Source organism: Skermanella stibiiresistens SB22 (assembly GCF_000576635.1).
GTDB classification, from domain to species: Bacteria; Pseudomonadota; Alphaproteobacteria; order Azospirillales; family Azospirillaceae; genus Skermanella; species Skermanella stibiiresistens.
The window spans coordinates 55,694-141,438 of sequence record NZ_AVFL01000019.1 but is presented as its reverse complement, the minus strand read 5'-3'; the positions used below and the strand labels follow the sequence as shown (position 1 = coordinate 141,438).

87 protein-coding genes and 2 pseudogenes (1 of these 89 cut by a window edge) are annotated in these 85,745 nt (G+C 66.7%); 53 read left to right on the top strand and 36 right to left on the bottom strand.

All coding sequences use genetic code 11. The features are described 5' to 3' along the window. From N825_RS39830 to N825_RS23145, 4 genes and pseudogenes are all read left to right on the top strand, one after another. Nucleotides 1–273 (top strand): annotated as a pseudogene (locus tag N825_RS39830) (hypothetical protein); the annotation flags it as partial. Between the two features lie 11 nt (nt 274–284). Then, nucleotides 285–662 carry a hypothetical protein gene (locus tag N825_RS23155; protein ID WP_037457494.1) on the top strand — a complete coding sequence of 126 codons (378 nt, stop codon included), beginning with the start codon at nt 285–287 and terminating at the stop codon, nt 660–662. Continuing rightward, complete coding sequence (locus tag N825_RS23150) at nt 659–1,306, top strand: cytochrome c oxidase assembly protein (protein WP_037457492.1); 648 nt, start codon at nt 659–661, stop codon at nt 1,304–1,306. The genes N825_RS23155 and N825_RS23150 overlap by 4 nt, the downstream gene beginning before the upstream one ends. Next, nucleotides 1,306–2,550, top strand: coding sequence for a c-type cytochrome (locus N825_RS23145; RefSeq protein WP_037457489.1), 1,245 nt, complete (start codon nt 1,306–1,308; stop codon nt 2,548–2,550). The genes N825_RS23150 and N825_RS23145 overlap by 1 nt, the downstream gene beginning before the upstream one ends. A gap of 37 nt (nt 2,551–2,587) precedes the next feature. On the opposite strand, the gene N825_RS23140 is transcribed toward N825_RS23145, so the two are convergent. Continuing rightward, nucleotides 2,588–4,006: an Nramp family divalent metal transporter gene (locus N825_RS23140; RefSeq protein ID WP_037457487.1), complete on the bottom strand. Its 1,419-nt coding sequence runs from the start codon at nt 4,004–4,006 to the stop codon at nt 2,588–2,590. A gap of 279 nt (nt 4,007–4,285) precedes the next feature. Here N825_RS23140 and N825_RS23135 point away from each other — a divergent pair, with 279 nt between their 5' ends. Together N825_RS23135 and N825_RS23130 are read left to right on the top strand one after the other, a co-directional pair. Beyond that, nucleotides 4,286–5,266 (top strand): S1C family serine protease, encoded by a 981-nt coding sequence (locus tag N825_RS23135; protein WP_037457485.1) that lies wholly within the window; start codon nt 4,286–4,288, stop codon nt 5,264–5,266. 26 nt (nt 5,267–5,292) lie between these two features. Further along, on the top strand, nt 5,293–7,257 hold the full coding sequence (locus N825_RS23130) for a S9 family peptidase (protein WP_037457483.1): 1,965 nt from the start codon (nt 5,293–5,295) through the stop codon (nt 7,255–7,257). Nucleotides 7,258–7,295: 38 nt separating this feature from the next. On the opposite strand, the gene N825_RS23125 is transcribed toward N825_RS23130, so the two are convergent. From N825_RS23125 to N825_RS23065, 13 genes are all read right to left on the bottom strand, one after another. Next, nucleotides 7,296–8,501: an MFS transporter gene (locus N825_RS23125; RefSeq protein ID WP_051512807.1), complete on the bottom strand. Its 1,206-nt coding sequence runs from the start codon at nt 8,499–8,501 to the stop codon at nt 7,296–7,298. Between the two features lie 43 nt (nt 8,502–8,544). Next, nucleotides 8,545–10,803, bottom strand: coding sequence for a xanthine dehydrogenase family protein molybdopterin-binding subunit (locus tag N825_RS23120; RefSeq protein WP_037457479.1), 2,259 nt, complete (start codon nt 10,801–10,803; stop codon nt 8,545–8,547). Then, the gene (locus N825_RS23115; protein WP_037457477.1) at nt 10,800–11,291 is read right to left on the bottom strand and encodes a (2Fe-2S)-binding protein; all 492 of its coding nucleotides are present in this window, start codon (nt 11,289–11,291) and stop codon (nt 10,800–10,802) included. The genes N825_RS23120 and N825_RS23115 overlap by 4 nt, the downstream gene beginning before the upstream one ends. Further along, on the bottom strand, nt 11,288–12,580 hold the full coding sequence (locus tag N825_RS23110) for a c-type cytochrome (protein WP_037457476.1): 1,293 nt from the start codon (nt 12,578–12,580) through the stop codon (nt 11,288–11,290). The genes N825_RS23115 and N825_RS23110 overlap by 4 nt, the downstream gene beginning before the upstream one ends. Beyond that, nucleotides 12,577–13,692: an alkene reductase gene (locus N825_RS23105; protein ID WP_037457475.1), complete on the bottom strand. Its 1,116-nt coding sequence runs from the start codon at nt 13,690–13,692 to the stop codon at nt 12,577–12,579. Before N825_RS23105 ends, N825_RS23110 begins: the two co-directional genes overlap by 4 nt. A gap of 117 nt (nt 13,693–13,809) precedes the next feature. Beyond that, complete coding sequence (locus N825_RS23100; RefSeq protein WP_037457566.1) at nt 13,810–15,195, bottom strand: aldehyde dehydrogenase family protein; 1,386 nt, start codon at nt 15,193–15,195, stop codon at nt 13,810–13,812. A gap of 23 nt (nt 15,196–15,218) precedes the next feature. Beyond that, nucleotides 15,219–16,871 carry an acetolactate synthase large subunit gene (locus tag N825_RS23095; RefSeq protein ID WP_037457473.1) on the bottom strand — a complete coding sequence of 551 codons (1,653 nt, stop codon included), beginning with the start codon at nt 16,869–16,871 and terminating at the stop codon, nt 15,219–15,221. A 32-nt stretch (nt 16,872–16,903) separates the two neighbouring features. After that, nucleotides 16,904–17,347, bottom strand: coding sequence for a cupin domain-containing protein (locus N825_RS23090; protein WP_037457471.1), 444 nt, complete (start codon nt 17,345–17,347; stop codon nt 16,904–16,906). 11 nt (nt 17,348–17,358) lie between these two features. Continuing rightward, nucleotides 17,359–19,047, bottom strand: a complete 1,689-nt coding sequence (gene actP / locus N825_RS23085; protein ID WP_051512799.1) for a cation/acetate symporter ActP — start codon at nt 19,045–19,047, stop codon at nt 17,359–17,361. After that, nucleotides 19,044–19,346, bottom strand: a complete 303-nt coding sequence (locus N825_RS23080) for a DUF485 domain-containing protein (protein ID WP_037457469.1) — start codon at nt 19,344–19,346, stop codon at nt 19,044–19,046. Before N825_RS23080 ends, actP begins: the two co-directional genes overlap by 4 nt. Nucleotides 19,347–19,386: 40 nt before the next feature. Beyond that, nucleotides 19,387–20,652 (bottom strand): FAD binding domain-containing protein, encoded by a 1,266-nt coding sequence (locus tag N825_RS23075; protein WP_051512798.1) that lies wholly within the window; start codon nt 20,650–20,652, stop codon nt 19,387–19,389. A 197-nt stretch (nt 20,653–20,849) separates the two neighbouring features. Continuing rightward, the gene (locus tag N825_RS23070) at nt 20,850–21,533 is read right to left on the bottom strand and encodes a TetR/AcrR family transcriptional regulator (protein ID WP_051512797.1); all 684 of its coding nucleotides are present in this window, start codon (nt 21,531–21,533) and stop codon (nt 20,850–20,852) included. A 135-nt stretch (nt 21,534–21,668) separates the two neighbouring features. After that, a complete protein-coding gene (locus tag N825_RS23065) occupies nt 21,669–22,628 on the bottom strand; it encodes a 2-hydroxyacid dehydrogenase (RefSeq protein WP_037457467.1) in 960 nt (319 codons plus the stop codon). 151 nt (nt 22,629–22,779) lie between these two features. Between N825_RS23065 and N825_RS23060 the strand changes: the two genes are divergently transcribed. Further along, a complete protein-coding gene (locus N825_RS23060; protein ID WP_037457466.1) occupies nt 22,780–23,139 on the top strand; it encodes a YciI family protein in 360 nt (119 codons plus the stop codon). A gap of 172 nt (nt 23,140–23,311) precedes the next feature. Here N825_RS23060 and N825_RS36810 read toward each other — a convergent pair whose 3' ends face one another. Further along, the gene (locus tag N825_RS36810) at nt 23,312–23,833 is read right to left on the bottom strand and encodes a hypothetical protein (protein ID WP_051512796.1); all 522 of its coding nucleotides are present in this window, start codon (nt 23,831–23,833) and stop codon (nt 23,312–23,314) included. Between the two features lie 442 nt (nt 23,834–24,275). Here N825_RS36810 and N825_RS23050 point away from each other — a divergent pair, with 442 nt between their 5' ends. Then, the gene (locus N825_RS23050; RefSeq protein WP_037457465.1) at nt 24,276–24,584 is read left to right on the top strand and encodes a hypothetical protein; all 309 of its coding nucleotides are present in this window, start codon (nt 24,276–24,278) and stop codon (nt 24,582–24,584) included. Here the strand turns inward: N825_RS23050 and wsfD are convergent. Together wsfD and N825_RS23040 are read right to left on the bottom strand one after the other, a co-directional pair. Then, nucleotides 24,532–25,986, bottom strand: coding sequence for a glycan biosynthesis hexose transferase WsfD (gene wsfD / locus N825_RS23045; protein WP_037457463.1), 1,455 nt, complete (start codon nt 25,984–25,986; stop codon nt 24,532–24,534). The genes N825_RS23050 and wsfD overlap by 53 nt on opposite strands. An 80-nt stretch (nt 25,987–26,066) precedes the next feature. Then, the gene (locus N825_RS23040) at nt 26,067–26,945 is read right to left on the bottom strand and encodes an alpha/beta fold hydrolase (protein ID WP_198038860.1); all 879 of its coding nucleotides are present in this window, start codon (nt 26,943–26,945) and stop codon (nt 26,067–26,069) included. Between the two features lie 178 nt (nt 26,946–27,123). Here N825_RS23040 and N825_RS23035 point away from each other — a divergent pair, with 178 nt between their 5' ends. The 9 genes and pseudogenes from N825_RS23035 to N825_RS40420 all read left to right on the top strand — a co-directional run. Further along, complete coding sequence (locus tag N825_RS23035) at nt 27,124–28,044, top strand: LysR family transcriptional regulator (RefSeq protein ID WP_037457459.1); 921 nt, start codon at nt 27,124–27,126, stop codon at nt 28,042–28,044. 63 nt (nt 28,045–28,107) lie between these two features. Next, nucleotides 28,108–29,091 (top strand): D-erythronate dehydrogenase, encoded by a 984-nt coding sequence (gene denD / locus N825_RS23030; RefSeq protein WP_037457558.1) that lies wholly within the window; start codon nt 28,108–28,110, stop codon nt 29,089–29,091. A 53-nt stretch (nt 29,092–29,144) separates the two neighbouring features. Next, nucleotides 29,145–29,882 carry a class I SAM-dependent methyltransferase gene (locus tag N825_RS23025; RefSeq protein WP_037457556.1) on the top strand — a complete coding sequence of 246 codons (738 nt, stop codon included), beginning with the start codon at nt 29,145–29,147 and terminating at the stop codon, nt 29,880–29,882. Between the two features lie 136 nt (nt 29,883–30,018). Then, nucleotides 30,019–30,318 carry a XapX domain-containing protein gene (locus N825_RS23020; protein ID WP_051512795.1) on the top strand — a complete coding sequence of 100 codons (300 nt, stop codon included), beginning with the start codon at nt 30,019–30,021 and terminating at the stop codon, nt 30,316–30,318. Beyond that, nucleotides 30,315–32,231 (top strand): amidohydrolase, encoded by a 1,917-nt coding sequence (locus N825_RS23015; RefSeq protein WP_037457457.1) that lies wholly within the window; start codon nt 30,315–30,317, stop codon nt 32,229–32,231. Before N825_RS23020 ends, N825_RS23015 begins: the two co-directional genes overlap by 4 nt. Further along, nucleotides 32,231–32,629: a DoxX family protein gene (locus N825_RS23010; protein WP_037457455.1), complete on the top strand. Its 399-nt coding sequence runs from the start codon at nt 32,231–32,233 to the stop codon at nt 32,627–32,629. The genes N825_RS23015 and N825_RS23010 overlap by 1 nt, the downstream gene beginning before the upstream one ends. Next, a complete protein-coding gene (locus N825_RS23005) occupies nt 32,626–34,266 on the top strand; it encodes an MFS transporter (protein ID WP_051512794.1) in 1,641 nt (546 codons plus the stop codon). The genes N825_RS23010 and N825_RS23005 overlap by 4 nt, the downstream gene beginning before the upstream one ends. A gap of 50 nt (nt 34,267–34,316) precedes the next feature. Then, entirely contained in the window at nt 34,317–34,865 is a 549-nt protein-coding gene (locus tag N825_RS23000; protein WP_037457454.1) for a TetR/AcrR family transcriptional regulator, read from the top strand. Continuing rightward, nucleotides 34,862–35,935: pseudogene (locus N825_RS40420) on the top strand (MFS transporter); the annotation flags it as partial. The gene N825_RS23000 and the pseudogene N825_RS40420, both read left to right, overlap by 4 nt. 36 nt (nt 35,936–35,971) lie before the next feature. On the opposite strand, the gene N825_RS22990 reads toward N825_RS40420, so the two are convergent. Beyond that, entirely contained in the window at nt 35,972–36,850 is an 879-nt protein-coding gene (locus tag N825_RS22990; RefSeq protein ID WP_037457453.1) for a LysR family transcriptional regulator ArgP, read from the bottom strand. A 95-nt stretch (nt 36,851–36,945) separates the two neighbouring features. Here N825_RS22990 and N825_RS22985 point away from each other — a divergent pair, with 95 nt between their 5' ends. Then, nucleotides 36,946–37,557 (top strand): LysE/ArgO family amino acid transporter, encoded by a 612-nt coding sequence (locus N825_RS22985; protein ID WP_157619493.1) that lies wholly within the window; start codon nt 36,946–36,948, stop codon nt 37,555–37,557. Nucleotides 37,558–37,602: 45 nt separating this feature from the next. Continuing rightward, nucleotides 37,603–38,226, top strand: coding sequence for an FMN-binding negative transcriptional regulator (locus N825_RS22980; RefSeq protein WP_037457452.1), 624 nt, complete (start codon nt 37,603–37,605; stop codon nt 38,224–38,226). 46 nt (nt 38,227–38,272) lie between these two features. Here N825_RS22980 and N825_RS22975 read toward each other — a convergent pair whose 3' ends face one another. Next, a complete protein-coding gene (locus N825_RS22975) occupies nt 38,273–38,974 on the bottom strand; it encodes an SDR family oxidoreductase (protein WP_037457451.1) in 702 nt (233 codons plus the stop codon). 122 nt (nt 38,975–39,096) lie between these two features. On the opposite strand from N825_RS22975, the gene N825_RS22970 reads away from it, so the two are divergent. Then, entirely contained in the window at nt 39,097–39,543 is a 447-nt protein-coding gene (locus N825_RS22970) for a DMT family transporter (RefSeq protein ID WP_037457449.1), read from the top strand. Here the strand turns inward: N825_RS22970 and N825_RS22965 are convergent. Then, entirely contained in the window at nt 39,463–40,434 is a 972-nt protein-coding gene (locus tag N825_RS22965; RefSeq protein ID WP_051512793.1) for a LysR substrate-binding domain-containing protein, read from the bottom strand. The two genes, N825_RS22970 and N825_RS22965, sit on opposite strands and share 81 nt — an antisense overlap. 362 nt (nt 40,435–40,796) lie before the next feature. Between N825_RS22965 and N825_RS22960 the strand changes: the two genes are divergently transcribed. From N825_RS22960 to N825_RS22950, 3 genes are all read left to right on the top strand, one after another. Next, nucleotides 40,797–41,648 (top strand): phytanoyl-CoA dioxygenase family protein, encoded by an 852-nt coding sequence (locus tag N825_RS22960; RefSeq protein WP_037457547.1) that lies wholly within the window; start codon nt 40,797–40,799, stop codon nt 41,646–41,648. Beyond that, the gene (locus N825_RS22955; protein WP_084164992.1) at nt 41,638–42,156 is read left to right on the top strand and encodes a GNAT family N-acetyltransferase; all 519 of its coding nucleotides are present in this window, start codon (nt 41,638–41,640) and stop codon (nt 42,154–42,156) included. Before N825_RS22960 ends, N825_RS22955 begins: the two co-directional genes overlap by 11 nt. Nucleotides 42,157–42,245: 89 nt before the next feature. Next, nucleotides 42,246–43,340 carry a nucleotidyltransferase family protein gene (locus tag N825_RS22950; protein ID WP_037457447.1) on the top strand — a complete coding sequence of 365 codons (1,095 nt, stop codon included), beginning with the start codon at nt 42,246–42,248 and terminating at the stop codon, nt 43,338–43,340. 29 nt (nt 43,341–43,369) lie between these two features. Here the strand turns inward: N825_RS22950 and N825_RS22945 are convergent, their stop codons facing one another. The 10 genes from N825_RS22945 to N825_RS22900 all read right to left on the bottom strand — a co-directional run bounded on the left by N825_RS22945 (nt 43,370) and on the right by N825_RS22900 (nt 53,823). Next, nucleotides 43,370–43,606, bottom strand: coding sequence for a thioredoxin family protein (locus N825_RS22945; RefSeq protein ID WP_037457445.1), 237 nt, complete (start codon nt 43,604–43,606; stop codon nt 43,370–43,372). Between the two features lie 16 nt (nt 43,607–43,622). After that, nucleotides 43,623–44,684, bottom strand: coding sequence for a permease (locus tag N825_RS22940; RefSeq protein WP_037457443.1), 1,062 nt, complete (start codon nt 44,682–44,684; stop codon nt 43,623–43,625). A 112-nt stretch (nt 44,685–44,796) separates the two neighbouring features. Next, entirely contained in the window at nt 44,797–46,908 is a 2,112-nt protein-coding gene (locus N825_RS22935; RefSeq protein WP_342666041.1) for a methyl-accepting chemotaxis protein, read from the bottom strand. A 264-nt stretch (nt 46,909–47,172) separates the two neighbouring features. Then, entirely contained in the window at nt 47,173–48,240 is a 1,068-nt protein-coding gene (locus N825_RS22930) for a maleylacetate reductase (RefSeq protein ID WP_037457438.1), read from the bottom strand. A 21-nt stretch (nt 48,241–48,261) separates the two neighbouring features. Next, a complete protein-coding gene (locus tag N825_RS22925; protein ID WP_051512791.1) occupies nt 48,262–49,626 on the bottom strand; it encodes a dicarboxylate/amino acid:cation symporter in 1,365 nt (454 codons plus the stop codon). Nucleotides 49,627–49,682: 56 nt separating this feature from the next. Next, nucleotides 49,683–50,015 carry a cupin domain-containing protein gene (locus tag N825_RS22920; protein ID WP_037457436.1) on the bottom strand — a complete coding sequence of 111 codons (333 nt, stop codon included), beginning with the start codon at nt 50,013–50,015 and terminating at the stop codon, nt 49,683–49,685. Between the two features lie 4 nt (nt 50,016–50,019). Beyond that, the gene (locus tag N825_RS22915) at nt 50,020–51,081 is read right to left on the bottom strand and encodes a quinone oxidoreductase family protein (RefSeq protein ID WP_037457435.1); all 1,062 of its coding nucleotides are present in this window, start codon (nt 51,079–51,081) and stop codon (nt 50,020–50,022) included. Next, nucleotides 51,078–52,025, bottom strand: a complete 948-nt coding sequence (locus tag N825_RS22910; protein WP_051512790.1) for a beta-keto acid cleavage family enzyme — start codon at nt 52,023–52,025, stop codon at nt 51,078–51,080. The genes N825_RS22915 and N825_RS22910 overlap by 4 nt, the downstream gene beginning before the upstream one ends. A 23-nt stretch (nt 52,026–52,048) precedes the next feature. Continuing rightward, complete coding sequence (locus N825_RS22905) at nt 52,049–52,810, bottom strand: SDR family NAD(P)-dependent oxidoreductase (RefSeq protein WP_037457434.1); 762 nt, start codon at nt 52,808–52,810, stop codon at nt 52,049–52,051. Between the two features lie 92 nt (nt 52,811–52,902). After that, entirely contained in the window at nt 52,903–53,823 is a 921-nt protein-coding gene (locus N825_RS22900; protein WP_051512789.1) for a dioxygenase family protein, read from the bottom strand. Between the two features lie 176 nt (nt 53,824–53,999). On the opposite strand from N825_RS22900, the gene N825_RS22895 reads away from it, so the two are divergent. The 8 genes from N825_RS22895 (at nt 54,000) to N825_RS22860 (ending at nt 61,550) form a co-directional block, all read left to right on the top strand. Further along, a complete protein-coding gene (locus N825_RS22895; protein ID WP_037457432.1) occupies nt 54,000–55,025 on the top strand; it encodes a LacI family DNA-binding transcriptional regulator in 1,026 nt (341 codons plus the stop codon). Between the two features lie 274 nt (nt 55,026–55,299). Beyond that, nucleotides 55,300–56,367 (top strand): extracellular solute-binding protein, encoded by a 1,068-nt coding sequence (locus N825_RS22890; protein ID WP_084164991.1) that lies wholly within the window; start codon nt 55,300–55,302, stop codon nt 56,365–56,367. Between the two features lie 6 nt (nt 56,368–56,373). Then, nucleotides 56,374–57,507 (top strand): ABC transporter ATP-binding protein, encoded by a 1,134-nt coding sequence (locus N825_RS22885; protein WP_084164990.1) that lies wholly within the window; start codon nt 56,374–56,376, stop codon nt 57,505–57,507. A gap of 3 nt (nt 57,508–57,510) precedes the next feature. Then, the gene (locus N825_RS22880; protein WP_037457430.1) at nt 57,511–58,407 is read left to right on the top strand and encodes an ABC transporter permease; all 897 of its coding nucleotides are present in this window, start codon (nt 57,511–57,513) and stop codon (nt 58,405–58,407) included. Nucleotides 58,408–58,437: 30 nt separating this feature from the next. Beyond that, nucleotides 58,438–59,229, top strand: a complete 792-nt coding sequence (locus tag N825_RS22875; RefSeq protein WP_037457428.1) for an ABC transporter permease — start codon at nt 58,438–58,440, stop codon at nt 59,227–59,229. Between the two features lie 37 nt (nt 59,230–59,266). Further along, nucleotides 59,267–60,001: an HpcH/HpaI aldolase family protein gene (locus N825_RS22870; RefSeq protein ID WP_037457426.1), complete on the top strand. Its 735-nt coding sequence runs from the start codon at nt 59,267–59,269 to the stop codon at nt 59,999–60,001. A gap of 50 nt (nt 60,002–60,051) precedes the next feature. Beyond that, nucleotides 60,052–60,876, top strand: a complete 825-nt coding sequence (locus N825_RS22865; RefSeq protein ID WP_037457425.1) for a carbon-nitrogen hydrolase family protein — start codon at nt 60,052–60,054, stop codon at nt 60,874–60,876. Between the two features lie 8 nt (nt 60,877–60,884). After that, nucleotides 60,885–61,550 carry an RraA family protein gene (locus N825_RS22860; RefSeq protein WP_037457423.1) on the top strand — a complete coding sequence of 222 codons (666 nt, stop codon included), beginning with the start codon at nt 60,885–60,887 and terminating at the stop codon, nt 61,548–61,550. Between the two features lie 84 nt (nt 61,551–61,634). Here the strand turns inward: N825_RS22860 and N825_RS22855 are convergent, their stop codons facing one another. Genes N825_RS22855 through N825_RS22845 form a run of 3 tightly spaced genes read right to left on the bottom strand, consistent with a single transcriptional unit; the run spans nt 61,635 to nt 64,977 of the window. Next, nucleotides 61,635–62,474, bottom strand: coding sequence for an alpha/beta fold hydrolase (locus N825_RS22855; RefSeq protein WP_063833912.1), 840 nt, complete (start codon nt 62,472–62,474; stop codon nt 61,635–61,637). 36 nt (nt 62,475–62,510) lie between these two features. Further along, nucleotides 62,511–64,130 carry a GMC family oxidoreductase gene (locus N825_RS22850; RefSeq protein ID WP_084164989.1) on the bottom strand — a complete coding sequence of 540 codons (1,620 nt, stop codon included), beginning with the start codon at nt 64,128–64,130 and terminating at the stop codon, nt 62,511–62,513. 46 nt (nt 64,131–64,176) lie between these two features. Next, entirely contained in the window at nt 64,177–64,977 is an 801-nt protein-coding gene (locus N825_RS22845) for an alpha/beta fold hydrolase (RefSeq protein ID WP_037457421.1), read from the bottom strand. A 236-nt stretch (nt 64,978–65,213) separates the two neighbouring features. Here N825_RS22845 and N825_RS22840 point away from each other — a divergent pair, with 236 nt between their 5' ends. The 17 genes from N825_RS22840 to N825_RS22765 all read left to right on the top strand — a co-directional run bounded on the left by N825_RS22840 (nt 65,214) and on the right by N825_RS22765 (nt 79,409). Then, nucleotides 65,214–65,684, top strand: a complete 471-nt coding sequence (locus N825_RS22840) for a MarR family winged helix-turn-helix transcriptional regulator (protein ID WP_037457533.1) — start codon at nt 65,214–65,216, stop codon at nt 65,682–65,684. Nucleotides 65,685–65,821: 137 nt separating this feature from the next. Further along, a complete protein-coding gene (locus tag N825_RS22835) occupies nt 65,822–66,745 on the top strand; it encodes a LysR family transcriptional regulator (protein WP_037457419.1) in 924 nt (307 codons plus the stop codon). 105 nt (nt 66,746–66,850) lie between these two features. Then, a complete protein-coding gene (locus tag N825_RS22830) occupies nt 66,851–67,333 on the top strand; it encodes an SRPBCC family protein (RefSeq protein ID WP_037457417.1) in 483 nt (160 codons plus the stop codon). A gap of 233 nt (nt 67,334–67,566) precedes the next feature. Further along, complete coding sequence (locus N825_RS22825) at nt 67,567–68,487, top strand: ABC transporter permease (RefSeq protein ID WP_084164988.1); 921 nt, start codon at nt 67,567–67,569, stop codon at nt 68,485–68,487. Beyond that, nucleotides 68,477–69,232 carry an ABC transporter ATP-binding protein gene (locus N825_RS22820; protein WP_084164987.1) on the top strand — a complete coding sequence of 252 codons (756 nt, stop codon included), beginning with the start codon at nt 68,477–68,479 and terminating at the stop codon, nt 69,230–69,232. The genes N825_RS22825 and N825_RS22820 overlap by 11 nt, the downstream gene beginning before the upstream one ends. A 48-nt stretch (nt 69,233–69,280) precedes the next feature. After that, nucleotides 69,281–70,390 (top strand): PhnD/SsuA/transferrin family substrate-binding protein, encoded by a 1,110-nt coding sequence (locus tag N825_RS22815; RefSeq protein WP_198038858.1) that lies wholly within the window; start codon nt 69,281–69,283, stop codon nt 70,388–70,390. Between the two features lie 71 nt (nt 70,391–70,461). Then, nucleotides 70,462–71,451: a TauD/TfdA dioxygenase family protein gene (locus N825_RS22810; RefSeq protein WP_051512804.1), complete on the top strand. Its 990-nt coding sequence runs from the start codon at nt 70,462–70,464 to the stop codon at nt 71,449–71,451. A gap of 412 nt (nt 71,452–71,863) precedes the next feature. Next, nucleotides 71,864–72,646, top strand: a complete 783-nt coding sequence (locus N825_RS22805) for a 3-hydroxybutyrate dehydrogenase (protein ID WP_037457413.1) — start codon at nt 71,864–71,866, stop codon at nt 72,644–72,646. A gap of 35 nt (nt 72,647–72,681) precedes the next feature. Continuing rightward, nucleotides 72,682–73,119, top strand: a complete 438-nt coding sequence (locus N825_RS22800) for a CBS domain-containing protein (RefSeq protein ID WP_037457410.1) — start codon at nt 72,682–72,684, stop codon at nt 73,117–73,119. A gap of 26 nt (nt 73,120–73,145) precedes the next feature. Beyond that, nucleotides 73,146–73,886 (top strand): acetoacetate decarboxylase, encoded by a 741-nt coding sequence (locus N825_RS22795; protein ID WP_037457409.1) that lies wholly within the window; start codon nt 73,146–73,148, stop codon nt 73,884–73,886. Nucleotides 73,887–73,938: 52 nt separating this feature from the next. Continuing rightward, nucleotides 73,939–75,060, top strand: coding sequence for a patatin-like phospholipase family protein (locus N825_RS22790; RefSeq protein ID WP_084164986.1), 1,122 nt, complete (start codon nt 73,939–73,941; stop codon nt 75,058–75,060). 127 nt (nt 75,061–75,187) lie between these two features. Further along, nucleotides 75,188–76,351: a mandelate racemase/muconate lactonizing enzyme family protein gene (locus tag N825_RS22785; RefSeq protein WP_037457526.1), complete on the top strand. Its 1,164-nt coding sequence runs from the start codon at nt 75,188–75,190 to the stop codon at nt 76,349–76,351. Further along, nucleotides 76,348–77,340: a D-2-hydroxyacid dehydrogenase gene (locus N825_RS22780; RefSeq protein WP_198038857.1), complete on the top strand. Its 993-nt coding sequence runs from the start codon at nt 76,348–76,350 to the stop codon at nt 77,338–77,340. The genes N825_RS22785 and N825_RS22780 overlap by 4 nt, the downstream gene beginning before the upstream one ends. 132 nt (nt 77,341–77,472) lie before the next feature. After that, entirely contained in the window at nt 77,473–77,760 is a 288-nt protein-coding gene (locus N825_RS22775) for a hypothetical protein (RefSeq protein WP_157619492.1), read from the top strand. Then, nucleotides 77,757–77,912 carry a hypothetical protein gene (locus tag N825_RS39080; protein WP_157619491.1) on the top strand — a complete coding sequence of 52 codons (156 nt, stop codon included), beginning with the start codon at nt 77,757–77,759 and terminating at the stop codon, nt 77,910–77,912. The genes N825_RS22775 and N825_RS39080 overlap by 4 nt, the downstream gene beginning before the upstream one ends. Nucleotides 77,913–77,916: 4 nt before the next feature. Further along, nucleotides 77,917–78,105: a hypothetical protein gene (locus tag N825_RS22770; protein ID WP_037457404.1), complete on the top strand. Its 189-nt coding sequence runs from the start codon at nt 77,917–77,919 to the stop codon at nt 78,103–78,105. Between the two features lie 17 nt (nt 78,106–78,122). Beyond that, nucleotides 78,123–79,409, top strand: coding sequence for a RimK-like ATPgrasp N-terminal domain-containing protein (locus tag N825_RS22765; protein ID WP_051512786.1), 1,287 nt, complete (start codon nt 78,123–78,125; stop codon nt 79,407–79,409). A gap of 34 nt (nt 79,410–79,443) precedes the next feature. Here the strand turns inward: N825_RS22765 and N825_RS22760 are convergent, their stop codons facing one another. The 3 genes from N825_RS22760 to N825_RS22750 all read right to left on the bottom strand — a co-directional run bounded on the left by N825_RS22760 (nt 79,444) and on the right by N825_RS22750 (nt 81,196). After that, entirely contained in the window at nt 79,444–79,851 is a 408-nt protein-coding gene (locus N825_RS22760; RefSeq protein WP_051512785.1) for a lipocalin-like domain-containing protein, read from the bottom strand. Nucleotides 79,852–80,210: 359 nt separating this feature from the next. Beyond that, nucleotides 80,211–80,987 carry a type I methionyl aminopeptidase gene (map, locus tag N825_RS22755; protein ID WP_037457401.1) on the bottom strand — a complete coding sequence of 259 codons (777 nt, stop codon included), beginning with the start codon at nt 80,985–80,987 and terminating at the stop codon, nt 80,211–80,213. Beyond that, a complete protein-coding gene (locus tag N825_RS22750; RefSeq protein ID WP_037457398.1) occupies nt 80,984–81,196 on the bottom strand; it encodes a ParD-like family protein in 213 nt (70 codons plus the stop codon). Before N825_RS22750 ends, map begins: the two co-directional genes overlap by 4 nt. Nucleotides 81,197–81,346: 150 nt before the next feature. Here N825_RS22750 and N825_RS22745 point away from each other — a divergent pair, with 150 nt between their 5' ends. The 5 genes from N825_RS22745 to N825_RS22725 all read left to right on the top strand — a co-directional run. Next, nucleotides 81,347–82,357 carry a glycosyltransferase family 2 protein gene (locus N825_RS22745; RefSeq protein ID WP_084164984.1) on the top strand — a complete coding sequence of 337 codons (1,011 nt, stop codon included), beginning with the start codon at nt 81,347–81,349 and terminating at the stop codon, nt 82,355–82,357. Between the two features lie 4 nt (nt 82,358–82,361). After that, complete coding sequence (locus N825_RS22740) at nt 82,362–83,177, top strand: glycosyltransferase family A protein (protein ID WP_037457396.1); 816 nt, start codon at nt 82,362–82,364, stop codon at nt 83,175–83,177. Then, a complete protein-coding gene (locus tag N825_RS22735; protein WP_037457394.1) occupies nt 83,167–83,619 on the top strand; it encodes an RNA polymerase sigma factor region1.1 domain-containing protein in 453 nt (150 codons plus the stop codon). Before N825_RS22740 ends, N825_RS22735 begins: the two co-directional genes overlap by 11 nt. A gap of 105 nt (nt 83,620–83,724) precedes the next feature. Beyond that, entirely contained in the window at nt 83,725–84,783 is a 1,059-nt protein-coding gene (locus N825_RS22730) for an SDR family oxidoreductase (protein ID WP_037457392.1), read from the top strand. 41 nt (nt 84,784–84,824) lie between these two features. Continuing rightward, nucleotides 84,825–85,745, top strand: the 5' portion of a protein-coding gene (locus N825_RS22725) for a zinc-dependent alcohol dehydrogenase family protein (RefSeq protein ID WP_037457390.1). The gene runs 87 nt beyond the window's last position; only the first 921 of its 1,008 coding nucleotides appear in the window; its start codon is at nt 84,825–84,827; its stop codon lies off the right edge, out of view.

The window sequence follows — 85,745 nt, the reverse complement described above, 5'->3', positions numbered from 1 at the left end:
GGGGCGGCGCTGGTTTGGGCTCCGTTCGACGCCGGCCTCGATCCGGTCAGCCATGTCTATCCGGCGACCGTCTGGGTTCTGGTGATCTGGACCGCCGTCCACGCCGCCGTCGGCGCGCTGATGCTGGCCTACTGCCTGGCGCGGTCCTTCGCCGGCCGGCTGACCCCGGTGTTCGACATCGATATCGAGAATGTCGCGCTGTACTGGCATTTCATGATGGCGACCGGCCTGGTCACCGTCGCGACCATCGCCCTGTCCCCGCTCGTGTTCTGAGGAGGCGTCCCATGCTATTGACCAAGCGAACCGAGGACACCCTCTGGACGCTGATCGTGGCGCCCACGGTCTGGGCGTTCCACTTCCTGCTCTGCTATGTCGTCGCCGCCATCGAATGCGCGCCGAACGTCGACATCTTCGAGCCGATCGGCGGCACGCGGCTGATGGTGGCGGGGATCACCGTGGCCGCCCTCGCCATCATAACCCTGGTTCTATGGCGGTCGATCCGCGAATGGCGCCAGCACGGCGGCGGCTATCGCCACAACGAGGATACCGATCTCGACCGCGAGCGGTTCCTGGAGTTCTCCACCGTGCTGCTCGCGGCCCTCTCCTTCATCGGCGTGCTGTTCGTCGCCATGCCGGCGCTGACCATCCTGGATTGCCGATGACGGACATCACCCATTCCGACGCCGGACGGCTGGCGCCGCTCTGGCCGCTGGCCGCCGGTTCGGCCCTGCTGGCCCTGCTGTGGCTGGGGCCCCTGCCCCAGATGGCGCGCGCCTCGTTCTCGGCCCATATGGTGATGCACATGGGCGTCGTCGCGGTCGTGGCGCCGCTCCTCGCGGCCGGCATCGTCCGGGCGGCCCCGGCTTTCGTCGCGGCCCTGCCCCCTGGGCTGGCGATCGTGGCGTCGGTCGTAGAATTCGCCGCGATCTGGACGTGGCATGCCCCGGCCCTGCACGACGCGGCCCGGGTCGAGCCCCTGTTCTTGGTCCTGGAGCAGGGATCGTTCCTCGCGGCGGGCGTCCTGGTCTGGACCAGCGCGCTGGGTGCGCGCGCCGCCGGGGTCTGCGGCCTGCTGCTCACCTCCATGCACATGGTGCTGCTGGGCGCCCTGCTGCTGCTGTCGCCCCGGCCGCTCTACGCCTGCGCCGACGTCTGTTCATCCACCGCCGCCCTGACGCCGCTGGCCGACCAGCAGCTTGGCGGCGCGCTCATGCTGATCATCGGCGGATCGGCCTATCTGGTGGGGGGCTTGGCGCTGCTGTCCTCCATCCTGCGGGAACGCGCACCTATCGGAGAGGCCGGCTGATGCGGATCGATTTCATCCTGACGTGGCGGAAGCTGGTCCTGGCCGGTCTTGGAGCGGTCGTGCTGGCGCTGCTGGTCAGCTTGTCCGGCCTGGTCTCGATCGCCGCGTCCACCGGGCATTTCGGCCCGGTCGGCTGGTTCCTGCATTGGACGATGGAGAACTCGGTCGATCGCCAGTCGATGCTGATCTCGGTTCCCGAGGATATCGACCTAGCCGACCCGTCCCTGGTCCAGCGCACCGCGGGCCATTACGCGACAGGCTGCGCGTCTTGTCATGGAGCGCCGGGCGTCCCGCAGTCGCCGGTGGTGCTCCAGATGATGCCGCCGCCGCCGCGGCTGGAGGAGCAGGTCGGCGAGTGGGAGGACCGGGAGCTATTCTGGATCGTCAAGCACGGTATCAAATATTCCGGCATGCCGTCCTGGGTGGCGGATAATCGCGACGACGAGGTCTGGGCGCAGGTCGCCTTCCTCAAGGCCCTGCCCGACATGACGCCGGAACAATACGCGGATCTGGCCTTCGGACCGGAAATGTCGAAAACCGCCGCGGAACAGGGCGGTGGTTTCGAAAGCGCGCTGTCGGACTGCTCGCGCTGTCATGGCCGCGACGGTCTGGGCCGCGGCTCGGGCGACGCGGCCGGCGCGTTCCCGATCATCGCGGGCCAGCCGGAGACCTATCTGCTGGCGACGCTGCAAGCCTATGCGACAGGGGCCCGCCAGTCCGGCGTGATGCGGCCCGCCGCCGCCCGGAACGACGACGCGACGCTGGCGGCTCTGGCGAAGTGGTACGCCGCCCAGCCGGCGGCCGTGGGCTCCGGCACGGTTTCGGAGGCGCCCGCCGCAGCCCCAGGGAGGATGCCGGAGGACGGCATCCCGGCGCAGATCCTGCCCGGCGGGGCGCGCGCGGAGACCTCCATCATCGCCACGGCCGCGGCCGGGGGCCCGCCGATGGAGCGCGCCGCCTTGCTCGACCTGGGCCGCCAGATCGCCGAGGAGGGCATCCCGGCGCGCAAGATCCCCGCCTGCGACAGCTGCCATGGTGCCGAGGGGCGGGCGAGGAACGGCCATTATCCGTATCTGGGCGGGCAGCCCGAGTGGTACGCCAAGACGCACCTGCATCTGTGGAAGGAGGAGGAGCGAGGCGGCACGCTGTTCTCGCACCTGATGGCCAAGATCGCGATCCATCTGACGGATGAGCAGATCGACGCCGTCGCCGCTTGGTACGCGGAACGGCCACCGGGGAGGTGATCCCGGCGGCCGTTCCCCTTCCCTACCCGGGCATTCCCTACTTGAAGAAGCCGAACACGTTGAGGGCGGAGTAGACGCCGAGCAGGACGATGGCGACGCTGCTGATCACCAGCGCCACATTGAACAGCCCGCCGCCATGGATGCGCGGATCGGTCTCCGTCTGGCGCAGATACCAGACCGCCACCACGACCCCCAGCAGGAAGACGCCGGTCATGATGCCGCCGGCCTGCACCATCAGCACGGGGGACTGGATGAACAGGAACGCCACGGCCCAGACGATCGGCAACAACACCGTGAAGACGCGTATCGTCCGGAGACGCGACTTGGTGTTCCGCCAGTCGATTACCCCGATCACCGAGAGGAAGTTGGCGTACATGCGCGACCAGCTGGGCACCGCCGCCCATAGGGTCGAGCCGAGAACGGCGATGGCGCCGATCAGGAAGATGATCGCGACCCACTCGCCGAGCGTGTCGGTGTACATGCGCGACAGCGTGACGATCATGTCGTTGCCCTTGGGCACCAAGCCCTGTGGCTGGAGCACCGAGGCTCCCATGATGAAGAACGCCAGCGTGCCGAAGGTGTAGATCATCCAGGAGACGAAGGCGTCCTTGTACATGACGCTGATCCAGCCATTGGCGCGGCGCACCCATTCCTCGCTGCCGTCGGCCGGGCCGACATGGCGGGCATAGCCTTTCTCGACGCACCAGTAGGTGTAGAAGGTCAGTTCGTCGGCCCCGACGCCGGTGATCCCGAACATCGCGATGGCGGCGCCGATGGTCCCGGCCGGTATGGCGAACGCCAAGCCGCTCATGACATCGGCGGCGCTGTAGCCATAGGGCGTGAACGGCAGGCCCAGCGCGATCACGACGGTGGCGATGCTGAAGATCACCACCAGGAAGACGGCGCCCCGCTCGATCATGCCGTAACTGCTGGAATAGAGCAGCGCGATGCTGGTCCCGGCGACGATGACCGTCCAGATCGTCATGGACATCGCGCCGAACGGATCGCCGCCGATCGGCATCAGGATGCTGAACGCGGCGGCGGTGCCGCCGACGATGCCGCCGATCTGCAGGATCTTGGAGAGCGCCATCAGCACCCAGAGCAGGTTGATCCAGCCGACCGGCCCGATCTTCGGTGGCACCTTGTTGTAGCCGGTCAGGGCCGGCTGGCCGGTCGAGATCGTCCAGCGCGCCAGCTCCACCTGGACCGCGACCTTGACCAGCGTGCTGAAGATGACCAGCCAGAGCAGGGCGAAGCCAGCCTGGGCTCCCAGGGTGGTGGTGGCGATCAGTTCGCCCGAGCCGACGATCGAGGCGCTGAGGATGAGCCCCGGGCCGAGATGCTTGAGGCTGTGCTTCCAACCGACCGGGGGCTCCATGATGCCCTCGGGGGTCAGGTGATAAGGGTCGTCGTGGGCCGCGCCATGGGCGTCGGGCGCGATGGTGTCGGCTGTCATTGGCGATAATCCTCCCATTCCATGGCTCGTTGATTGCCGGCCATGGGAAGGGGAACGCCTCAGGGGCGGAAACGATCCGAAACCTGGGGAGGTGGTTCCGTTCGGGACGTGGAAAGCTTATTTGATGTCGCGCGGCGTTGTTGTCGGGCAATATCAAACCAGAATGTCCCCGTTTCGCTTACCGCCGACGAACGGCTCCCGCGCAACAAAGCCCGCCGTCAGCCACTTAACCAGCGAACCGCCCCATGAGGCGTCGGTCCTGCCAGAGGAGGTTTCCCGATGCGGTCGTCAGATGATTGGCGGATCCCGCCCGAGTTCCAGCCCGATCCGTCGGCCACGGCTTACGACCTGGATCGCGCCCTGTCCTCCGTCGTGGCGTTGAGCGCCACGGTCCCGGAGGACGCCTTCACGGCCCAGACGCTGGGTACATCGCGCGAGGGGCAAGGCGTCGTGATCCGGGAGGACGGCTTGGTGCTGACGATCGGTTACCTGATCGCCGAGGCGGATGATGTCAGGCTGACGACCAGCGAGGGCGCCACCATCCACGGCCATCCCCTGGCCTATGACTACGACAGCGGCTTCGGTCTGGTGCAGGCGCTTACCCCGCCGGGAGTGCCGGCCCTGCCGCTGGGAAACTCGCGGCACGCGGCGCCCGGCGAGCGGGTCGTGGTGGCGGGTGCGGGTGGGCGCGTCCACGCGCTGGCGGCCCAGGTGGTCGCGCGGCAGGAGTTCGCGGGATATTGGGAATACCTGCTCGACGACGCCATCTTCACGGCCCCGGCGCATCCCAATTGGGGCGGCACCGCGCTGATCGGGCCGCAAGGTGAGTTGCTGGGCATCGGCTCGCTCCAGCTGCAATCCCGCGATCAGCACGAGCGCGTCATCCCGCTCAACATGAGCGTGCCGGTGGACTTGCTGAAGCCGATCCTGGACGACATGCTGAGGCTGGGCCGGGTCGACACCCCTCCCCGCCCCTGGCTCGGCCTCTACGCCACCGAGGACGAGCGCGACCGGATCGTGGTGGCGGGACTGGCCGGCGATGGCCCGGCCAAGCGGGCGGAACTTCGCGCCGGCGACATCGTGCGCGCGGTGGCGACCAAGCCGGTCGCCTCGCTGGCGTCGTTCTACCGAGCCCTGTGGGCACTCGGCGCCGCCGGCGTGGACGTGCCGCTGACCGTCGAGCGCGAGGGCGACGTGTTCGACCTCAAGGTCGGCTCCGCCGACCGGAGCCGGTTCCTGAAGCACAGCCGGCCGAACTGACCCATTAGAGAATGAATGGATTTCGGATGCCCGTCACATCCCCTGAAACCCGGCCCTATGGAGCCTGGAAATCGCCGATCACCACGGACCTGATCGTCGGGGAGGCGGTGGGGCTGTCAGAACTGGCGGTGGACGGCGGCGACATCCTGTGGATCGAGAGCCGGCCGTCGGAGCGGGGCCGCAGCGTCATCGTCAGGCGATCGCCCGACGGAGTCCTCCGCGATGTCGTGCCGCCGCCGTTCGCGTCCCGCAGCCGGGTCCACGAATATGGCGGGTCCAGCTATGTGGCGGCGGGCGGCACGGTCTGGTTCGTCAACTTCACCGACCAGCGGATCTGGCGGATCGACGCCGGCGCCGAGCCGGTTCCCGTGACTGTCGAAACCGGCGGATGGCGCTACGCCGATCTCGTGCTCGACGCCCGCCGGGGCAGGCTGATCGCGGTTGGCGAACACCATCGGGAGGCGGGCGAACCGCTCAACGCGCTGGTCTCGGTCACGGCGGCGCCGTCCGAGCCGCGCGACCCCGTCGTCATCGCGAGTGGCGCCGATTTCTATGGCGCTCCCCGCCTCTCCCCCGACGGAAACCGGCTCGCCTGGATCGAATGGAGCCACCCCGACATGCCGTGGGACGCCACGAGGCTGATGGTGGCTGGGGTGCTCGATTCCGGCCTGTTGGGAAAGGCGGTCGAGGTGGACGGCGGGGACGGCGTGTCGATCGTGCAGCCGTCCTGGTCGCCGTCGGGAGCGCTGCATTACGTTTCCGACCGGAGCGGCTGGTGGAACCTCTTTCGCTGGGATGGTGCGGGCGCCAGTGTCCCGCTGCTGCCCATGACGGCGGAGTTCGCCCGCCCCTACTGGAATTTCGGGCAGGCGACCTATGACTTCACCGAGGATGGGGCGCCGGGCACCAACAGGATCGTCGCGGCATATACCAGCAAGGGTTTCTGGTCGCTGCTGGGCGGCATCGGCGGCGATGCGGCACCGTCGGACCTGGAAATCCCCTATGACCAGATCGGGACGGTCAAGTCGATTCCCGGCGGCGGCTTGGCCCTGCTCGCCGGGGGCGCCCGGGAGTCGGTGTCGGTCGTGCTGCTGATGGGGTCGGAGGTTCGGGTGGCGCGCCGCTCCGCGCCGGTCGACCTGCCGGATGGCATCGTCTCGGTGGCGCGGGCGATCGAGTTTCCCAGCGCCGGCGGCAGGACCGCCCACGCGTTCCTCTATCCTCCGACCAACCCGGATCATCGGGCGCCAGCCGGCACCCTGCCCCCCTTGCTGGTCAAGAGCCATGGCGGCCCGACCGCGTCGGCGTCGTCCCAGTTGAGCCTGCCGATCCAGTACTGGACCAGCCGCGGCTTCGCCGTGGTCGACGTGAACTATGCCGGGTCGAGCGGCTATGGGACCGCCTATCGCCGAGCGCTCGACGGCGTCTGGGGCATCGCCGATGTCGAGGATTGCGAGGCGGCGGCCAATCACCTGATCGACCAGGGCTTGGCCGATCCGGACCGGATCGCGATCACCGGCGGCAGCGCCGGCGGTTACACCACGCTATGCGCGCTGACCTTCACCGACCGGTTCCGCGCCGGCGGCAGCCATTACGGCATCTCCGACCTGGAGGCCCTGTACCACGACACCCACAAGTTCGAATCGCGCTATCTCGACCGGCTGATCGGACCGCTGGAGACATCCGCCGCCATCATCGAGGCGCGCTCGCCGATCCATCACCTGGACCAGATCGCCTGTCCGGTCATCCTGTTCCAGGGGATGGAAGACAAGGTGGTGCCGCCCAACCAAGCCGAGATGATGGCCGACGCCCTGCGCGCCAAGGGCCTGCCGGTGGCGCTGCTCACCTTCGAAGGCGAGGGACACGGGTTCCGCCAGGGAACCACGATCAAGCGGACGCTGGAGGCCGAGCTGTGGTTCTACGGCCGGATCTTCGGCTTCGAACCGGCCGACCCGATCGAGCCGGTGGAAATCGACAATTGGACTGGCTGACGGGAGGGACCGACTGCCCTGGGGGATTCTTCGGTCCTCTAGCGATGCGCCACGCCGGTCCGCCGCGTCGCGCGCCACATCGCGATCCCGCAGACGGCGAGTAACGCCCCGAAGAGGCTGACCCCATTCCAGCCGAAGGCGTTCCAGACCATCGTGGCGCCGGCCGATCCAATGGCGCCGCCGATGAACATGCCGCTCATGAAGATGGTGTTGAGACGGCTGCGGGCTTCGGGCCGAAGCGAATATATCACGTGCTGGTTCGAGACCAGGGCGCTCTGCACCCCGAAATCGAGCACGATGACGCCCACGACCAGCCCCGGGATCGTGGCCCACAGTCCAAGCAGGATCCACGAGCCGAGCGTGAGCAGCGCTCCCAGGCAAATGACCAGATCCGGCCCGCGTCGGTCCGCGAGTTTTCCGGCCAGCGGGGCCGCCAGGATGCCGATCGCGCCGACGATGCCGAACAGGCCGGCGACATCGGCCCCAAGATTGAAGATCGGCTCCTCCAGCCGCAGCGCCAGGATGGTCCAGAAGGCGGAAAACGAGGCGAACAGGGCCGCTTGCAGGATCGTCGATCGGCGCAGCGCCGGTTCGTTCCGCCAGATCTCGACCAGGGACATCAGCGCCGCGCCGTAGCGGATCGTGGAATGCGGATGGTTGCGCGGCAACACCGCCGCCATGACGGCCGAGGCCCCGAGCGCCACCGGCGCCGCGATCCAGAACATCTCCCGCCATCCGAAATGCGAACCGACGAACCCGCCAACCGTCCGGCTGAGCAGGATGCCGGTCAGGACGCCGCCCATCACGGTGCCAATCGTGGCGCCCCGCTTTTCCGGGACCGCTAGGGAAGCGGCCAGGGGGACGATCTGCTGTGCCACGGTGGCGCTGGCTCCGACCAGCAGGGAAGCCGCGACCAGCAGCGCCGCCGTTGGGGCGATGGCGGCCAGGACCAGGGAGAACGCCAGGATGGCGAACTGGACGACGATCAGGCGCCGCCAGTCCATCAGGTCGCCGAGCGGCAGGAACAGGAACAGGCTGACGGCGTAGCCGAGCTGCGTGGCGGTCGGGATCAGACCGGTCGCATCCGATCCGGCGAAATCCCGTTCGATGATCCCCAGCATCGGCTGGTTGTAGTAGATATTGGCGACGGCGATGCCCGCCGCCGCGGCCATCATGAAGGTCAGTCCCCGCCCCAGGGCGAAAGCCTTTTCGGGCGAGGCATCGTCCGTCGTGTCGGTGGTCATCATTGGGTCCTTGTCATGTCGATATCAGGGAGGCTCGGCCGGGTCAGATCGCCCCGAGCGCCGCCTTGATTCGTTCGGGGCTGAGCGGCATGTCGCGCAGGCGGATGCCGGCCGCGTCCGCGATGGCGTTGGCGAAGGCGGCCGCTGTCGGCCCCTGCGCCGCCTCGGCCGTGCCGAGGAAGGGCAGACCCGGCTGGTCCAGCACATGGACCTCGATGGCGCCGGGCATGTCCTCGAACCGCAGGATCGGATAGGCGCTCCAGTCGAAGCTGGTCCTGCGGTCGGGGCTGAACGTCATCTCCTCGCGGCTGGTCCAGCTCAGCGATTGGATGATGGCGCCTTCGATCTGGTTCCGGATGCCATCGGGACTGACCGCCTGCCCGCTATCGACGGCGGCGACCGCCCGCAATACGGCCACGCGGCCGGTCTCCCGGTCGATCTCGACCTCCATCGCCACGGCGCAGTAGGCGCCAAGATTCTTGTAGCGGGCGAACCCCATGCCGCTGCCCCGGATGCCATCGCCACGCGGGCGTCCCGCCCAGCCGAAGCGGTCGGCCATCGTGGTCATGACGGCCTTGGCCCGTTCGTCCCTCATGTGGGCCAGCCGGAGGTCGAGGGGATCGACGCCACCGGCCCGCGCCAGCTCGTCGAACATGCATTCGATCGAGAAGACGTTGAGATGGGCGCCGAGCGAGCGGAGCGCCGAGACGCGGAGCGGCATGTCCTTCAGGAAATGATAGGTCACCCGCATGTTCGGCAGATCGTACAGCGGGTTGGAGTTGCGGCTGCCGTCACCCTCCGGCATTGGAATCGGCTTGCCCTCGGGTACCGGGAACGGAGTGGCTATTTCTCCCCCCGCGATCACCCCGCCCGCCCCGACCGGACGATTGTTGTGCGGGTTGCTCCAGACCTCGTGTTTCCACGAGACGATACGGTTTTCGGCGTCGAGCGAGGCTTCCAGTTCGGTCAGCATGCCCGGCCCGAGCGGCTCCCAACCGAATTCCTGCTCGCGCATCCATTGCAGCCGGATGGGTCGGCCGGGCATGTCCAAGGCTATCAGCGCCGCGTCGGCGGCCACGTCGTCGGCGCCGTTCTGGCCGTAGCAGCCGGACCCTTCGACATGGATGGCGTGGACCTTTTCAGCCGGCAAGCCAACGAGTTCGGCCACGACGCGGCGGACGTCGAACGTCCCCTGGCTGTGGGTCCACACCGTCATCACGCCGTCCTCGAAACGTGCCAGGGCGCAGGACGGGCCGATCGATCCATGGTTCAGCCAAGGTCGCGAATAGCTGGCCCTGACCGTCAAGGTCGCGGGAGCGGTCGCGTTGGCGGTGTCCAGAATCGCGATGTCGCGGGACGGCAGCGCCTTCAAGGTCGCGGCGACATCGCCCGAGGGCAGCGGAGGCGCCGTCCGGACGAACGGGGCGTCCTGGAACTTCCGGAGCGCCGTGATCGCCGTCCACTCGCGCTCCGCCACGACCGCGAGGAAGTCACCCTGCCTGACCACCTTCACGACACCCGGAAGGGAGGAGATCGCCGCGATGTCCGAGGACTGGAAGCGCGTGCCGAAGCTTGGCCCCCTCAGCACGCGGGCGTGCAGCATTCCGGGAAGGCGCATGTCCTGTAGATAGGCCGGAGCGCCGGTGAGCTTGCCCGGAATGTCCACCCGCCGCAGGCTGGTGCCCATCGTGCGGTACCGGGCTGGATCGCGCAGCGGGGCGTTGGCGACGGCCTCGACATGGAGCGACAGGGCGGCGGCCGCCGGGCCGTAGCCGAGCGTCCATCCGTCCGGTGCCGTCAGATTTCCCTTGCCGTCGGTATCAATGCCGGCGGGTTCGACGTCTAAGGTCCTGGCGGCCTCCCGCACCAGCAGCATGCGGACATTCGCCGCCGCGTTGCGGATCGCCGAGCCGCTGTCCTGCATCGAATGGCTGCCCGCTGTCAGGCCCTCGTCGGGTGTCCGGGCGGTATCGGCGGTGACGAGGTGGACGACGGAGGGCGGCACGTCGAGTTCCTCGGCGGCGACCTGGATCAGGGCGGTCCGGATGCCCTGCCCCAGTTCGACCTTGCCGGTGAACACCGTGACCTCGCCGTCGGCGTCGATGCGTATCCACGCGTCAAGAATCGGGGATGACTTCAGGCTGCCGGGCAGAGTCGGTGCTACGACCGCCGGGCCCGCACCGCCCTCCCCGCCCCCGGCCAGTTGGCCGAACGCGCGGGACGAGAGTGAGAAGGCGACGACCAGCGCGCTTCCCGACAGGAAGCTGCGGCGCGAAAGCCGCGTGGCGGTATTGGCGGTCATTGTCCGCCCTCTAGGCTGGCGAGTTTGCCGCTCATCATGTCGGCGGCCCGGCGGACCGCGCGCAGTATCCGCATATGCGTGCCGCAGCGGCACAGGTTGGGCTGCATATGGGCACGGATTTCGGTCTCGGTCGGCGACGGGTTACGGTCGAGTAGCGCCTGCGCCCGCATGATCATGCCGGCGATGCAGTAGCCGCACTGCGCGGCCTGCTCGGTCTCGAAGGCCTGCTGCAACACGCCCGGCTTGTCGAGGGTCCTCAAACCTTCCACGGTCGTGATCCGCCGCCCCTCGAGAGCCGCCACCGGCAGAAGGCAGGAGAAGACCGCCTTGCCGTCGAGCTGGACCGTACAGGCGCCGCACTGTCCCAGACCGCAGCCGTATTTGGCGCCGTTGAGGCCCAAGTCATCGCGTAGCGCGTAAAGCAGCGGCGTCGCGGGTTCGGCATCGATGCGCCGCTCGGCGCCGTTGACGTTCAGGGTGATTGTCATGGCTGCTCCTCCGCATTCAGGGCCTCGTCGACCGCGTCTTCCAGGTCCGTCCAGGGTTGCCGCCCGCTATAGCGGGACCGCAGATAGGCGACTACCTGCCCGATCTGGGCCCGGGTCAGGCTGTCTCCGAACGGCGGCATCAGCGCCGTCCGCCCGGCCTGGGCCGACGGCAGTCCGTTCACGACGGCCTGAACGGCGTTGCGCGGATGGTCGGCTTGCAGGGCGCTGACGAAGGACAGCGACGGGCGGCCCTGCGCCATCATGGGCGCTCCCGGCCCGTGGCACGTGGCGCAGGCGCCTGCGAATAGGGCGGCTCCCTCCGGGTGCTCGCGCGTGGCTTGGGATTCACGGTCGACCGGCGGAGGGTTGTCCGCTTTCGACCCGCCGCGCTCCAGCAGGGAGGCGACGTAGACGGCGATCGAGCGGACGTCGTCTTCCGGAGCGCCGGAAAGTCCGTGCGCTACTGGTCCCATTGGACCATTGGCGATGCCGTGCTCCGCATCCATTCCGGTGCGGAGATAGCGGTAGACCGCATCGACCGTCCAGGGATGGCCGGTCCGGTTGGCGGCGTTCAGCGGCGGGGCGTCCCAGCCTTCGGCCAGACCGCCGGCGAACGGCTTTCCGCGTTCCTCGCCGCCGGCGATGTTTCGCGGCGTGTGGCAGCCGCCACAATGGCCGAAACCCTCGACCAGATAGCGGCCCCGGTTCCACTGGTCGCTCTGGCCGGCGATCGGCAGCACGGGATCCTCGTGCAGGAACAGCAGCTTCCAGCCGGCCAGCAGCGGCCGGAAACCGAGCGGCGGGATGAGTTTGTTTTCCGGCGTTTCCTGGGGCACCGGGGCGCGCGTCATCAGGAAGGCATAGATCGCGTCGAGATCGGCGTCGGTGACGCGCGTGAAGTGCTCGTATGGCAATGCTGGATACAGGTGCTCGCCATCTCGCGAGACACCATCCCGCATCGCCCGCCTGAAGGCGGCAGCCGACCAGTTGCCGATGCCGGTCCGCTCGTCGGGCGTGATGTTGGTCGCGTAGAGCGTCCCAAACGGCGTTTCCAAGGCCCGGCCACCGGCAAACGCCGGCCCCTTCTCCGCCGTGTGGCAGACGACGCAGTCGCCGATCGCGACCAGCGCCGCACCCTGGCGGACGGTGGACGGATCGAAGTCGGCCAGTTTCGGCTGCGCCACGGCGGGGATTTCCGCCCGCCAGGCTATCGCCAGGAAGACCAGCGCGCCAACGACGCCGGCCGCCGCCGCCGTGGACAGCGCCGTCAGGACCGTCCGGCGCTTCATCGGTCCCGCGCCCTGGAATGCGCCAGGGGTTCGTAGTCGGTGTAGCCTTCGGCATCGCCGCCATACCAGCCGACATGGCGCGGTTCGTTGAACGGTCCGCCGGCCTCGATCCGGGCCGGCAGATCGGGATTGGCGATGAACCGCCGCGCGAACGACGCGAGGTCGATGGACCCTTCCGAGACCAGTTCGGCTGCCTTGTCTGGGGTCAGGCCGCCGTTCAGGATCAGGGGTCCGGTGAAGTGCGGGCGGATCATGCGCAGCAGTTCGTCCCGGTCGGGCTTGCCGGCCCAGGCGTTGGTGTCGGCGATCTCGATGAAGGCGACGCCCTGCCGTTGCAGCATCGCCGCGACCCAACCATAGGTTTTCGCCGGCTCGGGATCGCGCGGGCTGTTGTAGCCGGCGGTCGGGGAGAGGCGGACGCCGACACGGTTGATCGGCATCACCTCGCCGATGTTCTCGATGATTTCTTGTAGGAAACGCGCGCGGTTTTCCGGGGCGCCGCCGTAACGGTCGGTGCGCCGATTGGTCGTCGGTGACAGGAACTGGTGCGGCAGATAGCCGTTCGCGGCATGGACCTCGACCCCGTCGAAACCGGTGGCCCAGGCATTGGCGGCGGCTTGGCGGTACTGTTGGACGATCTCTTCGACCTCGGTGGTTTCCAAGGCACGCGACGGCGTCGCGGCGATCCGGACATAACGGCCGTTGGCCAGGAGCGCCCAGACCTGCAAGGCGTCGAGGTCGTCGTTGACCTCCGACGGGGACACGGGCTGCCGGCCTTCGAGCAGTCCCTGCGCGCCTACCCGGCCGCCGTGCCAGAGCTGGCAGAAGATCCGCCCGCCCGCCGCGTGGACGGCATCGACGACGGGCCGCCAGCCGGCGACCTGCTCGTCTGAATAGATGCCGGGCGCCTTTTCGAACGGGACCGACATCGGGGAGACGTTGGTCGCCTCGGTGATGATCAAACCAGCGCCCGCCCGCTGTTCGTAGTAGGTGGCGTTCAGCGGAGTCGGCACGTCGCCCTCCCCCGCCCGGCAGCGGGTCATCGGCGCCATGACGACCCGATTGGAAAGCGTGAGGTCGCCTAGCTGGAATGGGTTCGACAAACTGGTCATGGGTTCTCCTGCCGCTCGGGATTCAGGCCGAGTTCGAGTGCCGACCGCCGGCGTCGCCGTCGCAGCCTGTTGAAAATAAAAGAAGATCGCCGGTGAGGCGGGACCTGTATTGTCGGATCAGACCATCTTGCCGACGAAGAGCTTTTCGATCGTCATGTCGCGGAACGTGTAGGGAATCCCGCCGACGCCGAGACCCGACTGGCGCAAACCGGCGAACGGCATCCAATCGACGCGGAACGCCGTATGGTCGTTGACCATAACGGCGGAGCCGTCGAGATGGCTGTAGGCGTGGAAGGCAGTCGCAAAGTCCCGTGTGAATACCGCTGCCTGAAACGCATAGGGCAGCGCGTTGGCTCTCCCGATCGCCTCGTCCAGATCGTCATAGGCGTAGACGCAGACGACGGGGCCGAAGACTTCGCGGGTTGACAGGCGGCAGTCGGGCGGCGGCTCCAGCAGCACGGTCGGCGGATAGCAGGTCTCCGACAGCGGACTGCCTCCGGACAGCAGCTCGGCGCCCCTTGATATCGCTTCCTCCACCCATTCATGGACGCGGGCGACTTCGCCAGGGCGGATCAGCGGGCCGACTTCCGTCTCCGCCAGTAGAGGATCACCGACGCGGAGTTTCCCGGCAGCGTCGCCAAGCTCCCGTGCCAATCGGGCCGCGATGGAGCGGTGTGCGAAGACCCGCTGCACCGAGACGCAGACTTGGCCGGCATGATAGAAGCCGCCCTTGGCGATCAGCGGCACGGCCGCCGCGAGATCGGCGTCCGGGGCCACGATGACGGGTGCTGCGCCACCATGCTCCAAGGCGCATCGGGTGCCGGGGGCAAGGCGGGCGCGGAGGCTCCAGCCTACGGCGGCGCTGCCGATGAAGCTGAGGAAGCCGACGCGCGGGTCGGTGACGAGCTTGCCCGTCACCTCCCTGCTTTCCGTTACCAGCGCCTGACACCACGCCTCGGGCAATCCGGCTTCCCGCAGGATGGCCACGAAGCGCAGGCAGGACAGCGGCGTCGCCTCCGCCGGCTTGACGATGACCGGGCAGCCGGCGGCGATCGCGGGGGCGACCTGATGGACGATCAGGTTCAGGGGATGGTTGAAGGCGCTGACCGCGACCACGACGCCGACCGGCTCGTGTGTGGTGAAGGCGATCCGGCCCAGCGAGGCCGTCGTGCCGCCCATCGGCACGACGCTGCCGCCTTCCGATCGCAGAAGCTCGGAGGCGTTGAGCACGCCGTCGATAGCCCGCGCCACCTCGGCGCGGGAGTCGATGAGCGGCTTGCCACCCTCGCGCGCCGCTTCGACCGCCAAATGTTCGGCCTGATCGGTCATCAGGCGTGCCGCCTGACGCAGGATCTCGACCCGCTTCGCCGGCTGCAACCAGGCGTTCCGGTCCCGGAACAGACGGTAGGCGGTGTCGAGCGCCGCTTCGACAGCTTCGGCGCCACTGGTCTCGACGGTGTCGATCAGCCGGCCGTCGAAAGGGGCACGCACTTCGATGGTCATGTCGGTCAACCCTCCGGTTCGGATCAGCCTTGCGCGGGAGGCGCCTGATCCCGGTTGCGCAGTTCGTCCACCAGGACGCGGGTGTTCTCGGAGTAATCCACCGGAACGGTGACGAGGTGGACGCCGCCGGCGCCGAAGGCCTTTTCCAGTGTCGGGGCGAGCCCGTCCGCCGTCTCGACCCGCCATCCCGTGGCGCCGTAGGCGTCGGCGTATTTCACGAAATCGGGGTTACCGAAGGTCAGGCCCCAGTCGGCGAAGTCGTCCACCGCCTGCTTCCAGCGGATCATGCCGTAGGCCCCGTCCTCCAGGATCAGCACGACGAGGTTCAGCTTGAGCCGAACGGCGGTTTCCATCTCCTGCGAGTTCATCATGAAGCCGCCGTCGCCGCACACCGCCAGCACGCGCCGCTCGGGGTGCAGCAGAGCCGCCATCATCGCCGAGGGCAATCCAGCACCCATGGTCGCCAGCGCGTTGTCGAGCAGCAGCGTATTGGCGACATGGGTCCGATAGTTGCGGGCGAACCAGATCTTGTACATGCCGTTGTCGAGCGCCACGATGCCGTCCTCGGGTATGACCTGCCGGACGTCGTGGACGATGCGCTGCGGCGTCAGCGGGAAGCGGCTTTCGGTGGCGCGGTCGAGGATGCGGTCCAGGATCCGCTGCCGCAGCGGCGCCAGCGCCGACGCCGTCTTGAGCTTGCCTTCGAGCCGGTCGGCCAGCAAGGCGAGGCTGGGGCCGACGTCGCCGACGACCTCGGCATGCGGGAAGAACACCTGCTCGACATTGGCGGGGGTATAGCCGACATGGATCACCTTCGGTCCCCGCTCTCCCATGATGAAGGGCGGTTTCTCGACCGTGTCGTGACCTATCGCGAGGATCAGGTCGGCCCTGTCGATCGCTTCATGGACATAGTCGCGCTCCGACAGCGCCGCCGTGCCCATGTAGAGGTTGGAGCCGCCGGCGACCGATCCCTTGCCGGTCTGGGTCGTGAAGAACGGGATCTGGGTGCGGCGGACGAAGTCCGACAGGCTAGAGGCCAGGCGCGGGCGGCTGGCGACCGCTCCCATCATGACCAGCGGGCGTTCGGCCGCCAGGATCATGGCCGCCGCGCGGTCGAGTGCAGCCACCGGCGCCACCGGAAGTTCGATGGGGTGCGGCGGCACCATCGCCAGTTCCGGCACCTCCTCTCCGGCGATGTCCTCCGGCAGTTCAAGATGGACGGGACCGGGGCGTTCCTCCATCGCGACGCGGAAGGCATCGCGCACCAGGGTCGGGATGACGGAGCCGCTGACGATCTGGCGTGACATCTTGGTCAGCGGCTTCATGGCGGCGACGACATCCACGACCTGGAAGCGCGCCTGCCGGCTCGACAGGATCGGCTTCTGACCAGTGATCAGGATCATCGGCATGGCGCCCAGATGGGCATAGGCCGCCCCGGTCGAAAGATTGAGCGCCCCTGGACCAAGCGTGCTGATGCAGACGCCGGGACGGCCGGTCAGCCGTCCGTGGGTGGCGGCCATGAAGGCGGCGGATTGTTCGTGCCGGGTCAGCACTAGCTCGATCGAGGAGCGGCGGAGAGCTTCGACGACATCGAGGTTCTCCTCGCCGGGGATGCCGAATATTCGGTCGACCCCTTCGTTTTCGAGACAGCGGACCAACAGCTCTGCGGCGTTCATGGCCGGGACTCCCTTGGAATGATCGCTGAGGGTCAAGCCGCCTTGGACAGGCCGGCGGTGATTTCGGCGGGCAGGTCGAGCGGAGCGTTGGCGCTATCCAGGAACTCGACCGTCGTGAAGACCATCTCGGTGTCGCCGATGTTCTCGAGATCGTGGATCATGAACTCACCGGCGGCATAGGTGTGGTGGCGGGTGTCGCCGGGCTGGTAGGCCATCTCCGAGACGCGGCCGTCGGCGAAATGGGAACGCCCGCGTCCGGCGGTCACCGCCGTCCAGAAGTAGTCGAGCACGTGGGTATGGAAGGCGATCCGCTCGCCGGGCTTGAGGCCGAGGGACCAGACGCGGACCCGGTCGGATTGGGAGACCAGCCGGCTGCCGACCTGGCCGTTGCCGGCCTTGGCCGCGAACTCCTCGCGGCGCTGGGGGGACCAGTCGGCGGGAGCGGTCGGCCATTCCGTGATGACGGTTCTTTCCATGATCTTTCTCCTTAGGTGAGGCTGAGGCCGGTCTGGGCCTTGACGTGCTGGGCGGCGAAAGCCTGTTTGACGACGGCGGCGGCTTCGGTCCGGTCGAGCCTGGAGACGATCCACGAGGTCAGGAACGCCAGCGGCACGGAGAACAGCGCCGGGTTGTCGTAGGGGAAGGGTGCGGCGCCGAGCTTGAGGGTCACGGTCCAGACGCTGGGCCCGAGGGCCACCAGGACCAGGGCGCTCGCCAAGCCGATCAGGGACCCGGCGACGGCGCCCCGCGTCGTCAACCCCTTCCAGGCGACCGAGAGGAAGATGATCGGGAAGTTGGCGCTGGCCGCGATGGCGAAGACCAGTCCGACCATGAAGGCGATGTTCTGGTTCTCGAACAGGATACCGAGGCCCATGGCGACGACGCTGATCGCGATGGCGGCGAACTTGGAAACCCGGACTTCCTGCGTCTCGCTGACGCGGCCCCGCCTCAGGACGCGGGCATAGAGATCGTGGCTGGCGGCGGACGCTCCGGCGATCGTCAGGCCCGACACTACGGCCAGGATCGTGGCGAAGGCCACCGCCGAGATGAAGCCCAGCAGGACCGAGCCGCCCAGCGCGTTGGCCAGATGCAGGGCCACCATGTTCGTCCCGCCGACAAGATTGCCCGCCGTGTCCTTGAAGGCCGGATCGCCGAGCACGAGGGCGATGGCGCCAAAGCCGATCACGAACAGCAGCGTGTAGAAGACGGTGATGAAGCCCGTCGCGACCAGCACCGACACGCGGGCCTGCCGGGCGTCGGCGACGGTGAAGAAGCGCATCAGGATGTGCGGCAACCCGGCGGTGCCGAAGATCAAGGCGACACCCAGCGACATGGCCGAGATGGGGTCCTTGACCAGCCCGCCCGGCGCCATGATCGCGGCACTCTTGGGATGGAGGGTGATGGCCTGGGTGAACAGCGCCTCCAGGCTGAAGCCGAAGCGGCCGAGGATCAGCACCGACATCAGCGCCGCTCCCGAAAGCAGCAGGACCGCCTTGATGATCTGGACCCAGGTGGTGGCCAGCATGCCGCCGAAGGTCACGTAGAGCATCATCAGGATGCCGACCATGCCGACCGCCACAGGGTAGGGCAGCCCGAACAACAGCTCGATCAGCTTGCCGGCCCCGACCAGCTGCGCGATCAGGTAGAACAGGACGATGACCAGCGTGTTGATGCCGGCCACCGTCCGGATCGGAACCTCCGACAGGCGGTAGGCCGCGACGTCGGCGAAGGTGTAGCGGCCGAGGTTGCGGAGCGGTTCGGCGATCAGGAACAGGATCATCGGAAACCCGACCAGAAAGCCGATCGCGTAGATCATGCCGTCGTAGCCCGACGTGTAGACCAGGGCGGTGACGCCAAGGAAAGTCGCCGCCGAAGTATAGTCGCCAGCGATCGCCAGCCCGTTCTTGAAGCCGCTCAAGCCGCCCCCGGCGGCGTAGTAGTCGCTGGCCGTCCTTGTTCCGCGCCGGGCCGCCCAGAAGGTGATGCCCAAGGTGACCACCACGAAGCCGAGGAACATCGCGATGGCGATCGGATTGAGGCTCTGGCGCGTCGTCGGCCCGGTCAGGGCGTCGGCCCAGGCGGGGGCGGCGGCCAAACCGACGCCCAATGCGGCGACCAGTCCGGCGAGAGCGGTCGCGGGGAAACGCCTGGCGGAAACAGGAAACACGGCGGTCATCGCAGATCCTCCTGAAGGCGCCGGCTCAGGTCGTCGAGGCGGCTGTTGGCGAAGACGACATAGATGGCGGTGAGGATGAAGCCGAAGCCAAGAAGGCCGACGCCCAGCACCAGACCCCAGGTGATGACCGTTCCGTCATGGAGCGGAACCCCCAGCGCCGAGGGCTTGAACGCGATCGTGAGGATGTAGCTGAAATACGTCGCGGCCAGGATCGTGGCGAGCGCCGTTCCAAGACGGGACCTCTCCTGCGCCAGCTGCCGAAAAATGGGATGCGAGACCACTTGATCGAGCTTTGACATGCTCTTTCCTCCCTTGTTTTTGATGTTTCGTCTTGTCTGATCAGGCCATGATCCCGACGGCGGAGGCGGTTTCCGCCATCACCGCCTCTGGCCGCCGGTGACGTTCCGCCATCGCGCGTTCCTCGGCGTCGAGGATCTGGGCCTGCATGTAGGCGCCGAGATGCCGGGCGCGGCGGATGACGGCGGAGCCGAAAGCCAGCCGTTTCGTCTCGAAAGTGGCAAGTGCCTGCGGCAGATCGCCGGGATGGTCGGTGATCGCCTGGACCAGCGCGTCGGCGTCGCCGGCGGCCTTGGTGACGCCCATGCCGACATGGGGCCGTGCCACGAAGGCGGCGTCGCCGATGATGACGGACCGCCGGCCCAGCACCATGCGCGGGGATTCCAGATCCTGGATCGCTTGGATGAAGGGCTGCGCCGTCCTGTCCACCACCTCGGCGAACTGGGGCGACAGCAAGTTCCGCGCGTCGCGGCGGAGCGCCGCGGTGATCTCGGGCCGGATCCTGTTCGGCGGGATCGACAGCGGCTGTGAGACGCCATCGACATCCGTCAGCAGGTCGCGCAGGACGCCGCCGGCCTCGGCGGGACGGTACCAGACGAAGTTGAACCGGCGGCGGCCGGGCTCCATCGCCTCATCCAGACCGGCCACGGGATAGCCCAGCATCTGCTCGCCATCGGGAAGCGAAAAGGCGAAGTGGTCGCCGAGCGCGTCCCGTGTATCCGCCGACAGCAGGGATTCTTCCACCAGTCCGCGCCACGCGATATAGCCGACATAGGACGGCTGGACGCCGGGAGCGAACCGGGATCGGACGGTCGAGAAGATGCCGTCGGCCCCGATCAGCAGATCACCCTGTTCGGACGTGCCATCGCTGAAATGAGCCGTGACCGACGTGTCGGTTTCCTCGACGCTGTCGAGGTTCCGGCCCTGGTGATAACAGGCGTCTGGCAATCCAGCGCGGAGCAGGCCGTGGAGATGGCCCCAGGAGGTCAGGATCTGCCGGAACGGCAGTTCGCCGACGATCGAGCCGTCCCGGCCGAAGACGCGCCGGCCCGAGACCGAGACGCCGACTTGCGCCGCTTGGCTGTCGATGCCGGCGCGTCCCAGCACGTCGAACAGTTCCGGGTGGGTCACGATGCCGGCGCCCCGGCCGGACAACTCGGCCCCCACGCGCTCGAAGACGTCGGCCCGCCAGCCGGCGCGGCGGAGCAGGAGTGCGGCGAACAGGCCGGCCATCGAGCCGCCGATGATGATGGCTCTCGGTTTGGGGGTGGGTCGTGTTTGGGGAGTGCTCAAGCGGGTCGTCGACATGGTGCGTCCTCCGTTTGGCTCCGCCGCCTGTGGTCGGCGTGCGGACCGATCCTTCGCGTCACGGAGGGGGAGGAACGGCGTCCGCTTCGACGCTCCCAAACCAACCCACGATCCCCGGCACGATGTTTATCGTTCGATAAACAGACAATGCGCCGTGCCAACGGATCATGTCAACAACTATTTATCAAGTGATAAACTCAGCCCGTCCGGCGCGCCTCCTCCATTTCTTCCGACTGGATCAGGTCTCCAACCGCCGCTGGCATGCCGCGCAGAAAAGCCCGGACGCGCAGCGCCAGATCGGCGTCGCGATCGTCCGGGACGGGCATGCCGTAGATGAATTGGCGGACGCCCAGGTAGAAGATCGCCGCGTGGAGGCCCCAGATCAGCTCGGCCTCCTCGTCCAGGATCGGGCCATCGACCGGCATTCCGTGTTCCCGGCGGATCTCGCGGGCGATCAGGTCGAAGGCGGCGGACCTGAGAAACGCCAGATAGCGGGCGTTGAAATCCAAACCCTTCAGTCCGGCGAACATGAATAGCCGGACCCATTCGTAATTCAGGATGACCTTGGCGTAGGCTTGGTAGAAACGGACCAGCCGGTCCTCCAGCGGAACCGCCCGGTCACGCAGTTGGGACTCCCAATCCTTGTTCCAGCGGTTGACGTAGACCTCCTCGTAGACCCGGTCGAGCAGGGCCTCCTTGCTGGGGAAGTAGCGGTACAGCAACGGCTGGGTGATGCCGAGACGCGCCGCCAACTCCCTGGTGGAGCCGTCGAAGCCGAATTCGGCGAAGAAGGCCACGGCACCCTGGACGATCTCCAGCTCCCGTTCCCTGGGATCGAGCCGGCGTTTATCGGCGATTTTCGCTTGAGGGGCGCGGGACATGGTCCAAAGTTCCTTTATCGTTCGATAAACAGCATATCACGCGGGATGCCGGTTTGGCAGCCACCAACGCGATGCGCCTCGGGATCGATGGCGTCGGATCCCTGGAACCAGGCTTCACGCTTCAGGCTTCAGGCTTCAGGCACTCATCTCCGGAACAGGGGTCCTGACTGGCTCGCCGGCGAGGAAGGCCGTGACGTTGGCGACGACGAGGTCTTGCATGGCCTCGTGGGCGTCGGTGGTGCCGCCGCCGATGTGGGGCGCCAGCACGACATGCTGGATGGCCTTGAGGGCGTCGGGCACGGTAGGTTCGCGTTCGAAGACGTCGAGCCCGGCGCCGCCCAGTTCGCCCAATCGCAGCAGGTCGATCAAGGCGTCCTCGTCGATGATCGAGCCGCGCGCGATGTTGACGACGATGCCATCCGGACCCAGCGCCCTCAGCACCTCCCGGCCGACGCGGTGGCGGTTGCTGGCGTCGGCCCGGGCGGCGATCATCAGGATGTCGGCCCACTCGACCAGCGATTCCAGCGTGTCGTGGAAGGCGTGGGGCGTATCCGGCTTCCGCGAGCGGTTGTGATACGCCACCTCCGCCTCGAACGCGGCGGCCCGGTCGGCGATCTTGCGGCCGATCGCGCCGAACCCGAAGACGCCAATCCTGCGGCCGGTCAACCCGCGCACCAAGGGCATGCGCGCGGCGGAAGCGCCGCTCCACAATCCGTCGCGGACGAATTTGTCGGCCATCACGATACGGCGGTTGGCCGCCAGCAGCAGGGCCATGGCGTGGTCCGCCACGGCGGCGGCGTTGGCGGCGGGGCTGTGGGTGACCATGATCCCGCGTCTCCGCGCCGCCTCGAGATCGACCCCCTCGTAACCGGTGCCGTAGCAGCAGATCAGGCCGAGGTTGGGCAGGCGGTCCATCACCGCCGCGTCCGTCCTCAACGTTCCCATGGTGATCAGCGCGCGCACCCGGGCGGCCTCTCCAGGAGCGAGGGTGGCGCCGGTCGGCGGCTCGAACGGGCCGATGACGGTGGCGGAGGGGGCGAGTTTGTCGCGGAGGCCGGCGGGAAAGTTCGCGGCCAGGAGGATGGTTGCGGTCATGCGACGAAGGTTAACCGATGCCCCGCACTGGCGCAACGCGCGCCATCTGGCGGTTTGTTTTCAAGGAATGTCAGACGGGGGCACGCCTGTTCGTCATAGAGGGAGGGCGCCCCGATGCGGCCCAAATGGATCGGATAAGGAGATCGAGACGATGCGCGTGATGGTGATGGTGAAAGCGACGAAGGACAGCGAGGCGGGCATCATGCCCACGGTCGAGCGTCTCGAAGCCATGGGCGAGTTCAACGAGGAGCTGATAAGGGCCGGCGTCATGCTGGCCGGCGACGGGCTGAAGGCGTCATCCAACGGCAAGCGCGTGGCCTTCGACGGGGCGAACCGCACCGTCATCGACGGCCCTTTCGCAGAGACCGCCGAACTGGTCGCCGGGTTTTGGATATGGCAAGTCAAGGACATGGCCGAGGCGGTCGAATGGGTCAAGCGCTGTCCCAATCCGATGCCGGGCCCCAGCGAGATCGAGATCCGCCCGCTGTACGAGGCCGCCGACTTCGCCTGAGATCCGTCGGTTCCGGTTTATGGCGAACCTGTTATCCACTGACGGCCCATTTGGCGGCTAGTGGATAACAGGTTGAACGTTGCGTTCGTAATCTTCCATGACATCCGTTGTGATGTCGCGAGGGCAAGTGGGGTTTCCAAGACGACGATGTGAAAACGGCTGGACGAGGTCGTCAACGGGAAGCGGGCGGGCTGATGCCGGCCTGATCCGGCATCGACCGGCCCAAGGTCTCGATCGCGGTCTTGGCCAGGTAGGTCAGCCATAGGGTGATGCCGATGAACTTCGCCCCGTCCTCGGCGACGTAGAGGATGAAGTCATCCTCCCACCAGCCCATGGCCCGCAGGACGGCGGGGTTGTCGAACAGGAGGCTGGCGCCGAGGAAGGTCCCGGCGAGCGCCAGCAGGCTGAAATTGGCTCGAATGAACATCCTGAGGAAGCCCAGGCCGAAGGCGGCGGCGATGGCTAGATAGCCGATCTTGACGTAGCGCTCCCGAATGCCCAGCACATTGGGCAGGATGTGCTCGTGAAGCATGAAGGCGTCGTCCAGCAGCATGAGCAGCGTGAACAGGCCGGCCGCCAGGAAGAACCTCCGGACGAGCGCCGTCTCGCGGGTGCGGATGACGGCGTAGGTCATCAGCGCGATGGCGGCGGCGGCGGCCCAGCAGAACAACCCCAGCATGGAGACGAAGCCCATGAGTGGGTTGAAGATGACGGTATCGGCGGGGTCGTTGAAAATTTCCCGATAGCTTAGCGTGCTCTGAGTAGTCGTAATTAGTATCACAACGAAAGATAGCGCCAGTGGGATCACAACCCAAGGCAATATCGATTGAGGGCTTTGCTCGGTCCCCAACGAATATGAACTGTAGTTTTTCGAGCTCGCCGTCATTGATCTTCCCGATTCGGATCTTTGTTACCGTTTAGTTACGATATGGATTTCGGCGTAATCATCTCCATCTATTTCGATTGCCCCCCCAAATGAACCGAGAATTGGGAAGGTAACTACACCCTACGGCTCGATTGCCGGGAATTGATGGACTAGGCCGCCCGCCTTCGGTCCACCCGCCGGTTTCAGGTGTTGCCGCTGGAGTGGATCGCCATTGGCGGTCCAACAGGTATCAACCCAGGAGGAAGACACGATGGAACCAATGAAGCCGATGGAACCCATGAAGCCCATGGAGCCGATGAAGCCCATGGGCGGGGGAGAGAAGTGGTGGCCGGATGATCTGGGACAGCCTTCCACCAGCGGATCGCAGAACGGCATGCGCTATGCCTTCTTCCCGGAGAAGAAGCGCTTGCTGATCGAGCGGGATGGCGACCTCACGACCTATGACAGCGCGGATCACCAGATCGGCGGCGTGTCGCAGCAGGATGGCGGTTCGACGTCGCTGACCTTCACGAGCCAGAAGGGCCAGGTGAAGTTGGACGAGTTGAAGAAGATCGGCTGAGGGTCGCTGCCAGGGCGAGCGTCAGGACCAGCACCAAGCCCAGATCGAAGGCCAAGTTGGCGACCAGCAGGTGTTTCTGGATCTCCGCCCTGCCGTCGCCGACGACGGTGATCACGATCTGGCTCGCCGTTAGCGCCAGCAGGAATTGCGCGGCGATCGCGATCCCTTTGAATCCGGGTCTTTTGGACAGGGGGAAGAGCGCCACCGACGCCGCGACCAGCACGGCCAGGAAGGGAAGACCCGTTGGCATCAGGCGCTTGACGCCGCTCCAGAGCGTTGGGGCGATGATCGGCGCGACGGTGCCGCCCAGATGGGTCTTGCCGTACTGAGGCAGGTCGATGTCGTGCATGGCGTCCGCCGCGAAGCCGATCGCGGCTGTGAACGCCAACGGATCGGAGAGGTAGAGTTCGACGGTCCGGCCATGCGTCGCGAACGGCGACACCTCCTTGAAACAAGGGCTTTGCGCGTAGGCGTTGACACCGACGCAGTGTTCGGCCCTGGGCGGGAAATCGTCCAGGTGCCGGGCGGGGTCGTCGGTGAAGGTCAAGGCGCCGATGAAGAGCGAGTTGTAGGCGTTGACGTTGCCGAAGCTGTAACCGGTGGTGACGATCAGCGCCAGCAATTGCGGGACGGCGAATAGGGCCGCCGTCGGCAGGGGAGCGCGTTTGACCGGTCCCCAAGCGTGCGCGATCAGGACCACCAGCAGGATCGCCGGCGTCGGGACGAACTGCGCCTTCGAAGACGCGAACAGGGCGAGCGCCACCGCGAACATCGTCTTCCAAATCCATCCGCCGCTTTCCCTGAAGGCCAGGATGGCGGAGGGGACGAGGACCAGCAGATAGAGCAGGCTCGCCCGCTCCTCGTAGAACGAGTTGAGGAACGCGGCGTAGCCGGTATCCAGCAGGATCGCCGACACAGCCGCCAGAGCCAGACAGGTCAACGCCGTGTTTCGGATCGTGACCCGGAGCGCCAGGGCCAGGGTGGCGAACGCGGCCAATGCCAGCATCCGGGCCGGGATCGACGCGATCCGCAGCGAATAGTCGGTGTTGCCGGCGATGGCGTTGGCGGCCATCCCGGCCATGTTTAGAAGCTGCGCCGACGACCGGCTCTCGATCGGCGGCCGCGCGTCGGCTGGCTTGAGGGTCCAGTCGTCGATCCAGAACTTGGTGAACCTGAGATCCCACGCCGCGTCGTCGGTCGGCCAATTCGTCGCGAAGGCCACCGGCTTCTCGATGAACCACTGCATGGACCGGGAGAAATCGCCGTTGTCCGCGATCCCGGTGTTGATCAGCAGGAATCCCAGTACCGCCTGAAGACCAACGATCAGGAGGATGGCTGTCCTACCCCAGCCGTCCAACCACCCGCCGGAGCGTCTTTCACCCTTGACGCTCAACGCGACCATCCCGTCTCTTCCGATTCAAGCCTTTGGCCGATCCCCGCACCGCTTCAGATCTGCTCCATCGGCGGCCTTCCTGTCCAGCGTCATTTGGTTCGGGTGAGGAAGGCGGACACGGCGGCGACGGTGGCTTTGGGCTGCTCCTCCATCAGCCAGTGCCCGGAATTCGGGATCACCAGTTCCGTCACGTCGGATGCCGCCGCGCGCATCACGACGGCCATGGTTGGGCCAAAGGATTTCTCGCCTCCCACGGCCAGGGTGGGCATGGTCAGCTTGATTTTCGCCACGAAAGCCTTGTTGTCGATGGCGTCCTGATCGAAGGCGGCGAACTGGTTGAAGCCCGCGTGCATGGCGCCGGGTTGGGCGTAGAGCTTCGCGTAATGGTCCCGCGACGCCTCGCCGAAGCTTTTCGGGTCGGCCGAGAACTCGTTCCAGAACCGATCGAGATATATGCGCTCCCGGCCGGCGACCAGACGCTCGGCGTCCGGTCCCTGAAACGAGAAGTGCCAGAGCGCCCGGCTTCGGACGATCTCGTCCCACGGGCCAACCCCCGGCAGCGGCGCGTCCATCAGGACGAACCGCGTGACCCGGTCGGGATATTGGGCCGCGAAGGCGTAGCCGACCATGTTGCCGATGTCATGGGTGACGAGATCAGCCCGGTCGATCCGAAGGCCATCGAGGACTCCCGCGATATCCTGGCCCTGGGTCTTCTTGTCGTAACCGCTCTCCGGACGGGACGACAGCCCCATGCCGCGTAGGTCGGGGACGATCACCGTGTGATCGCCGGCCAATTCGGCCGCGAGCGGCGCCCACATGTCGCCGGTTTCGCCATAGCCGTGAAGCAGGATGACCGCGGGCCCTTGACCGCCGACGCGGACATGCAAGCTGACGCCATTGGTCTCAATCCTCCGATCGTGGAAGCTGTCGGGAAAAGGCTGGACTTGCGCCGAGGTTGGCGATGACATGATCAAGACTCCCAAAGCGCCGAGTAAAAGCCGAAGCATCGTGATTTTCCTCCACAGGGGGGGAGTGGGCTGATGGCGGCGAGTATCGCGCTGGGCTGTCGTTCGGATTAGCCTTGAAATCCTGGAACTTCATTCCGGAAATGCCGAACGATCAGGCGAACGGACCACGAGAGGCGCGATGATGAAGCTGGACGGTATCGTCACCTTCGTGGCGGTCGCGGAGGCGGGCTCGATCAGCGAGGCGGCGCGACGACTGCGGCTGGCCAAATCGGTCGTCAGCGAACGGCTGGCCGAATTGGAGAGGAGCCTGGGCGCGGTCTTGCTGCACAGGACGACGCGGAAGCTGACGCTGACCGAGGATGGTCTCGCGTTCCTGGAGCGCGCCACCCGGATCGCCCGGGATATCGAGGAAGCGACCTCCGACTTGGCGGAGCGGCGCAACACGCTGGTTGGTCCCTTGCGAATCTCCGCGCCGGTGACGTTCGGGCGGATGCACCTGGGACCGGCGCTTTATTCGTTCCTCGGCAAGCATCCCCTGGTCGAGCTGTCGCTCGATCTGGACGATCGGCGGGTGGACGCGGCGGCCGATGGCTATGACGCGGTGGTGCGCCATGGACCGATCGAAAACACGCGCCTGATCGCTTGGCCGCTGGCCCGGAGCCGGCGCGTGCTGGTGGCGGCGCCCTCGTATGTGGAAAGCCAAGGTGTTCCGGGTTCCTTGGCGGACTTGGAGCGGCACAAGGGGATCTTCTACACGAACCGGGGCGTGGCCGATTGGCGCTTCCAGGGAGCGGACGGGATGGTGATCGTGCGCGGGCAAGTCCGGTTGCGCGTCAACAACGGCGACGTGATGCGGGACGCCGCGATCGCAGGCTTGGGTATCGCGCTGTTGCCGACTTTCATCGTCGGCGCCGCCGTCAAGTCTGGAGCCTTGACCGTGATACCGTTGGAGGCCGAAGCGGAAGGCGAGTTCGTCTACATGGCCCATCCAGAGGGCCGAAGGGCGTCGGCCAAGCTCCGGGCTTTGGCCGACGCGCTGCGCGGATCCTTCGGCGATCCACCAGACTGGGAGACAGCCGCGGCGACCCACACTGGGTGATTGACTAGCCGGCGGGCTATTGCCACGGTTATGGTGAATCATAAGAAAATGGGCGGGAAGAACATGCATATCCTCATCATTGGCGCGGCTGGCATGGTCGGCCGCAAGCTGACCGAGCGGCTGGTCGCCGACGGGCGTCTCGGCGATGCCGAGTTGTCGGTCCTGACGCTGGTCGACGTGATCGATCCTCCGGTGCCCGACGGCTTCGCGGGGGAGGTTCGGACCGTCGCGGCCGATGTCTCGAGCCCGGGCGAGGCGGGATCGCTGATCGCCAGCCGGCCCGATGTCGTATTCCACTTGGCGGCGATCGTGTCGGGCGAGGCGGAGGCTGATTTCGACAAGGGATACCGCATCAACCTGGACGGCACCCGTTTCCTGTTCGACGCGATCCGCCTGGAGGGCGTCAAGGCGCCGTACAAGCCGCGCGTGGTCTTCTCGTCCTCGATCGCGGTGTTCGGGGCGCCCTTCCCCGAGAAGATCGGCGACGAGTTCTTCCTGACGCCGCTGACCAGCTATGGCACGCAGAAGGCGATGGGCGAGCTGCTGCTGGCGGACTATTCGCGGCGCGGCTTCTTCGACGGCATCGGCATCCGGCTGCCGACCATCTGCATCCGGCCGGGCAAGCCGAACAAGGCCGCCTCGGGCTTCTTCTCGAACATCCTGCGCGAACCGCTGGTCGGACAGGAAGCCGTGCTGCCGGTCGGCGAGGACGTGCGGCACTGGCACGCCAGTCCGCGGTCGGCGGTGGGGTTCCTACTGCGCGCCGCGACCATGGACCTGGAGCCACTGGGATGGCGGCGCAACCTGTCGATGCCGGGGCTGTCGGCGACGGTGGGTGAGCAGATCGAGGCGTTGCGGAAGGTGGCCGGCGACAAGGCGGTCAAGCTGATCCGGCATGAGCCGGACCCGTTCATCATCAAGATGGTCGGCGGCTGGGCCCGCGATTTCGACACGGGGCGGGCTGAATCCTTGGGCTTCCAAGCGGAGAAGTCGTTCGAGGAGATCATCCGCGCGCATATGGAGGACGAACTGGGCCGCGAGGTCTGAGCGGCTTGGCGGCTCGCGGCGCCTCACCCTGCCCCGTCCCCTTGGAGATCGCCATGGCGCGGAATGTCTACGACGATCCCGACTTCTTCAACGGTTACAGCCAATTGCCCCGGCAGGTTCGCGGGCTGGATGGCGCGCCCGAGTGGGCCGCCATACGGGCGATGCTTCCTGACTTGAAAGGCAAGCGTGTCGCCGATCTGGGTTGTGGTTTCGGTTGGGCCTCGCGGTGGATGCGCGGTCAGGGTGCGGCCTCGGTCGTCGGCATCGATCTCTCGCGGAACATGATCGCCCGGGCCAGAGCCGACACGGCGGACGCGGGCATCGACTATCGCGTCGCCGATCTCGAAACGCTGGATTTGCCTAGGTCGGCTTACGATCTGGTCTACAGCGCCCTGACTTTCCACTATGTGGAGGACTTCGAAAGGCTCGCGCGGATGATCCACGACGCCCTGGTCGATGGAGGAGACCTGATGTTCACCATCGAGCATCCGATCTTCATGGCCGCCGCGCATCCGCGCTGGATCGTCGATGGGGATGGCCGCAAGACCTGGCCGGTCGATGGCTATTCGATCGAGGGCGAGCGCCGCACCGACTGGTTCATCAAAGATGTGCTCAAGCATCACCGGACACTGGCGACGACACTCAACACCTTGATCAAGGTCGGCTTCGCGGTGCGGCAAATCGACGAATTCGCGCCCACGGACGACCAGATCGCCGAAATGCCCGAACTCGCCGAGGAACTGGAACGTCCGATGATGCTCCTGGTCTCGGCCCGGAAGCGGGGCGCGTGACGGCGCGGCACCGCCGGGCGGCGTGACGTAAGAGGGGAGATCGTTCAAAAGACCGGAGTAATCGACAATATCGCGGCCCGCCGATCCGGCATGATCCCGTCCTCGCGAAAGCGATCCGCATGAAGGGGCGAGGACGATGAAGACTTATATCCTGTCACTGGGCGCCGGCCTGCTGGTCGGCGTGATCTACAGCCTCCTCAACGTCCGCTCGCCGGCGCCGCCCGTGATCGCCTTGATCGGCCTGCTTGGCATCCTGGTCGGCGAGCAGATTCCGCCGCTGGTGAGGAACCTTTGGGTCAAGGAGGCGGCGGCGCATCCCTGGTTGGACCAAGTCAAACCCCACATGTTCGGACATCTCCCGGCCGCAGGGACTCAGCCCGAGCGGATGGCGGCCGAGCGGATCGCCATGGACAGCATTCCCGGAGACACGCGATGACCGAGACCCCGACGACCGATACCCCGACTCCCGACCTGATCCTGCACAGCGGGCTGTTCACCACGCTGGACCGCGGCAACCCGACCGCGAGCGCCGTCGCCATCGCCGACGGCAAGTTCACCGCCGTTGGTGGGCGCGAGGAGATCATGGCGCTGGCGGGACCGAAGACCCGGGTGATCGACCTGCGCGGCCGCCGCGTGCTGCCGGGGCTGATCGACAACCACCTGCACATCATCCGAGGTGGCCTGAACTTCAACATGGAGCTTCGCTGGGACGGCGTGCGCTCGCTGGCCGACGCGATGGACATGCTGAGGCGGCAGGTGGCGGTGACGCCTCCGCCCCAGTGGGTCCGGGTGGTCGGCGGTTTCACCGAGCACCAGTTCGCCGAGAAGCGGCTGCCGACGATCGACGAGATCAACGCGGTGGCGCCTGACACCCCCGTCTTCCTGCTGCATCTCTACGACAGGGCGCTGCTGAACGGCGCCGCGCTGCGGGCGGTCGGCTACACCAAGGACACGCCGAACCCTCCCGGTGGCGAGATCACCCGCGACGGCGCCGGCAACCCGACCGGGCTGCTGCTGGCCAAGCCGAACGCCGGGATCCTCTACGCCACGCTGGCCAAGGGTCCGAAGCTGCCGTTCGAGTACCAGGTCAACTCGACGCGGCATTTCATGCGGGAGCTGAACCGGCTTGGCGTGACCGGGGCGATCGACGCCGGCGGCGGGTTCCAGAACTATCCCGACGACTACGCCGTCATCCAGAAGCTGTCGGACGAGGGATTGCTGACGATCCGGCTGGCCTACAACCTGTTTACCCAGAAGCCCAAGGCGGAGAAGGACGACTTCCTGAACTGGACGAGGACGTCCAAGTACAAGCAGGGCGACGATTATTTCCGGCACAACGGCGCCGGCGAGATGCTGGTGTTCTCGGCCGCCGACTTCGAGGACTTCCGCGAGCCGCGTCCCGACTTGGGGCCGGAGATGGAGGGCGAGTTGGAGGCGGTCGTCCGGATCCTGGCCGAGAACCGCTGGCCCTGGCGGTTGCACGCGACCTATGACGAAACGATCTCGCGGGCGCTCGACGTGTTCGAGCGGGTCAACCAGGACATCCCGCTGGAAGGGTTGCACTGGTTCTTCGACCATGCCGAGACGATCTCGGACCGCTCGATCGACCGGATCGCGGCCTTGGGTGGCGGCATCGCGGTCCAGCACCGGATGGCCTATCAGGGCGAATATTTCGTAGAGCGCTATGGCATGGGCGCCGCCGAGGCGACCCCGCCGGTGGCGCGGATGCTGGAGTCCGGGGTCAAGGTTTCCGCCGGCACCGACGCCACGCGGGTGGCGTCCTACAATCCCTGGGTCTCGCTGTCGTGGATGGTGACGGGGCGGACGGTCGGCGGGCTGCGCATATATCCGCAGCGGAACTGCCTGGACCGAGAGACGGCGCTGCGGATGTGGACCGAGAACGTCACGTGGTTCTCCAACGAGGAGGGCAAAAAGGGCAGGATCGAGGTCGGGCACTTGGCCGACCTGACCGTGCCGGACCGCGATTTCTTCGCCTGCGCCGAGAACGAGATCGCCGACACCACGTCGGACCTGACCATCGTCGGCGGCAAGGTGGTCTATGGCGCTGGCGACTTCGCGCGGTACGACGAGACGCCGCCGCCGCCGGCCATGCCGGATTGGTCGCCGGTTCGCACGTTCGGCGGCTACGCCGGCTGGGGCGACGGCAAGAGCCACGGGGGGAGCAAGGCGGAGCCGGCGCTCCAGATGAAGGCGGCGGCGATGTGCGGCTGCGCCACCTCCTGCGGCGTCCATGGCCACGATCACGCGGCGGCGTGGTCGGCCCAAGCGCCGGTCGAGGACGTCAAGAGCTTCTGGGGGGTGCTCGGCTGCGCCTGCTGGGCGGTCTGATGGGCTCGGGGCGGGTTCCGGCGGGGGTGAGGTGGCTGGCGCTGCTCGCCCTCTGCGCCGCGTATATCCAGGGCGGCTTGGTCAAGGCGATGGACTTCGGCGGCGCGGTCGCGGAGATGACCCATTTCGGCCTGCAACCGGCGGCGCCAGCGGCGATCGGGACGATCGCGCTGGAGCTTGGAGCGTCCGCCCTGATCCTGACCGGCCTGTGGCGGTGGGCGGGCGCCTTGGCGCTGGCCGGGTTCACGCTACTGGCCACATTCCTCGCCAACCGATTCTGGGAGATGGCGCCACCGGAGCGGTTCATGGCCGCCAATTCCTTCTTCGAGCACCTGGGCTTGGTCGGCGGGTTCCTGCTCGTCGCGTGGTATGATCTCAACAAGGCGCGTTCGGCATGACGACTGAAAGCGGGACGACAACAGCACAGCCGAAGTCGGTGCCGACGGGCGGCGGGTTCGCGCCGCTGCGCCAGCCGGTCTTCGCCGTGCTGTGGGCGGCGACGGTGCTGGGCAACACCGGCAGCTTCATGCGCGATGTCGCCAGTTCGTGGCTGGTGACGGACCTGTCGGCCTCGCCGGCGGCGGTCGCGATGGTCCAGGCGGCGGGAACGCTGCCGATCTTCCTGCTGGCGATCCCGGCGGGGGTGCTGTCGGACACGATGGACCGCCGCAAGTTCCTGATCCTGATCCAGCTTCTGCTGGCCTCGGTCAGCATCTCGCTGATGGTGCTGTCGCATCTGGGCCTGCTGACGGTCAGCTCGCTGGTGGCGTTGACCTTCGTCGGCGGCATCGGCGCCGCGCTGATGGGGCCGACTTGGCAGTCGATCGTTCCCGAACTGGTGCCGAAGCGGGATCTGAAGAGCGCCGTGGCGCTGAATTCGCTGGGCATCAACATCGCGCGGTCGATCGGTCCCGCCGCTGGCGGCGTCCTGCTGACAGGATTCGGCGCCGCCGCCACCTACGGCGCCGACGTGCTCAGCTATGTCTTCGTCATCGCGGCGCTGCTGTGGTGGCGGCGGGCGCCGAACGCCGACGACGCGCTGACGGAACACTTCATGGGAGCGTTCCGTGCTGGGCTGAGATACGCGCGGGCCAGCCGGGAACTTCACGTGGTGCTGTTCCGCGCCGCCGTGTTCTTCGCCTTCGGGAGCGCAATCTGGGCGCTGCTGCCGCTGGTCGCCCGGACGCTGCTGGCGGGCGACGCCGGGCTCTACGGCATCCTGCTGGGCGCCGTCGGCGCCGGTGCCATCCTGGGGGCCTTGGTGCTGCCGCGCCTGCGCCAATGGCTTGACGCGGATGGGCTGCTGCTGGCCTCGTCGATCGTCACGGCGCTGGTGATGGCGGTGCTGGCGCTGGGGCCGCCACAGGGAGTGGCGGTGGCGATCCTGCTGCTGCTGGGCGCCGCCTGGATCATCGCGCTGACGACCTTGAACGGGACGGCGCAGGCGATCCTGCCCAACTGGGTGCGTGGCCGGGCGCTGGCGGTCTACCTGACCGTGTTCAACGGCGCCATGGCGGGCGGCAGCCTTGGCTGGGGCCTGGTGGCGCAGGCGCTGGGGATTCCCACGACCCTGCTGATCGCCGCCGTCGGGCTGATCGCGGTCGGCGTCATCCTCCACCGGGTCAAGCTTCCGACCGGCGAGGTCGATCTGGTGGCGTCGAACCATTGGCCGGAGCCGCTGACCGCCGACCCGATCGAGCACGATCGCGGCCCGGTGATGATCCTGGTCGAATACCGCATCCGGGCCGAGGACCGCGCGCCGTTCCTGGAGGCGCTGAACCGGCTGGCGGGAGAGCGCCGCCGCGACGGCGCCTATGGCTGGGGCGTCACGGAAGACACCGCGGATCCGGAGCGGATCATGGAGTGGTTCATGGTCGAATCCTGGGCCGAGCACCTGCGCCAGCACCGCCGCGTCTCCAACGCCGACGCCGACCTGCAACGCGAGACGACCCGCTACCACATCGGGCCGGAAAAACCGGTGGTCCAGCACTTCGTGGCGCTGGAGGCCGGCAGGGGCCGCGTCGAATCCTTGTGAGGCAGCGAAGCCCCTTGCGCATGTAAAACGATCGCTTTACATTCAGGCGCATGGACAAGCGCACTGACATGATCGCGGCGGCGGCCCGCGTGTTCGACGCCGGGGGTTTCCGAGGCATCGGCGTCGACGGCATCCTCGCCCCCTCCGGAGCCTCGACCCGCACGCTCTACAAGCATTTCGGCTCGCGCGACGGGTTGGTGCTGGCGGTGCTGGAGGAGCGGCACCGCGACTTCATGGATCGGCTCGCACGGAGCGGCGGCGATGCGGACCCCATCGGCGGGTTGTTCGACACGCTGGAGCGATGGCTGGTCGAGCATGGCGCGCGGGGTTGCATGCTCCTGCGGGCGCAGGGTGAATACGCCGGGGCCAACGAGGATGTCGTTGCCCTCGTCAGGCGCCAGAAAGAGGAATTCGAGCGGGAGATCGCCCGCCGGGTCGAGATGGCGCTGGGCTCCGCCGATACCGGTCTCGCCACGCAGATCTGGATTCTCTTCGAGGGGGCGACCGCCGCCGCCAGCGTCGCCGACATCTCGGTCGTAGGTCTAGCCAAACGGGCGGCCGGCGTCCTGGTCGAGGATGCGCGGGGCCGGTCGCGGTGAGGGGACGGATCAATCTGGTCGCGGCCGCCTTCGCGCTCACCGCGCTGAGCTATGGTCTGGCGCGCTTCGCCTATGGGCTGCTGCTGCCACAGATCCGGCAGGACCTTTCCCTGGACGCCGCCGGGGCCGGATGGATCGGCGGTGGCGCCTTCGCGGCTTACTGTCTTGGCATCGTCTTCGCTTTGATGGCCGGCGCCCGGCTCGGCGAAAGGTTGCTGGCGGTCCTGGCCGGCCTGACCGCGACCTCGGGACTGGCGCTCGTCGCGGTCGCGTCATCGGGCTGGAACCTCGGGCTGGCGATGGCTCTGGCGGGGCTGAGCACGGGGCTGACCTCCCCACCGCTCGCCGCGGCCGTCGGGCGATGCCTGGACGAGGTGGCGCGCCCGAAGGCGAACGGCGCCATCAACGCCGGCACCGCCGCCGGGATCATCCTGTCCGGCGTGGCGGTGATGGTATCAGCCGGAGCTTGGCGCGAACTCTACGCGCTGTTCGCGGGGATTGGCGCCGCGGTGACGGTCTGGCTGTGGTTCGCCCTGCCAGCGCCGTCCCGGGACCGGACATCGGCCGTCCCGTCGGTCGCGGATCTGAGGCGTCCCGGTGTCGTGGGGTTGTGCGCCAGCGCGTTCCTGATGGGGGCGGCCAGCACCGCGATCTGGACCTTCGGCGCCAACATCCTGCGCGACGGGATGGGATTCGCCGATAACCGGATCGCCCTCGCCTGGATCGTCCTGGGGGCGGCCGGTCTCGCGGGGGCCACGACCGGCCTGCTCACCCTTCGCTTCGGGATCGGGCCGGTCCACCTCTCGGCGCTGTTCGCCATGGCCCTGGCGCTGATCGGGCTCGGCGCGGCGTCCCTCGCTCCCGTGTTGGCCTTCGGCGTGATGGGCTTGTTCGGCGCGGCCTATATCGTGTCGAGCGGCGCTTTCCTATTGTGGGGAATCGGGCTGTTTTCCGACCGCCCGGACTTCGGCCTGGGTCTACCATTCCTGATGGTGGCTCTGGGGCAGACGGCGGGGGCGCCGCTGTTCGGGACCGTGCTGGACGCGGCGGGGAGCTGGACCGCGCTTGGCGCCTTCGCCGCGATCATGGGAAGCGCCGCGGTGTGGTCACCGCAACATGGAGCCCGCCGTGCGGAGAACCGCCCGCGTGGTGTCGGCCAGACGCCCGCTGGCGATGCGGCTGCGCTGCCAGAACAGCGGCACGTCGAGCGGCTGATCGGGGATCAAGGCGATTAGACGGCCGTCGCGCAAATGTTCGGCGACCAGCATCTCGGGATTCATCCCCCATCCCAATCCGGCCAAGGCGGCATCGATGAACGCCTGGGACGACGGCAGCCAATGGGTGGCCGACGTGATCTCCGTTCCGAAAACCTGCCGTGTCCACTGTGCCTGCAACTGGTCCTTGCCGTCGAAGGTCAGGCGGGGCGCCAGCGCCAGGGAGCCATCCCGCACCCCTTCGGGGAAGTGCCGGCGGATGAAGTCCGGACTGGCGGTCGCGATGTAGCGCAACGCACCCAATGGGGTGCTGTCACAGCCTTGCACCGGCTTGACGCCGGAGGTCACCGCCGCCAGCACCTCGCCCCGGCACAGCCAGTCGGCGCTGTGCTCCTGGTCGTCGATGACGAGGTCGAACAGGCAATCCCGCGTCTCGGCCATGGCGGTGACGAACCACGTGGCGAGGCTGTCCGCGTTGACCGCGATGCGCAGGGTCACTGGCGGTCCTGAATCCTGGATGCCTGGAAGTTCGTGGCGCAGCTCGCTCTCCAGCAACGCCACCTGTTCCACGTGCTGGCACAGGCGTTGTCCGGCTGGAGTGCCGACGCAGGGGGTGCCGCGCACCACCAGGATGGTTCCCAGCCGTTCCTCCAGAAGCTTGACGCGCTGTGACACCGCCGAGGGGGTGACGTGGAGCTGGCGGGCGGCCCGTTCGAAGCTGCCGCCGCGGATGACGGCCGCCAAGGCGGCGAGGAGGGCGTAGTCCAGCACGGTTTAGCGTTCCTTAACTTGGCTCAATATCTTTAATCATGCTAAACCGGTCCAGCGTGTTAGTGAAGCCGCCTCCGCGACCGAGGTGACCCGCCATGTCCTCCACTTTCCTGCCCGCCTTCCTGCCCGGCCTGCTGCTGGGGTTCAGCCTGATCGTCGCCATCGGCGCGCAGAACGCCTTCGTGCTGCGCCAAGGATTGCGTGGCGAGCACGTGCTGCCGGTTTGCCTGACCTGCGCGGTATCGGACGCCTTGCTGATCCTGCTGGGGGTCGGCGGCTTCGCCCAAGCGAGCGAGTGGGTGCCCTGGCTCGAAACGGCGACACGGTATGCCGGTGCCGCCTTCCTGCTGGCCTATGGTGCGCGCAGCTTCTGGGCGGCCTTTCGGTCGGGAAACGCGCTCACGCCGGCCGACGCGATTCCCGCCAGCCTGGGTGCCACGCTGGCCACGTGTCTGGCCTTGACGTGGCTGAACCCGCACGTCTACTTGGACACGGTGGTACTGCTGGGTTCCGTGTCCACACAGTTTGCGGCCAACAAAGGTTTTTTCGCGCTTGGAGCGATGACGGCGTCCTTCGTCTTCTTCTTCTCGCTGGGCTATGGCGCGCGCCTGTTGCGTCCCGTCTTCGCGCGGCCCGGCGCATGGCGGGTGCTGGATGTCGGCATCGGCGTCGTCATGTGCGCGATCGCCGCGACGCTGGTGACATGATCCGCGGACGCGAGGTCCCTGCCCCACCCTATCGAGGAAATCAGAATGTACATTCCCCTCGCGTTCCGCGAGACCGACCTGCCCTTCATCCACGAGGCGATGCGGGCGGTCAGACTCGCCAATCTGGTCACGTCGACGGCCGGCGGTCTGCTCTGCACGCCGCTGCCCCTGATGCTCGACGCCGGCGAGGGTGACTGGGGCACACTCTACGGGCACGTGGCGAAGGCGAACCCGCAGTGGAGGGAAGCGCCGGTCGGTGAGGCCTTGGCGATCTTCATGGGGCCGGACGCCTATGTCACCCCCTCCTGGTACGAGGGCAAGAGCCGGGACGGCAAGGTCGTTCCAACCTGGAACTACGTCACGATCCATGCCCACGGTCCGGTCGAGTTCTTCGAGGACTCCGACCGGCTTCTGGATGTCGTGACGCGCCTGACCACCCTCCACGAGGCGCCGCGCCCGCGGCCTTGGGCCGTTGCCGACGCGCCACCCGATTTCGTCCGCGCGCAATTGGGCGGCATCGTCGGCGTCCGGCTGCCCATCGCCCGGCTCGAGGCGAAACGGAAGATGAGCCAGAACCGCGTCGCGGTGGACCGGGCCACGGTGAGAGAGGGGCTGGCCGGAAGCGACGACCCGCGGGACCGCGAAGCCGCCGCCCTCATACCCGAATGACGCCGGCCGGAATGACGTCGGATCGCGCGGCGGTCGGTCGCGATCGTCACACCGAGCGCATAAGACCGCCGTCGACCCGGATGTTCTGGCCGGTGATGTAGCCGGCGCCGTCGGAGGCGAGGAAGGCTATCGTGGCCGCGATCTCGTCGCCGCGGCCGTAGCGGCCCATCGGGACGCCCTGCCGTCGCTCCTCGGTCGCGGGCAGGCTGTCGATCCAGCCGGGCAGGACATTGTTCATCCGGACATTGAGGGCGGCGTATTCGTCGGCGAATAATTTGGTGTAGGCCGCCAGCCCGGCCCGAGCGACGGCCGAAGTGGGGAACATAGCGCTGGGCTCGAAGGCCCAGGCGGTCGAGATGTTGATGATGGCGCCGGATTTCTGGCTGACCATGACCGGCGTGACCAAGCGCGCCGCGCGGACCACGTTTAGGAAATAGACCTCGATCCCCCGGTGCCAGTCCTCGTCGGTCAGCTCCAGCAGCTTCGCCCGCGGACCATGGCCGGCGCTGTTGACCAGCGCGTCGATCCGACCCCATCGGTCCATCACCTGATCGACCAAGCGCTTCAGGTCGTCGGTGGATTGGTTCGATCCCGTGACGCCGATGCCGCCCAAATCCTGGGCCAAGGCCTCGCCCTTGCCGGAGGAGGACAGGATGGCGACCTTGAACCCGTCGGCGGCCAGACGGCGCGCAGCCGCCGCTCCCATGCCGCTGCCACCCGCGGTGACGATGGCGACCTTCTCGTCCATGACACGATCTCCCTGATGTCCATCGAAGCTTCACGCTGGGAAATGTATGGCATTGATGGTTGGGTGCCCACCGATAGTAAACTCCAACCCGCAGGCTCATCCTCCCCTCCTGAAAGTCTCCCATGCCCACGTCGTTGTTCCCCATCGCCCTGGCGTTCATCGCCGGGGTCAGCATCGTCATCCAGCAGGCGCTGAACTCCAACCTGAGATTCTCCCTGGGCTCCGCCGCCTGGGCCGGCTTCGTCAGCTACTTCGTCGGCACCTTGTGCATGGTGGTCTTCGCCATGATCCTCCGCGATCCGGTTCCCTCGGCCAGCGTCGCGGGGCGGATCCCGTGGTGGGCTTGGAGCGGCGGCATCTTCGGCGCCATCTTCATCGCCCTGTCGATCCTATTGGTGCCCCGGATAGGAGCCGCCACCTTCATCGCCCTGCTGATCGCCGGCCAGATGCTGGGCTCCTTGGTGTTCGACCATTTCGGGGTTCTGGGCCTAACCCAGCGGTCCATCGACCTGCCGCGCGTGATCGGCGTCGCCCTGCTGATCGGCGGCGTGGTCCTGATCCGGCGCTAGGGTTTCCGCCATCTCCCGCCTGACCCAGTCGGCGAAATCGGCGGCGGGTCCGGCGAGGGGGCCGGCGAGGGAGATGGTGGGCGTGACGAGCCAGTAGGCACCCAGCCGGGTCGACTGCGGGAAGGGCCGGACCAGACGGCCCGACGCCAGATCCTCCGCCACCAGCGCCGGTTCGGCCAAGGCCACCCCCTCGCCCCGGATGGCGGCCTCGATCGCCAGGGATAGGTCGTTGAACAGGGGGCCCCTCGGCACCGTCACCCCCTCCACGCCGGCGGCCACGAACCATTGGATCCAGTGGCTGCGGTCGTCCTCGGACAGCAGCGTGCGGCACGCCAGATCGGCCGGCGTTTCCAAGCTTGGCGACTGGTCGCGGACGGACGGCGCCATGACCGGAAAAGCATCGACCTCGCCCAGCGGCGACGCGGTGGTTCCCCGCCATTCCGTGCGGTCGAGCGACCAGCGGATCGCCAGATCGGCGTCCGCGCCCAGGCGGGCCAGCGACGCGGAACTGCTGACGGAAAGCTCGACGCCGGGATGGAGCGCCCGGAAGCGGCCAAGGCGGGGAACCAGCCAGCGTGCCGCCAGGGCCGGTTCGACGCTAACGCGCAGGCTGAGGGAGGCCGGGTCCTTGACGGACTGGATGATGCGGGCCAGCCCGTCCAGGCTTTCGGTGAGGTGTCCGCCGAGCACGGCACCGTCCTCGGTCAGCGCGACCTGCCTATGCAGGCGGCGGAACAGCGGCTTGCCCAGCCAAGTCTCCAGCTCCCGGACCTGACGGCTGACGGCGGCCTGGGTGATGAACAGCTCCTCCGCCGCCTTGGTGAAGCTGAGATGACGCGCCGCCGCCTCGAACGCGCGGAGCGCCGTCAGCGTCGGCAGATGGCGTGACATGGGGCGATCCTCCAACGATGGTTAGGATAACCTGACGTAATGCGAGGCCGACGATAAACTCGTTTGAGCCGGAACGCCAGGGGTCGGCACAGTGGCTTCTTTTTGGGAGGCCAAGATGTGGCGGCTGTACTCACCGATCATCGATACGCTCTTGCTGCTGACGTTCAGTTCGCCGTTGGGTGGTCCGCCCGCCGCACCGGGTGGGCGCCGTTCCGTCACGCCGGACCGTGCCGTCGAAGAGGGTGAGCCAGTCCAGACAAGCTCTCACCCGATATCGGGCCGCCCCGTTGTCCGGATGGACGGGAATCGATAATCTCCGTACAATGGCTGGAGCGAACGATTGGGGAGTGATCGGCTTGACGATGAACCTGAACGGCACCGCCGATGCCGGGGATCATCTCGCGGATTACCAACGCCAGGGCTTCGCGGTGGTCCGGGGTGTCTTCGACGCCGCCGACGTCGCGGAACTCGCCGCCGCCTTCGACCGCCAATACATCGCGGGCCTGACCCATCCCGGCGACTTCCGTCACGGAAACCTGATGGTCCGCCTGGGATCCGACGCCGGCTTGGGCAGGATCGTCAAGATGGTCCAGTGGCCGTCCTACACGGACGCGGCGCTGGCGGCGTTCCGCACCGATATGAGGCTTTACCGGCTTCTGGCGCCCCTGCTGGGGAGCGACATCAAGCAGATCATCAACCAGCTTCATTGGAAGCAGGCTGGCTCGCAGGCCTCCGATTTCGCCTTCCACCAGGACGCCCGGTTCCGCAAACCACCGTCCTGTTACCGCGATCTCGCCACCAGCTATGTCCAGACCGGCATCGCGGTCGATCCGCACACGGTGGAGAGCGGCGCGCTTCGGGTCCTGCCGGGAAGCCATCGGCTCGGCTTGGTGGATCTTGGGTCGGGAGCCGTGATGGGCGACGGCGCGCCGGAGGACGCGCTGGCGCTGGCGGGATTGGACCCGGCCGGATTGACCGACATCCTGCTGGAACCAGGCGACGTGGCGTTCTGGAACCCGTTCCTGATCCATGGCTCCGGTCGCAACCGCGGCCTTCTCGACCGTCGGTTCTATTTGAACGGCTATGTCCGCGCGGCGGATTGCGACCGGGGAGAATGGGCTTGGAGGGATGGCCTCCCCTGCCCCCTCGGAGCGCCGGTCCTGGTGCATTACGAGCAGTTGCTGGAACGGCCCGAACCGCATTATGTCGCTTGAACCGCCCGCGTCGCTTGAACCACCCGCCGGATTCGAGATCGCCGCCGTGCGGACGGCCGACGATCTGGCCGCCGTGGTCAGGCTGTTCAGCGCCTACGCGTCGTCGCTCGATATCGACCTGTCCTATCAGGACTTCGAAGCCGAGATGCTGGCGATGCCGGGAAAATACGCGCCGCCGGCCGGGACGCTGCTGCTCGCCCAGCGAAACGGCACGCCGATAGGATGCGTCGGGTTGCGGCCCTTGCGGTTTCCCGATTGGTGCGAGATGAAGCGCCTCTACGTCGCTCCCGAAGGCCGGGGCCTCGGGCTCGGCGAAAGCATGGTCAACACCGTCATCGGGGAGGCGGAGCGGATCGGCTATCGCGAGATGAGGCTGGACACCCTGCCGACCATGGCGGGAGCCCTGGCGCTGTACCGGAAGTTCGGGTTCGAACCGATGGAAGCGTATTACGACACTCCCGTGGCTGGGACGGTCTTCATGCGCAAGGTCCTGGGTGACGGCGGGTAGGAAATCACGTGTTGGCGTGACAAGGCTCCCAGTTACAGGTAAATTCGCGAATTACCTGTAACTGAGTGATCGTACTGGGAGCCTTAGGGATGCGCGAGCTTGATCTGACCGTGTCCACGATCTACACCCAACTGCTGCAACAGGGCATGGACGCGGAATTCGAGACGGATTTCCCAGAGAACGGCACATTCGGTATCCGGACGATCAAAGGCCGCCAGTACTGGTATTACAACGGCTATGACAAAGCCATCGGCAAGAAATACCAGAAGTATGTTGGACCTTCCGATCCCGAACTGGATGGACGGGTTGAACGGTTCAAAAGCTTGAAATCTGATTTCATGGGCCGGCGCCAGTTGGTTGCGGCACTTCGAGGTGCTGGTGTGACCGGACCCGACCCCTTCGTCGCCGAAGTGGTCAACGTTCTTCGCAAAGCCGGGTTGTTCCGGCTTCGGTGCGTTCTCGTCGGAACCGTCGCTTATCAATGCTACGGTCCGATGCTGGGTGTCATCCTTCGCCCTGAGATGACGAAGGATGCCGATTTCGCGCAATACCACAGCGTTTCGGTGGGGATCGGCGATGATGAGGCCATGACTCCCCTCGGCGAGGGACTGCGCGTTCTAGACCCAACATTCCAGGGCGTGGCCGACCGGAATGATCCGACCAAGATTATCGCCTTCGCCAACAAGGATGGATTTCGCGTCGAGTTCCTGACTCCGAATAGAAGCAAGGATGAGTATCAGGACCGCGCCGCCGGGATGCCGCCACTGGGGTCCGACAGGAGTGCGCAACCCCCGCGCTATCTTGATTATCTGATCCACGATCCCGTGCGGGCGATACTCCTTCATGGGGCGGGCATCCCGGTAACGGTGCCGCGGCCGGAACGATACGCCGTTCACAAGCTGATCGTGGCGACCCAGCGACGAAGCGCCGACGATTATGGCGCCAAGCGGGACAAGGACATCTCACAGGCGGCCGAGCTTATCGAAGTCATGCGGGTGAAGCGCCGCCATCTCGATCTGGCCGAGGCGTGGATCGAAGCCTGGGAGCGAGGGCCCTCCTGGCGGGACGCGTTGAGGAAAGGCAAGGCCACGCTCCCGGACCGCGCCCGCGAGACGCTCGCCGGTTGCATGTCGATCGCGGGCCGGGAAATGGGCATCGGTGGCGAGAGGTTTGGGTTCTCCTAATCCTCGAGGGTGATCGGCGCGATGGCCGATCAGGCGGCGAGCCAGCGCGCCAGATCCTCCGCCTTGGGCAGGCCACCGGCGTGAACCACCTTGCCGTCGATCACGATGCCCGGTGTCGAGACGATGCCGTATCTGGCGATCTCCGCGTAGTCGGTGACCTTCTCGACATGGACGGCGATGCCGAGCTTGATGGCCTCCGCCTTGACCATCTCCGCGGTCGTCTCGCACCGCTTGCAGCCGGGACCAAGGACCTTGACCTGTTTCATGGGGTTCTCCCTCGCGTCACGCGAACAGCAGGTTGAAGAGGAAGCCGACCGCCAGGATGCCAAGACCGACGACGCCGACGAACACGGCGATCAGCCTCACGCTCAGCACCTTGCGGAGGATAATCATCTCGGGCAGCGACAGGGCGATCACGCTCATCATGAAGGCCAGCACGGTGCCGAGGGCGGCGCCCTTGCCGATCAGCGCCTCCACCACCGGGATGATGCCGGCGGCGTTCGAGTACATCGGGATGCCGAGCGCCACGGCGGCGGGGACCGACCACCAGGCGTCCTTACCCATCACCCCGGCCAGCAGATCCGCCGGGACGTAGCCGTGGATGAAGGCGCCGACCGCGATGCCGGCGATGATCCACATCCAGACGCGCCCGACGATCTCGCGCACCGCGTCGATCCCGGCGCGGATGCGGTCCACCACTTTCAGGACCTCCACCGGCAAATCCACGGCGCCGGCGCGCAGCTCCCGCACCCAGGGTTCCAACCAGCCTTCCAGGCGCAGTCGGCCGATCACCCAGCCCGAGACGATGGCGACGCCGAGCCCGAAGCCGAGATATGTGGCCGCCACCGTCCAGCCGAACGTGGCGAGGAGCAGGCCCAGTGCCACCTCGTTGACCATCGGCGCCGCGATCAGGAACGAGAAGGTGACGCCGAGCGGCACACCGGCGGACACGAAGCCGAGGAAGAGCGGCACGGCCGAGCAGGAGCAGAACGGCGTCACGATGCCGAGCGTTGCCGCCGCCACGTTGCCCATCCCCTCCCGCCGCCCCGCCAGCAGGGCCCGCGTGCGTTCCGGCGAGAAGAAGCTGCGGACGATGCCCATGCCGAAGACGACGAGCGTCAGGAGCAGCATCACCTTGGGAGTGTCGTACAGGAAGAAGCGCACCGCCTCGTGGGCGTGGCTACCCGGGTCGAGCGGCAATTGGGCGACCGCCCAGTCCGAGACGGGGACGAGTTGACCATAGGCGAGCACCCAGACGACCAGGAAAGCCGCCGTGCCGGCGAGCCAGAGGGCGGTCCGCGTGGTGCGCTCGCCAGGGGATGCGGGAAGCTCGACCGTGGCCATGGAACCCTCCGTGTCAGGGTTCCGATCCTACGCCGGCGGGCGTCCGCCGGCATTGACGTCGATCAATGCCGAGTGGGGTCGACGGGGCTTGTTCGCGGCCGCGTGGGAACGATCAGGCGGCGCGGACCTTGGCGAGGAAGGCCTGGACGACGCCGCGGAGTTCGCCGGACGAGTCGGCCAGCTGGTTGGAGACCGACAGGACCTGTTGGGCGGATTTGCCGGTTTCGGCGGCGGCGGCGCTGACGCCGGAGATGTTGGCGGTTACCTCCTGGGTGCCGGCCGCGGCGTCCTGGACGGCGCGGGCGATTTCCAGGGTCGCGGTGTTTTGCTGCTCGACCGCCGCCGCGATGTTCGTCGCGGTGTCGTCGATCTGGGCGATGACACCGCCGATATCGCGGATCACCGTCGCGGTGTCGTTGGTGACGCGCTGCATGTCGGCGACTTGGCCAGCGATCTCCTCGGTCGCCTTGGCGGTCTGGTTGGCGAGGTTCTTGACCTCTCCCGCCACCACGGCGAAGCCCTTGCCGGCCTCGCCCGCGCGGGCCGCCTCGATCGTCGCGTTCAGCGCCAGAAGATTGGTCTGGCTGGCGATGTCCTGGATCAACTGCACGACGGCGCCGATCTTCTCGGCCGCCGCGGTGAGACCAAGCACCTGCCCGTTGGCGTCCTGGGCGGATGTCAGAGCCTGCCGGGCGATTTGGGCGGAACGGTTGACCTGCTCGCTGATCTCACGGATCGAGCCCGATAGCTCCTCGGTCGCGGCGGCGACGGTCTGGACGTTGGTGTTGGCGTTGTCCGACGCCGTCGCCACGGTCCCGGCCTGCTGGCTGGTCTGGGTCGCCGTGGCCGTCATCGCCTGTGCCGTGCCGCTCATGGTCCGGGCGGCGCCATCGACCCCTTCGACGACGTTCATCACGCTGGCTTCCAAATCATCCGCCAGTTGGAGCATCGAGGCCCGGCGTTCCGCTTCCGCCCGCGCCGTGTCGTCGGCGCGCTGGGCGATCATGCGCTTCAGGTCATCCAGCATCTTGCGCAGCGCCTCGGCCAGCGTGCCGATCTCGTCAGCTTGCCTGACATCCAGCGTCTGGTCGAAGTGGCCGGCGGCGATGCCTTCGGCGAAGCGGACGCTGGCGCGGATCGGACGGGCGATGCCGCGCGCCATCAGCCACATCAACCCGACGGCGGCCAGGGTGACGATCAAGCCGACCAGGACCTGCCAGATGGCCGAGTTGTTGGCCCGGTCGCTCAGGGCGTCGTTGAGGGCATGGGCGTCGGCCATCACCACGTCCTGGGGGACCTGGACCAGCACCGACCAAGGCTTGCCCGTGGCGCCCAACTGGATGGGGGCGAAAGTGCGCAGCATGCCAGTCTCGGACTGGACATCGACGCGCGCCTTGCCGCCTTGGACGAGCGAGAGATCCTGCGTCCAGGAGGTGTTGATGCTGGAGAGCGGCTTGCCGATCAGGTCGGGCCGGGCGCTGTGCGCCACGATCAGGCCCATGTTGCTGATGATGATCACTTCGCTACGCCCGTCGAACACGGCCTTGCTGACCTTGGTGGTCAATTGCTGGGCGAAGTCGAGGTTGAAGTCGGCGCCGGCGACACCCTGGAATTTGCCGTTCGCCATGATCGGGACGGACAGCGTGGCGAGGAAGACCGACTTGCCCTGAACGATGTAGGGCAGCGGGTCGAGCACGCTTTCCTTGCCGGTATCGTGCGGCCCGATGTACCAGCCGCCTTTCATTACGCCGTTGGGATGGCGCTCGCTGCTGTCATATTCGACCAGCGGCTGCATGGCGATCCTGCCGTCCTGGTCCCGGTTCCAATAGGGAATGAACCGGCCTGTGCCGTCGGTTCCGGTTTCCTTGCGGCCGCGGAACGCGTCGTCGGCGCCATCCAGCGCGTTGGGCTCCCACGCGGAATAGGTGCCGTTGAACTGCTTGTTGTTCTCCAGCACGTTGAACAGGATGCCGTTGAGGAACTGGCGCCGCTTGTCCACCGGAACATTACCGCCGTCGGCGGAGGAGACGACCGTCGCGAAGCCGTGCGCCATGGTGCGAGCCGCGTCGAGCGCCGCTTCGAATTCGGACCGGATCAGGCCCGCCTGGGTGGAGGCCAGGTTCTGCAGGGACTCCCGCGATTTCTGGTCAAGGATGCGCGAGACGTTGTCTTCGACGAAATCGTTGGTGGCGCCGCTGGAGGCGACACCGAAGACAACGAGCACCGCGACTGTTCCGGCGAGACACAGGCCTGATAAAGCCGCGATCTTCGCTTGAATGGACCTGATTTGCATGCGTCGCACTCTAGCTGGTATTTGTGAGGGAGTTTATTTTTGTTGAAATGAAATCTGGGCTCTAATGCTTTCTTGATTATTAATTTTAGGGTTATTCCTTAGAACAATAACTTTGGATCTATGCTGTATTACTTGGTGAGTCCTATTATTAAATTACGCACCGATGGCAATTTCGTGCAGCCCCACGTAACTTAATTATCTTCTGTTCAAGACACCATGGTAGGCGTCGGTTAGAAGCGCCCGGACATCCTCCAGGGTGACCGGCCTTGGATTGTGATAGCGGTTGCGCATGACGAGATTGGCGACACGGCCGATGTCGTCCTCCCGCATGCCGATGTCCTTTAGGGCCGTCTTGGCGCCGACCGCGACAGCCAGATCGAACAAGCCGGTGGGGGCGTCCGACACACCCAACGCCCTCGCCACCCGCGCCATGGCCTCGGGTGCCGCGTCCCGGTTGAAGCTGGCCGCGTGCGGCAGGACGATGGTGTGGGTTTCGGCGTGGGGCAGGTTCAGGGTGCCGCCCAGGGTGTGGCAAAGCTTGTGGTGGATCGCCATGCCGACCGTGCCCAGGACGGAACCGCCCAGCCAAGCGCCGTACAGCGCGTCGGACCGGGCGGCGATGTCGTCGGGGACGCGAACCACTTGCGGGAGGCTTGAGGCGAGGGCGCGGACGCCCTCCTCCGCCATCAGGGAGGTCATGGGATTGGCGGTGTCGGAATACAGCGCCTCGACGCAGTGGGCAATCGCGTTGATGCCGCTGGTTCCCGAGATGTCCGCGGGCAGGCGGAGTGTCAGCAGGGGGTCGTAAATGACGGCGCGTGGCAGGACGCGGGGGTCCCTGCCCGTCGTCTTCAATCCTCCCTCCGTCATGCCCCAGATCGGCGTCATCTCCGATCCGGCGTAGGTGGTCGGCACGGCGATGACCGGAAGACCCGTCTCCAGGGCGATCGCCTTGCCGAGCCCGACGGTCGAGCCGCCGCCGATCGCGACGCAGCCGTCGGCCCGCAGGTCCGCCACCCGGGCGAAGGCCGCCCGTGCCGTCTCCGCGGGAACATGCATCACGGCCCGATCGTGGACGCCGGCGGCGGCGTCTCCCAGCAGACGCGCCGCCTCCTCCGCCAATCCACGCTGGCCGGGCGTGGACAGGACCAGCACCCGGCGCAATCCCAGGCGCTCGGCTTCGGCGGGTAGGTGGGCGAGGCTGCCGGGGCCGAACACGACGCGGCCGGGCAGGGATTGGTGGATGAAGGGGGCGGTGGTCATGCCGGATCTCCGATCACGCTCTCAGGAACTCTTCCGCATCGCCAGGGCGGGGGTGGTGCCGCCGCCGAAACCAAGGTCGGCGTCGTCGAGGACGGGCTCGGGCTCGATCCAGTGCCCATCGAGGACGGCGGTCATCCGGTCTTGGTCCAGTTCGCCTTCCCATCGTGCCATCACCACCGTGGCGACACCATTTCCGATCATGTTGACCAGGGCCCGCGCCTCGCTCATGAAGCGGTCAATACCCAGGATCAACGCCATGCCGGCGACGGGAATGGTTGGCACGACCGACAGCGTGCCGACCAAGGCTATGAAGGATGCGCCGGTCACTCCGCTGGCCCCCTTGGAGGTCAGCATGGCGACCGCGAACAGCGCCAGCTGCTGCGTCAGTGTCAGATCGGTGTTGGTCGCCTGCGCCACGAACAGGGCCGCTAGGGTCATGTAGATGCTGGTGCCATCGGTGTTGAAGACGTAGCCGGTGGGGACCACCAGGCCGACGACCGGCTTCGAGCACCCCAGCCGCTCCAGCTTCGCCATCAGCGACGGCAGCGCCGAGTCCGATGACGACGTGCCGAGGACGATCAGGATCTCCTCTTTGATGTATGACAGGAACTTGAGGATGCTGAAGCCGGACAGCCGGGCGATGATCCCCAGCACGCCGAGAACGAAGACGATCGAGGTCAGGTAGAAGGTGCCGATCAGAAAGGCCAGCGGGCCGAGTGAGCCGACGCCGTATTTGCCGATGGTGAAGGCCATAGCGCCGAACGCGCCGACCGGGGCGAGCTTCATGATGAGGCCGATGGCGCCGAACACCAATTTACTGCCGCCGTCGATGATGTCGCGCACCGGCTTGCCAGCGTCGCCCAGCTTGGAGAGGACCACACCGAACAGGATGGAGACCAGCACGATCGGCAGGATATCGCCCCTGGCGAAGGCGTCCATCACCGTGTTGGGCACGACATTGAGCAGGAACTCGGTGATGGTCTGCTCGCTGGCCTTGCCGGCGTATTGGGCGACCGCCTTGGCGTCCAGCTTGGTCGGGTCGGCGTTGAACCCGGCGCCGGGCTTCAGCCAGTTGCCAACCAACAGACCAATGGCGAGCGCGATCGTCGAGACGACCTCGAAGTAGAGCAGCGCCTTGCCCCCTACCCTGCCGACCTTCTTCATGTCGCTCATCCCGGCGATGCCGGACACGACGGTGCAGAAGATGACGAGGCCGATCACCATCTTGATCAGCTTGATGAAGGCGTCGCCCAAGGGCTTCATGTCGATCGCGAGGTCCGGCTCGAAGTGCCCCAGCGCGATCCCCAACGTGATGCCGATCAATACCTGAACGTACAGAACCTTGTAAAACGGCTTGCCGCGCTGGGCGCGAATGGCGATCGCCATGGCGTTCCTCCTGTCGTTGTTTGGTTATGGGGGCGTTTGTCGTCGGCGGGTGTCTCTCAAACCGGCATCGCGAGCAGGATCACCGCCTCCCGATCGGTCAGGTTGGCGAGCCGCCGCTCCTCGTGGGGCGCGATCCGGCAGGAATCCCAGGGGTGGAGCGTCGCTTCCTCCCGACCGTTGGAGATGACGACCTCGCCCTCCAGGACGACGTACATCTTCTCCAGGGCGGAGGCGTCCAGCGTGGTGCCTCCGCCGGGCGCGATGCGGGACAATCCCAGCCACAGGCTGGTCGAGGGACCGGCCTCGCGTCCTTGCAGGCGGGCCATCCGCATCAGCGCGTGGCCGGGAGCCTCGTAGGCGGGGGCGTCGGCCAGTCGAACGATACGCATGGCCTCAGCCCTCCCGGCCGGGACGCAGGATCACGCGGTCGCGCGACGATCCCATCACGGCGCGATAGGCGTCGCCGGCGCGCTCCAGCGGATGGACGGCGCTGGCGAGGATCGGGAAGGGACGGAGCTGGCGGCTGGCGAAACCGGGAACCAGCTCGAGCAGCAGGTCCGCCGTCTCGATCGAGGACAGGGCCAGCGTGTCGATGCCGACATAGGTGTGACGGCCGCGATAGAAGCCGAAGATGTCGAATTCGACCGGCTTCAGGGTGGCGGCGATCAGGATCTGCCGGCCCAGCTTGGCGAGCGACTTGACCGCGTCGGCGTAATAGGGCTCGCCGACGGTGTTGAAGACGATGTCCGCGCCCTTGCCTCCGGTCGACTCCAGGACACGGGCCGCCACGTCGCCGGCCGAGCTGTCGACGAGATCGATCGGGGCGGCGGCGTGGCCGGCGTAGGGTTCCGGCCTGCGCGCCACGCCGATGACGCGGGCGCCGCGCCACGTGGCGATCTGGGCCGCCGCTTGGCCGACCTTGCCGTTGACGCCAAGGATCAGCACCGTCTCGCCCGGCTTGGGCATACCGGCGCGGCGGAAGCCCTCCAGCGCCGTGACGAAGGGAACGCCGATGCCGGCGGCCTCGTCGAGCGTGATGGCGGCCGGCTTTTCGACCACGGCGGCGGCCTCGACCACGAGATGGCTGGCGTGGGTTCCATCGCGCCGGATGCCGAGATCGCCGGAGGAACCGAAGACCTCCCGGCCGATCAGGTGGGCTGGGCCATCGATCACCACGCCGGCGAAGTCGCGGCCCGGCGTGCGGGGGAAGATCGCGTAGGGCATCAGGCCGGTGGCGGCCTTGGCGTCGGAAGGATTGACGGCCGCGGCCTTGATCTCGATCAGGACTTCGCCGGGTTCCTGGCCAGTTCCGGGGCCAGTCTCGGGGATGGAGAGGGTCAGGCGTCCGATCGCGGGGTCGATGCTGGCGGCGTCGGCCGCCTTTGCCTCGAGGCGGAGAGCCTTGGCCTCGACGGTGATCCGGGCGGATGCGATGGGACGGAATGCTGCGGTCATGGACGGTTCCTCCACGGCGAGGTTGGGCGCGCGAAATCCGAGGACGGGTGATTGGCATTTGGGATCAGGCCGATGATGTCGCGCGCCTCGGCCGGGCTGGCGATCTCGCCGCCCAGATCCTCGACGATGCGCCGGGCCTTTTCGACCAGGGCGGCGTTGGACGGAGCCAGCACGCCACGCGATAGGTAAACGGCGTCCTCCAGCCCGACCCGGACGTGGCCGCCGGCCAGATAGGACAAGGCGACGGTCGGAAACGAGGCCCTGCCGATGCCGACCGCCGTGAAGTGGGAATCCGGCGGCAGCAGGCCGCGGGCGTAGAGGATCGTCTCCATCGACGGCTGGAAGCCGTAGCGGACACCCATCACGAAGGAACAGAGGGGTGGCGCCGCGAGCGTGCCGTCCTTGATCAGGTCGGCCATCAGGGCGATGTCGCCGGAATCGAACAGTTCGATCTCGGGCCGAACCCCGGCTTCGGAGACGACCGATGCCATCCGCCGAACGGTGTCCGGCGTGTTGATCACCACCTCGCGGCCGGAGTTCATGGTGTTGAGGTCGAGCGTGCAGATCTCGGGCCGGAGGGCGGCTATGTGCGCCACCCGGAGTTCGGGCGCGATCAGCGTGGTGCCGGGAGCGGCGACCCTGGGCTCGTCCGGGGATGGCACGAAACGGCCGCCGGGTCCGGTGGTCAGGTTGATGATGACGTCGGGATCGGCCGCGCGGATACGGTCGACCGCCTCGCGGTAGAGCGGCAGCTCCATCGACGGACGGCCGGTCGCGGGTTCCCGTACGTGGAGGTGGACGATCGCCGCTCCCGCCTTGGCGGCGTCGAGCGCGGAGGCGGCGATCTGGCCCGGCGTGATCGGCAGATGGGGTGTCTGGTCCGGCGTCGTCAGGTTGCCGGTGATGGCGCAAGTGATGAAGACCTTTCGGCGGGGCGGGCGCATGGCGGGGATCCTTGGCGGTTCGATCAGAGGGCCCGGCCGCCATCGACTTGGATCGTATGACCCGTCGAGTAGCCCAGCAGGGTGGCGCAGGCCGTTATGGCGGCGGCGATGTCATCGGCGGAGCCGATCCGGTGAAGGGGAGTGGAAGCCGCGACCTTGTCGTTGAACCCGGCGCCGCGGCCCGGCACGAAACCGGTGTCGACGACGCCGGGCGCCACCGCCAGCACGCGGACCTCCGGCGCCATCACGCGCGCCAGCGCCTTGGTCATCACGTCGATGCCAGCCTTGGCGGCGCAGTAGGCGATCGAGGAGCCGACGCCGGTGAAGGCGGCGATCGAGGAGATCGAGACCACCAGTCCATCGCCCGACGCCTTGAGCAGGGGAGCCATGGTGCGGATCGTGGCGAACTGGCCGCGCCAGTTGACCGCGAACATTTGGTCGATCAACACGTCGTCCAACGCGTCCAGATCGGCGTGGGGCACCGGCTTGGTGAAGCCCGCCGCGTTGATCAGGATGTCGAGCCCGCCATGGCGTTCGATGATCGAGTCGCGCAGCCTGACGAGGGAGGCGGTGTCGGCTACATCGGCGGGAAACGCGGCATGGCCGGATCCCGGAAGTTCCGCGATCACGCCCGCGGCGGCTGTGGCGAAGTCCGGCCGGTCGAGATGGGTCACGACGATGCGGGCACCGGCTTCCGCCAGCATGCGGCTGGTGGCGGCGCCGATGCCGCCGGCCCCGCCGACGACCAGCGCCACCTTGCCGGATAGGGAAATGGGATAGGACATGTTGGGAACTCGCTTGTTCGAGGACAGCTCTTCGGGGTCGCCAAAGGATGGCGACGCGGGAATGCAATATTTGAAAGCGATTACTTGAATTTTTACTTGATGGGAGGCTTCGGTAGCTTGGAGTCACCCCGTTCCATTACGAAGGTGTGGTCGAGCGTGTACCAAATCGCCGAACCGTCATCGTGACGCTGGAAATCGCCGACCAAGTGCCGCGTGACGCCGAATACGACATCGGTGTCGAGGTGCTGGTCGTCGTCGACGAAGATCTGGGTGATCAGCGTCTTGTGGCCCGGCTTGAAGGCCAGGAAATGCAGATGCGCCGGCCGGAAGGGATGGCGGTTCTGGGCGCGCAGCAGGTCACCGGTCGGACCGTCGGTCGGCACGGGATAGCCGGCGGGACGGATCGAGCGGAAGTGGAAACACCCCTGCCTGTCCGTTGTGAACTTGCCCCGCAGGTTCATGTCCGCCTGGGTCGCGTCCTGGTTCTCGTAGAGGCCGACCGGCGAGGCTTGCCAGACATCGACCTCGACACCTTCCAGTGGTTGGCCCTCGGGGTCGATGATCCTGCCGGTGACGATGAGGGCTGGACCTTCCGTCCCGCAGCGGATGATCGAACCGCCGTTTTCGGTGTGGGGTGAGTTCTCGCGCCAGAAGGGACCGAGCAGCGCCGACGCCGTTTCCGTCGCTCCGCCGTCGCCATTATTGAGCAGGCAGACCAGCGTCGAGAAGCCGATCGCGTCGGAGAACAGGATGCCTTCGTTATGGGCGTCGTGGGTCGCCTGACCGATCCGGTTGAGGAAGTCGATGCCGATATCGTATTCCTCCTCGGTCAGGCGGACCTCGCGGGCGAAGGCGTGAAGGTGCTGGACGAGCGCCGCCATGATCTCGCGGAGCCGGAGGTTCCCTGTTTCCGCCATGGCGGCCAGCACCACGGCGGTGACCGATTTCTGGTCGGTGATGATCGACGAGGGCCGCTCCCGCGTCGGCAGGGTCGGTGTTTCCAGCACGCTCATGGCGTTTCCTTCCCAATCCAAATTGTCTTATGCAATCGATTTCCAAAGTATGTGCAATCGATTGCACGACGTCAACATATTTTTAACTAATGAAATTTCCGGTCTGGTATCACTGTGCCGCGCTAGGGTATGGGCGGATGGGGCCCCAAATTGGGTTGGGTGGATACCGGTGATTCATGAATGAGATGACGCGACAGCCAGCGACTCTCCAAGCGGTGGCCGACGCCGCTGGCGTCCACCGCTCCACGGCGTCGCGGGCGCTCAATCCGGACAAGGCGCATCTGATCGGCCCCGATGTGGTCGAGCGTGTCCAGGCCGCCGCGCGAAGGATCGGCTATCAGCGCGACGAACTGGCGGCGGGCCTGCGCACCAAACGGTCGCGCCTGATCGGCATCGTGGTTCCCGATCTGGCCAACCTCGTGTTCGCACCGATCGTCAGCGCGATCGAGACGGTGCTGGCGGCCAACGGCTACTCCGCCCTGATCGCCAACGCGGGTGGCGGCGTGGCGCGGCAGATCCAGATCATCGACCAGTTGATCGCCCACCGGGTCGAGGGTGTGATCCTCGCCACCGCCCAACGCGACGATCCCGTGGTGACCCGGTGCGCCGAGGCCGGGGTGCCGGCGGTGCTGGTCAACCGGGCCGAGGAGAAGGCGCGCGTCTCCACCGTCATCTCCAACGATATCTGCGGCATGCGTCTGGCGGTCGAGCATCTCGTGGCGCTGGGACACCGCCGCATCGGCCATATCGGGGGACCGAGCCACCTGTCCACCGGCGCGCTGCGGCTGGAGGGCTTCGGGAAGGCGATGGCGGAAGCAGGCTTGGACGCGGACGCCGTCGTGACCGCCGAGGCCTACACGCGAGACGCCGGACGGGCCGCCGCGATCGAGCTTCTGGATCGCCATGACCTGACGGCCGTGGCCACCGCCAACGACCTGCTGGCGCTGGGACTGTACCAGGAACTGCGGGCGCGGGGGCTCCGCTGCCCGGACGACATCTCGGTGGTGGGCCACAACGACATGCCGATGATCGACATGGTCGATCCGCCCTTGACCACGGTCCACATCCATCAGGCCGACATGGGCCGTCAGGCGGCTGAACTGCTGCTGGCGCGGATCGGCAAACCGGAGACGGATACCGTAACCCGCGTGATCGATTCCGAACTGGTGGTGCGGGGATCGACGGCACCCCCGCGAGGCTAAGCGGCGGGCCGGCGGATGGCCGTTAGGAAAAACCGCGCGCTCGAACAGATTTCCGCGTTGGACGGCGTTTCGGAACGGCGCCTATCGTCGTTGCAACGATCGGGGCTCCGCGGGGAACATCCAGCGCAAGATCCACTGCCAGGACCCGCGAAGACAACGACCCCGATCCCGCTGACATTGAACATGTCCTGAACGCGAAATCCGCCCACCCGGCGCGGAAACGAACCGTCACACGGTTCGTCCGCGAGGGGGGTCCTTGAACAGGGATAGGACGATGATGAAACCGCTCTCGCTCTCCTCCACAGCTTTTGGCGCGACGCTCTTGGTCACCGGCGCGATCCAGGGTGCCAACGCCACCGACATCACAGTGATGGGCTATCGCGGCGCCTTCCAGGACAATTACGTCAAGGCCGTGATCGAGCCGTTCCAGGCGGCGCACCCGGACATCAAGGTGACCTTCTACGGCGTCCAGAACGCCGCCACCTCGCTGGGCCTGATGCGGGCGCAGAAGGACGCTCCCCAGACCGACGCGGTGATCTATGACCTCTCCGTCGCCAAAATCGCGCGGGACGAGGGGCTGGTGCGGGAGATCGACCTGTCCCGCATCCCGAACTACGCCTCGCTGAGCGATGTGGGCAAGGAGCTGGGCGGCTTCGCGCCGCCGCTGACCTACGACACCTACCTGATGCTCTACAACAAGGCGGCCTTCCCGGTGCCGCCGACCAGCTGGACCGCGCTGTGGGACAAGAGCCAAGCCGGCAAGATCATCATCCCGGCGCAGGGCGGCGGCGATATCCAGGCGATCGCCTTGACCGTGATCGCCAATCGGCTGGGCGGCGAGGACGATTACACCAAGACGATCGAGCCTGGCGTCGACAAGCTGGTGGAGATGGCGCCGCTGGTCCAGACCTGGGAGCCCAAGCCCGACGCCTACACCCTGGTCGCCAACGGCACCGCCAACCTCGCGGTCGGCTACAACGCGCGCGGCCAATACTTCGTCGACCAGTCCGAGGGCCGGCTTCAGACGGTCGCCCCGGCGGAGGGCACCGTCACCCAGGTCAACGTGATCTCGGCGGTCGCCAATTCGAAGAAGCAGGAGGCGGTAGACACCTTCATCGACTACGCGCTGGGGGCCGAGGCCCAGGCGAACTTCGCCGAGGCCATGTACTACGCGCCGACCAACACCAAGGCCGAGGTCGCCGACGCGGTGCGCGGACGCATCCCGCTGATGGATCCCGAGCGCAGGGCCAGCCAGATCCCGGTGGACTGGATGCGGATGGGCGAGATCCGCGACGACATGCTGAAGCCTTGGCGCCGCCAGATCATCCCGGCCGGACGCTGAACCGCCATGACCCTCGCTCAAAGAACCCTCGATCCCCGCCCGGCCCACTCGGCACCGGCGGCCCGCCCGGAACGCGGCCACCTTCGGCTGGAAGGCGTCACCAAACGCTTCGCCGGCGACGTCAACGCCGTGTCCGACGTCAACCTGGACCTGGAGCGCGGCAAGCTGCTCGGCCTGCTGGGGCCGTCCGGCTGCGGCAAGACCACGACGCTGCGGATGATCGCCGGGCTGCTGCCGATCACCTCGGGACGCATCCTGGTCGATGACGACGACATCTCGCTGAGGCCGCCGCACCAGCGCGACTTCGGCCTCGTCTTCCAGAACTACGCCCTGTTCCCACACATGACGGTGGCCGAGAACGTCGCCTTCGGCCTGGACATGCGGCGGGTGCCGAAGGCCGAGGCGCGCCGCCGGGTCGCCGAGGCTCTGGAACTGGTCCGCCTGCCCGGCTATGGCGAGCGCAAGCCGCGCGAGATGTCGGGCGGCCAGCAGCAGCGGGTGGCGCTGGCGCGGGCGCTGGTGATCAACCCCCGGATCCTGCTGCTCGACGAGCCGCTGTCCAACCTGGACGCCAAGCTGCGCGACGAGATGCGCCGCGAGATCCGCGAGATCCAGCAGCGGCTGGGCATCACGACGGTCTTCGTCACCCACGACCAAGTCGAGGCGCTGACCATGTGCGACGTGGTCGGCGTGATGTCGGGCGGCCGGCTGGCGCAGATCGGCACGCCGGAGGACATCTACGAGCGGCCAGCCTCGCTGTTCGTCGCCGATTTCGTGGGACGGACCAACATCCTGGACTGCGAGGTCCTGAACGGCCACCGCGTTCGGCTGGGAGACGGCGTCTATTCCTGCGCCGCCACCACCATCCGGCCCGGCAAGGCCAAGGTCGCGATCCGGCCGCATCGGATCAACCTGACGCCGCACCGCGACCGGGCGCTGCTCAGCACATCCACCAACAGCGCCGAGGGGCGGGTCCTGCGGACGACCTATGTCGGCGACATCGTCCAGTACGACATCGACATCGGCGGCCCGACGCTCCAGGTCGAGACGCCGACCCATGGCCGGGGGCTCGCCGTCGCGGTCGGCGACAAGCTGCTGTGCGAGTGGCGGCCTGACGACATGCTCGTGTTCGAGAGGTGATCCATGGCCGTCTCGGAAACCTCCCTCCCCCTGGCGGACGCTCCCACCGCGACGGCGCGCGCCAAGGTCTTCCCGGTCGTGCCGGTGGCGCTGCTGGCGCCGATGATGCTGGTCAACCTGATCGCCTTCATCCTGCCGGTGGCGCAGCTGGTCCGCATCTCCTTCCTGGAGGGCAGCGGCGGCGTCCTGACCGACACGACCACGATCGGCAACTACGTCGACTTCCTGACCGACGCCTATTACCTGTCGATGATCTGGAACTCGGTGCTGCTGGCCTTCGTCGTGACGGTGCTGACGCTGCTGTGCGCCTATCCGATCGCGATGTTCCTGCACACGGTGTCGCCGCGCTGGCGCAACCTGCTGTTCGTCATGACGATCTCGCCCCTGCTGGTCAGCAGCGTGGTCCGGACCTATGGCTGGATGGTACTGCTGGGCGACCAGGGACTGGTCAACAACATGCTGGTCGGCATGGGGCTGATCGCGTCGCCGCTGCGGCTGGTCAACAACACGTTGGGCGTGGTGATCGGTCTGGTCGAGATCCTGATGCCCTACATGGCGCTGTCGCTGATCGCGGGTTTCGGCCGGCTGGATGCCAGCCTCAGCGAGGCGGCGGCGTCGCTGGGCGCCGGCAGGCTCAGCCGCTTCCGCCGGGTGACGCTGCCGCTGACCCTGCCGGGCGTGGCGCTGGGCTGCCTGCTGTGCTTCGTGCTGTCGATCAGCTCGTTCATCACGCCGAAGCTGCTGGGCGGCGGACGGGTCTTCCTGCTGGCGACGGAGATCTACGATCAGGCGGTGATCCAGCTGGAGTGGCCCCTGGCGGCGACCATCTCGGTCGCGGTGCTGGTGCTGTTCGGCTTCGCGCTCGCCGTCTACTCGAACGTGGTCCGCCGGTTCGACTGACCCCCGCTTCACCGTAGAGGAGAATTCGTCATGGTAGGCTCGACGACGGTTGGGTTCAGGGTCCTCGTCACCGGACTGTACCTGTTCCTGCTCGCTCCGATCCTCATCGTCGTGCCGCTGTCGTTCAGCGACGACAACATCCTGACCTTTCCGCCGACCTCGTGGGGTGTGCGCTGGTACGCCCAGATGTTCGAGCATCAGGCGCTGGTCAACGCCTTCCAGGTCAGCCTGTCGCTGGCGGCCATCGTCACCGTGCTGTCGCTGGCGGCGGGCATTCCGGCGGCCTACGCGCTGCACCGCTTCCGCTTCCGGGGTCGGGACGCGCTGATGAACCTGTTCACGGCGCCGCTGCTGCTGCCGTCGATCGTGCTGGGGCTGTCGATCCTGCTGGTCTTCGTCAAGCTCCAGCTGTTGGCGACCTTCGTCGGGCTGGTGGTGGCCCATCTGATCGTGACGACCCCCTATGTCGTCCGCATCATGTCCACGGCCCTGACCACCCTGCCCCCCTCGGTCGAGGAGGCCGCCACCATGCTGGGCGCCTCGCCCTTGGTGGTGTTCCGCCGGGTCACCCTGCCGCTGATGATGCCGGGCCTGGTCGCCAGCGCCGCGCTGTCCTTCCTGCTGTCGTTCGACGAGGTGGTGATCTCGCTGTTCATCACCGGCCCTCATATCACCACCCTGCCAGTCGAGATCTTCAACTACGTCGAATCGCGGACCGATCCGCTGATCGCCGCCGTGTCAGTCGTGCTGGTCGCCGCCACCCTGCTGGTCGTGCTGCTGGTCGAACGCTCGCTCGGCCTGTCCAAGGCGATGGGCAAGTGAACCGCCCCTTCCGATACTTTCCGAGAGAAGACAACCCATGAAAAACGTCGCCCTGTGGATGTCGCAGCCGCACTACGGCTATCTTGAGATGACCCGGCTGGCGGGCTTCCGGACCCTGGTGATCGAGCTGGAGCACGGCACCTTCGACCTCGGCACGCTCGACCAGTTCGTCGCCTTCGCCAAGGCCAGCGGGCTGTCGGTGCTGGCGAAGGTGATCGCCCCCACCATGGAGTCGATCCAGCAGGCGCTGGACTTCGGAGCGGACGGCGTCATCGTCCCGCACATCCGCGACGCCGAACACGCCCGCGAGGTCACCGCCGCCGCCAAATACCCGCCGCTGGGAACCCGCAGCTACGCCGGCGGCCGGATCTATGGCTACACCCGCCCGGCGAGCGACGCCTTCGACACCGAGAACCGGCGGACCCGGTGCTACGCCATGATCGAGACGGCGGAGAGCCTGGAGGACATCGAGCGGATCGTGGCGCTGGACACCGTGGACGGCCTGTTCCCCGGCCCGTCCGACCTGGCGCTGGCGCGTGGCCGCGGCGCCTACGCCTTCACCGACGCCGACCGGACCGACCTGCGGCGCGTCACCGCCGCCGCGCGGAACGCGGGCAAGCCCTGGATCATGCCGGCCTGGACACCGGCCGAACGGGTCTTCGCCCAGGAGGAGGGCGCCGCCCTGATGGTGGTCGCGACCCAGAACATGACGATCCGCCAGGGCATCGTCTCGACCGTCGAGGCGCTTCGGAAAGAGGCGGTCATCGCCTGAGCCTGGTTCTCAAAATCTTCCGAATTCGAAACAAGCAGGAAACAACCGCCGTGAAGATCACGCTGATCCAGACCAACCCACAGACCGACCGCGCCGCCAACCTGCGCGGCGCCGTCGACCTGATGACCAAGGCGATCGAGAGCGACCGCCCCGACCTGATCGTCCTGCCGGAGTATTTCGAGTATTACGGCGGCTCGCTGGCCGACAAACTGGCGGCGGCCGAGCCCGCTCCCGGCGGTGCCGCCTATGAGACCATGAAGGGTTTCGCCGAGCGGCACGGCGTGTTCGTCCACGCCGGCAGCATGATGGAGCGCATCCCCGGCGAGGACCGGATTTACAACACCACCGTGGTGTTCGACCGGCGTGGCCGCGAGGTCGCCCGCTACCGCAAGATCCACATGTTCGACATCGTGGCGCCGGACGGCACGGCCTACAAGGAGTCCGCGACGGTCAAGCCGGGCGAGGACATCGTGTTCTACGAGGTCGACGGCTTCAAGGTCGGCTGCGCGATATGCTACGACATCCGCTTCGCCGAGCTGTTCCTGGAACTGGCCAAGGGCGGCGCCGACGTCATCGTGCTGCCCGCCGCCTTCACGCTCCAGACCGGCAAGGATCACTGGGAGGTGCTGTCGCGCGCCCGCGCGATCGAGACGCAGACCTATTTCGCCGCGTGCGGCCAGTGGGGCGCCCACATCTCCAGCGGCGAGAAGCGGTTCACCTATGGCCACTCGCTGGTCTGCGACCCGTGGGGCCACGTGGTCGGTCGCGCCTCGGACGGCGTCGGTCACGTCACCTCCCATATCGACCGGACCCAGATCGAGCGCGTCCGCGCGGCGATCCCGATGAAGGCCCACCGCCGTCTGGCTTGTGTCTGAGGAACCCCATGTACACGATCAACGACATGCCGGAACAGCTTCCGGCCGAGGACCTAGCCCTGCTCGCCGAGGTGGAGACCGCGACGGTCGGCCACTGGCGCCTGTTCGGCTTCATGGATTACGGCATCAAGCCGCTGCTGCGCGGCAAGCGGATCGTCGGCACGGCGGTGACGCTGGCGATTCCGGGAGCCGATTCCACCCTGCTGCACCACGCGGCGGGCCTGCTGCGGCCCGGCGACGTGCTGGTGGTCGACAGGCTGGGCGACGACCGCCACGCCTGCTGGGGCGGCGGCGTCACGATCGCGGCGAAGGCGGCGGGAGCGGTCGCGGGCATCGTCGATGGCCCCTGCACCGATCTGGCCGAAATCGAGGACTCCGACTTCCCGATGTGGGCGCGGGGCGTCTCGCCGATCACGACCCGGCTCTACGACATCGGCGGCGGGCTGAACATCGCGATCTCGTGCGGCGGCGTGCCGGTGATGCCGGGCGACGCGGTGCTGGCCGACGAGAGCGGCGTGCTGGTGTTGCCGCGCGCCGAGGTCCGCGCCGTGGCGACGGAGGCGCTGCGGCGGCAATCGAGCGGCCGCGAGCGCGAGGCGACGGTGCGGCACGGCGCCAAGCTGGGCGAGCTGACGGGGGCCAGCGCCAAAGTGCTCGCGCGAATGGCACCCTGATGACGGCGCACCGCCACCGTCGCGCTTCTCGACGGTGGCGGCAACCATATCACGAAGGATCCACGCGAAGGATCCGGTCGTCCCTCAGCCTAGCGACCCGAGGAAGTTCGAAAGGATGAGGTTCACCTCCGCCGGTCGTTCGAGCGTCGCGGTATGCCCACAGCCGTCGAGAACGTGGAGACCGCACCCGATGCGCTCCGCCATGACGGCGCTTTCCGAAGCCGGGCGGGACCGGTCCTGGCGTCCGGCGACGATGATCGTCGGAGCCCGAACAGTGTCCAGGACGTCCAGGGCATCCTCGCGGCCGAATATCAGGCGACCGAGAGGCGCTATCGTCCCGCGCAGGCGCGCCGCGTCGAACCGGGTGATCTGGTCGCGCAGGAGGATCGGCAAGTCGGGAGACCGGGTCTCGACGCCGGCCGCGAAGAAGAGCGGGATGATTTGCGCCATGATCGCGTCGTTCACCCGTCCCTCGCGTTCCACCGCGTCGAGCATGCCGAAATAGGTGCGGCGGCTCACTTCCGGTTCCGCGCCAAGATAGCTGTTGAGCAGGGCGAGGCCGGTAACCCGCTCCGGTGCGGAGGCTGCGAGGTGTGCGCCCCACATGCCGCCCATAGACGAACCGACCACCGCGAAACGCTCGATGTCGAGGCGGTCCATCAGGGCGAGCATTTGCGCCGCGAGATCGGCATGCCGGTGGGTGTCCGCCGGCAGGGGCCCGGAGTCGCCATGACCCCACATCTCGGGCACGATGAGGCGGTATCGGGACCGCAGGGCCTCGATCTGGGGTCGCCACATCCGCCAGTCCCAGAGGTAACCGTGGGCGAGGAGCACCGCCGGGCCCTGGCCGCACTCGACCATGGAGAGCGTACCGCCGGCGATCTCGAGAACGTGGCGGGTGGGCGTGTCGCTTTGTGTCGTCATAGTCTTCTCCATGAGATGGCTGGCCGGAGCGTCGGCCTACAGGCCGTGCCTTGCGCGGAGCCGCGCCGCCGCCTGCTCGCCGATGATCGCGCACGGCGCCTGGGTATTGCCGGTGGTCACGCGCGGCATGATGGAACCGTCCGCGACCCGAATTCCTTCGACGCCATGGACGGAGAGCGAAGAGTCGACGACCGACATGTCGTCGCGCCCCATCTTCGCCGTGCCGCATTGATGCCAGTAGGTGACGGCCGAATCGCGGATGAAGGCATCCTCCCCAGCGGCATCCAGGACGCCCGGAATGGCTTCGCGCGTGACGTGGGGCTTGAACGCCTCGGCGTTTCCGAGAGCGCGGCACAGCCTGACGCAAGCCCGGGCCGCTTCCAGATCGGCGGGGTCGGACAACATGTTGGCGTCGATGACCGGCGGCTTGGCGGGATCGGCGTCGCGCAGCCGGAGGCGACCGCGGCTCTTCGGCTGTGCCAGCCCCGCGAACATCGTCCAGCCATGTTCGGGCACGCCGAGTGCCGCGGTGCGGTCACTCGGCACCGGAAACTCGACCTGGCAGAACAGCAGGTCGGGAGACTCGAGTTCGGGTCGGCTCTTCCAATAGAGCGTCGCTTCGCTGCCGCTGTTGCGGGGCGCGATCGGTTCCTTGCATTCCCAGGTGCAGCCGAAGGAGACATGGTCCTGCATGTTCCGCCCCACTCCGGGCAGATGCTGGAGGACCGGGATTGAATGCCGCTCCAGTTCGGCCCGGTCGCCGATGCCCGACAGCATGAGCAGCTTGGGCGTGTTGATGGCACCCGCGGACAGGATGATCTCGCAGCGCGCGCCGATGGTAAGGACGCGTCCGTCCTTCTCGACCTCGACGGCTCGTGCCCGGCGGCCGTCGAACAGCACGCGCCGCACCTGGGCGCCGGTCAGGATGGTCAGATTGGAACGATCGGACCAGGGATGGACATAGGCCCGGTACAGCGAATGGCGCTGGCCGTCGCGGACCAGCATGTCGGTCAGGGCGGCACCACCCGGCCCCTCCATCATGGCGCCGTTCGGGCTCTCGAACGTCGGGATGCCCAGTTCGCGCGCGGCACCCAGCATCGCGTGCGCGAGCGGGTGGGGGTCATGGGCCGGCTGAACCCAGACAGGGCCATCGGTGCCGCGGAAGCGCGGGTCCGGGGTCCCCCGCCAGTTTTCGATACGCCGATATATCTCCAGAACGGATTGATAACCCCATGCGGCGTCGCCGGCCTCGGACGCGAAGAAATCCCAGTCGTCGCGATGGCCCCGCGCCCACACCATCACGTTCACGCTCGAGCCGCCTCCCAGGCCCTTGCCCATCGACATGGATAAGGCGCGGCCATGGAGATGCGGGTTGGGCTCGGCTTGAAAGCCCCAGTCGCGCTCGCTTCCAAGATTGGTCGGCCACTGGGCGGGATCGAGCACGGAGGCGGCCTCATCGCTTCCGCCAGCCTCGATCAGGAGGACCCGCGCGTCGGGATTCTCGGCGAGACGGCGGGCGATGACCGAACCCGACGCACCTGCGCCGCAGACGATGAAATCATGGACGGTATCCGGTTCGGCGGCGAACCGCCGCCGCTGTTCCCGCGCTTGATGGGTGTGGTCCGTATCCTGGCTGGCAAGGTGATGGCTAGGCATCGTTTCTTCCTTTTCCGGGGATGCTGGTTGGGAGCGGGCCTTAGGATCAGCGCGTCTCGCGCGGGCTTTCCTTGGCCGCTTGGTCGATAACGTCGGCGACGACCTTGGGCTGGGTCATGAAGACCGCGTGGCTGGCCGGCACCTCGGTGACCTCGGCGCCGATGCGGTCCGCCATGTGGCGCAGCATGCGAAGATCGAACGCCTTGTCGTCGGTCGCGATCACGGCCCAGCTCGGCTTGGAACGCCATGCGGCCTGGGTCAGTTTGGTCCCGAAGGCCGACAGGTTGATCGGGACCTGCGAGTCGCGCATGAAGGCCGCGTCCGCGTCACTCGCGTCGGCGGCGAAGCCGATCTTGAAATTCTCCGCCTTCACGAAGCCGAAGCCGTCGTCCCGCGTGTCGATGACGAATTCGGCGGGCGTGACGAAGCCTTCATATTGCTGGGCCGTCGTCTCGCCCGCGTCGGGCGAGAGGGCGGAGACATAGACGAGACCGGCGACCTTCGGGTCGACGCCGGCTTCGGTGATGACCGTGCCGCCCCAGCTGTGGCCGACGAGGATCGCCGGACCATCCTGCCTGGCCAGGGCGCGCTTCGTCGCGGCGACGTCGTCGGCGAGCGAGGTGAGCGGGTTCTGGACGATGGTCACGCGATAGCCCCGCCGCGTCAGCTCGTCATGGACGCCGCGCCAGCCGGACCCGTCGGCGAAGGCGCCATGGACCAGCACGACGTTGCGAACCGTCCGCTCCCCGATACCATGGGCGCCAAGGTCGACTTGTTGAGACTGGGCGGCGAATGGCGAGGTGGCCAGAACGGCGGTGAGGGCGGCGATGCGAAGACTGTTCATCATGGGAGACTTCCTTTCGAAAAGGACGGACAACTCAGGCGGCCGGGGTCAGGCGAACATCCAGGCCGCCGCGGCCACGGTGCGATTGAGGTCGCTCATGATCCACCATATATATCTCGATAACGTTTATCGCGATAATTAATGATTTAGCACTGAGCCTCGCCGCCGTCCAGGAAAAAAGTATCGCGATATTTATTTTCGCGATCTCAGGCCCCATAATGCGGGTGAAGGAGCATGCCATGACGAACGAAACCGACGGCCCGGTCCCGCTGGACGACCAACTCTGCTACTCCATCTATTCGGCGGGCATCGCGATCCAACGCGCCTACAAACCCCTGCTCGACGAGCTTGGATTGACCTATCCGCAGTATCTCGTGCTCAATGTCCTGTGGCGCGAGGACGAGCGGACGGTCGGCCGCATCGCCGAGCGGCTGGCACTTGAATCGAGCACGCTCACGCCGTTGCTCAAACGGCTGGAGGTGGCCGGCCTGATCCAACGGACGCGCAATCCGGAGAACGAGCGGCAGGTGGTCGTGGCACTGACAAACCAAGGGCGCGCCCTGAAGGATCGGGCTGGATGCCTCGGCGAAGCCTTGCTTGAAGCGTCCGGCCAATCCCCGGCGGAACTCGGAGACCTCAACATGAAGGTCAGGCGGCTACGGGATGAGATCTACAGCCGCATCGGGCGCTGGAGCCCCGACGGCGGCTGAATCCGCCCATGCTGGTTCCGTCATGACCACCTTCACCCGATTGCCCTGATTGCGTGGCCGGCCAAGGAAGACGATAATCCCCAACCATTCCCGAGGGCCGCGAGCCTTGGCGATCCTGAAGAAGATCCTGGAATGGCATGAACATCCGCTTCCTCGAAACCGCCATTTGCCTTGACGAACTGCGGAATTTCCGCGCCACCGCCGATCGGTTGAACATCACGCCGGCTGCCATCTCCAACCGCATCGCCGCGATGGAACAGGAGCTTGGCTTCCGCCTGTTCGACCGTGACAGCCGCGATGTCCGCCCTACCGCCGAGGGATCGATGTTCGTCGGCGGGGCGCGGGACATCGTCGACCGCTATTACGACCTGATCCGCAGCCTGCATCCCGTCCAGGAGATCGCGGGAACGGTCCGCATCGGCTTCCTGCCCAGCATGGCGCAGGCGCTGCTGCCGGGCATCGTCGGCGTGCTCCAGAAGGAGTTCCCCAATGTCAGGTTCTCGATCACGACCGACACCTCGACGACCATGCTCCAGAAGCTGGAGGCGCGCGAGATCGACGCAGCGATCTGCATAGCGCCGCCGGTGACGGCCGGCTTCCGCGTGGTGGATCTGTGCAGTCTGGGCATGTTCTGGATCGCCGATCCGCGCATCCTGACCCACGCGCCGGACGAGACGCTGACGATCGAGGACCTGCTGTCCTATCCGATCATCTCCTATGCCGTTGGCACCCATAACCACAAGCGGCTGATGGCCTATTTCGCCGACACGCTGTCGGAGGTGTCGATCGTCCACCACTCCAACTCGCTGGCGACGACGATCAACCTGGTCTCGATGGGAATGGGCATCTCCGTCCTGCCGCCGGTCAGCATCCAGCGCGAATTGCGGGACGGCTCGCTCTGCGTGCTGAAAGTGCGGCCGGCCTTTCCGCCGACGAAATACTCGATGATCCAGCTGGATCGGGACGACGAGGGCCTGGGCGGGCTGGTGACCAAGATCGCGCGCGAGGTGACGGCTGGATTCTGCGGTCTCTATGACGACAGCCTGGCGACGGTGATCTGAGCGCCGGGGCCGTGTGCTTCACGCTACTATCGAAGCATTTACCAAAAATGTCGTCGGGTGGCATGTTGGGAGGGATTGGCCCAATCAACGAGAAAAGAGAAACCCATGCGCCACATTCCCACATCCCTGAAAACACCGGCCTTGGCCGCCGCACTGATCCTCCTGTCGGCGGCGCCATCCCTGGCGCTCGACGCCGCGTACCGGGCGGAGAGCGCTTCCCCACCCGCGGCTGTCTGGTCGAAAATCGGAGATTTCTGTGGGATCGCCCAGTGGCATCCGGCGGTGGAAAGCTGCGCCCTGTCGGCCAAGGACGGCGCCACCCTAAGGACGCTGGCGCTGAAGGGTGGCGGCGCCATCCTGGAGAAGCTGGAAGCCCGTGACGACGCGGCGCGCTCGTATTCCTACTCGATCATCTCCTCGCCCCTGCCGGTGCGCGACTACCAATCGGTGATCAGCGTCGTGCCGACCGGCTCCGGTTCGGCGGTCGTCTGGACCGGGAAGTTCAACGCGCGAGACGCCAGCGACGCGGATGCGCTCAAGACCATCGAAGGGATCTACAAGGCCGGCGCCGACGTTCTCGTGAAATAACGACGAGGTTGGTATCGCCAAGCCGATGGACTGACGTTTCCGTCGGGTGTCCCGCCAGCGGCTCCGCTGGCGTGGCACCCTGCGGAACGGCTCTATGAACTCGCGCCGCTGTTTTACAATTTTATAGTGCTATTATTAAAGAATCACAAACCGTAGTGATTCAATTTGTTTGACTCCGGTCGCTGATTAACTATCCTGAAACGGTAATTTCTGGAATTAACCGGGATGCGGCCATGACCCTCCTATCGGCCTCGAAAGCCATAAGCTCGGTCTGGGAGGCTGGACACCCTTCCAGCGCCTCCTTGCTTGGACGGGCCGATCCACCAAGCGCCGCGACGCCGCTCGACCTGGTGGATCCGACAACCGTGGGCTTCGTTCCGGCCCGCCGCTCGAGGGTGCCTCGATGGCTGCAGCGTCTTGTCGGGCCCGTCGTCATCATCGCGGTTTGGCAAGGGCTCTCGATGGCGCAGCTTCTCGATCCACGGACCACCCCCGGTCCCATGACGGTCCTGAACACCGCGATCACGATGCTGGGATCTGGTGAACTCCAGGGTCACCTGTGGGCGTCGCTGCAGCGGGTCCTGCAAGGACTGGCGATTGGCGTATCCCTGGGCGTGGTCGGAGCCCTCGTCGCCGGCCTCGCGCGGTGGGGCGAGAACCTGATCGACGCCAACATGGAAATCCTGCACGCGGTGCCGAACTTCGCCTTCCTGCCCGTGCTGATCGCCTGGTTCGGGATCGGCGAGGAGCCGAAGGTGGCGCTGATCACGCTCAGCGTCTGGATCGCCATACACATCAACACCTACAGCGCCATCAGGAATGTCGACGCGTCGCTGGTGGAGGCGGCGCGGACCTTCGGAGTCGGGCGTCGCGAACTGATCACGGCGGTGATCCTGCCCGGCGCGCTACCCGGTTTCCTGGTTGGTTTGCGGCTGGCATTGACCGCCGCGTGGCTGGCTCTGATCTTCGCCGAAACCATCAATGCCCCGACGGGATTGGGCCGCATGATGAGCGATGCGCGCGAATACTTCCGCATCGATGTGATCTTCGTGCTGCTCGGGGTCTACGCCCTGCTGGGACTGGCCTCGCTGGCGGTGGCCCGTTTCCTCGAATCCTGGCTGCTTTCCTGGAGGAGGTCATTCGATGGCGCGTGACCAAACCACCCTGGAGCGGGCGCTCCTGGGCCGAGGCGATCACCACGACCATGCGGTGATCGCCCGGAACGTCGGCAAGGCGTTCGACGATCACGCGGTGCTCAGGGACTTTTCGCTGGAGATGCGGCCAAGCGAGTTCGTCGCCCTGCTGGGACGCAGCGGTTCTGGCAAGAGCACCTTCCTACGGGTGCTGGGCGCCCTCGATACGGAGGTGGACGGCTATGTCCGGATTCCCCGGCACCGGGCCATCGTCTTCCAGGATCCCCGCCTGATGCCATGGCTGCCGGTGCTGCGCAATGTCACGCTCGGCTTGCCACAGACACGCGAGGTCAAGGAACACGGTCTCGCCACGCTGGCCGAGGTCGGTCTCCAGGATCACGCGAACGCGTGGCCCCGGACCCTGTCGGGGGGAGAGGCGCAACGCGTCGCCCTAGCCCGGGCCATGGTGCGCGAGCCGCAATTGCTACTGCTCGACGAGCCGTTCGGGGCGCTGGACGCCCTGACCCGGATCCGCATGCACGCGCTGCTGCGGGAGCTTTATCGGAAGCATCGGCCGGCCGTCCTGCTCGTCACCCATGACGTCGACGAGGCGATCCTCCTCGCCGACCGTGTCCTGGTCCTGACCGAGGGCCGGATTTCCTTGAGCACCAAGATCGATCTCCCGGCGCCGCGGAACCGGTCCGACCCCCGCTTCGCGGCGTTGCGCCGTCACCTGCTGACCGAATTGGGCGTGGAACCGGACTAGCCGATTTCCCCCCGACAGATCCCAAACTCCCACACAAGGAGCCTGGACGTGACTGGATTCTCCTCGACATCTCCCCCGCTTTCTCGGCGCGCCGCCATCCGGCTGGCGAGTTTGGCGATGATGGCGCTGTGCCTCCCGATCGCCGTTCCGCCGGCCAAGGCCCAAGGCGACGACCTCGCCGCCCGTCTGGCCGCCGCCGTCCCAGCCGGGACGAAGCTGGTGGTGGCCGAACAGAACGATCAAGCCTCGATCCCGTGGAAGCAATCGAACGCGTCGGCCGGTGCCCCCTATGCCGTCACTTTCGCCAACTTCAACGGCGGCCCGGCCGTGCTGGAGGCGCTGATCGCCGGCGCCGTCGATATCGGCTATGTCGGCGAGGCGCCCCTGCCCATCGCCATCGCGTCCGGCGTCGATGACTTGGTCGCCATCGGGCTGATGGCCAATCCCGGCAGTTCCGGCAACTATTACCTCGTGACCCAGCCGGGAAGCGAAATCAAGACCGTCGCGGACCTGCGCGGCAAGACGGTGGCCTATCCACCCGGCACGGGACGCCACATGGCCCTGGCGGGGATCCTGCACCAGTACGGCCTCAACCTCGACGGCTCCGTCAAGGGAGTCCAACTGGCCGGAGCCGAGGTCGCGCCGACCTTCTCATCGCGCGGCGTCGACGCGGCCGTCGTGCTCGGCCAGCAGTATTTCCGCCTGGGCGAACCGCCCATCCTCGCCGATGGCCGGGGCCACAATTGGGGCCTCAACGCCCTGATCGTCCGGAAAGCCGTGCTCGACGATCCGGCGAAATCGGCCGCCGTGGCGGATTTCCTGCGCCGGGCCGTCCAGTTCCTCAACTGGCAGGACAAGAATCCGGATGACTGGATCAAGGCTAGCTACGTCGCGAAGCAAGGACTCACCTTCTCGCAGGGCAAGTTCCTGCTGGAGCAGGAGGGAAGGAGCGCGTTCTATCCGATCGACGCTCGGGCCATCGAGGTTTTCCAGCAGATAGCCGATGGGCTGCGCGTCACGGGCGCCCTGAAGAAGCCGGTCGAGATGGCGCCGTTTCTCGACGCCCGCTTCAACGAAATCGTGGCTTGGCAAAACCAAGCCGACGGCGTCACACCGCGCCCGCTTGCCCAGCCCGCCGCCGAGACGGCCGGCAACTGACCTTACCACCCAAATCGAAACCGACATCGATGCGCAGGGCATCGGCGTCCCAACCATGATTGGATGACGACATGACCGCCACCATCCTGAAGGCACCCCAGCAAGCATCCCGGCAAGATCCCATTCCCGCGGCGGAACCCCGCCACATCGCGGTTCACCCCCTGACCGGCCATATCGGCGCCGAGATCGAAGGCCCGGATCTGCGCCAGCCTCTCGATCCCGCCGTGGTCGAGGAGATCCGCGCGGCCCTCCTGAAATGGCGGGTCGTCTTCTTCCGCGACCAGCCGCTGACCCACGGGCAGCATGTCGCCTTCGCCAGCGCCTTCGGCCAGCCGACCCTGGGCCACGCGGTCTATGGCTTCGTCGAGGGTCATCCGCAGGTCTATTCGGTCGCCCGCGACCGGTTGGCCGCGCGTCACACCGGCGAACTCCTGGTTCGCCCCTGGACCGGGTGGCACACGGACGTCACGGCGGCGATCAATCCTCCCGCCGCCTCGATCCTGCGCGGGGTCGATATCCCGCCCTATGGCGGCGACACCTTGTGGACCAATCTCGCGGAAGCCTACAACGGCCTGTCGGAAACCCTGCGCGGCTTCGTCGACACCTTGCGCGGCGTCCACTACTTCTCGCCGCCGGAGGGCCAGGACCCGACGGAGGACTTCATCAAGAAGAACACCAGCCGCCCGCTCGTCAGCGAGCATCCGCTGGTCCGCGTCCTGCCGGAGAATGGCGACCGGGTCCTGTTCGTCAGCCCGTCGTTCCTGAAGCGGATCACGGGCCTCAAGCCGCGCGAGAACCAGCAATTGCTGGAACTGCTGTTCGAGCACATCACGCGCCCAGAATACACCGTCCGTTTCCGGTGGCATCCCGGCAGCATCGCCTTCTGGGACAACCGCGCCACCGCCCATCTGGCACCCCGCGACATCTTCAGCCTTGATTTCGATCGCCAGCTCTATCGGATCACGCTGCGCGGCGACGTGCCGGTCGGGGTCGACGGACGCCCATCCACGGCGATCAAGGGCGATCCGATCGAGGCCTACAGTCCCGAACAGGCGCATTAGAAGCCACACACGCCAAGGTTTACGGGGAGCGGTGCCATGCGATGATGGCACCGCTCCCCAAACACCTTCGCGGCGGAGCCGGCATGGCGCGGTGTCCCGAGGAACCGGCGACCTCCTTCGCGGCACTCCCCTAAACTCAGGTATGATCTTTTAAAACCAAAAGAGCGGCGCATCATCCGAAGTCGGGGGATGTCAAAGTGACGCGGCATGCTTAGGTTCTTCATAGGTCGACACGCCGTCACCCAATAAAAATCATTATGCCAACTCTGAGACCAACAAGTAAATCCGGCTTATGCCGGCGCTTGTCTTTCGATTCCTTATCGTCACCAAAGTCTCTTTGAGGAATAGCGTGTCGGGCAAGTGGGACCTCGCGTCCCGCCACTTCGTTCACTTCCAGGAAGAGAGCCTTGAAATGTTGAAAGGTAAGAACGCCCTCGTCACCGGTTCCACCAGCGGGATCGGATTGGGCATCGCCACGGCGCTGGCGGAGGCGGGGTGCGGCATCATCCTGAACGGTTTCGGCGATCCCGCCGAGATCGAGCGGATTTCCACCGACCTCCAGGGCCGTTTCGGGATCAAGACACATTATTCCGGCGCCGATATGTCGAAGCCGGCCGAGATCCGGACCATGATCGCAGAGGCGGAGGCGGCCCTGGGATCGGTCGACGTGCTGGTCAACAACGCCGGTATCCAGTTCACCGCCTCGATCGACGAGTTCCCCGACGACAAGTGGGACGCGATCATCGCGATCAACATGTCGGCAACCTTCCACGCCATGAAGGCGGCGCTGCCGGGCATGAAAAGCCGAGGCTGGGGCCGGATCATCAACATCGCCTCGGCCCACGGCCTGGTGGCCAGCCCAAACAAGGTCGCCTATGTCGCCGCCAAGCATGGCGTCGTCGGGATGACCAAGGTCGCGGCGATCGAGGCGGCCAACACCGGCGTCACCGTCAACGCGATCTGCCCCGGCTGGGTGCTGACGCCGCTGGTCGAAAAGCAGATCGCGGCCAACGCCAAACAGTCCGGCATCTCCGAGGAGCAGGCGAAGCACGACCTGCTGGCGGAGAAGCAGCCGCTGCTGGAATTCACCACGCCGGCCCATCTCGGCGCGCTCGCGGTCTTCCTGTGCGGCGACGCCGCCGCGACGATGACGGGAATCGCGCTGCCGGTGGACGGCGCCTGGACCGCCCAATAGTCGACGCTTCCGGAAGAAACCAGGAGAACCAAGACATGCTGATCCGTGAGATCATGAGCATCAACGCCACGCGCATCCGGGCCGGATCGACCCTTCGCCAAGCCGCCGACATCCTGGGGATGTCGAGCGCCAGCGACATCGCGGTGGTCGATGACGACAACAACTTCCTGGGCGTGCTGAGCGAGGGCGACATGATGCGGGCCATGCTGCCCCAGCTGACCGAGGTGCTGGAGGCCGGCGGCCACCTGGAGGACAGCTACAGCATCTTCGAGGAGAAGGGCCATGAGATGGCGAACCAGCCGATCGAGACCATCATGATCCGGCACCCGCTGGTCCTGACACCCGCCGACAACCTGCACAAGGCGGCGACCCTGATGGCGTCACGCGACATCCGGCGCCTGCCGGTGGTGGAGAATGGCAAGCTGGTCGGCACCGTGTCGCGTGCCGACGTCTGTCGGGCGGTCTTCTCCTGAGCCAGATCCCTTTTCCGGAGAACGCCATGACGCGCGACGAGATCATCGCGACCGCCTCGATGCCCGCCATAAGCCCAAGTTACCCGCGGGGTCCCTACCGGTTCATCAACCGGGAATACATGATCATAAGCTATCACAGCGACCCCGACGCCATCCGCGCCGCCGTCCCCGAGCCACTGGTCCCCGCCGGTGACATCGTGAACTATGAATGGATGCGGATGCCGGACAGCTCCGGCTTTGGCGACTACACCGAGACGGGAACGGTGATTCCGTGCCTGCTGGACGGGGAAGCGGTCAACTTCCCGGTGCAGATGTACCTGGACGACGAATCCCCGATCGCCAGCGGCCGCGAGATCTGGGGCTTTCCCAAGAAGCACGCCGAGGCCAAGCTCGTGCTGGCCACGGACACCCTGACCGGCACCCTGCGGTACGCCGGGGAGCGGGTGGCGCTGGGCACCATGGCGTACAAGCACGAGCCCATGGCCGACAGCCTCGACGCCGCCCACAAGGCGATCGGCAAGACGCAGGTGTGCCTGAAGCTGATCCCCGACGTCGACGGGCGGACCAAGATAGCCCAACTGGTCCGCTTCGCCATGACCGACATCACGGTCAAGGGAGCTTGGCGGGGCCCGGCCCGGCTGCACCTGATCCCCCACGTCAACGCGCCGGTCGCGGATTTTCCGGTGCGGAAGGTGATCTGTGGCAGCCATCTGCTGGCCGACATGACCTTGCCCTATGGCGAGGTCGCGTATGATTATCTCGCCTGATGGAACAGTCCGACGGTAACGCCCGCCGGCGAGGCGTGATGGAGCGAGCGGCATGAAGGCCAATGGCCAAGGAACCAAGACGGTCAACCTGGCGCTCCAGGGCGGGGGCAGCCATGGCGCCTTCACCTGGGGTGTCCTGGACCGGCTGTTGGACGAGCGACACCTCGTCATCGAAGGCGTGAGCGGCACCAGTGCCGGCGCCATGAACGCGGCGGCCCTGGCGCAGGGTTGGACACGGGGAGGACGGGCGGAAGCGAAGGCGACGCTGGACCAGTTCTGGCGCCGAACATCGGAACTGTCGCAATTCAATCCGATCCGGCGCAGCCTGGCCGACCGCCTGTTGGGACGGTGGAACCTGGACCACAACGCCGGGATCGGCTTGCTGGAATGGTTCTCCCACTTGCTGTCGCCCTACCAGAGCAATCCGCTGGGCGTCAATCCGCTGCGCACCGTGCTGACCGAACTGATCGACGAGAAGGACATCCAGGGCTGCGACAGCATCAAGCTGTTCATCGCCGCGACCAATGTGGAGACCGGGCGGGCGCGGGTGTTCTGGCGGCACGAGATCACCCGCGACGTGCTTCTGGCCTCGGCCTGCCTGCCCTTCACCTTCCAGGCGATCGAGATCGAGGGCGTGCCATATTGGGATGGCGGCTACATGGGCAACCCGGTGATCTGGCCGCTGATCTACCACTGCGACAGCCGCGACATCGCGGTCGTCCAGATCAACCCCTTGGAGCGCAAGGGCACGCCGCGCACGACGGTCGAGATCATGAACCGGGTCAACGAGATCAGCTTCAACGCCTCGCTGATGGCGGAGATGCGGGCCATCGCTTTCGTCCAGCGGCTGATCGAGCGCGACACGCTGAAGGACACCGAGGCGAAGCGCCTGAAGAACATGCGGGTCCACATGATCGGCGACGAGGAGAACTTGAGCGCGCTGGGCGCCACCAGCAAGATGAACGCCGAGTGGGACTTCCTGCTGCACCTCAAGGCGCTGGGCCAGGCGACCGCCGACGCTTGGCTGAGGGGGAATTGGAGCCATATCGGAGAGCGGTCGAGCATCGATCTGCGCGGCATCTTCCTGACGGCGGCCCCGGCCTCGGATCCGGACGCCTCCTCGGGGCCGGGCGGTCCGGTGCTGGCCCCACCCATGGAAACCGACCGCCGGTGAGACCCGACCAGATCGGACCACCAGGGGGGCTATGCATCCCGGCATAGCCCTGTAACGGAGTGGTATTGGACGCGCACCCGTCCAATCCCTAGGCTCGCCGGGTTAAACAACCTGGCGAGTGTGGAAGATGAAAGTCACCGGCGCGGAGATCTACAGCCCCCTGATCGATGGCAGGAATCCGGTCATCCTGAGACTCAGGACCGACGAGGGCATCCATGGCCTGGGCGAGGCGGCCCTGGCCTATGGCTCCGGCGCCAACGCCGCAGCCACCCTGATCGGCGAGTTCATCGAGAAGCTGGTGCTGGGCCGTGACGCGTCGCGCATCGAGGCGATCTGGAGCGATCTCTACGACCACACCTTCTGGGCCAAGGGCGGCGGCCCGATCGTCTTCGCGGCGATCAGCGCGATCGAGCAGGCGCTGTGGGACATCAAGGGCCGCGCCCTGAACGTCCCCGTCTATCAGCTGCTGGGCGGCAAGTTCCGCGACGACGTCAGGACCTACGCCAATGGCTGGTCGTTCCGGGCGACGACGCCGGTCGAACTGGCGCGCGCCGCGGCGGCGGTGGTCGAGAAGGGCTACGACGCGCTGAAGTTCTATCCGCTCGGCCGGCCGATCCCCGACCACGCCAACGGCATCTTCTCCCACGTCTCGCGCCGGGAGTTCGACCGGTCGGTGACCGAGCGCGCGGTGGCGCAGGTCAAGGCGGTGCGCGACGCGGTTGGGCCGGATGTCGACCTGATGGTGGACATGAGCGCCGAGCTGACCCCCGACGCGATCATCCAGGTCGGCCGCAGGCTGGAGGAGTTCGACCTGCTGTTCCTGGAGGAGCCGGTCGATCCTTCCGACATCGACGCGCTGAAGATGGTGTCTGACAAGCTGGACGTGTCGATCGCGGTGGGCGAGCGGCTGTACACCCGCTACGGCTTCCGTCCCGTGTTCGAGAAGCACGCCGCCGCCATCATCCAGCCGGATATCGGGACCACCGGCGGCATCATGGAGGCCAAGAAGATCGCCGCCATGGCGGAAGCCTACAGCATGCGGGTGGCGCCCCATGTCTGCGCCGGGCCGGTCGCCAGCGCCGTGGCGCTTCATCTGGACGCCTGCATCCCGAACTTCCTGATCCAGGAGCTTTACCCGTTCCGCGTTCCGGAGCACTTCGCCCTGGTGGACGACGCTGTCGAGACGCGAGTGCGCGGCGGCAGGGTCGATATTCCGGATCGGCCGGGCTACGGCGTCGAGTTGGTCGAGGAGCGCGTGGCGCCGCACCTGCATTCCCGGATTGGCAAGTGACGCGGGCGGCTTGGTTGGAGGGCGGCGCGCGGCTTTATGTCGAGAATGCGCGGGGCCGCGATCCCGCCTATCTGATCGGCGAGACGGCGGTGCGGGACGCCTTGGGACCCGAGGTGGAGGTCACGGTCCGGTTCGACGACCAGCGCGACCTGGAGGCCCTGCGCCGCGCCACCCTCTTCATGGGTGGCAAGATCGACACGGCGCTGCTGTCGGCCAACGCGCCCAACCTGCGCTTGGTCCACTGCACAAGCGCGGGGGTCGAGCCCTATCTGCCGCTGGACTGGCTGCCGGCGGGGGCGGTGCTGACCAACAGCAGCGGCGTCCACGCCGCCAAGGTCGGCGAGTTCGGCCTGATGGCCCTGCTGATGCTGAACGACCGCATCCCGCTGTTCGCCACCAACCAGCGGGCCCATGTCTGGCACCGTCACCTGAATGGCCCGATCGCCGGCAAGCGGGTCCTGATCCACGGCGTCGGTGCCCTGGGCGGAGCCGTGGCGGAGAAGGCGCGGCTGCTCGGGATCGAGGTGCTGGGCGTACGGCGCGGCGGCGGGTCGCACCCCCATGTCGATCACATGGTGACCCCCGAGCGGCTGGGCGAGGTGTTGCCGAAGGCCGACTTCCTGGTCGTCACCTGCCCCCTGACGGACCGGACGCGCGGCGTCATCGGCGCCGCGGAACTGGCGGCGTTGAAGCCGGGGGCCGGGGTGGTCAACCTGTCGCGCGCCGCCGTGATGGATTATGACGCCCTCGCCGACGCGCTGGAGAGGGGGCACGTTTCCGGCGCCATCCTGGACGTGTTCGAGCGCGAGCCCCTGCCCGCCTCCGCCCGCTGGTGGGACGTGCCGAACCTGATGGTGGTGCCGCACGTCTCGGCCGACGATCCGACCAGCTACATCGACCGCTGCCTCGCGATCCTGGCCGACAACCTCCGCCGCGCCGCCGAGGGCCTGCCGCTCCGCAACGTCGTTCGGGAGGATCGCGGCTACTGACGGGCCCCTCGCGTCCTTATGTTTCCCTTACGCGCCCAATGCGCGGATTTTACAACCTTCCATATCCAAATTAACGCGACCACATGGGATCATTCCCTCCGGTGACAAGCCAAGTCCACCCAGGAGGACCCCATGCATGGCCTGCTTCGACGCTGTGTCGACCGGCTCGTTCCGATGATCACGCCGCCCATCCCGCCAACCGCCCCGCGCCGGCTGGAGGACCTGCCCATCCTCGAGATGGCCGACGCCCTGCGGAAAGCCCGCGAGGAAATACTGGAAACCTTCGGCGATGATCTGCCGGAGGACGTTCAGGAAAGGCTGATGCCCTCGTATCTCCGGGCCCAGGGAATCGTCAAGAAGCCGGCATGGGCGCCATGTGCCCAGGATCCTCACGGCGGGAAAAGGCTCGCGGCATCATGACCAAGGGTTCCGCGAACAGGCCACCCCTCAATGCGCCGCGCGGATCGCGGCCGGAGGTCGAGCGTGCCCGGCTCATCCTCTTCCGCTTCGCCCTCGCCATCCTGTTCATCCTGGCGGCCGCGTACGGCTCACGATGGTTGGGTGGGGTATGACGCCATGACTTTCCACCCAAGAAGCGGCGCGATCATCGCGATGATCGCGGGTTTGTCCCTGGCGTCGATCGTTCTGGTCTCCCTGGTGGGAGTTCGCGGCTGGGCGACGGCCCAGCGCCTGCCGAACTTGTTCCTGGCGTCGGCCTCCGTCGCCGGATCCGATCGCGGCGGCGAAATCCTATCCCAAGATTGACTTCGGGAATCCCAACCATGCCCCATACGACCTTCGTGGTCGAGCGCGAGGCTGACGCCATCCTCGCCAACGGCACCACGCGCGTCCTCCCTTTCGATCGCTATGTCGCCGAACCCTCCCTTTGCCCCGCCGACGGCCTGATCGTGAATCTTTGCCAGGGAGGCTATTTGTCGAGCCGCTATTACTGTTCCCTGCTGGGGGAAGCGCGCGGACACAGGGTTCTCCCAACCTTGAACCGCGTCGCGCGGGACGTGTCCGGAATGTCCCACTCCGGCGACAGACCCGCCATCACTCCGGCGCGGGAGCTTGGCGAGGCCCGCCTCGCCATCCTGCACGATCCCGGCGACCCGCACCCACCGTCGCGCCGCCAAACGCTGGAGCGCTTTCGGCGGGTAGGCTCCGACATGAACATCGCGGTCGACCTGATCCGTCACGATGACAGGGCGTGGCTGACCCGGTTCGACGCGCTGTTCATTCGCGAGACGACGAGCGTGGTTCACCCCAGCTTCCGTTACGCGACGGCGGCGCGGATAGCTGGAATGCCCGTGATGGACGATCCGCGATCGATCCTCCGGTGCTGCAACAAGGTGTTCCTGGCCGAGATCCTGCGGCGGCATGGCGTCGCCACGCCCCGCACCCGCGTGATCGACGGCGGGGGTTTGACGGCGGCCGCGACGGAAATGGGCTATCCGCTGGTGCTCAAATCGCCGGATGGTTGCAGCAGCCTGGGCGTCTTCAAGGCCATGAACGCGGACGAACTGGCGGCGATCGGGGCGACGCTGCTGCGCTCATCCCGCCTGATCGTGGCCCAGGAATATGTCCAGACCGAATTCGACTGGCGGATCGCCATCCTGGCGGGCCGGCCGTTGTTCGCCTGCCGCTATCGCATGGCGCGAGGACATTGGCAGATCTTCCGCCACGCGCCGAACGGCACCTCCGAGGAAGGCGCCACCGAGGCCGTGGCGCTGCCCAACGTTCCAGCGCCAGTGGTGGACGCGGCCGTCCAGGCGGCCCGAACGATCGGCGATGGCCTCTACGGCGTGGACATCAAGGAAACCCCACGGGGAGCGCTGGTCATCGAGGTCAACGACAATCCCAACATCGACGAGGGCCTGGAGGACGCGATGCTGGGCGACGCCCTCTACCGGATGGTGCTGGGAGAGTTCGCCAGACGCGTCGCGGCGCGGCGGAGCGTGCCCCCGCCAGCCAACACGCCGCCGCGACATCCCCCGCGGCCGGCGTTCGTGGAGCGGGGTACGTCGCGCCTGATCACCCCAATGGCTAGCGGACACGTTCCCAGATGATCGTTATGTCGGTGCCTTCCGGACGACGGAACGTCTAGATCATCCGGTCGCCGTCGACAACCATCTTCAGATCATCGGTGGTGCGGACACTTCCCACCCAGTTCGGAAACGTCGAACCTTCGACCCGGTTGCCACTGAATTCGCCCCGCTCATCGACGGTATACCGGCCGAAGAAGCCGATGCCGCCGGCCATGGCCGCGCGGTTTTCCGCATCCGTACCCTCACCCCGGACATTGGAGGCGAACCTGGGCACGCGGGGATCGGTGAGAACCTCCACAAAGGTCAGATCCTCCGTGAAGACGAGCCATCCGTGCGGGTCCGGCCCATAGGCGGGCGTATTGGAGCCCTGGGGATCGATCTGCGCGGAAACCATCCGCCAAGTCCCGGCGACTTTATTGGCACCTTGCGCCGAGGCGGCGCCGGACGCCATCGTCGCGGCCATTCCCAGCGCGAATAGAGCGCTTGCGAACCTGTTCATGATGATGCTCCTTCATGTTTCGTCCCACACCCCGACTTCTTCGCCAAGGCTCTGTCGATCAACGCATTCATGTTCGGCAAGGAGTGCGCCGACATATCAACCACCTACGGTCCGCCAAGGAAGTCGCGGCGGCTGACGGATGGAAATGAAGTTCGATCATCGCCCTGCATGGGACCTTCCTCGATCGCGTGGACGGGTATGTCGTTGGCGTCCGCGATCCTTGGTAGAGAGATCGCGCGGGTTCGAACCTCCGGGTATTTGAGGGCTCAACGTTATTCCGTAACCGCGGTTAGGGCATGATTCGAAACCCGCAGAGCCCGAATTCACATCTTGGCCATCATGCCCATCTCATCCGGACGCAGCGTCAGCACCAAGACGCCGGACGCCATGACGGCGACGGTGTGCTCGAATTGCGCGGACAGCGAACCGTCCCTCGTCACGACGGTCCAGCCGTCATCCTCGGATCTGACATTCCGCCGGCCCCGGTTGAGCATCGGTTCGATCGTGAAGACCATGCCCTCGCGGAGGGTCATGCCAGTCCCCGGCTTGCCGAAATGCGGAACCTGCGGTTCCTCGTGCATCTGGCGGCCAATGCCGTGCCCGCAATACTCGCGCACCACGGAATAGCCGTTCCGCTTGGCATGCCGTTCGATCGCCCAGCCGATGTCCCCGAGCCTGGCACCCGGACGGACCGCCCGGATGCCCATCCACAAGGCTTCGTAGGTGGTCTCGACCAGCCGCTTGGCGGCGGGATCAACCTCGCCGACGAGATAGGTCTTGCTGGAATCCGCGATATAGCCGTTCTTCTCCAGCGTGATGTCGAGATTGACGATGTCGCCGTCCCGCAGAACGACCGATCGCGACGGGACGCCGTGGCAGACGACATCGTTCACCGAGGAATTCAGCACGAAACCATAGCCATATTGGCCCTTGCTCGCTGGCCGGGCCTGTAGGTCATAGACGATGAACCGCTCGACCATCTCGTCTATCTGAAGCGTCGACATCCCGGCGAGCGGGGTTCGATCCAGCAGCTCGAACACCGACGCCAGCAGCCGGCCGGATTCGGCGAGCAACGCCAATTCCCGGGGCTGCTTGGTCATGCCTCACCCACCGCCAGTTCCTGAACCGCGACGCCGGCGGAACCAAACTCGCGCCTGATGATCTCGGTAAAGCCGAGGGTCGGGTTCATCTCGCACAACATGCCAACCTTGATCCAGTAGGCGGCCTGCGCGTTGATCGACCGGCAGGATACCTTGCTCGCCCTGCGCAGTTGATCATGCAGATCATCATCTATGTTCACGATGCCCATCGGAATCTCCTGATACGATTCATATATGAAACGTATATACGCGTGTCGCGGGATTGCCAAGGGGCTTTGCGGGAAAAGGCCGGGATGCAACAAGCCCGACGACGATCTGTTGACCGGCGGTAGCGAAGAACGGAACAGGGCCGCCCGCGCATGAGTCTTTTCAATGGTCTAAGCGCTGACAATCAAGGTGCCGATGACCGGGTGATCCTCCTCGTCTGCACCATGAGGAACGAGGGGCCATATATCCTGGAGTGGCTGGCCTACCATCTGTCGATCGGCTTCACCGACGTCGTGATCTGCACCAATGATTGCATCGACGAATCCCCGCTGTTGCTGGACCGGCTCCACGAGATGGGAGTGATCACCCATGTCAGGAGCGAGGTGCCGCCGGGGGAGAAGCCACAGCTGGTGGCGTACCGGAAAGCCCAGGAGCTGGATATCGGTGGGCGAGCCGATTGGGCCATGGTGCTGGACACGGACGAGTTCCTGAACATCCATGTCGGCTGCGGCCGGGTGACCGATCTGCTGGACGCCGTTCCGGACGCCACGGCTTTCCTGCTGAACTGGCGGATCTTCGGTGATTCCGGGCATGCCGGGTGGAGCCGCGAGCCGGTGTGCGAGCGGTTCACCAGGGCGTCCGTCCTGCAGGACGCGGTCAACCTGTCGTTCAAGACGCTGTTCACCCGGATCGACGCCTATTGGTGCAAGCTGATGCCGCATCAGCCGCGCTATCCCCGCGACGGACGAGCGGCGGAGCTTCGCTACGTCAACGGCGCGGGATCTCCCTTGCCGGCCTATTTCCACGATGAGTCGCGCGACGACTTCCTTCAGTCGGAGCCGGATCTGGTGTCGTGGGAACTGGCGCAGGTCAATCACTACAACACGCGGTCACGGGAGGACTATCTGGTCAAGCACGCCCGCGGCAATGGCATCGTCGACGGTTGGGATCTCGATTGGAACTGGAACGCGTTCAACAAGAACGACGAAACCGACACGACGATCCTGCCCAAGCTGGCGCGGGCCCGCGCGGTGATGGCGAAACTGCTGGACGATCCGGAGGTCCGGCGGCGGCACGAGCGTTGCCTTCACCTTTATGGAGCGCATGTGACGGCCCTGCTGGAGCCGCGTCGGCCGGTGGTTCCCGCCGGCGCGGAGGGCTGAGCCCATGGCCCCGCATCCTCCTTTCACCTTCGGCGTTCCGCTGATGCCGCGAGCCCTGGCGGGAGACTGGGCGCTGGTCGAGGATCTGCTGGGCCTGACCCTGGCCTCGATCCTGGCGCAGACCGACGGGGACTTCACGGTTGTCATCGCCGGGCACGACCGGCCGCGCGGACTTCCCGACGATCCCCGCGTCGGCTTCCTGGCGGCGGATTGGTCAGCGGGCGGGCAGCGGTCGGACAACCTGGACAGCGGGCGCAAGAAGCACGCGATCAACGACTTCGTCCTGCGACACGGCGGTGGCTTGCTGATGTTCGTCGACGCCGACGACTGGGTCGATGTCCGGCTGGTCGAGACCGCGCGGCGGGTGATCCAGCCGCGCCATGTCGGCGCCGTCATCACGTCCGGCTTCGCCACCGACCTCGCCACCCTGCGGAGCGTGCCCCTGCCCCACCCCAAGGTGTTCGACCAGGAGTTCCACCGGGTCTGCGGGTCGAGTGTGATCGCCAATCTGCGGCCGGAAGACCCCGATCCGTTCCGCCGCGACCCCTATCCCGTGCTGCACGAACACCATCTATGGATCGAGACGGCGCGCGAGCGGGGCGCGGAACTGGCGTTTCCCGCGGTGGCCGGGACCTATTTGGTCAACACCTCGCAGAACCATTCCGAGACACATGGTCCCTTCGCCGACTGGCGCCGGAGCTTCTCCGATGGCGTCGCGACGGAGGGCGAGGCGATGAACGCGGCGGCGGCGGCGCGGTTTGGGCTGGATCTGGAGCGGATCGCCGCCGTGTCCCGGCGGAGGGTTCCCCATGGCGGTTGACGGCAAGATCATCCAGCGCTTGGCCGACATGGGCCGCGAGCGGGGGTTCGTCACGATCGATCAGGTCAATCAGGTGCTGCCGGTCGATCATATGAGCGATGTCGAGCTCGCCAAGGCGCTGGAGCAATTGGAGCGGGCGGGTGTGTCGGTCGAGATCGACGACATCCTGACGCCCAGTCGGCGGTTAGGCGGCGAACCGTTGGACACGCCCGATTTCCCGCTGCCGGACATCGAGGACGAGGGTAACCAGCGGGTCGTCCCGATCCGCCCCGCGGTTCCGGTCGAGAGCGGCCAGCACGGCTCCCCACCGTCCCGATCGGTCGGAGAGGACGCCGCCGTCATCGAACCCGGTGCCGGCGAGGCCCTGCCGTCCCACCGTGTCCTGATCGTGCTGGCCGCCGCCGTGCTGCTGGTGATCCTGGCCGCCGTGCTGCTGCTTTAGCCCTGCTGATATGCTTGCGGTCAGGAACTCCGGGCCGTCAGCGCCGGTTTGACTTGTTCCCGCCCCGTCTGGTCGAGACTGGGTGGAAACCGCGAGAGGATCAGCATGCAACGCAAAATCATCGTTGCCGGCTCGCATGGCGTGATCGGACGGGCGGCCGCCCTTCGTCTCGCCGGTCAGCCGGATACCCAGGTATACGGCCTGTCGCGCCGCGTCGAGCCATCGATAGATGGCGTCGAGGCCATCTCGGTGGACCTGACGCGCGCCGACCAGGTCCGGGAGGCGCTGGGTGGCGTCCGCGACGTCACCCACATCGTCTTCGGCGCCTATATCGAGAAGGCGACGGCGGCCGAGAAGAGCGAGCTGAACACCCTGATCCTGCGCAACTTGCTGGACGTGGCGGAGGTGACCTCACCGGGGCTTCGGCACATCACCTTCTACCAGGGCGGCAAAGCCTATGGCGCCGATCTGGGGCCGTTCAAGACGCCCGCGCGCGAGGACGATCCGCGCCTGATGCCGCCGAACTTCTACTACGACCAGGAGGACCTGCTGCGCGAGCGCCAGCGTGGCAAGGATTGGTCGTTCACCGCCCTGCGGCCGGAGGCGGTCTGCGGTTTCGCGGTCGGCAATCCGATGAACCTGTCCATGGTGATCGCCGTCTACGCCGCGATCTCCAAGGAGCTTGGCATCCCACTCCGCTTCCCCGGCACCGAGGCGGCCTATCGGGCGCTCTATCAGGTGACATCCGCCGACATCCTGGCGGAGGCCGCCGACTGGGCCGGCCAGACCCCGGCGGCTGGGAACGGGATCTTCAACATCACCAACGGCGACTATTTCCGCTGGCGGCACATGTGGCCGAGGATCGCGCGGATGTTCGACATGGACTGCGCCGACCCGGTGCCAACGCCGCTCGCGACCTACATGACGGACAAAGGGCCGCTGTGGGAACGCATGACCGAAAAATACGGGCTCCAGCCGATCGCCTACGAGAGGATCGCCTCGTGGCAATTCGGCGATTTCATCTTCAACAGCGGCTTCGACAACATCAGCAGCACGATCAAGGCGCGTCAGGCCGGCTTCCAGGCCTGCATCGACACGGAGGACATGTTCGACGGCCTGTTCCGCCAGTTGCGCGCCGACCGGATCATTCCGCCGCTGTCCTGAGATCCGACACGAAAAACCAATACAATGACCAGGAGACTGACATGAAGGGTATCGTCCTGCGCCAACCCGGCGGGCTCGACAAGCTGGAAGCGGTCGACATGCGCGATCCCGGCGTTCCCGGCCCCGGCGAGATCCGGGTCAGGCTGCGCGCCAGCTCCCTGAACTATCATGATTACGGCGTCGTCAGCGGCGGGATACCGACGGCGGACGGGCGGATACCGATGTCCGATGGCGCCGGTGTGGTCGACGATGTCGGCGACGGCGTCACCGAGTTCGCGGTGGGAGACCACGTCATTTCCTGCTTTTTCCCAGATTGGCAGGATGGTCCCGCCACGGCCGGCGACTTCAAGCGGGTGCCGGGCGACGGGATCGACGGCTACGCTCGCGAAGGCGTCACGCGCCCCGCCAGTTGGTTCACGCGCTCGCCCAAGGGTTACAGCCACGCCGAGGCGGCGACGCTGACGACGGCTGGGCTGACCGCGTGGCGGGCGCTGGTGGTGGATGGCGGCTTGAAGGCGGGCGACACCGTGCTGGTGCTGGGCACCGGCGGCGTGTCGGTCTTCGCGCTCCAGTTCGCCAAGATGATGGGCGCCAAGGTCGTCGCCACCTCGTCATCCGACGAGAAGCTGGAGCGGGTGAGGGCCCTGGGCGCCGACCACACCATCAACTACAGGAGCCACCAGGACTGGGGTGGGCTGGTGCGCGACTGGACCGGCGGGCGCGGCGTCGATCACGTGGTCGAGGTCGGCGGTCCCGGAACGCTGGCGCAGTCGATCACGGCCGTGCGGGTCGGTGGGCACATCTCGCTGATCGGCGTCCTGACCGGCAGGTCCGGCGAGATCCCGACGGCGGCGCTGATGGCCAAGCAGGCGCGCCTGCAAGGCCTGATCGTCGGCAGCCGGCGACATCAGACCGAACTGGTGCGGGCGCTGGACGCCACCGGGGTGCGGCCGGTGATCGAC

Bases quoted from the DNA above. Each gene is read 5' to 3' on its own strand.
- N825_RS22870 (WP_037457426.1), top strand. From the start codon at position 59,267: ATGAAAAACGTCGCCCTGTGGATGTCGCAGCCGCACTACGGCTATCTT.
- wsfD (WP_037457463.1), bottom strand. From the start codon at position 25,986: ATGGTCGCGTTGAGCGTCAAGGGTGAAAGACGCTCCGGCGGGTGGTTG.
- N825_RS22825 (WP_084164988.1), top strand. From the start codon at position 67,567: ATGACCCTCCTATCGGCCTCGAAAGCCATAAGCTCGGTCTGGGAGGCT.
- N825_RS22795 (WP_037457409.1), top strand. From the start codon at position 73,146: ATGACGCGCGACGAGATCATCGCGACCGCCTCGATGCCCGCCATAAGC.
- N825_RS23080 (WP_037457469.1), bottom strand. From the start codon at position 19,346: ATGTCAAAGCTCGATCAAGTGGTCTCGCATCCCATTTTTCGGCAGCTG.
- N825_RS22830 (WP_037457417.1), top strand. From the start codon at position 66,851: ATGCGCCACATTCCCACATCCCTGAAAACACCGGCCTTGGCCGCCGCA.
- N825_RS22985 (WP_157619493.1), top strand. From the start codon at position 36,946: ATGTCCTCCACTTTCCTGCCCGCCTTCCTGCCCGGCCTGCTGCTGGGG.
- N825_RS23040 (WP_198038860.1), bottom strand. From the start codon at position 26,945: ATGTCATCGCCAACCTCGGCGCAAGTCCAGCCTTTTCCCGACAGCTTC.
- N825_RS22925 (WP_051512791.1), bottom strand. From the start codon at position 49,626: ATGGCGATCGCCATTCGCGCCCAGCGCGGCAAGCCGTTTTACAAGGTT.
- N825_RS23135 (WP_037457485.1), top strand. From the start codon at position 4,286: ATGCGGTCGTCAGATGATTGGCGGATCCCGCCCGAGTTCCAGCCCGAT.
- N825_RS23050 (WP_037457465.1), top strand. From the start codon at position 24,276: ATGGAACCAATGAAGCCGATGGAACCCATGAAGCCCATGGAGCCGATG.
- N825_RS22840 (WP_037457533.1), top strand. From the start codon at position 65,214: ATGACGAACGAAACCGACGGCCCGGTCCCGCTGGACGACCAACTCTGC.
- N825_RS23010 (WP_037457455.1), top strand. From the start codon at position 32,231: ATGGGCTCGGGGCGGGTTCCGGCGGGGGTGAGGTGGCTGGCGCTGCTC.
- N825_RS22785 (WP_037457526.1), top strand. From the start codon at position 75,188: ATGAAAGTCACCGGCGCGGAGATCTACAGCCCCCTGATCGATGGCAGG.
- N825_RS22975 (WP_037457451.1), bottom strand. From the start codon at position 38,974: ATGGACGAGAAGGTCGCCATCGTCACCGCGGGTGGCAGCGGCATGGGA.
- N825_RS23115 (WP_037457477.1), bottom strand. From the start codon at position 11,291: ATGACAATCACCCTGAACGTCAACGGCGCCGAGCGGCGCATCGATGCC.
- N825_RS22745 (WP_084164984.1), top strand. From the start codon at position 81,347: ATGAGTCTTTTCAATGGTCTAAGCGCTGACAATCAAGGTGCCGATGAC.
- N825_RS22835 (WP_037457419.1), top strand. From the start codon at position 65,822: ATGAACATCCGCTTCCTCGAAACCGCCATTTGCCTTGACGAACTGCGG.
- N825_RS22820 (WP_084164987.1), top strand. From the start codon at position 68,477: ATGGCGCGTGACCAAACCACCCTGGAGCGGGCGCTCCTGGGCCGAGGC.
- N825_RS22750 (WP_037457398.1), bottom strand. From the start codon at position 81,196: ATGGGCATCGTGAACATAGATGATGATCTGCATGATCAACTGCGCAGG.
- N825_RS22930 (WP_037457438.1), bottom strand. From the start codon at position 48,240: ATGACCACCGCCCCCTTCATCCACCAATCCCTGCCCGGCCGCGTCGTG.
- N825_RS22730 (WP_037457392.1), top strand. From the start codon at position 83,725: ATGCAACGCAAAATCATCGTTGCCGGCTCGCATGGCGTGATCGGACGG.
- N825_RS23000 (WP_037457454.1), top strand. From the start codon at position 34,317: ATGGACAAGCGCACTGACATGATCGCGGCGGCGGCCCGCGTGTTCGAC.
- N825_RS22910 (WP_051512790.1), bottom strand. From the start codon at position 52,025: ATGCGCCCGCCCCGCCGAAAGGTCTTCATCACTTGCGCCATCACCGGC.
- N825_RS22760 (WP_051512785.1), bottom strand. From the start codon at position 79,851: ATGGCCGCGACGATGGCGTCCGGCGCCGCCTCGGCGCAAGGTGCCAAT.
- N825_RS22970 (WP_037457449.1), top strand. From the start codon at position 39,097: ATGCCCACGTCGTTGTTCCCCATCGCCCTGGCGTTCATCGCCGGGGTC.
- N825_RS36810 (WP_051512796.1), bottom strand. From the start codon at position 23,833: ATGGGCTTCGTCTCCATGCTGGGGTTGTTCTGCTGGGCCGCCGCCGCC.
- N825_RS22845 (WP_037457421.1), bottom strand. From the start codon at position 64,977: ATGATGAACAGTCTTCGCATCGCCGCCCTCACCGCCGTTCTGGCCACC.
- N825_RS23060 (WP_037457466.1), top strand. From the start codon at position 22,780: ATGCGCGTGATGGTGATGGTGAAAGCGACGAAGGACAGCGAGGCGGGC.
- denD (WP_037457558.1), top strand. From the start codon at position 28,108: ATGCATATCCTCATCATTGGCGCGGCTGGCATGGTCGGCCGCAAGCTG.
- N825_RS22960 (WP_037457547.1), top strand. From the start codon at position 40,797: ATGAACCTGAACGGCACCGCCGATGCCGGGGATCATCTCGCGGATTAC.
- N825_RS22770 (WP_037457404.1), top strand. From the start codon at position 77,917: ATGACTTTCCACCCAAGAAGCGGCGCGATCATCGCGATGATCGCGGGT.
- N825_RS23100 (WP_037457566.1), bottom strand. From the start codon at position 15,195: ATGACCATCGAAGTGCGTGCCCCTTTCGACGGCCGGCTGATCGACACC.
- N825_RS22955 (WP_084164992.1), top strand. From the start codon at position 41,638: ATGTCGCTTGAACCGCCCGCGTCGCTTGAACCACCCGCCGGATTCGAG.
- N825_RS22735 (WP_037457394.1), top strand. From the start codon at position 83,167: ATGGCGGTTGACGGCAAGATCATCCAGCGCTTGGCCGACATGGGCCGC.
- N825_RS22965 (WP_051512793.1), bottom strand. From the start codon at position 40,434: ATGTCACGCCATCTGCCGACGCTGACGGCGCTCCGCGCGTTCGAGGCG.
- map (WP_037457401.1), bottom strand. From the start codon at position 80,987: ATGACCAAGCAGCCCCGGGAATTGGCGTTGCTCGCCGAATCCGGCCGG.
- N825_RS22950 (WP_037457447.1), top strand. From the start codon at position 42,246: ATGCGCGAGCTTGATCTGACCGTGTCCACGATCTACACCCAACTGCTG.
- N825_RS22940 (WP_037457443.1), bottom strand. From the start codon at position 44,684: ATGGCCACGGTCGAGCTTCCCGCATCCCCTGGCGAGCGCACCACGCGG.
- N825_RS23095 (WP_037457473.1), bottom strand. From the start codon at position 16,871: ATGAACGCCGCAGAGCTGTTGGTCCGCTGTCTCGAAAACGAAGGGGTC.
- N825_RS22980 (WP_037457452.1), top strand. From the start codon at position 37,603: ATGTACATTCCCCTCGCGTTCCGCGAGACCGACCTGCCCTTCATCCAC.
- N825_RS23070 (WP_051512797.1), bottom strand. From the start codon at position 21,533: ATGTCCCGCGCCCCTCAAGCGAAAATCGCCGATAAACGCCGGCTCGAT.
- N825_RS23110 (WP_037457476.1), bottom strand. From the start codon at position 12,580: ATGAAGCGCCGGACGGTCCTGACGGCGCTGTCCACGGCGGCGGCGGCC.
- N825_RS22885 (WP_084164990.1), top strand. From the start codon at position 56,374: ATGACCCTCGCTCAAAGAACCCTCGATCCCCGCCCGGCCCACTCGGCA.
- N825_RS23065 (WP_037457467.1), bottom strand. From the start codon at position 22,628: ATGACCGCAACCATCCTCCTGGCCGCGAACTTTCCCGCCGGCCTCCGC.
- N825_RS23140 (WP_037457487.1), bottom strand. From the start codon at position 4,006: ATGACAGCCGACACCATCGCGCCCGACGCCCATGGCGCGGCCCACGAC.
- N825_RS23020 (WP_051512795.1), top strand. From the start codon at position 30,019: ATGAAGACTTATATCCTGTCACTGGGCGCCGGCCTGCTGGTCGGCGTG.
- N825_RS22810 (WP_051512804.1), top strand. From the start codon at position 70,462: ATGACCGCCACCATCCTGAAGGCACCCCAGCAAGCATCCCGGCAAGAT.
- N825_RS22740 (WP_037457396.1), top strand. From the start codon at position 82,362: ATGGCCCCGCATCCTCCTTTCACCTTCGGCGTTCCGCTGATGCCGCGA.
- N825_RS23015 (WP_037457457.1), top strand. From the start codon at position 30,315: ATGACCGAGACCCCGACGACCGATACCCCGACTCCCGACCTGATCCTG.
- N825_RS23130 (WP_037457483.1), top strand. From the start codon at position 5,293: ATGCCCGTCACATCCCCTGAAACCCGGCCCTATGGAGCCTGGAAATCG.
- N825_RS23145 (WP_037457489.1), top strand. From the start codon at position 1,306: ATGCGGATCGATTTCATCCTGACGTGGCGGAAGCTGGTCCTGGCCGGT.
- N825_RS22915 (WP_037457435.1), bottom strand. From the start codon at position 51,081: ATGACCGCAGCATTCCGTCCCATCGCATCCGCCCGGATCACCGTCGAG.
- N825_RS23005 (WP_051512794.1), top strand. From the start codon at position 32,626: ATGACGACTGAAAGCGGGACGACAACAGCACAGCCGAAGTCGGTGCCG.
- N825_RS22775 (WP_157619492.1), top strand. From the start codon at position 77,473: ATGCATGGCCTGCTTCGACGCTGTGTCGACCGGCTCGTTCCGATGATC.
- N825_RS22945 (WP_037457445.1), bottom strand. From the start codon at position 43,606: ATGAAACAGGTCAAGGTCCTTGGTCCCGGCTGCAAGCGGTGCGAGACG.
- N825_RS39080 (WP_157619491.1), top strand. From the start codon at position 77,757: ATGACCAAGGGTTCCGCGAACAGGCCACCCCTCAATGCGCCGCGCGGA.
- N825_RS22890 (WP_084164991.1), top strand. From the start codon at position 55,300: ATGATGAAACCGCTCTCGCTCTCCTCCACAGCTTTTGGCGCGACGCTC.
- N825_RS23075 (WP_051512798.1), bottom strand. From the start codon at position 20,652: ATGTCGACGACCCGCTTGAGCACTCCCCAAACACGACCCACCCCCAAA.
- N825_RS22805 (WP_037457413.1), top strand. From the start codon at position 71,864: ATGTTGAAAGGTAAGAACGCCCTCGTCACCGGTTCCACCAGCGGGATC.
- N825_RS22860 (WP_037457423.1), top strand. From the start codon at position 60,885: ATGTACACGATCAACGACATGCCGGAACAGCTTCCGGCCGAGGACCTA.
- N825_RS22875 (WP_037457428.1), top strand. From the start codon at position 58,438: ATGGTAGGCTCGACGACGGTTGGGTTCAGGGTCCTCGTCACCGGACTG.
- N825_RS22880 (WP_037457430.1), top strand. From the start codon at position 57,511: ATGGCCGTCTCGGAAACCTCCCTCCCCCTGGCGGACGCTCCCACCGCG.
- N825_RS23120 (WP_037457479.1), bottom strand. From the start codon at position 10,803: ATGACCGCCAATACCGCCACGCGGCTTTCGCGCCGCAGCTTCCTGTCG.
- N825_RS23025 (WP_037457556.1), top strand. From the start codon at position 29,145: ATGGCGCGGAATGTCTACGACGATCCCGACTTCTTCAACGGTTACAGC.
- N825_RS22895 (WP_037457432.1), top strand. From the start codon at position 54,000: ATGAATGAGATGACGCGACAGCCAGCGACTCTCCAAGCGGTGGCCGAC.
- N825_RS22850 (WP_084164989.1), bottom strand. From the start codon at position 64,130: ATGCCTAGCCATCACCTTGCCAGCCAGGATACGGACCACACCCATCAA.
- N825_RS23105 (WP_037457475.1), bottom strand. From the start codon at position 13,692: ATGACCAGTTTGTCGAACCCATTCCAGCTAGGCGACCTCACGCTTTCC.
- N825_RS23155 (WP_037457494.1), top strand. From the start codon at position 285: ATGCTATTGACCAAGCGAACCGAGGACACCCTCTGGACGCTGATCGTG.
- N825_RS22920 (WP_037457436.1), bottom strand. From the start codon at position 50,015: ATGCGTATCGTTCGACTGGCCGACGCCCCCGCCTACGAGGCTCCCGGC.
- N825_RS22905 (WP_037457434.1), bottom strand. From the start codon at position 52,810: ATGTCCTATCCCATTTCCCTATCCGGCAAGGTGGCGCTGGTCGTCGGC.
- actP (WP_051512799.1), bottom strand. From the start codon at position 19,047: ATGACCGCCGTGTTTCCTGTTTCCGCCAGGCGTTTCCCCGCGACCGCT.
- N825_RS23035 (WP_037457459.1), top strand. From the start codon at position 27,124: ATGATGAAGCTGGACGGTATCGTCACCTTCGTGGCGGTCGCGGAGGCG.
- N825_RS23150 (WP_037457492.1), top strand. From the start codon at position 659: ATGACGGACATCACCCATTCCGACGCCGGACGGCTGGCGCCGCTCTGG.
- N825_RS22800 (WP_037457410.1), top strand. From the start codon at position 72,682: ATGCTGATCCGTGAGATCATGAGCATCAACGCCACGCGCATCCGGGCC.
- N825_RS23125 (WP_051512807.1), bottom strand. From the start codon at position 8,501: ATGACCACCGACACGACGGACGATGCCTCGCCCGAAAAGGCTTTCGCC.
- N825_RS23090 (WP_037457471.1), bottom strand. From the start codon at position 17,347: ATGGAAAGAACCGTCATCACGGAATGGCCGACCGCTCCCGCCGACTGG.
- N825_RS22855 (WP_063833912.1), bottom strand. From the start codon at position 62,474: ATGACGACACAAAGCGACACGCCCACCCGCCACGTTCTCGAGATCGCC.
- N825_RS22790 (WP_084164986.1), top strand. From the start codon at position 73,939: ATGAAGGCCAATGGCCAAGGAACCAAGACGGTCAACCTGGCGCTCCAG.
- N825_RS22900 (WP_051512789.1), bottom strand. From the start codon at position 53,823: ATGAGCGTGCTGGAAACACCGACCCTGCCGACGCGGGAGCGGCCCTCG.
- N825_RS22765 (WP_051512786.1), top strand. From the start codon at position 78,123: ATGCCCCATACGACCTTCGTGGTCGAGCGCGAGGCTGACGCCATCCTC.